Genomic DNA, 108,773 nt, shown 5'->3' with positions numbered 1-108,773 from the left:
TTGCGCGTGCGCTTCGTTGACAGGTCCAACCCAAGGCCCAGTTGCGTCATCAGCATTCCCCTTAACTATCCCTCTTCCAGGATAGTTCACACTTACGTCAACGCCAGGACTTTTGCAGACCTTCCCTAACTATTAAGCGGGCCCCGCGCGGGTTCTTTGGTAGTGGTGCATCTGGAATCCGTGTTCCCGCGCACTCCGCTCTTGTGACAAGGCAGTCATTCTTCCGGCGGCGCTTCGCGCGCCCCCGCGTCGTTCTACCCCCCTCGGTTTTTCGCTTTCCGCGGTGTACCCATCCGCGACGCACGCAGTGCGGAGTGGGCGCTGATGAGTGCTTTGTCACTACCGCTTAATGCGCGAGGGACCGGATTCCAGATGCACCACTACCAAGGAAATGCTGCGGGGCCCGCTTAAGAATTAGCGGTGTGAGCCGCTTTCTTTTGCCTACTTTTCTTTGCGGCGGCAAAGAAAAGTAGGTGCCCCCCCGCACAGGGGGAACGCTAATAGACCACTAACAAATCAAGGAGAGGCCAAAGGCCAAAAAGCCAGTGCAACGAAAAAAAGCAGCCCTCGGCACACCCATTGCTCACAAGAGCCCAGCGCAGCCCCCAACCCAAAGCTGTACAAACATACAGTATAGTATCCAGCTACGAGCCGGCGGTCCCACCCGCCGCCCACTGCCACACGAACCAGCAACGCGCCGCGCTGCGCCCGTCCGACGTGGCTCAATCAATCCAGACGGTCGAAAAAATTGTCATCTAACGGTACAAACGGTACGAACGGTAAAACCGGTACGAACAGCGGTAAAACCGCCAAACCCGCCCCCACCGGCGCCGCCGGCAATAGCGCCAAACCCGCCACCCCAAGCCCGGACGGCCGCCACCCCGGTTCGATCAAAATCCGCGGCGCGCGCCAGCACAACCTCAAAAACGTCGATCTCGACGTCCGCACCGGCGAAATGACCGTCGTCACCGGCCCATCGGGCTCCGGCAAATCGAGCCTCGTCTTCGACACGCTCTACGCCGAAGGCCAACGCCGCTACGTCGAAACGTTCAGCGCCTACGCCCGGCAGTTTCTCGACCGCATGGACCGCCCGCAGGTCGATCGGGTCGACGGCGTTCCGCCCGCCATCGCCATCGACCAGACCAACCCGGTGCGCAGTTCGCGCTCCACCGTCGGCACCATGACGGAACTGAACGACCATCTGAAACTCCTCTACGCCCGCGCCGCCGAACTGTTCGACAAACAGACCGCACGACCCGTCCGCCACGACACGCCGGAAACCATCTACGCCGAATTGCTCGAACGCACCGAGCAACAGGAACCCCAGCAACAGGAACCCCAGCAACAGGAACCCCGGCTAGTCGTCACCTTCCCGGTCGAATTGCCGGAATCGGCATCGGAACAGGAAGTCGAGCAATGGCTCTCGGCCAGCGGCTACACCCGCGTGCAAGCCCAGCGCGAAGTCGATTCGCCCACCGGCAAACGCAAACTGCTCGACGTCGTCGCCGACCGCTTCCGTCTGAGTTCGGTCGACAAACAACGCGTCGTCGAAGCCATCGAAGGCTCGCTCAAACGAGGCGGCGGCCGCGTCAATATCTACGTGCTGCCGGCCAGCGCGGAAGCGCCCGAAGCCGAACCCGCGGAGCCGACCATCTGGCGCTTCTCCACCGGACTGCATAGCCCCGACAGCGATCTGCGCTACGCCGATCCGCAACCGGCGCTGTTCTCGTTCAACTCGGCCTACGGCGCCTGCGAAACGTGCCGCGGCTTCGGTCGCGTCATCGGCGTCGACCTCGGGCTCGTCATCCCCGACGCGCGCAAAACGCTGCGCGACGGCGCAATCAAACCCATGCAGACGCCCGCGTGGAAAGAGTGCCAGGACGATCTGATGCGCTACGCGGCCAAAGCGGACATCCGCCGCGGCACGCCGTGGGGCGAACTCACCGACGCCGAGCGCGACTGGGTCATCAACGGGTCGCCGGACTGGAACGGCAAGTGGCAAACGCATTGGTACGGCGTCAAGCGCTTCTTCGAATATCTGGAATCGAAAGCGTACAAGATGCACATCCGCGTGCTGCTCTCCAAATACCGCAGCTACACGCCGTGCGAAACCTGCGGCGGCGCGCGTCTGAAAACCGAATCGCTGTTGTGGCGCCTCGGCAGCAAGGCCAATGCGGACGACGTGCTGCCGCCCGCGCGCCGCTTCCTGCCGCGTGGCGTGCAGTGGAATCGCGCTCAGCTCGAAGCGCTGCCGGGCCTGACGGTGCACGATCTGATGCTGATGCCGATCGACCGCATCCGGCGCTTCTTCGACGAAATCAATCTGCCCAGCGCCTTGCTCGACGACGCGCTCAAGCTGCTGCTCGCGGAAGTGCGCACGCGCCTCAAATATCTGTGCGACGTCGGCCTCGGCTATCTGACGCTGGACCGCCAGAGCCGCACGCTGTCCGGCGGCGAGGTGCAGCGGATCAACCTCACCACGGCGCTCGGCACGTCGCTCACCAAAACGCTGTTCGTGCTCGACGAGCCGAGCATCGGCCTGCATCCGCGCGATCTGAACCGGATCGTCGAAGCCATGCATCGTTTGCGCGATGCCGGCAATACGCTGGTCGTGGTCGAACACGATCCGTCGGTCATGCTCGCGGCGGATCGTCTGATCGACATGGGCCCGGGCCCGGGCGAACGCGGCGGCTCGATCATCTTCGACGGCGCGCCCGAAGCCATTCGCTCGTCGGGCACGCTCACCGGCGAATATCTGAGCGGGAAGCGCCACGTCGCGGACGCGGCGCACTGGTCGCAGCGTCCCGTCGACGCCAGCACGCCGCGCATCGTGCTCGAAGGCGCGACCGAACACAATCTGCGCGACGTGACCGTCGAGATTCCGCTGGAGCGTCTCGTCTGCGTGACGGGTGTGTCGGGCTCCGGTAAATCCACCTTGCTGCAGGACGTGTTGTACCCGGCCATGGCGCGTCATTTCGGTCTGGCCACCGAATCGCCGGGCGCCTTCCGCAGCCTGACGGGCGCGGATCAGGTTACGGACGTGGTGTTCGTCGACCAGTCACCGATCGGCAAGACCGCGCGCTCGAATCCGGCGAGTTACGTCGGCGCGTTCGACGAGATTCGCAAGCTGTTCGCCAAAGCACCGCTAGCAACGCAGCGCGGCTACGGCCCCGGCATGTTCAGTTTCAACTCGGGCGACGGACGCTGTCCGACTTGCGGCGGCTCGGGTTTCGAACACATCGAAATGCAGTTCCTGAGCGACGTGTATCTGCGCTGCCCGGACTGTGACGGCCGCCGCTATCGCGCCGAGCTGCTCGAAGTCAAAATCGAACGCGGCTCGCCGGCCCGCGCGCTGAGTATCGCCGACGTGCTGGAACTGACGGTCAGCGAAGCCACCGCGTATTTCGCCAAAGACGCCGAGGTGCTGCGCGTGTTGCAGCCCATCGTCGACGTGGGTCTCGAATACGTGAAGCTCGGCCAGCCCGTGCCCACGTTGTCGGGCGGCGAGGCGCAGCGGCTCAAGCTGGCCGGGTTCCTCGCGGAGTCGGCGCAGGCGCGCACCGCGCGCAGCGCGAAACAGGCCGTCGCCAAACGTCTCTTCATGTTCGACGAGCCGACCACGGGCCTGCATTTCGACGACATTGCCAAGCTGATGCAGGCGTTCGGCAAGCTGCTGGCGAGCGGTCACTCGCTGATCGTGATCGAGCACAATCTCGACGTGATCCGCGCGGCCGACTGGTTGATCGACCTCGGCCCGGAAGGCGGCGACGGCGGCGGCCGCGTGCTGTGTTCGGGCACGCCGGAAGAGGTCAAGCATTGTCCTGAATCGCATACCGGCGAAGCGCTGCTGCAATACGACCGCGCAATGAACGCGGCGGCCGAACCGGCCTCGCAAGGCATGCCGTTGCAGAAGGCGATCAGCGCGGCACGCGCGCGCCGGGCGATCGAAGGCGAAGACGTGGTGCGTATCGTCAACGCGCGCGAACACAATCTGAAGTCGCTGGACGTGGACATTCCGCATGGCAAGTTCAATGTCATTACCGGTGTGTCCGGCTCGGGCAAGTCCACGCTTGCGTTCGACATTCTGTTTCACGAAGGGCAGCGCCGTTATCTGGAATCGCTGAATGCTTACGCGCGTTCCATCGTGCAGCCGGCCGGGCGCCCCGAGGTCGATGCCGTCTACGGCATTCCGCCGACGGTCGCGATCGAACAGCGGCTTTCGCGCGGTGGCCGCAAGAGTACGGTGGCGACCACCTCCGAGGTGTGGCACTTCCTGCGTCTTCTGTATGTGAAGCTGGGTTTGCAGCATTGCATTCACGACGGCACGCCGGTCACCTCGCAAAGTGTCGAATCCATCGCGGCCCAGTTGCTGCGCGATCACAAAGGGCAGCACGTCGGCTTCCTCGCGCCGCTGGTGGTCAACCGCAAGGGCATCTATACCGATCTCGCCAAGTGGGCCAAAGCGCGCGGCAATACGCATCTGCGGGTGGATGGCGAGTTCGTGCCGGTCGACCCGTGGCCGAAGCTCGATCGCTTCCGCGAGCACACCATCGAACTGCCGGTGGCCGACCTCGTCATCTCCGCGGATCACGAGGCGCAATTGCGCGAGGCGCTCGACCAGACGCTCGACATCGGCAAGGGCGTCATGCATCTGCTGGCACCGCTCGACGGCCTGCACGCCGCGCTGACGGGCGGCCGCGCCACGGCAAAACTGGGCGCCGTCAAAGTGCTGTCGACCAAACGCGCGTGTCCGACTTGCGGCACGAGCTACCCCGAACTCGATCCGCGCATGTTTTCGTACAACAGCAAGCATGGCTGGTGTACGACCTGCGTCGGCACGGGTCTGGCGCTCACGCGCGAGCAACGCGCGGCTTACGACGACACGGTCGTCGCCGAAGACAATCGCGGCCGCGAACAAAGCCTGCCTTCCGAGGAGCAGGAACCGGATGGTCTGGTCGACGCGCCGTGCCCGGATTGCGCCGGCACGCGACTGAACCCGACCGCGCGCGCGGTGACGTTCGACACGCAGGCTATCGTCGACGTCGCGCAATGGACCGTGTCGGATACGCGCGCGTGGGTCGATTCGTTGGAAATGACCGGTCGCGACGCGGAAATTGCGCGCGATGTGGTGAGCGAAATCGGCAGCCGTCTGCAATTTCTGGAAGAGGTCGGGCTCGGTTATCTGAGCCTCGACCGTGCGGCGCCGAGTCTATCCGGCGGCGAAGCACAGCGCATCCGTTTGGCGGCGCAACTGGGCAGCAATCTGCAGGGCGTGTGCTACGTGCTCGACGAGCCGACCATCGGCCTGCATCCGCGCGACAACCAGATTCTGCTGAACGCGTTGCGCAAGCTCGGCGAGAAGGGCAACACGCTGGTGGTGGTCGAGCATGACGAAGACACGATCCGGCGTGCCGATCACATCATCGACATCGGGCCGGGCGCCGGCAAACGCGGCGGCACGCTGGTCGCGCAAGGCAGCGTGGCCGATCTGTCGGCGCAAGCGGACTCGCTGACCGGACAGTTCCTCGCGAACCCGATCGTCCATCCGCTGCAGGCGCGTCGTCCGGTGGTCGCCCCGGGCAAACGCAAGGCCGCGGTGCCCGAGCAGTGGATGACCGTGCATGGCGGCAAGCTGCACAACCTGCAGAACGTCACGGTGGGCATTCCGCTGTCGCGGCTGGTGGCGATTACCGGTGTCAGCGGCTCGGGCAAATCGACGCTCGCGCGCGATGTGCTGATGACCAATCTGCTGGACGCGGTTGGCCGCTCGGTGTTGTCGTCGCCGGCAACCCGGCGCGCGCGGGCCGCTGCGAGCGATGCGCACCCGGCGGCGAACCGTCGCTCGAGCGTGCTCGCACGCACCGCGCCGCGCGCGCCGCTCAACGTCACGCATGCGTGGCAGGGCTGCGATTCGATCACCGGCTGGGAAACCATCGACCGCGTGCTGGAAGTCGACCAGACGCCGATCGGCAAGACGCCGCGCTCGTGTCCGGCCACTTATATCGGCGTGTGGGATGCGATCCGCAAGCTGTTCGCGGGCACGCTCGAAGCCCGGGCGCGCGGTTATACGGCGTCGCGCTTCTCGTTCAACACGGGCGATGGCCGTTGCCCCGCCTGCGAAGGACAGGGCGTGCGCACGATCGGCATGAGCTTCTTGCCCGACGTCAAGGTCGGGTGCGACGTGTGCCACGGCCAGCGCTTCAATCCCGAGACGCTGGCGGTCACGTGGCGCGGCAAGAATATCGGCGACGTGCTGACGATGGAAATCGACGAAGCCGTCGAGTTCTTCGCGCCGATCACCAACATCGCGCATCCGTTGCAACTGATGAAAGACGTCGGGCTCGGTTATCTGACGTTGGGCCAGCCGTCGCCGACGCTATCCGGCGGCGAAGCGCAGCGTATCAAGCTCGTCACCGAATTGAGCAAGGTGCGCGACGACGTGACGCGGCGCGGCCAGAAGCCGCCGCATACGCTCTACGTGCTGGACGAACCGACGGTCGGTCTGCATATGGCCGACGTGGCGAAGCTGATCCGCGTGCTGCATCGTCTCGCGGACGGCGGCCATAGCGTGGTCGTCATCGAGCACGATCTCGACGTGATTGCCGAGGCCGACTGGATTATCGACCTCGGGCCGGAAGGCGGGGTGGGCGGCGGGGCGCTGGTCGCGGCCACCGATCCGGAAGGGCTGGTGCAGGTCGCGGCGAGCCATACCGGCGCGGCGCTGCGGCCGGTGCTGGCGCGAACGCCGAATCCGGCGAGCCATACGGTTAGCTCGCACGGCACGCTCAGCACGGTTGGGACGGACGAATAGACGCGGCGGCCTTAGCGGAATCAGCCGTGCTTCCGCGAGCTCAACCCGCCGGTTGATTGACGGCGGCGGGTCGAGCAGATGCGGCAGCTGTGGCAGCCGCGGTGCCCGCGGACGTTTGCACTGTGCTCGCCGACGTATGCGTTGCGGCCGGCCGGCAGTCCGCGCGATATTCGGCCTGCACTTTCAGCTTCGCCTTTTGCAGGTCGGCCGGATAGGTGGCGTCGTCGTCGGCGGGCTGGTAGCCGGCGGCTTCGAGTTCGCCCAATTCGCGCATCAACTGTTTGTGCGTCACTTCGCCTTGGGTCCGCTTGAACGGATAGTCGTTGCATTGCGCCGCCGTGAGGTGCGGCGCGGCCATGGCGGAAGCGCTGCCGATCAGTAGCAGGGAGACGAGCAGGGATTTCGTTGCGGTGTTCATGGTGTGTTCCTTCCACGGGAAGAGTCGAATCGGGTCGCGCCGTAAAACGACGGCGACATGACCTCACACTAAACGACTGGGCTTACCGCAGCGGCGTCGGCAAGATGAAACTTGCTTTAGGCACTCACCCCGAAGGCCTTTTGCAGGCTTCGGCGTTGGCGAACTTAAATATTTGTTCATGAAACAGAAAGGCTTTCGCTACGGGTGCGCGCGTAGCCTGCAGGCTGGCATCGGGCGTAGCGGCGGCATCCGTCGAATCGCACGCTCATGCAAAAACGCCCGAGCCGACTATGGCATCATGTTCCCTCCCAGATAACCGGCCGCGTCCGCCGCTTGCATCGGTCGAGCGGTTCGTGGCGCACGCAACCAGCATGTCGCGAGTACTCACGATCGAAGATGACGAAATAACCGCGAGTGAAATCGTCGGTGAACTGGAAGGCCGGGGTTTTACGGTCGACTGGGTGGCGAACGGCCGCGACGGCATGGCTCGCGCGATCAGTACCGATTACGATGTGATTACACTCGACCGCATGCTGCCGGGTATGGATGGCCTGACCATCCTTACCACCATCCGCAGCATCGGCATTCAAACACCGGTTCTGATGCTGAGCGCGCTCGGCGACGTGGACGAACGGGTGCGCGGCTTGCGCGCCGGCGGTGACGACTACCTCACCAAGCCCTTCGATCCCGAAGAAATGGCGGCGCGTCTCGAAGTACTGTTGCGACGTAGCCAGGCGCCGGCCGCGCAACTCGATACTCACTTGCGCGTCGGCCCGCTGGAACTCGATCTCATCTCGCGCAAGGTGCAGCGCGACGGCGAAGAGATTGCCCTGTTGCCCACCGAATACCGCGTGCTCGAATTCATGATGCGGCACGCCGGCCAGACCATTACGCGCACCATGCTGTTCGAAGCGGTGTGGGGTTATCACTTCGACCCCGGCACCAATCTGATCGACGTTCACATGGGACGCTTGCGAAAGAAAGTCGATCCGCCGGGCGTCCCGCAGATGATTCAGACCGTGCGAGGCTCCGGCTATATCCTCGCATGAACGGACTCCGTTGATGGACATGACTTTTCCGGCCCAGTCCGCGCTCGGGCGGCGCTGGCAATCCACCACCTTCCGTCTGCTGTCGGTCTATGCGGTCGTGTTCTCGCTGTCCGTCATGCTGCTGCTCGGCATTATCGGTTGCGCGTTGACCGGCGACATGGAGCGCGAGATCGACGTGGTGATGGACTGGCAGTTGATCTACTTCGATTCGATGCCCGATTCCGAACTCGCCGGCGCGATTCACCGACGTATCGAGCATGAGCGCATGCATGCCAATTACTACGGCCTGTTCACGCCGCAAGGCCGGTTTCTGGCAGGCGACGTGCTGGTCTATCCCACCGGGCTACCCACCACACGCACCGGCAAGACGCTCGACCTGACGCTTTCGCTGGCCCGCAACGAGCAGACGCCGGTAGTGCGCGCGATGGCCGAGCGCCGCAACGACGGTTCGATTCTGGTGGTGGGCCGCGACCTCACCCATATTCTGCGGATTCGCGAGACCATCATCAATACGCTGGTTGGCGGCGGCATTATCTGCCTGCTTGCCGGCGTGGCCGGTGGACTTGCGCTGAGCGTGCGGCAGATGCGTCGTCTGAAGGCGATACGCCGCGTCACGCAACATATTGCGCAGGGCGATCTCGCGCAGCGGTTGCCGATTGGCGGACGCGACGAAGTGGATATGCTCGCGCACCTGGTGAACCATATGCTCGCGGAAGTCGAGCGGCTGATGCACGAAGTGAAGGGCGCTTGCGACGGTATTGCGCACGATTTGCGCACGCCGCTCGCGCATGTGCGAACGCTTCTGGCTCACGCCGCCGAACGTACCGATGCACTCGACGATGCTGCGTTGTCGCAATTGCTCGAGCGTGCCCGTACCGAGACCGATGCGCTGCTCGACCGGTTTCGCGCGATGCTGCGTATCTCCGAGATTGGCACCTTGCAGCGGCGCGGCGGATTCGGCGAGGTATTGCTGGACACGCTGGTGCAGGAGGTCGGCGAGCTATACGAGCCGCTCGCCGAGACCCGGGCGATTCGCGTGGTGGTAGACGTGCAACCTGTCGATGCGATACACGGCGATCGCGCGTTGCTGTTCGAAGCGTTGAGCAACCTGATGGATAACGCGATCAAGTTCACGCCGGAGGGTGGCGTCGTGCGCATGACCTTGATCCAGACGGCGGCGGGCCCGCAGGTGGATATCGTCGATAACGGGCCGGGTATTGCGCTGGCTGAGCGCGATGCGGTGTTACAGCGGTTTTACCGCGGCGAGAGTACGCGGCATCTTGCGGGTTCGGGTTTGGGGCTGAGCATTGTGTCGGCGGTGATGCGGGTGCACGACTTCACGATGAAGATTGGCAATGCGGAGCCTGGTGCGCGGATTTCTATTGAATGCTGGTCGAGGACGCTGGCATGACGCCTGGGTCTTTCATGTTTATTCAGGAGCGTGAATGCGTGTCCTGTTCGTAGGGCCTTCTCATCCGGAGGCGGCATGGTTGTTCAAAGCGTTGCAGGAGAGCGCGCATAGTTTGCAGCGGGCCGACGATTTGCGGGACGGATTGTTTCTGGCTTCGCAGGAGCCTTTCGATGCGATCGTTCTGATGGTGATCGAGGCGGGGCTTTATTCGGAATTGCAGGGGTTCGTTACCGAGCTGGCCGATGTGACGCGAGGGGCGTCGATCGTCGTCGTGTTGGGGGCTGCTAATGCGCAGGACCGGACGAGGGTGTTGAGGGCTGGTGCCGATGCGTGTTTTTGTCAGCCTTATTCGTTTATCGAAATGCATGAGAGGTTGTTGGCGTTGCAGCGGAACAAGGGGGGGGTGGGGGCTGCGGGCGCTGCTGTTTTTGATTTGCCTTCGCTCGATGGTGGGACTCGCGAGCTCGTTGTCGGTGTGCGGCGGGTTGCCGTTACGCGGCGGGAGTTTCTTTTGCTCGAGTGCCTGTTGAAGCAGGTTAATGCGCCGGTGGCGAGAGAACAGTTGATTCGGTATGCGTGGCCCGAGAAGGAAGATGTCGATCCGGCTAGTGTCAATCTTGTTGTTTCGAGGTTGCGGCGGAAGATTGCCGCTAAGGTTAGTGTGGTTAGGATTGAGACTGTTAGTCGGTTTGGGTATCAGGTGGTGGTTGAAGTTTGATGTTTATCGTTGCACTGGCTTTTTTGGCCTTTCCTTGCTTTGTTAGTGGTCTATTAGCGTTCCCCCTGTGCGGGGGGCACTTACTTCTCTTTGCCGCCGCAAAGAGAAGTAAGCAAGAGAAAGCGGCTCACACCGCTAACTCTTAAGCGGGAACCGCAGCATTTCCTTGGTAGTGGTGCATCTGGAATCCGTGCCCTCGCGCATTTGACGTTAGTGACAAAGCACTCATCAGCTCCCACTCCGCACTGCGTGCGTCGCGGATGGGTAAACAACGGAAGGCAAAAAAAACGAGGGTTCCAAGAACGACCCGGGGGCGCGCGAAGCGCCGCCGGAAGAATGACTGCCTTGTCACAAGAGCGGAATGTGCGAGGGAACGGATTCCAGATGCACCACTACCAGAAACCGCGCGCGGGACCCGCTTAAGAATTAGCGGTGTGAGCCGCTTTCTCTTGCTTACTTCTCTTTGCGGCGGCAAAGAGAAGTAAGTGCCCCCCCGCACAGGGGGAACGCTAATAGACCACTAAGAAAGCAAGGAAAGGCCAACCAAACCCAAAAAAAAACGTACCAACCTCAAGACCCAAAATAAACATCACAAAAACTAACAGGCCCAACGCAGTTGTCCGCAGTACTAGCACTACTTGCCGGCTTGCCGGCCAACCCAGCGCATCCGCTCAACATCACCGCCAGCACCGCGCCCGCCACCCCCAACCACACAATCCGCCTCACGCAGTGACCCTCCGCACGCTCAGTGCGCATAAATGGTCGAGTCGAGATAAGCCAACTGCCCATCCTTCTCGGCGTGCACCAACTCCCGATAAACCTGCGCACGCGTCTTCTCAGGCGCAACCGACGGCGCGACCCACGAGCCCGCGCCCATCCCCGAGCCGCTGCCAGTCATCGCCATCGTGCTATTAGAAGCCACCTGCATCGACGGAGCCGCACTCAATTGCGCCGCAGGTGCCGTCGATTGAGCAAAAGCCGAAGCCGTCGCGGTAACACCAACGAATGCGACCATCAAAGTAAGAGATTTCATATCGGGATCCTCATAAACAAGTTGAATGAACCGATCCGCGAGTCGTCGTGATTTCGTGCATCGGTTGAGATCAAGAATAGCCAACCACCGTTAGCGGATCGGCGATGTACGCATGAAAAGATTTTCATCCGTCATAACGTCGGCAAGCCCATCGCCAAAGGGCTCGCGCACTCGTGTCGTCAACATAAAAAACGTTTCATGAAACACGCTGTTTTGATCACGGGCCTGTCACCGCGCAAATCTACATTGCGGCTACCCGTACGGTGTGCGGGATCGATCCGTCATCGCGCGGATCGGCGCCTTCTCTTATCCGGATCAAACATGAATAAAGCCTTGGTAACCACACTCTTCGCGCTCGCCGGTACGCTCGCGTCGTCCGCGTACGCACAAAGCAGCGTCACGCTCTACGGCACACTCGACACCGGCCTCGATTACGTCAGCAACCAGAAATCCGGCACCGGCGGCAAAAGCAACTGGATGATGGAAAGCGGCAACCTCAGCACCAATCGATGGGGCCTGCGCGGCAACGAAGATCTCGGCGGCGGACTCAGCGCCGTATTCGATCTGGAAAACGGCTTCAATATCGATAACGGCAAGTTCTCGAACGGCGGCGACGAGTTCGGCCGGCAAGCCTGGGTCGGCATCGCCAGCAAGCAATGGGGTACGGTCACGCTCGGTCGTCAATACGATTTCCTCGTGGACTTCGTCGCGCCACTGTCGGCAACCGGCTCGGGATTCGGCGGCAATATCGCCGATCATCCGTTCGATAACGACAACCTCAACAACGATCTGCGCCTGAACAACGCAATCAAATTCCGCAGCGCGACCTACGACGGTCTCTCGATCGGCGGCGCCTACGCATTCAGCGGCTCGGCCGGCAACTTCAGCAATAACAACGCCTACAGCCTCGGCGCGCAATGGGCCGGCGGTCCGTTCAATCTCGCGGTCGCGTACCTGCAGATCAACCAGCCGGGCGGTGTCGATCAACCCAACAACACGGGCGGCGCAGCAAGCAGCGGCGACGGCGACGCGACCCTCACCGGCGCGCGTCAACGCACGCTCGGCGCAGCAGGACGCTATACGTTCGGCGCGGCGACCGTCGGCCTCGTATTCACCCGCACCATGCTGAACGATCCGGCACAGATCACCCAGGGCGGTGCTTACTCGACGGTCAACGGCCATTACCTGAGCTTCAACAACTACGAGTTGAACGGCCGCTACGCGCTCACGCCGGCACTCTCGCTCGGCGGCTCCTACACATTCACGGACGGACATTTCAGCGACGCAGGCCGCAGCGTCGCGCCGAAGTGGAATCAGTTCATGGTGCAGGCGGACTACTCGCTGTCGCGTCGCACCGATGTCTATCTGGAAGGCGTGTATCAACACGTGTCCGGCGCGGATGGCATCGCCGTGCTCGGCAACGCGTCGATCTACTCGCTGGCGTCGTCGTCGAGCAATCGTCAGGCGGTCGTCGCTGTGGGCGTGCGGCATAAGTTCTAAGTGCTCGCGCAGCAATGAAAAAACGTCGCCGGGTCGTTCGATCGACCCGGCGACGTTTTTTCGTGCTGCGGTGTCCTCGCCATTCAGTTTGCGGAGGCGAGCTTTCCCGTAGTCTTTCCAGCAGGCGCTGTTTCCGTTCGAACCACATCGGCGCGAGCGGCCCCGCTCTGGCCATTCGCCGACCATCCGCCACCCAGTGCCTCGATTAACCCAACCGAGGCCAGCAGACGCCGCGTATTGAGGTTCAGTGACGTGATCTGCGTGGAGAGTTCGGTCGTCTGCGCGGTCACGACGTCGAGATAGCTGACCACGCCGTCGCGATAGCGCGACATCGACAGTTGCAACGTGCGCTGCGCGGCGACCAGCGCCTGATCCTGTTGCGTCGCCTCGTCGCCGAGATGATGCAGTTGCGCCAGATTGTCTTCGACCTGCTGGAACGCCTGCAACACGGTCGCCTTGTATTTGGCGCCGTTCTCCGCGAGTTTCGCGCGCGCCTCGTTGGTCATCGCTTCGCGACGTCCTCCGTCGAACAGCGTGAAGACCAGACTCGGTCCGACCGACCAGATTTCGTTCGGCGCCATCAGCCACGGCGACAGGCTGTCGCTCTGATAGCCGCCGTCGAGTCCAAGCGAGAGGTCGGGGAAGAACGCGGCCTTCGCCACGCCGATCTGCGCGTTGGCTTGTGCGACCCGTCGTTCCGCAGCGGCGATGTCCGGCCGGCGTTGCAGCAAAGCGGCCGGCACGCCGCTCGGGATGGCGGGCAGGTAGCCGGCGTCGGCCACCGGCGCAAGCGCGAAGTTCGACGCGGGCGTGCCGGTTAGGCTCGCAATCGCGTGTTCGTACAGCGCGCGGCGCGCGGCGATGTCGTCGACAGCGGCGCGCGCCGTGTCGAGTTGCGTCTGCGCGCGCGACACGTCGAGGTCCGAGGCGATGCCCCCGGCGTGACGACTCAGCGTGAGCTTGAGGGCGCGCTGATACGTGTCGATCGTGTCGTCGAGGAGTTTCTGCTGCTCGTCGAGTCCGCGCAGATTGAAGTACGCATCGGCGAGCCTCGCCTGCAAACTCAGGCGCACCGAGTCGAGATCGGCGTCGCTTGCCTGCATCGCGGCGCGGCCGGCGGCGACCTCGTTGCGAATCTTGCCCCACAGGTCGAGGTCGTAGCTGATCCCCACATCGACGGTCCCGGTGTTGTACACCGACGGTTGATCCGCACCGCGCAGCGGCCGGTTGTCCGATTGCCGCTGACGCTCCACCGACGCGTCGGCGCCGATGGTGGGAAAGAATCCCGAACGTGCTTGCGACAGGTCCGCGACGGCTTCGTCATGTCGTGCGATTGCGGCGGCGACATCGGGGTTCGCACTGGCCACCTTCGTTTCGAGTCGATCGAGCACCGGGTCGCGGTAGACGGTCCACCAGTCGTCGCGCGGCACCCGGTCCGCCGGTCGCGCCAGTTGCCAGGCGCCGCCTTCCTTGAAGTGGGTGGGTAGGCTGGCGGCCGGCGCGTGATAGGGCGGCGCGAACGAACAGGCGCTCAGCACTGCGGCGCCCGTCAACGCGATGCACAAGCGGCGCTTATCCATGGGTGTCCTCCGAAGCTCGCCGGGTCGCGAGCGCGGCCGTGCCCGTGCCCCTGCCCGTGCCGGCGGCGTTGTCCTGAAGACGAACGGGATCGCCCGATGCAAGCGAGTCGGGCGGATTGTCGATCACGCGATCGGTCGCGTTCAGGCCAGTCGCGATCTCGACGTGCGTGCCCAGGTCGGTGCCGATCGTGACCGGCTTGAGCACCGCGCGATTGTCCGGACCGACGACCGCGACCTGCAAACCCTGCTGCCGGAAGATCAGCGAACTGGCGGGAATCGACAGGGCGTGCGCGTCGACCGGCAACGCGAAATGCACTTCGGTGTACTCGCCGGGAATCAGCAGACCGTCTTTATTGTCGACGGCCAGTTGCACGAGCAGGGTGCCGGACGAGGCTTCGATCGAATCGTCGGTATCGACCAGTTTCGCGTCGAACTTCATGCCCGGGCGTTCAGGCACGCTCAGCGTGGCGGTCATGCCGGGTTTGATGGCGGCGGCTTCGTCCTGCGGCACGCTGACGTACACCCGCAACTGCTTCGCGTCGGACACGGCGAAGAGTTCGGGACCGCTGCCGCCGCCCGCATCGATGAGCGCGCCGATATCGGTCTTGCGCGCAGTCACGACGCCGTCGAACGGCGCGACGATGCGCTTGAACGATTCGAGCGCATCGAGGCGGCGCACGTTCGCTTGCGCAGCGTCGACCGTGGCCTGCTTCGCGACCAGGTCGCTGGTCTTCTCGTCGGCGTCCTGTTGCGACACCGAGTCCTGCTTGAGCATCTCGGTCCAGCGGTGCGCGGTGGACGCGGCGAGCTTCTCGTTGGCCTGCGAGTTCTGCAGATCGGCACGGGCCTGCTGCAATTGCTGATCGAGGTCGGGCGTGTCGATCTGGCCGAGCAGTTGTCCCGCTTTGACGTGCGTGCCGATATCGGCGTACCACGCATGCAGATAACCCGACACGCGCGCATAGATCGGTGCGTTGACGAAGGCGGACAGGTGACCGGGCAGCACCAGCGACTGCGCGTCGGTATCGCGTTTCGGGGTGTAGGCGACGACGGTCGGCACGGCCTGATCGGCGGACCAGGTCGTCAGTTCGCGCTTCGCGTGCAGACGGCTCGTCACGCCGCTTGCCACGATGCCCGCTGCGACGAGCAACGCGACGATACCGACGAGCTTCAGATGACGCAGCCGCTTCGGCGAATTGATTTCGATCTCAGTGGACATGTTGCACTCCGGGTTCGGATGATGATTGATCGTCAGGCGATGTGGGGTCGGGGCCGTGCTCGGGCGCCGCGTCGTGGCCGGTTTTCGACTCGTTCCGGTGCACGAGGCTGAACACCACCGGCACGAACAGCAACGTGGCGAAGGTCGCGCACAGCAGGCCGCCGATCACGGCGCGGCCGAGCGGCGCGTTCTGCTCGCCGCCGTCGCCGAGACCGAGCGCCATGGGCGCCATGCCGATGATCATGGCGAGCGCGGTCATCAGCACCGGACGAAAACGCGTGAAGCCGGCTTCCATGGCGGCGACCAGCGCATTGCCGGTGGCGGCCAGCCGTTCGCGCGCGAAGCTCACCACGAGAATGCTGTTGGCGGTGGCTACGCCCATGCAGAGAATCGCGCCGGTCAGCGCAGGCACCGAGAGCGGCGTATGCGTGGTGAACAGCATCCACACGATGCCCGCGAGCGCCGCCGGCAACGCGGTGACGATCACGAACGCATCGCTCCACGAATGGAAGTTGACGACGATCAGCAGGAAGATCAGCAGAATCGCGCCGGCGAGACCGAGCAACAGACCGGTGAACGCGCTGTTCATGGTCTGCACCTGACCGCGCAAGGTCACGACGGAGCCCTTCGGCACGTCCTTCGCGGTGTCCTTCACGATGCTTTGAATCTTCGTCGCCACCGCGCCCAGATCCTGACCTTGCGTGGTCGCGAACACGTCGTACAGCGGCTCGATGTTGTAGTGCGAAACCACCGCGCTGCCCACACCGCGCGTAATCGTTGCGATGCCGCCGAGAATCTGCGACTGGCCGCTCTTGCCGGTCACCGGCAGATTGTCGAGATTCGACAGCGACGTCATCCGGTATTGCGGCGTCTGCGCGACGATCGGATACGACACGCCGTTGTTCGGATTGAGCCAGTACGTCGGCGACACCTGACTCGTACCGGAGAGGCTCGCCACCACCGAATTGGTGACGTCCTGTTCGGTGATACCGAGTTCGTCGGCACGCGAGCGGTCCACGTTCACGCGCAATTGCGGGTACGTCGACGCCTGCTGGATGCGTGTGTCCGCAATGCCCGGAATCAGGCGCATGCGGCGCATGACTTCGGTGGCGTAGCGCTGGTTGCCGGCGAGGTTCGGTCCTGCCACTTGCAGATCGATTGGTGCGGGCGCGCCGAAATTCAGAATCTGGCTGACGATGTCGGCGGGCAGGAACGCGAAGGTCGTGCCGGGGAACCGGCGCGGCAGCGTTTCGCGCAGTGTGCGCACGTAGTCGGCGGTCGGTCCGTGATTCTCGTTGAGCGAGATCAGGATGTCGCCGTCCTGCGGCCCGATGGTGCCGCTATTGTTGTACGTCAGGTTGATACCGCTATTGGGCAAGCCGATGTTGTCGACGATGCTGCGCAACTGGTCGGGCGGAATCGCGCGACGCACCGCGTTTTCGATCAGATCGAACTGCTCGGCGGTATCTTCGACGCGCGTGCCGATCGGCGCACGCACGTGAATCGCGATTTCGCCCGAATCGATGTTCGGGAAGAAATTGCGTCCCAGCCACGGCGCGAGCAGGAACGATGCGCCCACCACGATCAGGAAGCCGGCGATGAAGCCCTTGCGATTCGAGAGCGCGAGTTCGAGCACGACCCGGTAGCCGCCGCGAATGGTTTCGAAGCGTCGTTCGAAGCCGCGCTGGAAACGCACCAGCGGATTGCGCGACGGCCCAGCCGCGGCGGTTTCACCCGGCGCGTGGCCGCCCGGCGCATGCGGGCGCAGCAGGTATTGCGCCATCATCGGCACGAAGGTACGCGACAGGATGAACGAGGCGACCATCGCGAAGATCACCGCTTCGGCCATCGGCACGAACAGGAAACGCGCGATGCCGTCGAGCAGCAGCATCGGCACGAACACGATACAGATACAGAGCAGCGAGACGAAGGCGGGCGCGACGATTTGCGCGGCGCCGTCCATGATCGCGTGACGGACCTCCTTACCGTGTTCGAGATGCCAGTTGATGTTTTCGATCGTGACGGTCGCATCGTCGACCAGAATGCCGACCGCGAGCGCGAGGCCGCCGAGCGTCATCACGTTGAGCGTTTCGCCCGCCGCCGCGAGTCCGGCGATGGCGGCGAGCACGGCGAGCGGAATCGACGCGGCGATGATCAGCGTGGAACGCCAGCTGCCGAGGAACAGCAGAATCATCAGCGACGTAAGCGCCGCCGCGATGATGCCTTCGCGCGCCACGCCGCTGACCGCGCCCTTCACGAAGGTGGACTGATCGCCCATGGTGACGAGTTTCAGGCCGGGCGGAAGCGTGGCCTCGACGCGCGGCAACTGCGCCTTGACGCCCGCGATGATGTCCAGTGTCGAGGCCGATCCGTTCTTCAGGATACTCATCAGTACCGCGCGATGCCCGTCGACGCGCACCACGTTGCCCTGCGGCGGATAGCCGTCGCGAACGTGCGCAACGTCGCGGATGTAGATGGTCGCGCCGTTCACCGTCCTGATCGGCAGCGCGTTGAGTTCGTCGAGCGAGAGCGGGCTGTTGTTCAGTTTGACGTTGTATTCGTAGCGGCCGATCTTCTCCGTGCCGGCCGGAATGATCTGGTTCTGCTGCGCGAGCGCGGTGGCCACGTCGTTGGCCGAGAGCTTCTTGGCCTGCAGCGCCTGCGGGTTCAGGTCGATCTGTACTTCGCGGACCTTGCCGCCATACGGGTTCGGAATCGCGACGCCCGGCACGCTCAGCAATTGCGGACGAATGAAGTTGGTCGCGTAGTCCGACAGCTTCTGTTCGTCGAGCGTGTTGCTGGTGAGGGCCAGTTGCAGCACCGGCACGGTCGAGGCGTTGTAGTTCAGGATCTGCGGCGGCGTGGTGCCGGGCGGCATCTGCTTGAGCACCGTTTGCGAGACCGAGGTCACCTGAGCGGTCGCCGTGCGAATGTCCACGGTCGGCTGGAAGAAAATCTTCACGATGCCGTAGCCGCGAAACGATTGCGACTCGATATGCGCGACGTCGTTGACGGTCGTGCCGAGCGTGCGTTCGTAGTAGGTGACGATGCGCCCGGACATATCGTCCGGCTGCAGACCGGCGTAGTTCCAGACCACGCTGATCACGGGAATGCGGATGTCGGGGAAGATATCCGTGGGCGTACGCAACGCGGCAAGCGGACCGATCAGCAGGATCAGCAGGGCAAGCACGATGAACGTGTAGGGCCGGGTCAACGCTAACCGGACTATTTTTAACATCGAAGGCTGCTCCGTTCAGAGGCGCGATTGAATCTGCGCGGACATGTGGCGATTGGGGCAGACACGCTGGGTGCAACGCCCGGTATCGGCATTCTGGGGAGCAGGGCCTAACAGTGACCGGCTAAACAAATGAAACTACATTTAGGTAGCGGCGTAGAGGGTGAGGCGAGTTGTCGCAGCGCCGGTGAAGACCGGTCAGCCGAACAGATAGCCGGAGCCGCGAATGGTGCGGATCAAGGGACGTTCGCCGGGGATGTCGACCTTTTTTCGCAGACGACCCACGTGCACGTCGATCAGATTCGTGCCGGGGTCGAAGCGGCAGCCCCACACCGCTTCGAAGATCATCGTGCGCGTCAGCACCTGACCGGTGTGACGCATCATGAATTCGAGCACGCGGAATTCGGTGGGTTGCAGGTTGAGTTCGCGCTCGCGATAGGTGACGCGGCGTCGTACCAGGTCCAGCTCAAGAGCGCCGCTGCGCAGCAGCGTTTCGGCCTGCGCGTGACGCGGCCGGCGACGCAGCAGCACTTCGATGCGCGCGGACATTTCTTCGGGCGAAAAGGGCTTGGTCAGATAGTCGTCGCCGCCCGCGCGCAGTCCCTGCACGCGCTGGTCCACGTCGGACATGGCGCTCATCACCAGCACTGGCGTTTCCATGCCGACGCCACGCATGGTCGCGACGATCGTGAGGCCGTCGAGGTCGGGCAGCATGCGATCGAGCGTGATCACGTCGTAATCGCCCGCCATGGCTTTGGCCATGCCTTCGCGCCCGGTGCGCGCGACGTCGACGGTAAAGCCGCTGGCGCTCAGGGTACGGACGATGTCGTCGGCGATCAGGTCGTCGTCTTCGATGGTCAGGATTCTGGGCATGGTGCGCGCGCCCGGTTCAAGCGGCCGCCCGCAGTGCGACTGGACGGTCCGGCGCGCGGTACTGGGCGACGGCGAAGTCGATGAAGCTGCGCACCCGCATCGACAGATAGTTGCGGCCGGAATACAGAATCGATACCTGGCGCGTGCCGCCGCTGATCTCGAACTGTTCGAGCACCGGCACGAGCGTGCCGCGCGCGAGATCTTCGGCGATGATCGGCATCGGCAGCAGCGCGATGCCCATGTGATTGAGCGCGGCCACCCGCACCATCGCGCTGCTGCTCGCGGTGAGCGCGCTACCGGTGTTGACGCGGTACACACCGTCGGTATCCGCGAATTCCCATGCGCGCGACGAGCCGTCGGAGACGGTCAGCAACCCATGCCGGCTCAACGCGGCAGGGTCGCGCGGCGAGCCGTGACGGGCGAGATAGCTGGGCGAAGCCACCGTCAGTTCGTCCATGCGAATCAACGTGCGGCTCACGAGCGACGAATTGGCGAGGCGGCGGTCGTCGCTGAAGCTCACATCGAAGCCGCCTTCGACCAGATCGATGGGCGTGTCGTAAGTCGTCACGTCGAAGTCCACGCGCGGATGCTGCGCGCGATAGGCGGCGAGCAGGCCGCCGAGGCCTGCGGTCGCAAACGTCATCGGCGCGGCGATGCGCAACGTGCCCTGTGGATCGCGCGTGGTTTCGAGAAGATTCGACTCCATTTCGTCGAGCTTTTCGATGATCGCGCGACAGCCGTCGAGATATTCGCGGCCCACGTCGGTCAGCGAGAGGCTGCGCGTGGTGCGGTTGAGCAGACGCATGTTCAGATGCGCCTCGAGCGTGCCGACGCTGCGCGTGACCGCCGCGGCCGACATTCCTAACTGTCTCGCGGCAAGATTGAAGCTCGCGAGATCGACCACTCGTGTGAAGACACGCATCGCTTGTAGCTGGTTCATGAGAGCACGGTAGAGAAGGGCGACACGTGCATGATCGGCGATCGCGGATAAAACGGCGCCGCCGCGCGCATTAAGTCTTTTTTAATTTTGTGCAATGTTCATGAACATCGTGCGCCGTCGCTCAATTGAGCATGCCGTGAACTTCTTGCGACGCCTCAAGGTGCTGCGCGAGGGCTTGCTGAAGTTTGGCGAGACTTTCGGTAGGCAGCGCGAAGCCCGCCCAGCCGAGACCCGAATGCCGCAGAAACATGACCGCGCCTTCGTGCAGCGGATGCTTCTCGGTGTGCCAGCACGGGTCCACCTCGATCACGTATTGATGCGTGCGCAACGGTTCCTTCGGCACCTCGGGACGCATCGCGGCGCGCAGCACGCCGAGGTGTTCGATCAGCGCGTCGAGCTCGGCGACCTCCACCAGGACCGCGTTGCTGTCGATGGCGATGCGAACAGCCTGTTGTCCGTATTCATTGACTCTTTCAATGCTCATGGGGCGTGACATGTCGAGACTCCTTGGCGGGTAGCACGGTCCAGGAATTATCGTGCCGCCACGCGCGCGGAATTCTGAAAGAGCGCGATCCACACATGAAAGATTGTTTAGTTACGAGGCGAGCCGCAGGCCACGTCTGGGCTAACCCGGCCGGCAAACCGCACTCGCCGGCGTTTAAGATTCCGCTTAAGTCAGACGTAATGGCATTGCGATGTTTCAGTTTAGAAACGTTTTTGAATATTCCGGCAATTCTGCTCTTCGATTAATCCGTCGCAATCGAATGCGAGTGGAAATTACCGTACGCTATTTGCGTATAAATTCACAATTTGCGAATGAAATCGCGTTGTCCTGCCATTATGTGCGAAGTTTTTTATTTCACGTTTGAAACAATTCCTTCGCATGCCAGCGTGGCCGGGTTTGTCCGTAGAACCCAGTCCCACATTCCCGCAACAGATCGAATCGCCGTCCTACAAACACCTTTATGCATTTCATATGAAACGCGCAATAAAGGATTTCTTCATACATTGAATTCGTCAAAAATGTTTTGTTTTTAAAATTTACTATATCGAGGCATTCGGCTAACATCACGATTAATCCGTAAAACGGCAAGGCCGGCGAATTCAATCGCGATAATCATTTCAACCAATTCGGCCAGTCAACGGGGGCATCGGGGTCCACAACGTAAGACAGTTTGGGGAAACATCATGCCGCATATGCACCTTGACACTGCGAGGATTACCTGGCTGCACACACCGACCGCCAATGTGCGCACGGCTGCGCGGAGAATCGGCGTGCTGCTGTTCGACGGGTTCTGGCTGCTCGGGCCGGGCACCGTGGTCGAGATGTTCCAGACCGCCAACGAACTTTCGAGTTCACGGGCTGGCGAAGAGCCGCCTTATGAAGTGCAATTTCTGTCGATCGACGGTGGCAGTGTCGCCAGTTCGTCGTCGGCGCGTATCTGGACCGACCGGATCGAACCGCGCTTCGGCGTCGGTTTCGACGTGCTGTTCATCGCGGGCGGCTTCGGCGCGCATGCGGCCGCGCGCGACGAACGTCTGCTGAACTGGCTGCGTACCGTACAGGCGCGCACGCGCGCCATCGAAACGATCGGCGAAGGCCGTCTCGTGCTGGAAGCCGCCGTGCCGGCCGGCCCCGACGCGCTGCAGATCAACCGCTATCTGGGCAGCACCGCGACCGAGGCGTCCTTCAATGCCTCGAACGACCGTCACGACTGTGCACGCAGCGCGTTGATGTTCATCAAGCGCGATCTGGGCGCCGAACTTGCCCGCAGCGTGGCCGACCGCGTGATGCCGGGCATGGCGTCGACGTGGGTGCCGCTGCCGGCCGAAGGCGGCACGCTCAGCGTGGCCGAGAAGATTCGTGCGGCGGCTCGCTGGATGGAAGCGAATTGCGACCGGCCGGTTTCCGTAGCGGATGCCGCGCAGGTAGCGGCAATGAGCGAACGCAATTTTCTGCGCCGCTTCAAGCATGAAATGCAGCTCACGCCTTCCGACTATCTGCTGCAAGTGCGGCTGCGCATTGCCTGCAACTTCCTGACCGAAACCGAGTTGCCGGTCGACAAGATTGCACGCCGCAGCGGAACCGGCAACGGCGACCGTCTGGCGAAAATCTTCCGCAAACGCATGTCGTTGTCGCCCACGGAGTATCGTGCTCGCAGCCGCATCGCGAACGAGGCGTCGTGACAGAACGTCACGCGCGCGGCGTCAGCGGGTAGGTGCATCGCTGACGCATCGTACGAGCAGTATCGTTAGACGCGGCCGCAAGCGGCCGCGTCTTCGTTGGCAGTCTCTTACGAGCAAAGCAGCAATGGCCAACAAGGTGATGGCGACGTCGTTGCCGGACGTAAAGCTGATCGAGCCGGACGTGTTCCGAGACGCGCTCGGCTTTGTTTTCGAGAGCTTCAGTGCGGACGAGTTCGCCGAAGACGTCTTACCGGGTTTCGACTTCGTGCAGGACCGTCACCTTCGCGCGGTACGCGGCGTCCTGCGCGGTCTGCATTATCAGGTGCAGCGACCACAAGGGCGACTCGTGCGCGTCGTGGTGGGCGAAGTGTTCGATGTCGTCGTCGACGTGCGACTCAACTCGCCGCAGTTCGGCAAATGGAGCGGCACGTATCTGAGCGCCGAGAACCAGCGGCAAATCTGGGTGCCGCCGGGTTTCGCGCATGGCTTCGTGGTGTTGTCGGAGGCCGCCGAGTGCTTGTGGAAAACCACCGAATACTGGTTCCCCGAACTCGAGCGCTGCCTGCTCTGGTGCGACCCGGACATCGGCATCGAATGGCCGATCGATTTCGAGCCGACGCTCGCCGCGAAGGATGCGGCCGGGCGCCGTCTTTACGAGGCCGAAAATATTTCCTGAGCGTGAGCGTGAGCGTGAGCGTGAGCGTGTCCTTCTGCGAGACGCTCAGCGTGCACTCACCACCGCGCCGACGCTCGCCGTCACCACCAGCAGCATGCCGGCAATCTGCAGCGAGCCCATCGGCTGATGCAACACGACGAAGCCGGCGAGTGCCCCGATGGCGGGCTCGACACTCATCAGGATCCCAAACGACGCGGCGGGCAGGTGCCGCAGCGCGATCATCTCCAGGGCATACGGCAACAGCGGAACGAGTAACGCGAGACCCGCAGTGGCCGCGATCTGTGCGAGCGCAACGTGGCCGCCGTTCTGCGCGAGTCCGATCGGCGTCGCCACCAGCGCGGCGGCGAGTAGCGAGACCGACAGACCTTCCAGACCGGCGAATAGCGTGCCGGTCTTTTTCATCAGCACGATGTAGCTTCCCCAACCGAGCGCGGCGCACGACGCGAGCAGCACGCCGACCGGCTCGCCGATCCAGCCACCGTGCTCGCGCGAGAGCAGCACGACCCCGGCAATCGCCAGCACGGGCCATAGCAGCGCGCGTAGTCTGCGTACCGATAAGGTGGCCACGGTCAGCGGGCCGAGAAACTCGATCGCCACGGCGAGACCGAGCGGAATACGTTGCAGTGCGGCGAAAAAACACATCGTCATGCCGGCCATGGCCGCGCCCAGCGCACATGCCGCCATCCAGTGCGCGCGCGAATAGCTGAACAGGCGCGGTCGCACCAACACGGCCAGCACCACGGCTGCCCAACTCAGGCGCAGCCAGGTGGTGCTCAGTGAACCGTAACTGGCCATGGTCGGCGCCGACAGCGCCGCGCCGAACTGCACGCTCGACATCGACAGAACGCAAAGCAGCGCTGCGCCGGCGGTAGCAGTTTTGATCGCGGGCGATGGAGCAGTGGAGGTGTTTTGCATGATCGTCGATGAGCGTACGAGCCGAAGCGTGGGCGCTATCTTAACGGCAGGACGATCGATGGATGCGAAGGGATACCGTGAGCTTTCGTCACGTACCGCAGACAGGTCGAGGGAGGGAATCGGCGAAGAAGTGCGAACAACGCGGGAAGGGCGGTAAAAACCCCGCTGCGGGCAGCAACTTTTGCAATCGACAGCAGCAACTTTTGCAATCGATCATGCTGCGCGCAACGGGGCGGTCGGCTGGTCAGCCTATGCTTTCGACCCTACGGTCAGCGTCGCATCACGCCCATCAGCAACGTGACCAGGAAGATCACGACGAAGATGAAGAACAGGACTTTGGCGATTTCCGTCGCGCCGGCGGCAATGCCGCCGAAGCCGAACACCGCGGCGATGATTGCGATGACAAGGAAAATTGCAGCGTATCGAAGCATGGGGCCTCCCACCGATGGATTGCTGGATTGAAGTGAAAAACGGCGACTCGTCACGAGCACCGCGTGCCTTGACGGTTTATTTGCCGGCGAGCGGACTACAGCAATAGGTGTGCCCAACCAGTCGCCGCATGCGGTGGCGGTGAGGTCAGGGCCGGCGGCCCCGGTACAATCGGCGCTCCGAATTCCCGTGTCGCGTCGTCGCGACGCTGCATCGATATGCTGAAGATTCTGGTGAGTGCCTGTCTGCTTGGCCATCCCGTCCGTTACAACGGCCGGGCGAAAACTGCGCGCGATGCGTGGCTCGCGCAGTGGCGCGATGAAGGACGACTGGTGGTGGTCTGTCCGGAAGTGGCGGCCGGATTGCCGACGCCGCGTCCGCCCGCGGAGATCCAGTGGCGCCGCAGCGGCGCCGACGTGCTGGCCGCACGGGCGACGATCCACGAGAACACGGGCGCGGATGTCACCGCGCAGTTCGTGGCCGGCGCCCGGATTGCTCTCGCGCGTGCCCAGGCGGAAAACTGCCGCTATGCGCTGCTCGCCGACGGTAGTCCCTCATGCGGCAGCACGTTCATCTACGACGGAGAGTTCAGCGGCGCGACGCATGCCGGGGCGGGTGTAACGGCCGCCTTGTTGCGACAGCATGGAATTCAGGTGTTCGCGGAGGCGCAGATCGCCGAACTCGCACGCGAACTCGCCGGCGCGAGCGGCGCTTAAAGAAGAATCACCGCAACTGGGTGAACGCCAGCAGCAACACCATGCTGCCGATCGCGCCATCCAGTACCCGCCACGCGCTCGCGCGGCGAAACAATGGCGCCAGCGCGCGCGCCCCGTAACCCAAACCGATGAACCAGCTCACGCTCACCGCCATGGCGCCCAGTGCGAAGGCAACGCGGGCGCCGTCCGGCTCGCGAGCGCCGGCCGTGCCGATCAGCAGAAAGGTGTCGAGATACACGTGCGGGTTGAGCCAGGTGAAGGCCAGCGTCATCAGCACGATGGGTAGTGCGCGCTGCGCCGGCGGTGCGCTGCCGCCGTCTTCTTCCGTATCGAGCACCGCATGCTGCGGGCGTACGGCGCGGCGTAGCGCGTTTAGACCGAACCACACGAGATAGGCGAGTCCGACATACAGCATGGCGTGGACGAAGACCGGGTAACGCTCCACCAGCACCGATGCGCCGCCCACGCCCGCGCCGATCAGGATGCAGTCCGACAATGCGCACAGCGCGACGATCTTGACCACGTGCGAGCGCATGATGCCCTGGCGCAGCACGAAGGCATTTTGCGCGCCGATCGTCACGATCAGCGAAGCGCACAGCGCGGCACCATGCGAGAAGGACAGCCAGTTCATAGTCGATCCAGTAGACGAGGACAGCGAAGGGCGCTAGTCTGCGGGCTGGCCGCTCATAAGAGAAGCTAATTACTCTAACGCCGATTAAGGAACGCTAATGCTCGACTATGCGCTGCTCGACGCGCTCGCCGCCGTGGTGCGCCACGGTTCGTTCGACCGCGCGGCGAGCGAACTGAACGTGACGCCTTCGGCGGTCTCGCAGCGCATCAAGCTGCTCGAAGAGCGGGTTGGCAGCGTGCTGGTGAAGCGCGGTCAACCCTGTGTGGCGACGCCGTCCGGCGCGCTGTTGTGCCGTCATACCGAGCGGGTGCAACTGCTGGAGGCGGAACTCGGCGGCCAGTTGCCGGCGCTGCCCGGCACGCTGGTCGAAGCATGGCCGGCGCTGCGCGTCGCGGTGAACGACGATAGCGTCGGCACCTGGTTTATCGACGCGGTCGCGCCGTTCTGTGTCGAGCGCGAGATGCTGCTCGACCTGGTGATCGACGATCAGGATCACACGGCCGAGCGGATTCGCGACGGCAGCGTGCAAGGCGCGGTCACCACGCAGGCCGAGCCGGTGCAGGGCTGCCGGTCGACCCGGCTCGGGCGTATGCGTTATCTGGCGGTGTGTTCGCCGGACTTCCTCGCCCGTCATTTCGCCGACGGCGTGGCGCGCGAAACATTGCGGCGCGCGCCGTGCATCGACTTCAATCCGAAGGACCAGTTGCAGAAGCGTTTCATGCGCCGCATCACGCGGGCGGAACTCGACCCGCCGTTGCACTGGATTCCGCACGTCGCCGGATTTCTGCGCGGCTGCGCGACCGGGCTCGGCTGGGGGATGTGCCCCGAGCGCATGATCGCCGCCCAACTGGCCGATGGCGAACTGGTGGAACTGGCACCCGGCAAGCCGATCGACGTCGATCTGTACTGGCAAAGCTGGCGACTGTCGATCGGCTGGCTGGACGACTTCGGCGCCGAGTTGCGCCAACGCGCGGCGGAATTTCTCGACTGATTTTTCGCGGAGCGTCCTGCGAGACTATCACCACGGCTCCCATCGAGCGGGCCACTAAGCGCGTCGCGGCACGCGCAGCGACAACGGGCTCGCCACGCGCCGCGGAAACCGCAGCGTGAACGTGGTCTGCACGTGCGCGATGCTGTCGACGCTGCAATCGCCGTGGTGCTCGTTCATGATCGACTTGACGATGGCGAGACCCAACCCAGTGCCGCGCGCGGAATTGTGCCGCGCCGGATCGACGCGATAGAAGCGGTCGAAAATCCGTTCGAGATGCGGTTGCGCGATGCCTGGCCCGCAGTCGGAAATGGTCAGCAGCACGTCGCGTACGCGCTCCACGCAACGCACCTCGACGATGCTGCCGCGCGGCGCATGCGTGAGCGCATTCGCGAGCAGATTGCTCAGCGCGCGCTGCACCAGCAGCACGTCGCCATCGAAGCGGGCGTGGCCGATGACGAGAATCTTCACGCCCGCATCCGCGGCCATGCTTTCGTAGAAGCCCGCCACCCGTAGCGCCTCGCCGCGCGCATCGACGGTTTGCACCTGCAGACGCCGTTGTGCGCTGTCGGCCCGCGCGAGAAACAGCATGCTGTCGATCAGCCGCGAGAGCCGCTGGAATTCGTCGACGCTCGACTCGATCACGGAGCGGTAGTCGTCGGCGCAACGCGGCTGCGACAGCGCGACTTGTGCTTCGGCGAGCAGATTGGTCAGCGGCGTGCGCATGTCGTGCGCGAGATCGGAGGAGAACTGTGCGAGCCGCGTGAAGGACTCGTCGAGGCGCGCCAACATACGGTTGAAGGCGTGGCTCAGGTCCTTCAACTCGCCGGGCATGTCGCGTTCGGGCAGCGGCTGCGCGAGACGGCAACTGGAAATCTGCTCGGCGCGCGCGGTGAGCCGCGCCAGCGGACGCAAGCCGAAGCGCGCGATCCACCATGCGAGCAGCGCGTTCACCACCGTGCCGATCACGCTCACCAGCAGCACGGTCAGCGCATAGGCGCGCAGCAGCGCGCTCTCGCCGCTGGCGTCGTACTGCACGACCAGACGCACCGGTTCACCCGAGCGTCCGCCGAGCGGCGCCATGGCCACCAGGAAGCGCCGCTGTAGACCCGTGACGGCGACTTGCACCGGCACGAGACTCGTGCGTACGGCGAGCGTTTCCACGTTCGGCCAATAACCCTTGGTGCGCGTGAGCGGCGTGCCGCGCATGTCGAATAGCGCGATGTCCAGGTTCGGATGCCCGTGTAGCAGGCTGTACCAGATGTCCTGATTCGCACTGATCGCGCCGAGCCCGTCCATGGTTTGCAGATCGAGTTGAAGACCGGTGAGCGTCGCGTTCATCTCGCGCGTGGCGGTCGATTCGATACGCGTTTTGAGGCTGTGATAGAGCAGCACGCCGTTGAAAGCGAGCAGCAGCGAGGTCGAGATCGCGAACAGCATGGCGAGGCGCGTGCGCAACGTGTGCGGCATGAACGGCGCGAGCGGCTTCAGAAGCCGCCGCAAGGCGCGCGACAACCCGGGACAGGCCAGCTTGCAGCGGCTCATCGGACGGGCGAGCGGCGTTCTTCGAGCACATAGCCCATGCCGCGAACCGTGTGGATCAGCTTCGGCTCGTAGTGGTCGTCGACCTTGGCACGCACGCGACGAATGGCGGCATCGACGACGTTCGTGTCGCTGTCGAAGTTCATGTCCCACACCTGGGCTGCGATGGTGGAGCGCGGCAGTATCTCGCCCTGACGACGCATGAGCAGCCAGAGCAGTGCGAACTCCTTCGCGGTGAGCAGAATGGTGTCGCCCTGACGCGTGGCCTTGCGGCGGGTCAGGTCGAGCACCAGGTCCGACACGTGCAGCGAGGCGGCGTCGCGGCCGTGTCCGCGCCGCAGGATGGAACGCACGCGCGCGAGCAGTTCGACGAAATCGAACGGCTTGGCGAGATAGTCGTCGCCGCCCATTTCCAGGCCGCGCACCTTGTCGTCGACATCGTCGCGCGCGGTGAGCAGCAGCACCGGCGTGGAGCGCGTGAGGCGCAGATTCTTCAGCACGGTCCAGCCGTCCTGACCCGGCAGCATCACGTCGAGAACGATCAGGTCGAAGTCTTCGGTCAGCGCGAGATGTTGACCGGTCACACCGTCCACCACCCAATCGACGACGAAGCCCGCTTCGGTCAGTCCCTTGCGCAGGTAGGTGCCGGTCTTCGCTTCATCTTCGACGATCAGGATTCGCATGGACTTTCTCCGGGGCGCGAAGGGAACGGCACGCGGCCGGGCAGTTGAGCGCGCCCGCGCAGCGTACCGGAACCCGCGCGATTAACGAAGACGTGAGCGCTTCAATACTCTTTTTCATTTCAGTCGGAGGTGTCGTGAATGACGCCGGGGCGGCAGCCATCAACGGCGTGCGACGACCGGTACGACCGAATGCGGTCCATAGGACCGCTTGTCGCAGGAGAACGGGTCGCCTTGATGAGCCGCTTGCTGCCGACCGCGGGCGCTCACCGTTGCGCCGCCGTTGAACAGCGTGGCCGGCTGGCTCAACCAGAAGGCGAGCGAACTGACGGCGATGGTCGTGAAGGCCGCAGCCAGTGAAACGGTTTCCCGGTTGCAAGGTGGAAGCCGCATCGCGCAGGAGGAAGTGAGAGCCCTCACGCGCGCTGCGAACTCCGCTACGTACCGGGTGGGTTGAATACGTCGCATGCTGTTCGGGTCCGATGTGGAGTGTTCCATGTTACGAACGCATCGCCGATATCTTCATGAGACGAACATGACAATTCTGTCATGCAGTGCTTCGCGCACTGACACCCCTTGCGGCAATTACAGCAGCAACTCGATCGAATGAAACAGGCGGCGCTGTTCGGGGTCCGTCGAGCGCGCGCCTTCGTCGATCACTTCGCGCAGACAGTCGAGAAAGCAGGCCGCCGCCGGACTGGTCGGCGCACCGCGTCGCGAGGTGATGCTGACGATGGTCTCGTCGACGGTTTCGCGCAGCGGCAGCGCCCAGAGCTTCTCTTTCGCGAGCGTCACTTCCGCGAGCGGCCACGGGAAGATGCTGAGCATGTCGGTTTGCGCGAGCAGGCCGAGCACGACGGCGAGCGAGTGGGCGAGATGAATGGTTTGCGGCACTCGCATGCCACGTTTGCGAAACAGGTTGTCGGAGATGGATTCGCGGCTCGCCGGGTCCCAGTTGAGCACCCACTCGGCGTCTTCGAGGTCGAGCAGGGTGCGGCAGCCCGCTTTCGGATGATCGTGTCGCGCGACGACCGCCGAATGGGTCGAGAAAAGCGGCACGTTGTGAAATTCCGATTGCGGCGAAGCGGGCGGCGGCCGGCCGATCGAGAAATCGAGGCTGCCGTCCCGCAGGCGCGGTTGCACGACAGCCAGCAGGCCTTCGAAGAATTCCAGTTGCACGTCCGGCAGGCGCTGCCGGAAGCGCTTCACGGCGGGCGGCAGAAATGTCAACGCAACCCAGGGCGTCACGCCGATCGACAGCTTGCCGGCGGCCGCGCCGCGTAGTGCTTCGATCTCCGCTTCCGCGCGTTGCAACTGGCCGAGCACGAGTCTCGCGTGAACGACGAGCGCGCGGCCGAACTCGGTGAAGGCGACACCGCTCGCGCTGCGCACGACCAGCGGCGCATGCAGATGGGCTTCCAGTTCGCGCATGGCTTTGGTGACGGCGGCCGGCGAAAGCCCTAGCGAACGTGCCGCTGCCCGGATACTTCCGGTATCCGCGATTGCCGCCAATGTGCTGAGTTGATGCAGTTTCATCGGACCAAGGGTTTAGGAGCATGACAACCAGCGGTTGCCGGCGCAACGATTTTACGCCTGCCCGGGCAATATCGGCGTCGCTATGCTGGGTTCCGATTCAATCAGCGGAGACGATACGTGAACACCATGACCATTCCGGCGGGCATCGCCGAACTCGAAGACGAAATGATCGCGCTGCGTCAGCGTATTCATGCAAAACCGGAACTGGCGTACGAAGAGTTCGCGACCGGAGATCTGATCGCGGAACGGTTGCAGGCGTGGGGGTATACCGTGCATCGCGGGCTCGGCCGCACCGGTGTGGTCGGGCAACTGAAAGTAGGTAAGGGCAGCCGCAAGCTTGGACTGCGTGCGGACATGGATGCCTTGCCGATCCACGAGACGACCGGCTTGCCGTATGCGAGCACGGTGCCCGGCAAGATGCACGCGTGCGGTCACGACGGTCATACGGCGATGCTGCTCGCGGCGGCCAAACATCTCGCGCAGGAAAAGCATTTCGACGGCACGTTGAATCTGATTTTCCAGCCTGCCGAAGAAGGGCTCGCCGGCGCGAAGCAGATGCTCGAAGACGGTCTGTTCGATTTGTTTCCGTGCGACGCCGTGTTCGCGATGCACAACATGCCGGGCTTTCCGACCGGCAAGCTGGGTTTTCTGCCGGGCTCGTTCATGGCTTCGTCGGACACCGTCGTGATCAAGGTGACGGGGCGCGGCGGTCACGGCGCGGTGCCGCATAAAGCCGTCGATCCGGTGGTGGTGTGCGCGCAGATCGTGCTGGCGTTGCAGTCCATCGTATCGCGCAATATCGCGCCGCTCGACATGGCCATCATCACGGTCGGCGCAATTCACGCGGGCGAAGCGCCCAACGTGATTCCCGAGACTGCCGAGATGCGTCTGTCGGTGCGCGCGTTGAAACCCGACGTGCGGGACTACTTGCAGGAACGCATCACAGCGGTGGCATGTGGCCAGGCCGCGGTGTTCGGCGCGCGCGCTCACGTGGATTACCAGCGCCGTTACCCGGTCCTCGTCAACGACGTGCAGATGACTGGGCTCGCGCGTCAGGTCGCCCACGACTGGCTCGGCGACGACGGACTGATTGCCGATATGCAGCCGCTCACGGGCAGCGAGGATTTCGCGTTTTTGCTGGAGCGTTGTCCCGGTAGCTATCTGATCATTGGCAATGGTGACGGTGAGGGCGGCTGCATGGTGCACAACCCCGGCTACGACTTCAACGACGCGTGCCTCGCGACCGGTGCGGCGTATTGGGTGCGGCTTGCGCAGACCTTCCTCGTTTGAGGGATTGCGCGGCACGCTTCGATTTCTCCACGGAGACCTGAATGGACTATTCCGCCACACCGCAAACCGTTAGCCCCGACCTGTCGAACAGCGAGCCGTTGCCGGTGCAACGCGCGAGCCATGTCAAGGCGATTGCCGCGATTACTTTGGGCAACGGTCTCGAGTTTTTCGACTTTACGATTTACAGCTTCTTCGCGACGATTATCGGCAAGCTGTATTTTCCGGTGGAGGGACAACTCGCGCAATTGATGCTCGCAGTGGGGACCTTCGGCGTCGGCTTCATCATGCGGCCGGTGGGCGGCATCGTGCTCGGCGCGTATGCGGATCGCGCGGGCCGCAAGGCGGCGATGAGCCTTACGCTGTGGCTCATGACGCTAGGCTCGGCGATCATCGCGTTTGCGCCGACGTATGCGGCGATCGGCGTCGCTGCGCCGTTGCTGGTGATTCTCGCGCGGCTGATTCAGGGGTTTGCGTTGGGTGGCGAGATTGGCGCGTCGACTTCGTTGCTGCTCGAATATGGGAGCAACAGGACGCGCGGATTCTATGGCAGCTGGCAGTTCGTGAGTCAGGGCTTGAACACGGTCTGCGGGTCCTTGCTCGGTGTGGCGCTGGCGGCGGCGTTGTCGACTGCCGCGCTGGAGAGTTGGGGATGGCGTGTGCCGTTCGTGATCGGCATGGCGATGGGGCCGATTGGGATTTATATCCGGCGGCATCTGGATGAGACTTTGCCGGGTGTCGAAGAAGCGGACGGGTCGCGGCGCGTGGAGGCGGCTTCTGCGCAGCCGGTGCGGACGCTGTTTCGTGAGCATGGGCGCTCGATTACGACTGGGGTGTTGACGACGATCGGTGGGACGGCGGCTAACTACATCGTGCTGTTTTATCTGTCGACTTACGCGATCCGGATTTTGCATATGCCGATGTCGTCGGCGTTGTGGGCAGCCTGGACGGCTGCGGCCATGACGGTGGTGTGTTCGCCAGTTGCGGGGGCTTTGTCGGATCGGGTTGGGCGCAAGTGGGTGTTGGGGGTATCGCGGGTGCTGCTGATTCTTGCCGTTTATCCGGCGTTCATGGTCATTAATGTTTGGCCTACTGTGCCGGTTCTGCTTTCTGTCGTTGCTGGGTTGGGGGTGTTGGTTGCGTTTACCGCGGTGCCGAATATCGTCATGCTGCCGGAGATGTTTCCTCGGGAAATTCGGGCTACCGGGATGTCGGTTGTTTATTGTCTTGGGGTTTCTATTTTCGGTGGGTTTGCGCAGTTTTTTGCTACGTGGTTGATTCAGGTTTCGGGGAGTAATCTCGCGCCTGCGTGGTATTTGATTGGGTGTGGGGTTGTGTCGGTGGGGGCGTTGCCGTTTGTTCGGGAGACTGCTGGGAGGGATATAAAGTAAGGGTTTTTCGTTGCACTGGCTTTTCGTTGCACTGGCTTTTTGGCCTTTGGCCTTTCCTTGATTTGGTAGTGGTCTATTAGCGTTCCCCCTGTGCGGGGGGGCACCTACTTTTCTTTGCCGCCGCAAAGAAAAGTAGGCAAAAGAAAGCGGGCTCAAACCGCTAACTTTTAAGCGGGCACCACGCGCGGTTTCTGGTAGTGGTGCATCTGGAATCCGTGCTCTCGCGCATTCCGCCCCGGTGACAAGGCAGTCATTCTTCCGGCGGCGCTTCGCGCGCCCCCGGGTCGTTCTACCCCCTCGGTTTTTCGCTTTCCGTGGTGTTCCCATCCGCGACGCACGCAGTGCGGAGTGGGAGCTGATGAGTGCTTTGTCACTACCGTGTAATGCGCGAGGGGCCGGATTCCAGATGCACCACTACCAAGAATTTCGCGCGGTTCCCGCTTAAGAATTAGCGGTGTGAGCCGCTTTCTCTTGCTTACTTCTCTTTGCGGCGGCAAAGAGAAGTAAGTGCCCCCCCGCACAGGGGGAACGCCAATAGACCACTAACAAAACAAGGAAAGGCCAAAGGCCAAAGAAGCCAGTGCAACGAAAAAACCCTATCCCTCCTCAGCCGCAGGCTGAACCACTTCCCGTGTCTCCGGCATAGCCGCCCACACCAACAAAACCGCCAACCCCCCAGCCGCAGCCAACCCAAAGAAGCTCACCGCATTCCCAAAATGATCGGCAACAAACCCAGCCGCAGTGGTACTCAAAGTAGCCCCAATCCCAGCCGCCAACCCGAACAACCCGATGCAGAGGTTATACCGCCCCTTCCCCCCCGCGACATCCGCAGCGATCAGCGGCAACATCACCCCGAAAACCGCAGCACTCAACCCATCGAGCATCTGCACGGGCACCAGCAAATACGGGCTGCTAATCCCGGCAAACAGCAACGCCCGAATGGGCAAAGCAGAAAACCCAAGCAGCAGAATCGGCCGCCGCCCCCACCGCTCGGCAGAGCGCCCAACCCAAGGCGACATCATCGCCACGATCGCCTGCGGCACGATAATGCAAGCCGCAATCACGAGCTGAACGTTATCGCCCATACCGGCAGTCACCTCCCCAGCAGCCAGATTCAACATCGCCGCATTGGAAAGATGAAACAGCACGATACAAGCCGCAAACAGCAACATCCGCTTGTCGCGTAACAACTCGCGCAAGCTCTCGCGTCGTTCGACCTGCTGGGGCGTCAAGGCCTGCGGTAATTCGACCGTATCGGTACGCTGGATCATGGCCAGCGCGAACAACGCCGGCACCGCCAGCGCAGCCGTCAGCCAGAACACCGCGCGCGGCGAATAGTACTCGCCGAATACGCCCATCAAGCCAGCAGCCACCGCGCTCCCGATCGACGCCCAGCGCGCATTGCGCCCAAGCCGGTCACCGAGATTCGCGCGTCCAACGAGCGCGAACGAAATCGCAGCAAGCGCCGGCGTCAGCATGCAACTGGCAAACCCGTGGAACACCTCGGCGGCAATCACCGGCAACACCGTCGGACTCACCGCCAGCAACACCGCACTCAGAATGATCGCGATGATCGCCCAGGCCGCCGCGCCTTTCTTGTTGCGCAACGCGTCGACCGCGGCGCCGCCCGGCACCTGACTCACCATCGCGCTGATCGTGCCCACCGACAACGCCATGCCGATCTCGCCCTGCGTCCATTTGTGCGACGCGAGATACGAAGCGATGAACGGCCCAAAACCCGTCTGCACGTTGGCGACGAAAAAATTCATCCAATCGAGCGCGCGCAAACTGCGCGCAGTAACCAGCGTGCGTCCCATCATCGGGCCGCCCGTGCGCTGGAACCGGCGTTATTCGCGGGGGCCGGCGCCGCGGCTGGCGCAGCGGCGGCAGGTGCGGCCGAAGGCGCTGCGGGCGCAGCCGGCGCGGGGGGAGGGGCGGGCGACACGGCGCGAATCGGTTTGTCGTTCGCATACGGCGGCGTGGCGTTGATCTGCGCGTCGCTCAGATCGATCTGTGGATGCAGTTCCTTGTCCTTCACCACGAAGTGCAGCGCCGACCAGTTCGCGGCAATCGTGCGCCGCTCGGTGCTGACCATGCCGTTCACATCGAGCACGACCGCCTGAGGCTGCGCATTGGCATCGATCAGCACGTCGATCACGCGGCCGACCTTGGCGCCGTTCGAGCGCTCGATGGTCGCGTCGATCATCGGCAGTTGCACGGCGTTGGATTTGGCAGCGGGCGTCGGATTGGTGCCGGTCAGCGTAATCGGCGCGGCTTTCGCGGTCGGCGTGAAACGGAACGCGCCCCACGGGAAATTCACCTTGCGGTCGCCGACGCCGAGAAAGCCTTGCAGATTCACAACCATCTCGCGCGCCTTGCCGGCGGCGTCGGCGATCAGATCGACCGCGCGGCCGACGACCTTGCCGTCGGGCTTCTGCACCTCGGCGTCGAGCAAAGTGCGCGCGTCGCTGCGCTCGATGGTGCGCAATACGATCAGCGGGGCGGGCGGCGGCGAAGGCGGTGCGGGCGTGGCAACGACGGGCGGCGGGGTCTCGACCTTGTGCGGCTTGACCACCGGCTTCTTCGGCTTGCGCGGTTGCTCGGGCGTATCGGCGGCTTCGGTCTCCACCGGCTCGGGGCCCGACGCGGCCGCAGGGGCACTCGCCGGTTCCACGGGCATGACGGTGGCATCGACGATCGGCGCCTGCTGCGGACCCCACAACAGGCTGCAACCGGACAACGCGACGAGCGCGAACACAGCAAGAACCAGCAGACGCCAGGCAGGACGCGAAAAACCGCCGCTCATCAAGAAGGACTCCAGGGCCAGTGCGGACGGGCGCGATAAGCCGCCGCAGTTAAGACAGGTACGGGCCAGAGTGTAACCCGCGGCGTAGCGCAGCCCGGTTTTAGGGAGCGTTCTGGCCGCTCTGCGATAAGCACGCTTCGTGCCGCGCTTTTCCGAACGGCCGCAAGTTCGGCATCGAGGTGCGCCTGGGGGCGCCTAGGTGTATACACGCGCACCGCCTCCCCATCGCACCGTCCCGTAAAAGTTATACGCATCACGACATGTCCGGCATGCCATTCATGCGATGGGAGATATATTTGTGGTGCCCTACATTCCGAGACAGCAAAAAAAGTCCTACCCGTGCAGCACCCCACCACTAAACCAACTCAACGAGACGAACCTGATGACGGCCGCATCGACGGCCGTTTCAGCACGCTGATAAAGGAGCCACTCTCATCATGATGGAACCCCACGCCCAGCCGATTTCCGAAGTCGGCGCCGAGTTCGACACCAAGGGCTTTCTCGACCGTTATTTCGACATCTCCGCGCGCGGCAGTTCGCAGCGTCAGGAAATCGTCGCCGGTATCACCACTTTTCTCGCGATGGTCTATTCGGTGTTCGTCGTGCCGGGCATGTTCGGCAAAGCGGGCTTCGACACCAGCGCGGTATTCGTCGCCGTCTGTCTGACCACCGCGTTCGGCTCGCTGCTGATGGGCGTATGGGCGCGTTTGCCGATCGCCATCGGTTGCGCGATTTCGCTCACGGCGTTCACCGCGTTCGGGCTCGTGCTCGGCAAAGGTCTGCATCCGACCGTCGCGCTCGGCGCGGTGTTTCTGATGGGCGTGGTCTTCACCGCGATTTCGGTGACTGGCGTCCGCTCCTGGATTCTGCGTAATCTGCCGACCGGCATCGCGCACGGCACGGGCATCGGCATCGGTCTGTTCCTGTTGCTGATCGCGGCGAACGACGTCGGGCTGGTCGTTAAAAACCCGGGTGCGGGTTTGCCGGTGTCGCTCGGCAATATCACCGCGCTGCCGGCCTTGATGTCGGTGGCGGGACTGGCGGCCATCTTCGGTCTGGTGCGTCGGCGGGTGCCGGGCTCTATCCTGATCGTCATCGTCGTGATCTCGGCGATCGCGCTCGCCATCGATCCTGCCGTGTCGTTCCACGGTGTATTCGCTGTGCCGTCGCTGAGCGCGCCCGGTCACGCTTCGCTGATCGGCGCGATGGACATTCGCGGCGCGTTGTCGATGTCGGTGCTGCCGAGCGTGCTCGCGCTCGTGATGACCGCGGTGTTCGACGCGACCGGCACGATTCGCGCGGTCGCCGGGCAGGCAGGACAACTGGACGAAGACGGCCGCATCATCAACGGCGGCCGCGCGTTGACCGCCGATTCGCTCAGCTCGATTTTCTCGGGACTGCTGGGCGGCGCACCGGCCGCAGCCTATATCGAATCGACAGTGGGCGTGGCGGCCGGCGCGAAGACGGGCATGGCCGCCGCGGTCGTCGGTCTGCTGTTTCTGGTGGTGATGTTCTTCTCGCCGCTAGCCGGGCTCGTGCCTTCTTACGCAACGGCGCCCGCGCTCATGTACGTGGGTCTCCTGATGCTGTCGAACGTCAGCAAGCTGCATATGGACGACATGGTCGACTCGATGTCCGGCCTGATGTGCGCGGTTTTCATCGTGCTCACGGCGAACATCGTGACGGGCATCATGCTGGGCTTCGCGACGCTGGTGATCGGCCGGGTGGTGAGCGGCGAGTATCGCAAGCTGAACGTGGGCACCGTGGCGATCGCCATCGTGCTGGTCGGTTTTTATCTGGGCGGCTGGGCAATCTGACTGGCGGCCCTCGCCTGAACGGTCGTTCCGGCGGGGCTGCCTGCAGGGGTGCCTACAAGGTTGCCCGCAGGCCCGCCTAAAGCGACATTTCGAACGCGGGCTTGAAGAACCACTCGATCGCCATCACGGCGAGTCCCATCGCGGCCGCTGACAGCGTCAGCGTGCCGTACTCGTCGTAGCGCGCGTCGTAGAGACACGCGACGACGAAAAGTATCGCCATCAGGTTGGTCAGCCAGTCGAAATTCAGCGCCAAGGTCGTCGGTCCAGTCCGGGCTCGAGTGCGATCCGCCAGGTGGGATCGCATGCTCGAGTCGGGCGGATTCTAACGGGCCGAGCTTACGGATTTGCTACGCGCTGGCTTACACGGCTTACATGCTTAGGCTTCCTGCTCAGCCAGCATGTGGTGCTCGATCCACTCGATCACCGAGGTGCGTCGAGGCTGCCAGCCAAGCAGCGAGCGGGCACGTTCGCCGCGCACGCGGCTGTTCGAACCGAGTCCGTACGACGCCATTTCGTAGCCCCATTCCTGCTGCGCGTCGGCGAGCGGCCAGTCTTGCGGCGCGCCCAGTTTCATCGCACGCGCGATCGCGGCGCTCATGTCGCGAAACGACGCTTCGCCGCTTTCGACGAAGTAGAACGTGCCGGCCGGCGTCTTCTCCAGCGCGAGTCGGTAGAGTTCGGCGACGTCGTCGATATGTACGTTCGACCAGATGTTGCCGCCGCTGCCCACGTGCCGCACGACCCCGCTCTTCTGCGCCTGCCGCACGAGTCTCGGCAACTGTACGCTCGCGCTGCCGGGCACGGCGCCATGACCGTAGATCAGCGTATTGCACAGCACGGCCGAGCGAATGTTCTGCTGCGCGGCGGCCAGCACGAGATTGTCGATGACCACGCGCGGCGCCTTGTCGGCAGTGGGCTCGGGCAACGCGTCTTCGTGATAGATGCGCGCCTGACCCGCTTCGCCACCCGACGCATCGCCAACGATGCTCGAGCCACTCGTATGCAGGAACGGTTTGCCGGAACCGGCGAGTCCTTCGATCAACGCTTTGACCGCGCCTTCGTGGTCGCTGCTCGCGGCGTTGATGACGGCGTCGGCGGCCCGCGCTTCGGCGCGGAGCAGATCGCCGTCGTCCAGCGTGCCGATGACGGGTTCGATACCGAGCCGTTGCAAGGCTTCGCGATGCTCGGGCTTGCGGATCAGACCGCGCACGGAATGGCCGGCGCGCACGAGATGCGCCGCAATCGACCCGCCGATGAAACCGCTAGCGCCAGTAATAAAAATCTTCAAGACGTTCTCCTGAGTGGAAACCTGAGGACAGGTGACAGGCATGCAGTATCCGCCTTCCGGATTCTCGCAAAAACCGTGTTAGTCTCAAATCAATCTTGATCTGAAATCAACAATGAAGACTTCCACGGATGAACTGCTGGTTTTCGTCACGGTGATGGACAGCGGGTCGATCACCGCGGCGGCGGAAAAATTGCAGCAGACGGTGTCGGGCGTGAGCCGCGCCCTGACGCGCCTCGAAAAAAAGCTCGACACGGCGCTGATCCGGCGCACTACGCGGCGGCTGCATCTGACGGAAGAGGGCGAGGCGTTCCTCGGCCGGGCGCGCGCGATTCTCGTCGCCATGGAAGAGGCCGAGGAATCCGTCGCGCGCGGCCGCGAGCGGCCATCGGGACGCTTGCGGGTCGATGCCGCGTCGCCTTTCATGCTCCATTGCATTGCCCCGCATATGTCGGCGTTTTCCGCGCTGTATCCGGACATTCGTCTGGAACTGACCAGCAACGAGCGTATCGTCGATCTGCTGGAACAGAAGGTGGACATCGCCATTCGCATCGGCGCGCTGCAGGATTCGACCTTGCATGCGCGAACGCTGGGCAGCAGCCGGCTGAGAGTGCTCGCCAGTCCCGCGTATCTCGCGCAATACGGCGAGCCGGACTCGGTGGAGGCGTTGCGCGCGCATCGGCTGATCGGCTTCACGGCGCCCGAGCATCTGAATCGCTGGCCGCTGCGCGCGGGTCCCGACGGCCAGCAGGAACTGCTGAAAATCGCGCCGGCCATCACCGCGTCGAGTGGCGAGACGCTCCGGCAACTGGCGCTATCCGGCTGGGGCATCGCGTGTCTCGCCGAGTTCATGAGCGCCGACGACCTGCGCGACGGGCGGCTGGTGTCGATTCTCGACCCCGTGCTTGTCGACGAGCGGCAGCCGGTCAGCGCGGTGTATTACCAGAGCGCGTCGCTCGCGGGGCGAGTGCGCTGCTTCCTGGATTTCATCGAAACGCGGGTGCGGTTGTAAGGGGCGCGGCGGCGTTCGAAGTTAAAAAAACAAGTTGTATATACAAATTGACGCCGCTACACTTGCCCCCGACTTGTATAGACAGGAACCACCATGATCACTCTGAAGCCCGGCCAGTTGACCCTCCCGCAGTTGCGCCAGATCGCGCGCCAGCATGTCGCGCTGCAACTCGATCCTGCCAGCCATGCCGCCATCGACGCGTGCGCGCAAGCCGTCGCCGATATCGCGGCGAAGGGCGAACCGGCCTACGGTATCAATACGGGCTTCGGGCGTCTCGCCAGCACGCATATCCCGCATGATCAACTGGAACTGCTGCAACGTAACCTCGTGTTGTCGCATGCGGTCGGCGTGGGTCAGCCGATGTCGGCTCCGGTGGTGCGTCTGTTGATCGCATTGAAGCTGTCGAGTCTCGGCCGTGGTCATTCGGGCATTCGCCGCGAAGTCATGGAAGCGCTCATTACGCTGTACAACGCCGACGTGCTGCCGGTCATTCCGGTCAAGGGTTCGGTCGGCGCATCGGGCGACCTCGCACCGCTCGCGCATATGTCGGCCACGCTGCTGGGCGTCGGCGAAGTGTTCGCGAAGGGCGAGCGCATGCCGGCTACCGAAGGTCTCGCGCTGGTCGGTCTCGCGCCGCTCACGCTGCAGGCGAAGGAAGGTCTGGCGCTGCTGAACGGCACGCAAGCCTCCACTGCGCTCGCGCTCTACAACATGTTCGCCATCGAAGACCTGTACCGCACCGCGCTGGTCGCAGGCGCGTTGTCGGTGGATGCCGCCGCGGGTTCGGTCAAACCGTTCGACGCGCGCATTCACGAACTGCGCGGCCATCGTGGCCAGATCGACGCGGCCACGGCCTATCGTTCGTTGCTGGACGGCTCGGGCATCAACGTATCGCATGCCGATTGCGACAAGGTGCAGGACCCGTACAGCCTGCGCTGCCAGCCGCAGGTCATGGGCGCGTGTCTCGACCAGATGCGCCACGCCGCCGACGTGCTGCTGCTCGAAGCCAACGCCGTCTCCGACAATCCGCTGATTTTCCCGGACACCGGCGAAGTGCTCTCGGGCGGTAACTTCCACGCCGAGCCGGTCGCGTTCGCGGCCGACAATCTGGCGCTCGCGGTCGCTGAAATCGGCGCGTTGGCCGAGCGGCGCATCGCGCTTCTGATCGACGCGACGTTGTCGGGCCTGCCGCCGTTCCTCGTACGCGACGGCGGCGTCAACTCCGGTTTCATGATTGCGCACGTGACGGCCGCTGCGCTTGCATCGGAGAACAAGACGCTGGCGCATCCGGCGTCGGTGGATTCGCTGCCGACCTCCGCGAATCAGGAAGACCATGTGTCGATGGCGACCTTCGCCGCGCGCAAGCTCGGCGATATGGCCGAAAACACCGCGAACATCCTGTCGATCGAACTGCTCGCCGCGGCTCAGGGCGTCGATCTGCGCGCACCGCACAAGACCAGCCCGAGCCTGCAGAAAGCGATGGACGCAATCCGCAAGGACGTCGATCACTACGAGCTCGATCACTACTTCGCACCGGACATCGCCGCGGTCACACGACTCGTGCAGGACGGCTCGATCGCGACGCTGAGCCCGTTTTCGTTTGCGTCGGAACAGTAAGATCACCCCGGCGACCCCGACACTCATGAACGCACCCGCCTATCAGGGCATCAAGGACTTCATCCTGTCGCGCATTCATGCGGGCGAATGGTCCGAGGGCGACCAGGTGCCTTCGGAGAACGAGTTGGCGCGCGAGTTCAACGTGGCGCGCATGACGGTCAACCGTGCGCTGCGCGAGCTGACCTCGGAACAGGTCCTCACGCGCGTGCAGGGGTCCGGCACCTTCGTGGCCCGTCCCAAGTACGAATCGACGCTGGTGGCGATCCGCAGTATTTCGGACGAGATCGTCGCGCGCGGTCATCGCTATCACGCGGAGGTGTTGCAACTCGGCGCGAGCATCGCCGATGCCGCGCTGGCCGAAGAAATGCAACTCGACGAGGGCAGTGCGATTTTCCACTCGCGGGTGCTGCATTTCGAAAACGGCGAGCCGGTGCAACTCGAAGAGCGCTGGGTCAATCCCGCCGTCGCGCCCGACTACGCGTTGCAGGATTTCACCCGCACCACGCCGAATCAGTATCTCGTGCGCGTCGCGCCGTTGCAGCGCGTGGAGTACCGCATCGAAGCGCTCGCCGCCGACGCCGGCACGCGCGAATTGCTGAGCATGGACGAACTCGAGCCGTGTCTCGTGCTGCATCGCCGGACATGGTCGCAAAGTCAGGTCGCCTCGATCGCCAACCTGTGGCATCCAGGCAGCCGCTACCGCTTCACCGGACATTTCTGACGCGCCGCGCGTGTCTGTTTTTATCGTCTTTATCGACCACCTTTCCGTCTGTCGAGGTCCATCATGAACAACCCGAAACACATCGACCCGCGTCTCGATCCCACCCGTACGATTCGCGCGCCGCGCGGCGCCGAGAAGACCTGCAAGACGTGGATCGCGGAAGCCGCCTATCGCATGATCCAGAACAATCTGGACCCGGAAGTGGCCGAACATCCGAATGCGCTGGTGGTGTATGGCGGCATCGGCCGCGCCGCGCGCAACTGGGATTGCTTCGATCAGATTCTCGCGTCGCTGAAAGACCTGGGTGAAGACGAAACGCTGCTTATTCAGTCGGGCAAGCCGGTCGGCGTGTTCCGCACGCATGCCGACGCGCCGCGCGTGCTGCTGGCGAATTCCAATCTGGTGCCGCATTGGGCGACGTGGGAACACTTCCATGAACTCGATCGCAAGGGCCTGATGATGTACGGCCAGATGACCGCGGGCAGCTGGATCTACATCGGCAGTCAGGGCATCGTGCAGGGCACCTACGAGACGTTCTTCTCGGTGGCGAACCAGCATTTCAACGGCGACCCGAGCGGCCGCTGGATCCTCACGGGCGGTCTCGGCGGCATGGGCGGCGCGCAGCCGCTTGCAGCCACCATGGCCGGCTTCTCGATGATCGCGGTCGAGTGCGACGAGTCGCGCATCGACATGCGCCTGAAAACCCGCTACGTCGACAGGAAAGCCCGCACCCTCGACGAAGCGCTCGCGCTGCTCGACGCCGCGAAGCAGGCGGGCAAGCCGGTGTCCATTGGTCTCCTGGGCAATGCGGCCGACGTGTTCGCCGAGTGCGTGACGCGCGGCATCACGCCGGATTGCGTGACCGACCAGACCAGCGCGCACGATCCGATTCACGGTTATCTGCCGCAAGGCTGGAACGTCGCCGACTGGCGCGAGCGCATGAAAACCGCGCCCGACAGCATCGTGCTGCCGGCCAGGCAGTCGATGGCGAAACAGGTGCAGGCCATGTTGACGCTGCAGGAACGCGGCGCCGCCACGCTCGATTACGGCAACAACATCCGTCAGATGGCGCTGGAAATGGGCGTCGAGAACGCGTTCGATTTTCCCGGCTTCGTGCCGGCGTATATCCGTCCGCTGTTCTGCGAAGGCAAGGGGCCGTTCCGCTGGGTCGCGCTGTCGGGCGATCCCGAAGATATCTACAAGACGGACGCGAAGGTCAAGGAGCTGATCCCCGACGACGCGCATCTGCACAACTGGCTCGACATGGCGCGCGAACGCATCGAATTCCAGGGCTTGCCTGCGCGCATCTGCTGGGTCGGTGTGAAGGATCGCTATCGGCTCGGGCAGGCGTTCAACGAGATGGTCAAAAACGGCGAGCTGAAAGCGCCGATCGTGATCGGCCGCGATCACCTGGACACGGGATCGGTCGCGAGCCCCAACCGCGAAACGGAGTCGATGAAAGACGGTTCGGACGCGGTGAGCGACTGGCCGTTGCTCAACGCGCTGCTCAATACCGCGGGCGGCGCGTCGTGGGTGTCGCTGCATCATGGCGGCGGCGTCGGCATGGGTTTCAGTCAGCACTCGGGCGTGGTGATCGTCGCCGACGGCACGGACGCCGCGAAGGAGCGCCTCGGTCGCGTGCTGTTCAACGACCCGGCCACCGGCGTGATGCGTCACGCGGATGCGGGCTATGAACTCGCGCAGAAAACCGCGCGAGAAGTGGGCCTGAATCTGCCGATGCTGGGTCGCTGATCATGGCGGCTAGCGACAGCGTTTCGGCCACGCTGGCGGCCGGCGTCACGCTGATTCCCAGCGCGGACCTGGTCGCGTCGCCGTGGAAGAACGGCGGCGGCGTGACGCGCGAAATCGCGGCCTACGTACCGCAAAAGCCGGACGGCACGACGGCGCTCGATGCGTTCGTCTGGCGAGTGAGCGTCGCGGACGTCGCGCAAGCCGGGCCGTTCTCGCGGTTTCCGGGCATCGACCGCACGCTCGTGTTGTTGTCGGGCGCGGGGATGTGGCTCGACGAGCCATCCACGGACGACACGCAGCCGACGAAGACGCATGCGTTGAACCAGCCGCTCGACATCGCACGATTCACGGGCGAAGCCAGCATCGACGCCCGTCTGGCCGACGGCGCGACACGCGACTTCAACCTGATGGTGCGGCGGGACGCGGCGCACGGCGAGATGGACGTGTGGCGCGGCGCGCGGCAATGCACGCTCACCGCCGACGCCGTGTTGCTGTACTGCGCCAACGGACCGGCGTTCGTCAGGCTGGGCGACGCGCAAGCGGTGCAGATGCAAACCGGCGACACCTTGCGCATCGACGCGCCGAAGGGCTTGCAGTGCGAGGTAGAGGGAAGCGCCAATACCGACGCACCGGGCGCACTGCTTGCCATCACGCTGCGCTACACGCCACGTTCCACGCCACGTTCCACGTCACGCTAATCAGGTTTCGCGGACAATCGTCACGATACGCGCCGCGACCCTTCGATTTCACCGACCTGCCTCCAGCCGCAATGAGTACGCCATGAAGCAAACCGTCTGGCATCACCTGAAACTGTGCGCCGGGGGCGACCCTCGCCACACGCTGCCCGATGCCGCGATCGCCGTCGAAGACGGCAGCATTGCCTGGCTCGGCGCGGCGTCCGACCTGCCCGCGCGTTACGCCGCGTGGCCGCATGAAGACCTGCAGGGCGGGTGGGTGACGCCGGGTCTCGTCGATTGCCATACGCATCTGGTGTACGGCGGGCAGCGCGCCGACGAGTTCGCGCAACGTCTGGCCGGCGTCAGCTACGAGGAAATCGCGCGGCAGGGCGGCGGGATTCTCTCGACCGTCCGCGCGACGCGCGCCGCGGATGAAGCGACGCTGTTCGAGCAATCCGCGGCCCGCCTCGAACCTTTGCTCGCCGAAGGCGTGACGACCGTCGAGATCAAATCCGGTTACGGACTCGACCTCGTCAACGAACGCAAGATGCTGCGCGTTGCGCGTCGATTGGGCGAACGCTATCCGGTGACCGTGTACACGACCTTTCTCGGCGCGCATGCGTTGCCGCCCGAGTTCGCGGGCCGCGCCGACGCGTATATCGACGAGGTTTGCGAGACCATGCTGCCCGCGCTCGCCGAAGAAGGTCTGGTGGATGCGGTGGACGTGTTCTGCGAGCGCATCGGCTTTTCGTTGCGGCAAAGCGAGCGCGTATTCCATGCGGCCAAACGCTACGGCCTGCCGGTGAAGATGCACGCGGAGCAGTTGTCCAATGGCGGCGGTACCGCGCTGGCTGCGCGTCACCACGCACTGTCCGCCGATCACCTGGAATTTCTCGACGAAGCGGGCGTGGCCGCGATGAAGGCGGCCGGTACGGTCGCCGTGTTGCTGCCGGGGGCGTATTACTTTATCCGCGAAACGCAGCTGCCGCCGCTGGAACTGCTGCGGCGTTACGAAGTGCCGATCGCGATTTCCACCGACTGCAACCCGGGCACGTCGCCCACCACCTCGCTGCTGTTGATGATCAACATGGCCACCACGCTGTTCCGCATGACCGTGCCGGAAGTGCTGCTAGGCGTGACGTCGCACGCGGCGCAAGCGCTCGGCAAGGCGGACACGCACGGCATGCTGGCGGCTGGCCGCGCGGCCGACTTCGCGGTGTGGTCGGTCGACTCGCTGGCCGAGCTGGCTTACTGGATTGGACGACCGCTGTGCGCGCGGGTCGTGCGCGCGGGCGAGACCGTGACCACGCTCCGACCACAAGCACCGCTTACACGCGGTACAGATTGAGCTGAGACCACCAAGATGACGCAATCGAAGCACTCGCTGTTCGCCGACCACGCTTATCTGCCCGAGGGCTGGCGTCGTCATGTGCTGCTGGAGTGGGATGCCGACGGCAATCTGACCGCGGTTACGCCGGATACGACGACCGTTCCCGCGGGCGTGCCGAAAGCGGCGGGGCCTGTTCTGCCGGGCATGCCGAACCTGCATTCGCATGCTTTTCAACGTGCGATGGCCGGGCTCACCGAATACCGCGCAGCATCCGGCAGCGGCGCCACCGACAACTTCTGGAGCTGGCGCGAACTGATGTATCGCTTCGCTGCACGCATCACGCCGGAAGGACTCGCGTCGGTTGCGCAGTGGCTGTACATCGAAATGCTGAAAGCGGGCTACACGTCGGTGTGCGAATTCCATTACGTGCATCACACGCCGCAGGGCGAGCGGTACGGCTATCAGGCGGAACTCGCGCAGCGTGTCGTGGATGCCGCGGCACAAAGCGGTATCGGCATGACGATGCTGCCCGTGTTGTATCAGTACAGCGGCTTCGGGGCGAAGCCGCCGCGCGAAGATCAGCGGCGCTTCATCAATACGCCCGAGAGCCTGCTCGACCTGCTGGGCACGTTGCGCTCGGCACGCCCCGAAAGCGGTGCGCTTCGCTATGGCTTGGCGCCGCATTCGTTGCGCGCGGTGTCGGCGGACTCGTTGCGCACGCTGCTCGCGGGTCTCGACGCGAGCGCGCCGATCCATATTCACATCGCCGAGCAAACCGCCGAAGTCGACGCCTGTGTCGAGACCGAAGGCGCGCGTCCCGTGCAGTGGCTGCTCGATCGTTTCGATGTGGATAGCCGCTGGTGCCTCGTGCATGCCACTCATGTCGATGCGAGCGAAACCCTGGCGCTCGCGAAGAGCGGCGCGGTCGCCGGTTTGTGTCTGACCACCGAAGCGAATCTGGGCGACGGCCTTTTTCCGGCGCAGGAATATCTCGATGCGCGCGGGCGGATCGGCGTGGGTTCGGACAGCCACATCGGCGTCGACTGGCGCTCGGAATTGCGCCTGCTCGAATACGGTCAGCGGCTCACGCGGCGTCAGCGCAATGTGCTGGCGTGCGCCGAGGGCGCGCAGTCCACGCGCACGACCCACGTCGCCGATCGTCTGTTCGATGCCTCGCTCGAAGGCGGCGCGCTCGCCACCGGCCGTGCGGTCGGCGCTTTGCAGGCGGGCCGGCGGGCCGACTGGCTGGTGCTGGACGCCGATCATTCGAGCATCGCCGAGCACGCGCCGAACGCGTGGCTTTCCGGCGTTGTATTCTGCGAGCACGGCGAGACGCCGATTCGCGATGTCTATACCGGTGGCGACAAGGTGGTCGACAACCGCAGGCATCGTGACGAAGAGGGCGCTTACGCGCGCTATCGCGTGGCGCTTGCCGAGTTGCTCAAGTAGTGACGCAGACGAGCGAGCCGGCCATTCCGGCGACCTCGACCACCTGAACCTTTTTTCGCCACACTCGACTCCGGACTGACATGACTGCTTCGAACCTGCCGCCGGTTTTCTCGCTGCATCGGGGAAGCCTGCCGTTACTGATCTCGATCCCACATCTGGGCACCCAGATTCCCGCCGACATCGCCGCGACCATGACGCCGGTCGCGCAACGCACCGACGATTGCGACTGGCACCTCGACCGTCTCTATGCGTTCGCCAAACGCATGGGCGCGTCGATTCTCACGCCGACCTACGCGCGTTACGTGATCGACGTGAACCGGCCGCCGGACGGCGCCAACCTGTACCCCGGCCAGGACACCACGGGTTTGCTCCCGGTGGACACCTTCGACAAGGAGCCTTTGTATCGGGACGGCCAACTGCCGACCGATGCGGAAGTCGCGCGGCGTCGCGACGCGTACTGGAAGCCGTATCACGATGCGTTGACCGGCGAGATCGCGGCACTGAAGGCCGAGCACGGCAAGGTCTTGCTGTGGGAGGCGCATTCGATCCGCTCGCACGTACCGCGCTTTTTCGACGGACGTCTGACCGATTTCAATTTCGGCACGTCGAACGGCGCGAGCGCGGTGGCGGGCGTGGCCGAAGAACTGGCCGCGATGGTCGAGCAGCATGGCGGCTATACCGCGGTGGCGAACGGACGCTTCAAGGGCGGCTATATCACGCGGCAGTATGGGCAACCGCTGGAAGGTGTGCACGCGGTGCAACTCGAGCTGTCGCAGATCACGTACATGGAAGAGCAGATGCCTTACGCGTACGACGAAGCGCTCGCGGGCAAAGTCGAACCGCTGCTTGAATCGCTGGTACGCACGGCGCTCGCCCGGGTCGAGGCGGCTTGAATGGAAACCGACTTGCCACCTGGGCTTGCCCGCTAACCGGAACGCCCAGAAGATTACCCAGGCCAGTCCAGCCAAGGTGTAACAGCATGTCACCACGATTGCATGCGACCGGCTTCGCGTGGAACGTATAGCCTGCGACCGGCCAAGAAAAAGCCCCGCGCGAAGCGGGGCTTTTTTCGATGCTGCTTCCCCGAGGGAAGTCCGCTCATTAATGGCAGCGGGTTTCCCAATGATGATGAACGCGCACCTTGTGGCACTCGCGATGATGATGCTCGTACGCCTGCGCGGGAGCGATCGCGCTCAGGGTGACGGTGGCAGCAGCGATGGCCAGGATGATCTTCTTCATTGTCGAATCCTCTTGAGTGTGTGGAGCTAGCTGTTAAGCACGGATCGTGCCGCAGCAGATAAGAGCATCGCACAACGTGATGACAGGCTGGAGGCAGCTAATTTCGGCCACGGGCGGGACCTGTCGGAACCCGACTGGTCGACTTTGGCCGTCCGGCAACGGCTCCTTGTGCCGGTCATCTTTACAAACCGATGACGCAGCCTGAGCGCGTCGTCTCTCTACAGCGGGGTGAAAGATGGACAACCCAGCGATCCAGCCATGCGACGAGCTGCTGCCGGTCTGGCGAGCGAACCTCGTGCTGTTGACCGGGGAGCTCGGCGCGGCAAGCCGTCTGGCTCGCATGATGACCTTCTCCGAGAGCTATCTGAAACTGATGCTGTCCGGCCAGCGTGCGTTTAGCGAGGAGTTCGTGCGCGGCATCGAAGCCGTGACGGGTTTGCCGGCCGGCTGGATGAACGCGCCGCACGGCAGCGATGAAATTCCCGCGGCGGCGCGTGAGGCGATCGACAACGAACAGCCGCTCGCCCGGTTTCGCGGCACTGCGCATCCCGTGCGCAAGAAGACGGTGTTGCGGCCGCCCGAACCGATTTTCGGGCAAGCGGCGCCGGCCCGGCGGGTCGAAGAAGAGAGTCTGGATGTCGAGGCGCATCGACGGCAGTTGCATGTGCGCCAGGTTCGCGAGCTGGCTATCCAGGACGTGCGCCGTTTCGAGCGGCATCTGAGTCACGGTCCAGTGGAACTGGCGTCGATGCGTACGAGGGTGGAGGAAGTGATCGCCTGTGCCGATCTCGACGATCCGATTCAGGCCGACCTGGCCGGACGACTGGAGCAGATCGAAAAGCATCGCGACCTGTTGCTGCGGCACGTGGAGCGCTTGCAGTCGCTACTCGGGCAGCTCGGCGAGGGCGAATGATGCGGGTGTTCTAGCGCTCGCCTTGCTGACGCAGCAACTCTTCACGCAGGCGCAACAGCGGCGCCTTGGTGTCTTCGTCGGCCCACGTGTCGAGATCGTCGAGCGCGCGCTGGCAGCCGTCGAGTACCAGGTCGATATCCACCGGCACGCCGTTGTTCAGCGCGAACTCGATGGTTTCCGCGAACTGCTGGCACTCGTCCTCGCCATACGAGATGTCGAGATTGTCCGCGATGACTTCGGCGATGTTGCTGCGTGCCTTGTCGTCGGGCGTGACCATATCGACGATGCCGCGTGCCACGGCCGGCGAATAGTACAGCGCGATGTCGAGCCACTGGGTCGGATCGAAATCGTTCTGGTCGAACTGGTTTTCGAAGAACTCGATCGCTTCCTGCTCGTGCGCCTCGTCGGCGTCGACGCTCATGCACAACTGCTCAAAAAACTCTTCCCGCTCGCTGCGGATGTAACCGTCCATCGATGCCTCGTCTGCTGAATGCCGGATGACGCGTGACTGGCCGGATGCTTCGGTCACGCGGCGAGCATTATAAGTGGCCGGCGCCGTATGGCTTTTACACGGACTCCGCTGCCCATGCATCGAACCATTCACGCGGCTGGGCGATGTCGCTTTGCGCCGCGACCAGTTCCAGTTCGTAGCGCCCGGCTTGCCAGGTGGTCTTGACCACCGCGTTGACGGCGGCGAGCGTGTGCTCGAAAGCCGCGCGGATGGAGTCGCCGAGCAGCGTGCGCGCGACGAACACCGCGCTCGTCAGATCGCCGACACCCACCGGCTGCCGCGCGAACGGGTAGAGCGGGCGCTGTCCCATCCACGCTTCGCGCTCGGTCACGACCAGCATGTTGAAGCGGTCGGCCGGGCTGTTCCGGTCGAGCAGGTGTTTGACCAGCATCAGTTTCGGTCCGCGTGCGATGACTTCGCGGCAAGCCTTGACGGCTTCTTCCAGCGTTTCGATTTCGCGGCCCACGAGGCGCTGCAACTCGGTGTGATTGGGCGCCATGGCATCGGCGACGCCCGGCATGGTGCGGACCAGAAACTCCTGAATGCCCGGCTCGACCTTGCAGCCGCTGCTCGCGCCCATGACCGGATCGCAGAAATACCAGGCGCGCGGGTTGGCGGATTTGACGGCTTTGACGATTTCGATCACCGATTGCGCCTGTTCCGGCGTGCCCAGGTAGCCGGAAAGCACCGCGTCGCAACGTGGCAGCATGCCGATCGCGCCGATGCCGTCCACCAGGTCTTCCATTTGCGCGGCGTCGATCGCGCTGCCGCTCCAGTGTCCGTATTGCGTGTGATTCGAGAACTGCACGGTGTTGAGCGGCCAGACATTCACGCCGAGCCGGCGCATCGGAAACACGGCGGCGCTATTGCCGGCGTGTCCAAAAACGACATGTGACTGGATGCTCAGAACGCTTTTCGTCATGGTGGGGCCCGCGCAACGCTCGTGCGCGATCAGTGAAAACGGGATGGATGCGCCGCGGCCGGAACCGGCCCGACTGTTCGGGGCCGGCCGCCGGTGCGGCTGACGGTTCGCCGCGTGCCGGACCACTGCACGCTTTGCGGTGTGGGGAAACGATACAGGAGTTTGCCGCGCGCGAGTCGATGCGTCCCCAACTTGTTGCATCGAACCATCACCCGCGCGAAAAGTCGGCCCGGGACGCGGGCTTCGGCTTCGGGGTTCGGGCTTCGGCTTCGGGGTTCGGGGTTCGGGCTTCGGGTTCGGGCTTCGGCTTCGGCTTCGGCCCTCAGCCCAGCTCGCGGTACAGCGCCAGATAGCGCTCCGCCGACGCACCCCAGCCGAAGTCCTGCCGCATCGCGCGGCGCTGGGTCGCTTTCCACTCGGTGCGGCGTCCGTAGAGCGCGAACGCGCGGCGAATCGCAGCGGCAATGCCTTTGGGCTCGAAGCGCTCGAAGACGAAGCCGGTGGCGAGATCGTCGGCGAGATTTTCAAGCGAGGCGTCCGCGACCGTGTCGGCGAGACCGCCCACGCAGTGCACCAGCGGCAGCGAGCCATACGCGAGCGCATACAGCTGGGTCAGCCCGCACGGCTCGAAACGCGACGGCACGGCGATCACATCGCTGCCCGCCACGATGGCGTGCGCGAGCGTCTCGTCGAAACCCAGTTCCACCGCGACCGACTCCGGATGCGTCTGCGCGACGCGCTTCAGGCCGTTCTCGAGCGCCGGGTCGCCGGTGCCGAACACGGCCAGCTGTCCGCCGTGCCTGACGATCTCCGGGACCGCTTCGAGCAGCAGATCGAGGCCTTTCTGCTCGGTGAGCCGGCTCACCACGCCGAACAGCAGCGCATCGCTTTTCTGCGCGAGGCCGAAGCGCTTCTGCAGCGCTTCCTTGCAGGCGATCTTGCCCGCCAGACGCGTGGCCGTGTAGTGGGTGTCGAGCAGCGCATCGCTGGCGGGATTCCACACGGTGTAATCGACGCCGTTGAGAATGCCGCTCAGATCGTGCGTGCGGTGTCTGAGCAAACCGTCGAGGCCGCCGCCCTGCGCGAGCGTCTGGATTTCGCGGGCGTAGGTCGGGCTGACGGTGGTGATGCGGTCGCTGTAGTAAAGGCCCGCTTTGAGAAACGACAGTTGCCCGTAGAACTCGATGCCGTTCACACCGAAAAAGTCGTCCGGCAGGCCTAACTGGCCGAATTGATGAGCCGGAAACACACCTTGATAAGCGAGGTTGTGGACGGTGAAGACGGTCTTCGCGAGCGCCCGCCCGAGTTGCCGCTCGGCGGCTTTCAGATAGGCCGGCGCGAGTCCCGCATGCCAGTCGTGCGCGTGCACGACATGCGGCAGCCACGCCGGATCGAGTTGCTGCGCGAGTTGCGCGGCGACCCAGCCGAGCAGCGCGAAGCGCTGGGCATTGTCGCCGTACGGCACGTGTTCGTCGTTCAGATACGGATTGCCCGGGCGGTTGTACAGCGCATCGGCCCGGATCACGTAGACGACCAGGCCGTTCGCGGCCAGCGTGCCGCGTTCGAGCGTCATGGCCGTCCCGCCAGGCAAACCGCCCAATGGCGGATGACCCAGCGGCGCGACCGGCCGCAGATCGCTCAAGCCGGCCAGCACCGACGGAAAACCGGGCAACAGCACACGCACATCGGCGCCGCGTTCGATCAGCGCGGGTGGTAACGCGCCCGCCACATCGGCGAGACCGCCCGTTTTGAGGAGGGGATACAACTCGCTTGCGACGTGCAGAGCGCGGATCGTCATAGGCTCGGTTTCGGTTCGTTCTTGTTGAAGAGAGTGGCGTATGCCGGCTCAGCCGAGTTGCCGCAGCGCGTCTGGCGTCACTAGCACCACGCCGTCGTCGGTGCGATAAAAGCGTTCGGCGTCGGCGAGCGGATCTTCGCCGATCACCATGCCCTCGGGAATCGCGCAGCCGCGGTCGATCACCACCTTCTGCAAGCGACAACTCGCGCCGACGGTCACCTGCGGCAACAAGACTGCCTCACTGATGTGACAGAACGAGCTGACCTTCACGTTCGACGACAGCACCGAGCGCGAAATCTGCGAGCCCGAAATCACGCAGCCGCCGCATACGATCAGGTTATTGCCCGAACCCTGCAGGCCTTTCAGGTCGCGCACGAACTTGGCGGGGGGCAGTTGCTCCTGGTAAGTCCAGATTGGCCAGTTGCGATCGTACAGGTCGAGCGTCGGGATGGTCGACGCGAGGTCCAGGTTGGCCGCCCAGTACGCGTCGATCGTGCCGACGTCGCGCCAGTACGGTTCCACGTTCGGGTCCGACGACACGCACGACATACTGAACGGATGCGCGATCGCCGTGCCTTGCGTGACGACGCGCGGCAGGATGTCCTTGCCGAAGTCGTGGTCGGTATCGGCGCTGGAAATGTTCTCCTCGAGCAGCGAATACAGGTAATCCACGCTGAACACGTAGATACCCATGCTGGCCAGCGCCATGTCCGGACGACCCGGCATCGCGGGCGGATCGGCGGGCTTTTCGACGAAGCCGGTCACGCGGCGGTTTTCGTCCACCGCCATCACGCCGAAGGCCACCGCGTCCATGCGCGGCACCTCGATGCAGCCGACCGTGCAGTCCGCGCCGCTGGCCGCGTGATCCGCGATCATGCGCGTGTAGTCCATCTTGTAGATGTGATCGCCCGCCAGGACCACCACGTATTTCGGGCGAATCGAACGGATGATGTCGAGATTCTGGAACACCGCGTCGGCGGTGCCGCGATACCAGTGAGCGCCTTCCACGCGCTGCTGCGCGGGCCACAGATCGATGAACTCGCCGAATTCGCCGCGCAGAAATCCCCAACCGCGCTGCATGTGGCGCAACAGCGAATGCGCCTTGTACTGCGTGACCACCGCGATACGCCGGATGCCCGAGTTCAGGCAGTTGGACAGCGCGAAGTCGATGATCCGGTATTTACCGCCGAAGTGCACCGCCGGCTTCACCCGCTTGTTGGTGAGCGGCCCGAGCCGCGTGCCTCTTCCGCCCGCGAGGACGATGGCGAGTGTCGAGCGTTGCAGATCGTTCAGCCGTTCCGGCGTGTGCATGTCCGTCTCCTCGATGTTGTCTGCCCCTGGGGCTGGTTCGTTGCTGCTTCCGGTGATGCGGGTCGTGATGCTTCGCAAGTGGGCATCCGTTACTTCTAGCACCGATCCAGCGCGCCTGAATATTGTCGATTGTGCGGACGCCGCGGTCGCACGCACCTTGCGCACGATCAACCCTTGCACCGCCAGTCTCCGTGCGCCACTGCACATAGCCGGGTGAGGAGTTGGGGAGCAATACACGTGCCAAAGCGCCCCGAGCCTTTTTGGTCGGGGCATGACAGGTCGGGAAGAAAGGCGATGGAAGGAGGCGTCGCTCCAGAGACCGGCACTCGCGCGGGCGATTGGCTTGCCGTGCCGGCGCTCACGGCCAGCCGGCATTCATTTGATTTATTTTCTCGTAGAGCCGCTGTAGCACGGCCGCTTTCATGCCGATGGCGCCAGAACTGGCGCCGTGGCGCTAAACGCTCTGCGTGGCCGACTGGTCGTCGTGCTCGCCCGCCTGCTCGCGGCTCAACTCGTCGCGAATCTGCGCGCCGATCTCGAACGATCGCAGGCGCGCGGCGTGGTCGTAGATCTGGCCGGTGAGCATCAGTTCGTCCGCGCCGGTCTGCGCGATGATCGACAGCAGGGCTTCCTTCACCGCCTCGCGATCGCCGATCGCCGTGCACGAGAGCGAATGCGCGACGTTGTTCAGTTCACCCGGCGACGCTTCGATCCGGTCGACCGGCGGCTGCAGTTTGCCCGGCGTGCCGCGGCGCAGGTTGATGAACTGCTGCTGTAACGAGGTGAACATCCGCCGCGCCTCCTCGTTGGTGTCGGCCGCGAACAGATTCACGCCGACCATTGCGTGCGGCTTGTCGAGCGTGGCCGACGGCCGGAACTGTTCGCGATAGACCTTCAGCGCGGTCATCATGTAATCCGGTGCGAAGTGCGACGCGAATGCGAACGGCAGACCGAGCGCCGCCGCGAGTTGCGCGCTGAACAGCGACGAGCCGAGCAACCACAGCGGCACGTGCAAACCGGTGCCCGGCACTGCGCGAATGCGCTGGCCGGGGACGGCATCGGCGAAATAACGCTGCAGCTCGACGACGTCGTCCGGGAACGAGTCGGCGCTATTTTGCAGATCGCGGCGCAATGCGCGTGCGGTGCTCTGATCGGTGCCGGGCGCACGGCCGAGACCCAGGTCGATGCGGTCGGGATACAGCGAGGCGAGCGTGCCGAACTGTTCCGCGATGACGAGCGGGGCGTGGTTCGGCAACATGATGCCGCCCGAACCGACGCGAATTTTCGTCGTGCCGCCGGCCACGTAGCCGATCACCACCGACGTCGCCGCGCTCGCAATGCCGGTCATGTTGTGATGCTCGGCGAGCCAGTAGCGCTGGTAGTTCCACTTCTCGGCGTGCTGCGCGAGATCGAGCGTGTTCTTGAAGGCCTGGGCGGGCGTGGCGCCGGCCGTGACCGGCGAAAGGTCGAGTACCGAGAAGGGGATCATGTCTGTGAGCTTGCTATTTGTGGCGCTTTCACGCGATGGCGCATTGTGGCAAAGCTTTCCGTTTCCTGCTGACGGCGCCGGGATGTCCACGTCGCGGGAGGGGGATTGACCGGTGCGCGTTTGCAGGCCGTCTAAGGTGTGTCCTGCGCAGCGTGGCTTGAAATTTGCGCATGCTTGGGTAGCCGCGCGGACATCGCGGCGACGTTCCAGCGACGTTACGGCAGCCGTCTCCATATCCATCACGCGAGCAAGGCTTTTTTTGCCATCGCACGCCGATCGGATTTCGCGTGTACGGTGCAAAAGCTACGCTGCCCAATCGATATTCCCAGCGACTCGAGCATGGTCTTGCGAACTGCTGGAATGCTACGAAGGAGTGTCCGATTTCATGAGTTTCGTCAAAGAGTTGCGTACCCGATCATTCGAAGACGTGCGCCATGCGCTGCTCGATCGCGAGGAAGTCGCGCTTGTCGACGTGCGTGAGGAAGAGCCGCATGCCCGCAGTCATCCGCTGTTCGCGGCCAATCTGCCGCTGTCGCGTCTGGAACTGGATGCACCCGTCGTCCTGCCGCGCCTGAACGTGCCGATCGTCGTATTCGACGACGGCGAAGGACTCGCGGCGCGCGCTGCCGCTCGATTCGAAGACATGGGCTATACCGGAGTCGCCGTGTTGCAGGGTGGCTTGCAAGGCTGGCGCGAAGCCGGCGGCGAACTGTTTCATGAACTCAACGTACCGGGCAAGGCGTTCGGCGAACTGGTGGAAAGCCGGCGCCGTACGCCTTCGCTGCCCGCGTCGCAGTTACAGGCGCTGCTCGACGAAGACGCCGATGTCGTGGTGCTCGACGCGCGTCCGTTCGACGAATACCGGACCATGAATATTCCCGGCAGCATCAACGTGCCGGGTGCGGAGCTGGTGTTGCGTATCGCGCAGCTTGCACCGAACCCCGCCACGCGGATCGTCGTGAACGGCTCGGGACGCACGCGCGGCATTATCGGCGCGCAATCGCTGATCAATGCGGGCGTGCCGAATCCGGTTGCGGCCTTGCGCAACGGCACCATCGGCTGGACGCTGGCGGGTCAGCCGCTTGCGCACGGCAGCACGCGGCGTTTCGAACCAGCGGGAAAAGACGCCGGCGATGCGGCGAACACCGCGCGCCTCGCCGCCGCCGACGCGGCTCGTGCGGTGGCCGGGCGTGCCCGTGTCGGTCGCACTTCACGCGATGAAGCACGTCGCTGGGCCGGCGAAGCCGTCCGCACGGTTTACCGCTTCGACGTGCGCTCGCTCGAAGAGTACGAAGCGGGCCACGTGCCGGGTTTTCGCAGCGCGCCGGGTGGCCAGCTGGTGCAGGAGATCGAAGTGTTCGCGCCGGTGCGCGGCGCCCGCGTGATTCTCGCGGACAACGACGGCGTGCGCGCCAACATGACGGCGTCGTGGCTCGCCCAGATGAACGTCGAGGTGTACGTCGTGGACGGATTGGGCGCTGCGGATTTCGCCGAGAAAGGTCCGGCTCCGGCGGCGCGCAACGTGCCGACGCCACCGGTTGTCGACGAGCTGTCGGCGGCGGATCTGGTGACGCTGTTGCAGGCGCCGGGAACCGTCGTGCTGGATTTCACGCGTAGCGCGCGCTACGTGAGCGGCCACATTCCCGGCGCGTGGTTCGCGCTGCGCGGGCAACTGGAAGATGCGTTGCGCCGGTTGCCGGACGCGCATCGTTACGTGGCGACTTGCAATTCGAGTTGGCTGGCGCGCTTTGCCGCGCCGGAATTGGCGGCGTTGACGGGCAAGCCGGTGCAGGTGCTCCGCGGCGGCACGCGCGAGTGGGTCGAAGCGGGTTTGCCGCTCGAGCATGGCGAGACGCGCATGGCGTCGCCGCGTATCGACCGGTATCGGCGGCCGTATGAAGGCACCGATCATTCGCTCGATGCACTGAATGCGTATCTGGAGTGGGAGTTCGGCCTGGTAGCGCAGTTGGGGCGTGACGGCACGCATGGTTTTCGGGTGATCTGAACGTGTCGCCGGCGCGATCGATGCCGTGTGCAGCCGGTCCATAATCGTCTGCCGATTCGGTGTAAACGCGCTCTCGTGCAAACCGGCCGCTGCGATTAAATTAGTCGCACCTGAAAGCTCATAGAGGGGACCAGGGCGGCCAAAGCCAGCAGCGGTTTGCGAATGCAACGACAGACCGCTGCGAGTCGCCCGCGCCGATGTCGGGCTCGATGCTTGGCTCGATGTTCGGCGTCTTGTGCGCACTGTATGTTTCTTGCCGGACCACGGGTTGCGAGCATGGACTCGCGCGCCGGGGCCGCGCTTTCCGATTGCGGCCGACCGTACCGCCAACTGGCGACGCTTTTTTCCGGCGTCGCTTTTTTGTTTGCGCTCCTTCCTGCAACTCGTCCCTGACATTGCTCGCCTTTGCGGCCTGGCGCCGCTTTGCCGCGCTCGCTCGCGGTTTTGTCTGCTCGCGGTTATCCTGTAGCACCCATTTCACACTGAAATGCGGGCGCGCTGCCGGCCGTAACCGGACAGGAATTCGCCGTGAGTTTCAAACTGCTTACCGTCGCGCTGCTGGCTGCGTGCGTATCGCTGGCTGCTTGCGACGACCAACAGAGCGAGCACGCCGTGCAAAAACTCAAGGACTTTTTCAATGCGGTCAAACCGGATGCGTTGTTGCTGAAGGACCTGACGCCGGGCGTCACGACCGAATCGCAGATACGCGAGCAGATGGGCAAGCCTGAAACCGAGCGCACGTTCACGGACGGTTCGCGGCGCTTCGAGTATCCGCGTGGACCGGAGGGCTTGAATACCTACATGGTCGATATCGATCGCGATGGAAAGTTGCAGGCCATCACGCAGGTGTTGACCGCCGAAAACTTCGGCAAGATCCGCATCGGCATGAGCGATGACGAGGTGCGCCGTCTGCTTGGCAAGCCTGGTCAGGTGGCGGTGTTTCCGCTGAAGCCGGAGACCGTGTGGAGCTGGAAGTGGCGTGAGCGGGGCGTGACGGAGGAGGGCATTTTCAATGTTCACTTCGATCAATATCACAAGGTGTATACGACTTCGCGTTCGGACGTGGTGCGCGGGCGATAGACAACAGGAAGGCGGGGAAACGGATGATACGTCGACGTCGATCCAGCCGGATCGGGCTGGTATTGGGGGGTGGGGCGGCACGCGGCTGGGCGCATATCGGGGCGATTCGCGCGCTGCACGACGCGGGCATCAAGCCCGACGTGGTGTGCGGGACATCGATTGGCGCGCTGGTCGGAGCGGTGTATGCCAATGGCGATCTGGACTGGCTGGAAGAGTGGGTATCGCGGCTGACCTGGCAGACGGTGGTGCGCCTGCTCGACTTGCGGTTATCGGGCGGCTTGCTGGGTGGACGCAAGGTGATTCAGGTGTTCGCCGAGAAGTTCGATGGACGTTCGATTGCGCAATTGAACATGCCGTTCGCGGCGGTCGCGACCGAACTCGATTCGGGACGTGAGAGCTGGATGCAGGATGGCAGCGTGGTGGACGCGGTGCGCGCGTCGATTGCGATTCCGGGGATTTTTACGCCCGTGTGGCACAACGGGGTGTGGCTGGTGGATGGTGGGTTGAGCAATCCGGTGCCGGTATCGGTTGCGCGTGGGATGCGGGCGGATTGTGTGATTGCTGTCGATCTGAACAACGACATTCTGAATGGGCGGGATTTTGGTGGGGCGGTGGTGGAGACGCCTGCCATCGATCCTGATGCACCGGCGCCGGTTGCTTTGCGCAGGAATGGCAAGCCGTGGCCCAAGTGGCTGGCGCCGCCCGATTCACCGGTGACCGACGATGTCAGGGTGCCGCCTGCGCCTAGTGGGCGGGTGCCATCCATGTTGAGCGCGGTCGCGCAGAGTATCGATATCATGCAGGTGCGGATTACGAGGAGCCGGTTGGCTGGGGAGCCGGCTGATATTCTTATTCAACCCCGACTCGGGGGGATGGGGATTTTTGATTTTCATCGGGCGGGGCCGGCCATACAAGAAGGCCGTGCGGCGGTGGAGGTTATGTTGCCGGCTATTCGGGATCGGTTAGGGGGTGGGTGATGCCTTCGGCGGCTGTTTTTTTTTGGCCTCTCCTTGTTTTGTTAGTGGTCTATTAGCGTTCCCCCTGTGCGGGGGGGCACCTACTTTTCTTTGCCGCCGCAAAGAAAAGTAGGCAAAAGAAAGCGGCTCACACCGCTAATTCTTAAGTGGGAACCGCGGTGAACCACCGGTAGTGGTGCATCTGGAATCCGTGCCCTCGCGCATTACGCGGTAGTGACAAAGCACTCATCAGCTCCCACTCCGCACTGCGTGCGTCGCGGATGGGTACACCACGGAAGGCGAAAAACCGAGGGGGGTAGAACGACGCGGGGGCGCGCGAAGCGCCGCCGGAAGAATGACTGCCTTGTCACTGAGGCGGAATGTGCGGGAGCACGGATTCCAGATGCACCACTACCAGAAACCCCGCGCGGGGCCCGCTTAATGGTTAGCGGTTTGAGCCCGCTTTCTTTTGCCTACTTTTCTTTGCGGCGGCAAAGAAAAGTAGGTGCCCCCCCCGCACAGGGGGAACGCTAATAGACCACTAACAAAGCAAGGAGAGGCCAAAGAAGCTAGTGCAACGAAAAAGCCAGTGCAACGACGCCCCCTTATGCATCCGCCCCACCCAAAGCCCGACTCTCATCCACATCTTCATCCCGCCCATCATTCCCATACTCGACGAGCCGGTTATAAAGCGTCTTCAAACTAATCCCAAGAATCTCCGCAGCGCGGGTCTTAACCCCTCCACACTGCTCCAGCGTCGCCAATATCAACTGCCGATCGGCTTCAGCCAAAGAAGTCCCAAACGGAATCGTAATAGCCGTCCCAGCCGCAGGCTTCGACAACGTAATCTGCAAAGGCACCGTCGCCGTACTATCGGAATCCGTCCCGGACATAATGTGCGCGCGCTGCACGTAATTCTTCAACTCACGCACATTCCCGGGCCACGGATACGACATCAACATTTCCTTCACCGCCGCAGGAAAATGCTTCTTGCTGCTATGCCGCTCGTTGAGCTCATCCAGAAACGCCTGCGCCAGCAACTCGACATCCTTGCCGCGGTCACGCAGCGGCGGCAAGCTGATCGGAAACACATTCAACCGGTGATACAAATCCAGCCGTAACTTGCCCTCGAGCACCGCCTGCTCAGGATCGCGGTTCGTGGCCGCAATCAGTCGCACGTCCGTTTCGATTTCCTTCGTGGTCCCCACCCGCATGAACATGCCGGTTTCCAGCACGCGCAACAACTTCACCTGCAACTCAATCGGCATCTCGGTGATTTCGTCGAGGAACAACGTGCCGCCATTCGCGCGCTCGAAATAACCCTTATGCTGCCGGTCCGCGCCAGTGAACGAACCGCGCTCGTGCCCAAACATCTCGGATTCGATCAGGTTCGGCGAAATCGCCCCGCAATTCACCGCCAGAAAAGCGTGCTTGCGACGCAAGCTCAATTCATGCAGCGTCTGGGCAGCCACCTCCTTGCCCGTGCCCGACTCGCCCACCAGCATCACCGAGGCCGCCGTCGGCGCCACGCGGCCAATCTGGTCGTACACCTCCTGCATCGCCGGTGAATTGCCGAGCATCAATCCGAACCGGCCCATACGGCGCAACTCGCCGCGCAACGTGCCAATTTCCGCTTTCAGGTCGCCCGCGCGCGGCAAACGCGACAGAATCGCCTTCACGCGCTGCATGTTGATCGGCTTGACCAGATAATCGGTCGCGCCCATCTTCAACGCATTCACCGCCGACTCCACCGTCGCATGACCCGTAATCACAATCACCTCGACGCCGGATCGCGGATCGAGATCCTCGAACAGATCGACGCCGCTGCCGTCAGGCAACTTCAAATCCGTAAACACGACATCCGGCATTTGCCGAACCAGTTGAATGCGCGCCTCGCGCAAATCGCCCGCCGTGGCGGTAGTCAGGCCGTCTTCCCCGATGATCGCGGAAAGCGCCTCGCGGGTACTCGCATCGTCATCGACTATCAGTACATGTGGCATCGCGTCTCGAAAACCTGGAGCGTGGGTAAAAAAGAAGAAAGCGTGCGAAAAATCTGGTTTCACCGGGTATCGCCCCGCCACGCGTCAAAACAGTCGGCGAAGATCAGGGATACGATATGGCAAAAACTACCGAACTCTCAGACTTAAGTCAATACCGCAACAATGCGCGGAAAAATTGACTTGTCGACCGGGGCATTGTTGTGAATTTGCCCATTATACGGACTTATCGGGACAAGAATAACAACACGGGCCGGGTCGCCCGCAAGGCGAGCGCCCGGCCCGTCGGTTTCGTCACAAAAAACTCAGCTTCGTGGAAATGGCCACGCGCCACCGTTTCCGTTGGTATAGGCAGCGCCGTTATGTCCGGCTGCAGGTGCGTTCGTCACGCTGCCTGCCGGCGTCGCCGGCGCGGCCACCGCGCCGCCCTCGTCCTCCCAACGGCTCAGTTCCCGCGCCACCGGAATCTGCTGCGCGCGATTGCGTTGCACGTAGCGCACTGCGAGGAAGCCGCCGAGCGCCATCAACGCGCCGAATAGACCAATTTTGGGTCGTGCCATCGTGAACTCCTTATCGTTTGAAGCTGAAAGACGTCGCATTGCATCGAGCGGTTCGCACGTTAGCGGGTCGTGAGGATGCCGAGCAGAAAACCCACGCCTACCGCGGCACCAATCGACTGCCATGGATTGCGCCGTACATAGCGTTCGGTCGTGACCGTGGCCGTCCGGTAGCGGCGGTGGGCATTCTGCTGCGCGTCGCCGAGTGCGGACTGCAGCGTCTCGACATGGGTGCCGAGCTTGTCGCGCAATGCGTCGACGCCCTCGCCGGGTACATTTGCCGCGAGCCGCAGCATTTCTTCCGAGTCCTTCAGCAGCACTCGCAGGTCCTCGACAATCTTCTGGCCGCCGAGTGCGAGCTGTTGCGTAGTTTCAGTCATCATTCACTCCTGTCTGAGTTCGGCGTTCGCGCGGGCTTTCATCGATAAGATTCCCAGGTGGAAAGCACGCGCGTGTCGGATCGAAGTCGCAGACGGCGTGCCCGGTAAAACTTCCGCCACGGCAGCCGCCCGGCCCGGCTTCAGGCAGTTTCGACCGACCCATCATTGCGACGCGCGCCGATCGCCACATCGATTGGCGAAAGCGCCGTCAAAGTGGTTAAATCGACCTTTGTGAGATATTGCGATCCGCATCTCTCGTTCCCAGGCCTGCGCGCCGCAACAACCTAATCATTTGCACAGGACTCCCCGTTTATGGCGTCAATCGATCTCGACTCGCCCTCCGTCTCAGCCGGCGGCAATGGCTCGGCACAGGCGAAGCAGCGCGTCGCGGACGGCATCGCGGGACTGAAATCGTACGGCTTGCTGTACGGCTCGTCCCCGGTGATGCTGGACTTGTACGAGCAGATCGAACGAGTCGCCTGTACCGACGCCACGGCGTTGATCATCGGCGAATCCGGCACCGGCAAGGAACTGATCGCCCGCACGATCCACGACAAAAGCGGCCGCAAGGACGCGCCCTTCGTGGCCGTGAACTGCGGCGCGATTCCCGACGAACTCATCGAAGCCGAACTGTTCGGCCACGAAAAAGGCAGCTTTACAGGCGCGGTAGCGGGCCGGCTCGGGTATTTCGAGCACGCGAACGGCGGCACCCTGTTCCTCGACGAAATCACCGAAATGGCGCCCGTGCGTCAGGTCAAGCTGCTGCGCGCGCTCGAGACCGGCACGTTCTATCGGGTTGGTGGCAACGATCTGATCAGCGGCGACGTCCGCGTGATCGCCGCCACCAACCGCGACCCGGCAGTGGCCGTCAAGGAAAACGGTCTGCGCGAAGACCTGATGTACCGGCTCGCGGTGTTCCCGCTGCGCGCACCGCCGTTGCGCGAACGCGATAGCGATCGCGAACTGCTCGCACAACATTTCCTCGCCCTGCTGAATCAGCAGGAAGGTGCAAGCAAGAGCTTCAGCAAACGCTCGATCGAAACGCTGCGCACCTGGTCGTGGCCCGGCAACGTGCGCGAGTTGAAGAATGCGGTATATCGCGCGTTCATTCTGGCGGAGAAGACGGTGGAGTTGCCGCATCCGCATCTGGCGTCGCGCGTGAAGAAAGCCGTGACGCAAGGCGATGCGATGAGCGTGTGGATCGGCACGCCGCTCGCCGACGCGCAGAAGCAGATCATCCTCGGCACGCTGAAATACTGCGGCGGCGACAAGCGGCGCGCGGCCAAGGCGCTCGGCGTCAGTCTGAAAACCTTGTACAACCGCCTGAGCGCCTACGGTGGCGAGGAAGGCGCGGAAGAAGAAGTCGAGCAGTCCTAGTCGAGCAACCAGCAACTGGTTGTATGAAGCTCGCGCGACATCGTCGCGCGAGCGCGGCGCCATCCCGATCCCCTCCCCTTCGTTTCCGCCTGACAGTCCCGTCGGAATGCTTCATCGCACTCTGACAGACGCACGCGAAGACCGCGCATTGTTCAGCAGAAACCGTTTTCGCCCGCACCATGTTTTGCAATTGCTTGCATTTTCGCTCTGCCAATTACAAATGGCATCCTGCAAAATGCGGCAGCAGCGTGACTTGGCTTCAAGTCCAATGAAAGGCAGTTGCAGGATCAGGGACAGGGAAATGCAAAAAAGTACGAATTGGGCCGGCAGCGTCGACGACGCGGTTCACTGCGCGTCGACCTATCAAACTCGCCGCCAGCGACCCGGCGCGATGACCATCGTCGCGTTGGCGTTGGCACTGTCGGCCACGTTGAGCGGCTGTAGTTCGCTCTATTCGGAAGGCGCCACCGCCGGCGCCGGTATCGCGGGCGCCGCGCTCGCGGCGAAGGTCACCAGCAATGCAGCGGTTGCAACCGGTATCGGCCTGGGCGCGGTGGCCGCGGCGCGCGCCGGCGTGCAGTACTCGGAGCGCGTCGTCCATACGAATACGCAGGACGGCATCGCTAAAATCGCGGGGCCGCTCGACGTCGGCGCCATCGCGCCGTGGAGCGTCACGCACTCGATGCCGATCGAAGACGACGAGCACGGCCGCGTAACGGTCAGTCGCGCTATCAGTACCGGCGCGCTCGACTGCAAGGAAATCGTGTTTTCGGTCGATCACACGGCCACCAAAAACGTGCCGGCCAGCAGCGCGTTTTACGTCGCGTCCATCTGCCGCGACGGCGACAACTGGAAATGGGCGTCCGCCGAACCCGCCACCGAACGTTGGGGTGCGCTGCAATGACGGCGCGTTCTTCGGCGGATTTGCCGACCACCGGGCGGTCGCGCTATATGCAGCCTCTGCGCGCCAGCCTCGGTCTGCGCGGCGCAATGCCATGGCGACTCATGCTGGCCGGCGCGGTGTGCGTCGGTGCGAGCGTACTGACGAGCGGCTGCTCGTCGGTCGGCGCGGCAAGCGGTGCGGCCGCTGGCGTCGCGTCGGGTCTCGTCACGTCGAACCCGGCAATCGGCATCGGCGTGGGTATCGCCGTGCAGGCCGCGACCGACGAAGCGGTCGGCCGCTTCATGCGCTCGATGCACACCGATCAGCAGGACCTGATTGCCGCGCTGGCAGGCGGCATGTCGGTCGGCGAGACGAAACCCTGGACCATCAAACACACGTTGCCGATCGAGAACGGTCACGGTCAGGTGCGTGTTACGCGCGCGTTCGGCTCGGCGCTCGCACTCTGCAAGGAGTTCGTTTTCTCGGTGCAGGAAGGCGAAGGTCAGAAAGCACACGAAGACTGGTACACGGCAAGCGCCTGTCAGCAGGACAAGGGCTGGAAATGGGCGTCGGCCGAACCGGCGGTGGAGCGCTGGGGCAACCTGCAATAACACGCAGCAAAACAAAAACGGCCGGGTGGATGAATCCACACCGGCCGTTTTTATAACGGGCGCCCTGCTTCGCAGCGAATCAGGACTCCACGTCTTCCAGGCTGAAAATTTCGGTCTGGTCGTTGTACGAGAAGATCTCGCCATAACGGCCCCAGTTGATGACCGCGTCGAGCGTCTCTTCCGCCGCGCTATCCGACAGAAAATCTTCCAGCTCCTGTTCGAAGCGCACGCGCGGCGCGCGATGTCCCGGACGTTCGTTCAACACTTTCTTGATTCGCGCGGCGAGCGGCACGTGACGCAGCAGATGCTCGGCGAACATCATCTTGCGTTCCTGAGTGCCGAACTCGGCGAACACGCGAGCCGGCGGCGTCAGGAAAATATCGCCTTCGCGCACATCGGCGAAACCGAGATGCTGCAGCACTTCGGCCACCGGAAACAGATCGTCCACCTCGAGATGCAACGAGCGCGCAATTTCCGGCATGTCGGCGCGGCCATGGTACGGCGCGGCGGCCAGCGTCTCGATCAGACCCGCCATCAGGTTGGTCGACACATGCGGCAACCAGCTATGCAGCTCGAGGCCCTTCTTGGTCTTTTCGTCAGTCTGACGCGCGGTCATCTTCGCGTAGATATCGTCGACGAGACGTCGGAACGCCGGGTCCAGACGATTGCGCGGATGCTTGAACGGCACCTTGATCTCGGCGATCACGCGCCCCGGATTGGACGACAGCACCAGAATGCGGTCGCACATGAACACCGCTTCCTCGATGTTGTGCGTGACGATCAGCACCGCCTTGATCGGCATGCGGCCCTGCGTCCACAGATCGAGCAGATCGGTACGCAGCGTTTCGGCGGTCAGCACGTCGAGCGCGGAGAACGGCTCGTCCATCAGCAGCAGCGTCGGGTCGACCACCAGCGCGCGTGCGAAGCCGACACGCTGACGCATACCGCCCGACAACTCGCGCGGGTAAGCGTTTTCGAAACCGTCAAGACCGATCAGATCGATTGCCGCGAGCGCACGCTCGCGACGCTCACGAGCCGCCACACCCTGCGCTTCGAGCCCGGCTTCCACGTTTTGCAGCACGGTGAGCCACGGAAACAGCGCGAAGGTCTGGAACACCATCGCGACGCCCTTGGCGGGACCGTCGAGCGGCTTGCCCATATAGGTGACTTCGCCGTCGGTCGGCTCGATCAGCCCGGCGATGATGCGCAACAGCGTGGACTTGCCGGAGCCCGAGCGACCCAACAGTCCGACGATCTCGCCTTCGCGCAACGACAGGTTCGCATCGTCGAGCACCAGCAGTTCGCCTTGCGACTTGTTGAAGCCGCGGCACACGTCCTTCACGCACAGGATTTCTTCGCCGAGGCGCGGCGGCTTCGGCGGCGTGGAAATCGGCGCGGCGGTCATAGCAGCTTTAGGATTTTGCATCGCGTTTTGCCTTCAGTTTTTCTCACTCGACTACCTGCTCAATCCAGCCGGAGCTTGGCTTCGGCGTAGGCGTACATGGGACGCCACAACAGCCGGTTGAACAGCGTCACGAACAGGGACATCACGGCAATGCCGACGATGATCTTCGGATAGTCGCCCGCGGCGGTGGACTGCGCGATGTAAGCGCCCAATCCGTGCGCGACCACTTTGGTATCGCCCCACTGCACGAACTCGGCGACGATACTGGCATTCCACGCGCCGCCCGACGCGGTGATCGCGCCCGTGACGTAGTACGGAAAGATGCCCGGCAGCATTGCCTGACGCCACCATTGCCAGCCGGTGATATGGAAGTTCTTGGCCGCTTCGCGATAGTCGTTCGGGTACGACGTCGCCCCGGCGATCACGTTGAAGAGGATATACCACTGGGTTCCGAGCACGATCAGCGGCGACAGCCAGATGTCCGGGTTCAGGTGAAAGCGCACGATGGCGATCACGAAGACCGGGAACAGCAGGTTGGCCGGGAATGCCGCGAGGAACTGCGCGAGCGGTTGAAATTTTTCGGCGAGCGCTGGACGCAAGCCGATCAGCACGCCGACTGGCACCCACACCACCGAAGCCAGCGCGATCAGCACGACCACGCGCAGCAGTGTGATCAGCCCGAGCACGAACACGTGCCACACCTCTTCCAGCGACACGCCGGTGCGCACATACAGGAACACGCGCGACACCACGTAGACCGTGGCGACCAGCACCAGCACCGCCCACAAGCGGTCGCCCCAGCGCGAGTTTTTCTGGCTCTGCGGAATCTGGAACTTCGGGCCTTTGAAAGCGGGCAAGCGCAAGGGTACGCGCGCGGCCTTCGCGAACATCCAGCCGAGCGGCACCAGCAGACGGTGAATCAGACGCGTGCGGCGAATCAGGTCGAGCAGCCAGGACTCCGGCGCGTCGCCCGAGCTGGTGTTTTCCATGCGGAATTTATCGGCCCATGCGACGAGCGGGCGGAACAGGAACTGGTCGTACGCGAGAATCACGACGGTCATCGCGAGGATCACCCAGCCGATCGCATGCAGGTCTTTGACCGAGATGGCCTGCGCCAGATAAGCGCCGATACCCGGCAACGTAATCGTATTGTTGCCGACCGTAATGGCCTCGGAAGCGACCACGAAGAACCAGCCGCCCGACATCGACATCATCATGTTCCAGATGAGGCCAGGCATCGAGAAAGGCACTTCGAGTTTCCAGAAGCGCTGCCATGAAGTCAGATGGAAACCGCGCGACACTTCGTCGAGATCGCGCGGCACCGTGCGCAGCGACTGATAGAAGCTGAACGTCATGTTCCAGGCCTGGCTCGTGAAGATCGCGAAGATGGCCGCGAGTTCGGCGCCGAGCACGCGCCCCGGAAACAGCGCGAGAAAGAACGTGACCGTAAACGAAATGTAGCCGAGCACCGGCACCGACTGCAGGATGTCGAGTATCGGCACCAGCACCAGACCGGCGCGACGGCTCTTCGCCGCGAGCGTGCCGTAGCCGAGCGTGAAGATCAGCGAAGCGACCATCGCCGCCAGCATGCGCAGCGTCGTACGCATCGCGTATTCCGGCAACATGGACGGATCGAGCGAGATGGCTTGCGTCTTGAGCGTCGACATCGGCGCGAGCGTTTCGTGAAAGCCGACTGCCGCCATGGCGATCAGGCAGATGATCAGCGGAAACGCCACGAAGTCCCAGCGATTGGGCAACACCCGCCATGCGGACGCGTTGGCGGTGCGCTTCAGGTTGAAGCTGAAATCCATCAGACGCCCTCCCCGTGACGAGCGGCGCTCGCGGTCGCAAAGCACGCCGGAGCTTCGGCGCGGCAGTCTGAGAATGAGTCCGGAAAACGGAAATCAGGCATGGCAAAAACGCGTGTGCGCGGTAATTCGTTAGCGTTGGAGACACGTGGCCGGCACCGGCAGTGTTCGCGGACGAGACCGTCCAGAACCACCACCGTCGAGCCGGACTCCTGTCGCCGCAGGCGCCGCCCGTAGGCTGGCGGGCTTTCCTCGTTTTGGACGGCACGACACTACACCATCCTATGTTTCAGGCACAACCTTTAGCGCCAAATCGTGGCAAATAGCGTAGCGAGTGGTTCACAGCCGGGTTGTGCCAGCAGGATCGTCGCGTCCCTGCTGCATGGCTGTCGCATTCCGGTCGCGCTATTGCCGCATTACCGTATTAACGATGGCGTCTGGCCCCCTGCCGGTTAAAATCGGGAATCCATGCATCCGGGGTGAACCCCGGGGCGATTATCCCGGGCCCTGGCGGCGACGCATCGCCGGGCGCTCCCAGAGAAGTGGCCGGGCGCCCGCGCGCTGCCACGAACGAGTCAGGTGCATGTCACAGCCAGACGGATCAGAGGGTCGATGAACAGGACAACCTTGCGCCAGGTAATCGGACCGGTCAGCTTCTTGCTGATCGTCCTGATTTGCTGGTTCGTGGCCGGCATGGTCGCGGACCGGATGGTACAGCAAGAGCTGGACGCGACCCTGCGTGCACAGCGGCAAATGTCCACGTCGGTGGTCGACAACATGGCCGAGGTGATTGCCAGCGACCTTGCCATGTCTCGCGCCATTCCCGCGACCATGGCCAAACTGGACATGGTTCAGCATGCGCTGGTGCAATCCCGGAATTATGCCGCGAACGGCGACACGGCGGAACCCGCCCGGCGCGCCGCCTTGCTAAAAGATTCGCAGCTCATCGAGGTGAGCAATTTCCTGCACGACGCGCAGGGCTTCTCCGGTCTCGACCAGATCTGGCTCGTCAACGCCAACGGCATCTGCGTGGCATCGAGCAACTGGACAGCCAATCCCGTCGCGGCGAGCCGCTCTTTTATCGGTGTCGATATGCGCGTGCGCGGTTATCTGAGCAGCGCGCTGCTCGGCGCGTTCTCGGAAGCGTACGGTGTCGGGCGGCAGAGCGGCGAGCCGGGCATCTTCATCGCCGCGCCGGTTTACGCGGACGGTCTGCTGGCGGGCGTGGTCGTCGCCAAGGTGAGCCTCGCGCGCTTACGGCACTGGGTCGCGCATGCCGGCACCTTCGTCGCCGACGAGAACGGCGTGGTCATCATGGCGCACGACAGCACGCTCGAAGGCAGCGCGCTGCCCAACGGCCGCGTGACGCAGATGAGCGCGGCCGACCGTCATGTCGTCTACCGGCACGACAGCTTCCCGGAACTGCGCATCCACGCCGATCCGCAAGTGCGCGAAGCGGCGCCCTGGGTGCCGCCGGCCGCGGCCGCCCAACTGTTCGGCATGGGCCGGCAACCGCTGCCCTCGCTCGTGGAATCGCGCAGCGGCCTGAATTCGGGGCTCTCGGCGCATCTCGTCGATCCGCTCGCGGGCTGGCCCGAGTTGCTGCGCAATCACAAGCGCGACCAGTTGCTGGTGTTCCTGACGATGGCCGGCACCGTTGCGCTGGCCTGGGTGATCACCGTGTCTTATGTGCGCGAACGGCGCCATCACCGCGCGACCCGCGACCTCGCCGAGCAGTTGCAATCGGCCAATGCGCTGCTATCGGCCGAAGCGCGCCACGACGCGCTGACCGGCGCGCTGTCGCGCCGCTATTTTCTCGACTTGCTGCGCCATGAGATCGAACGCGCGCGCGCCGCGCGGCAACCGCTCTGTATGGCGATCGCCGACCTCGACCACTTCAAGCAGATCAACGACCGCTTCGGTCACGCCACGGGCGACCGCGCGCTCGAACATTTCGTCGAGACCTGTCGTACGGAATTGCGGGGCGCCGACGCGGTCGGCCGCCTCGGCGGCGAAGAGTTCGGCGTGTTGCTGCCCGCCACCGATCTCGCGAGCGGCCGCGAGGTGGTCGAGCGGCTGCGCATGCGTCTGAAGGCGGTGCCGTCACCGCAACTGCCGGCGTCGGTGGTGTTGAGCGTGAGTATCGGCATTACCGAGCTATCGGCCGACGATCTGCCCGAGCGGATCATGAGCCGTGCCGACATGGCGCTTTACGCCGCGAAGTCGGGCGGGCGCGATCGCACCGAAGCGGTGCCGCCCGACGACGACACCGCGCCGCCGGCGCGCACTGCGGTGACGGCATGGTGATGACGTGACACAAATGCGGCCAGGCCTCGGGCCTCGCCCACCGAAGCAGGTATCATCGACCCTGATCTTTAGGTTGCCGCTACCGCTCTAACGGGAGATTCGCATGAAGGGAAATCTGGTCATCGTGTGTCGCGATCAGGATGCTGCCGCATTCGACCATTTGCTGGCCGAATATGGCGCGTTCCAGACGCGCCTGTCGTCCACGACGTGGTATCTGAAACTCGCCGTCGCGCCAGAACTGATTCAGGAGGAGATACTGGCCCGCCTCGGCAAATACACTACGCACTATATTTTCGAGGCCGAAACCGTGACGTGGAATACGGTAGATAGCGATGCGGCGAACGCGTTGAACACGCTGTTTTCAGACTAGCCGGCGCTCCACATCGCGACCCGGCTAGCGGGTCGATCATGACGATGCGCGCAACGCGCATCGCTTTTTTCAAACCTCGACAGTCAACTCCAGACACTCTCCGACACCGCCTCTGCGCGCGGTACGACATCGAACGGAAAGGTCATCAGGATCCGCAAGCCCCGTCCGCCGTAATTGCCGATCTCCCACTCGCCACCCGCACGCCGGACGAGCCGCTCGACGATTGCCAGTCCGAGCCCACTGTGTCCATTGCCGCCACGCGCCGGATCGAGCCGCACGAACGGCCGGCTTGCATTGATCAGATCCTGCGCGGCGATGCCTTTGCCGTTGTCGCGCACCGACAGCGTAAAACCCTGCGCCGTGCGCGCGGTCGCGACGACGATGGGCGGCGCGCCGTACGCATGCGCGTTATCGATGAGGTTCGACAGAATCCGTTCGAGCGTTGCGGCCGGCAGCAGAAAAGCGGAGCCGGCATCGAGTTCGGTCTGCACGGCCGGCGCGGCGTCCGGGTCGGCGACCGCGCGATAGCTGCGCACCACCCGCTCGCATTGCGTGTCCACCTCGACCGGTTCGCTGCGGTCCGCGCCGTCGTGCGCGAACACCAGGAACTGCTGGACGATGTGCGTCATCGAATCGACGTCGCGCACCACGCCGTCGCGCATCTTCGCTTCGTCCATCATTTCGGCGCGCAGACGCAGGCGCGCGAGCGGCGTCTTCAGATCGTGCGCGACGCCCGCAAGCATCACCGCGCGATCGTTTTCCGTGCGCGCGACTTCCTGCACCATCTGGTTGAAGCCATGCGTGAGCTGGCGCAATTCGCGTGGACCGCGCTCGGGCACCGGCGGCACCGGCAGCCCACGACCGAAGCGCGCGACCGCCTGGGCGAGCGAGCGCAAAGGCTGCTGCAACGCCCACGCGGCAAACAGCGCGGCCATCACGGCAAACGAGAAAATAATGGCGAGCCACAGCACCGTGCGATCGAGCGAACGCGGCGGCGGACGCAACAGTTGAACCGGTACGACGATCCAGCTTTTATCCGACGGCCCGCGCACCCAGATGGAGGGCGGCCGGTTGGGCAGACCCGCGCGCACCTGCGTGCCGGAGGGCATTCGGTCTTGCGCATCGTCGATGAAGCGCGCGAGCGGCGGCGGCAGGTCGGCGTTCTCCGGCGGCACGTCGGGGCTCGCCGGATCGACCAGCTTCACGCGTGAGGGCAACGGTTGATCCGGCGAGCGGGCCACGTGCTGGCGCACCGCGTCGACGAGAAACACCGCTTCCTCGACTGCATAGCGTGTTTGCAACTGGCTGCGCTCGAGGCGCATGAGCGCGTACCACGCGAAATGCGACAGCAGCAGCACTGCAACGACTAGCAGTGCCAGCCTCCCGAACAGCGAATCAATGGGCCGACGCATGCTGTTCGCCATCTGGAACGAACACGTAGCCGCGCCCGCGCACCGTCTGAATAAAACGGGGGGTGGACGGATCGGTTTCGAGAATGCGGCGCAGGCGCCACACCTGCACGTCGATACCTCGGTCGGTGCCGTCGTATTCAGGACCGTGCAGCAGTTCGAGCAGACGTTCGCGCGTGAGCGTGCGCATGGGGTGATTGACGAAGATTTTCAGTAGCGCGAACTCGCTGCCCGACAGCGTGAGCGGCTTGTCTTCGAGATGCAGCGTGCGCGACTGGAAGTCCAGCGTGAAGCGGCCGAAATTGAACGGCTCGCGCTGCTCCGGCGCCGCCGCCGACGGCAGCGTGCGACGCCGCCGCAGCACTGCCTGCACCCGCGCGAGCAACTCGCGCGGATTGAACGGCTTGCCGAGGTAGTCGTCCGCGCCGAGTTCGAGACCGACGATGCGATCGACGTCGTCCGCGCGCGCGGTGAGCATGATGACGGGAATGTCGTCGCCCGACGCGCGCAGCTTGCGCAGCGCGGTGAGCCCGTCGACGCCGGGCATCATCAGGTCGAGCACGATCAGATCAGGACGCTCGCGTTCGAGCCTGCGCTCGAGCGAGCCCGCGTCGTGCAGCACCGACACTTCGATACCCTGGCGGGCCAGATAGTCGCGCAGCAGGTCGCGCAATTCGACGTCGTCGTCGACAACAAGTATTTGAGTAGCCATGGGCTGGAGTTTAACGCGCAGTAGAAAGGCTGTTGAATTTCAAACCGCCCTCAAGGGTTACCGGGTGTTACGGTGAAAGGTGCACGTAATGACTCGTAATAGCCGCACCAATCCGCGTAACACAGCGTCGGGCGGAGATCTCTACGCTGTGTCTTACCGAATGCAGGCCTTCCCCGTAGTCGCTTGCACCGTCGGCTATTCCATTACAAGGAGCCTTACATGTCCATCAAAAAGATGTCGCGCGTTCTCGCCGTTGCTACCACCGCTCTGGCCATCGGCGCCGGTGCAGCGTATGCTGCCCAACCCGCTCACGAAGCGCATGGCGGCCCCGGCGGCTGGCACGGCCACTTCATGAAGGAACTGACGCAACTGCACGACCAGTTGAAGCTGAACGCGGACCAGGAAAAAGACTGGCAAGCCGCGCTCGGCACGATGAAGCAGGACCACGAAGCAATGCGTGCGAATCACGAGCAGATCAAGAACCAGTTCAAGTCGGCGCAGCAGCAGCCGATTCTCGATCTGAACGCGATGGCGGCCGCGCATCAGCAGGTCGAGCAGAAAGACGCGCAGTTGCGTCAGCAAACCACCGACGCATGGCTCAAGTTCTACAACGGCCTTAACGACCAGCAGAAGACCACCGTCAGCACCGCGCTCAAGCAGCGCTTCGCGAAGATGGAGTCGCGTCACGAGAAAATGCGTGAGCGCTGGCAACATCATCACGATCAAAAGGGCGCGGCTTCGGCACCGGCTGCGACCAATCAGTAAGCGGATTGCTTTGAACAGGGCGGCGGTTCACGCCGTCCGCTTTCCCTCAACGAATGCGACAACGCCACGGCAAATTTGCCGTGGCGTTGTCTTTTTGCGTGACCGCTTCTACGCGTTTACCCGTTCAACTGGCCCAGGTCGAACAGCAGCACTTCGGCGTCCTCGCCATGCGACAGCGTCACCGTAGCGGTGTCGCTGAGCTTGGCCGCGTCGCCTGCCTGCAGCGCTTCGCCGTTCACGGTCAGCGAGCCGCGCGCGACATGCACGTAAGCGAGCCGGCCCGGCGGCACTGCGAACTCCGCTGTTTCCGCACCGTCGATCAACGCTGCATAGATCGACGCATCGGAATGGATCGTCACGGAACCGTCGCGGCCATCGGGCGACGCGACCACACGCAGGCGACCGCGCTTCTCGGTGGCGTCGAAGCGCTTTTCCTCGTAGCCGGGCGCGTCGCCCGCGCGCTTCGGCAGCACCCAGATTTGCAGCAGATGCACCGTCTCGTCCTGCGACGCGTTGAACTCGCTGTGCTGCACGCCCGTCCCCGCGCTCATCCGCTGCACGTCGCCGTGACGGATGGTCGAGCCGTTGCCCATGCTGTCGCGATGCGCCAGCGCGCCGTCGAGCACGTACGTGACGATTTCCATATCGCGATGGCCATGCGTGCCGAAACCTTGACCGCCGGCGACGCGGTCTTCGTTGATCACCCGCAACGGGCCGAAGTGCACGTGCTCCGGATCCCGATAGTCGGCGAATGAAAAGCTGTGAAACGAGTCGAGCCAGCCGTGGTTGGCGTGGCCGCGCTCGGCGGAACGGCGAATCTCGAGCATGGGGGACTCCCGGTGAATGTTGGCGATGCCCGCAATAGTGGGGGCGCACGGCCCGCTACACAATCGGCAGGCACGCACCGGACCGTTCCATGAATTCGCGCAATCGGCTGCCGGCCCCGCTCCGCCGGCTCGCCGGGTGTTAGAGGTGCGCGAGGCTGGTGCGCAAAACCGGTTCGGGTAAAATACCGCGCTTTTCGGCCGGCGCGGCCGCCCGCTGGGCGCCAGAAGCGCCGTCCGGCAAGGCTGCGGCCGGGTCCGTCCGAAGCTGGCATGGGAGCGGGCATGGTCACGGGCATGGTCACGGGCATGGCCACGGGCACGGTGGCGGGCATGTCCGCAGTCGATCCGATCGCCCAGGCCGCGCCGACGGGGCACGACAATTTTGACCGCCTAGAATAGCGACGGCCGGCCACAAGCCAGCGGTCGTCGAGATCGAACTACACGACGATCGCTTGACTCAGGAGAAACATGAAGAAGCTCGCACCGCGCGTCTACGGCATCTATCCGGGACTTTGAACCGGCAAAACACCACGTAGCAGACGCCAAACCCGGGACTCACCCGCATGGGCTTTGCGGATGCTTCGTAATAGAGTCGGCACTGGCCGCATCGCTTTCCCGCGGTCGGCCGGCAATGTATCGTCAAGGACCCCCTTATGCTCCTTCAAGGCTACGGCCCGCTGCTTCTCAACGGAACCTGGCAGACCATCAAACTGGCGATCCTCTCGCTGGTGTTCGCTTTCGTGCTCGGCCTGCTCGGCGCGGCGGCCAAACTGTCGAAAAACCGCATTTCCAACGGCGTCGGCACCGTCTATACGACGCTCGTGCGCGGCGTGCCCGACCTGGTGCTGATGCTGCTGCTGTTCTATAGCCTGCAGATCTGGCTGAACAATCTGACCGACCTGCTCGGCTGGGAACAGATCGACATCGACCCGTTCGTGGCCGGCGTCGTCGTGCTGGGCTTCATCTACGGCGCGTATTTCACCGAGACCTTCCGCGGCGCGTTTCTCGCGGTGCCGCGCGGCCAGCTCGAAGCGGGCGCGGCCTACGGCATGACCGGCTGGCAGGTGTTCACCCGCGTGATGTTCCCGCAGATGATGCGCTTCGCGCTGCCCGGCCTCGGCAACAACTGGCAGGTGATGGTGAAAGCGACCGCGCTGGTGTCCATCATCGGCCTGGCCGACGTGGTCAAAGCCTCGCAGGACGCCGGCAAGGGCACGCTGCGGTTCTTCTTCTTCACCCTGCTTGCCGGGGCTATCTATCTGGCCATCACCACGGTCTCGAACTTCGTGCTGATATACCTCGAAAAACGCTACTCGACCGGCGTACGCAAGGCGGATCTATGATCGAGATCATTCAGCAATACTGGCGCAACTATCTGTTCACCGACGGCTACCGCATGACCGGCGTCGCGGTCACGCTGTGGCTGCTGGTGGTGTCGATCGGTCTGGGCTTCTGTCTGTCGATTCCGCTGTCGGTTGCGCGCGTGTCGAAGAAGAAGTGGCTCTCGAGCCTCGTGTGGCTCTACACCTACGTGTTTCGCGGCACGCCGCTCTACGTGCAGTTGCTGCTGTGCTACACGGGCCTCTACAGCCTCGAGATCATCCGCAATCACGAACTCACCAACGCGTTCTTCCGCGACGGCATGCACTGCACGTTGCTCGCGTTCACGCTGAACACCTGTGCGTACACGACCGAGATTTTCGCCGGTGCGATCCGCGCGACGCCCTACGGTGAAATCGAAGCGGCGCGCGCGTACGGCATGTCGTCGTTCACGCTGTACCGTCGCGTGATCCTGCCGTCGGCGCTGCGCCGCGCCCTGCCGTACTACAGCAACGAAGTGATCCTGATGCTGCACTCCACCACGGTCGCCTTCACCGCGACCGTGCCGGACATCCTGAAGATCGCGCGCGACGTGAACTCGGCCACCTATCAGTCGTTCAACGCTTTCGGCATCGCCGCGCTGCTCTATCTGTGCATTTCGTTCGCGCTGGTCGCGCTGTTCCGCCGCGCCGAACGTCACTGGCTCGCCTATCTGCGGCCGCAAGGCAAATAAATCACGAAGGGCGCTGCGCCCCCAGCAAGTCAGCTCGCCAAGGATCCTGATGAACACCAAGAAGCAAAAGCTCTTCGTCGACGAGCTTCACAAACAGTACGGCGATAACGAAGTCCTCAAGGGCGTGTCGCTGAAGGCCAATGCCGGCGACGTGATCAGCGTGATCGGCTCGTCCGGGTCGGGCAAGAGCACGATGCTTCGCTGCATCAACTTTCTCGAGCAGCCGAACTCGGGGCGCATCTTCGTCGACGGTGAAGAAGTGCGCACGCAGATCGGCAAGAACGGCGCATTGCGCGTGTCGGACCCGAAACAGTTGCAGCGCGTGCGCACCAAACTGTCGATGGTGTTTCAGCACTTCAATTTGTGGTCGCATATGAACGTGCTCGAAAACATCATCGAGGCGCCCATCAACGTGCTGGGTCTGAAGCGCAAGGAAGCCGAAGACCGCGCCCGCGAGTATCTGGAGAAAGTGGGCCTCGCGCCTCGCCTGGAAAAACAGTACCCGTCGCATCTGTCGGGCGGCCAGCAGCAACGCGTGGCGATTGCGCGAGCGCTGGCCATGCACCCGGACGTGATGCTGTTCGACGAGCCCACTTCCGCGCTCGACCCCGAGCTGGTCGGCGAAGTGTTGAAGGTCATGCAGACGCTCGCCGAAGAAGGCCGCACGATGATCGTCGTCACGCATGAAATGGCCTTTGCGCGCAACGTGTCGAATCACGTGATGTTCCTGCATCAGGGACGCGTCGAAGAAGAAGGCCATCCCGACGAGGTATTCAAGAATACGAAGAGTGAACGGCTCAAGCAGTTTCTATCGGGTAGCCTGAAATAAAGGACATCGAATAACCCGTTATTTGGGCTGTAGTGGAACTAACGTTACAGGGCGCTTTCGAGCGCCCTTTTTCGTCTCATGCCCCTGTCCGTGCCGGCCATTCGCCCGTGAAATATGGCCTTCCGCGTTATTTCCCCCACCTCGTTTCGCCATACCTTGCCGTCATCCGAGCGTCAATAGTGGCAATCCTTGAGCGTCCTCGCGCTGAACCCCACTTCCCTTTGCGCACAAGGGTTTAAGGGAATCCGGGCGTTGTTGCAATGGGACGTTGCACACATTGGTATTGCAATTTGGAGACACCTGACAAGGCAGGTCCTAATTTCTTCTCCCTGGTAAGGGTATTTTTGATAAATTAGTAACCAAAGTAGCAAAACAAAGTTCATTAAAAGTAGTTTGACTTCAAAGCACAGAGGAGAACCGGTCGGCGAGGGATCGGCATGGCGACCAGATAGCCTCCAGGCTACACGTCACGGCAGGAGACCCAATCCACCCGCTAATCTCCCTGGTACCGATTTCTGTCCGGCCCGCATTTCGTCCGGGCACCACTCGCAGTACTAGGTTTCACTTTTTGACAGGGTATGGAGGAGATGATGAAGAAAGCTTTGCTCGCCGCTGCGCTGATGACAGCCGGTGTTGTTGCGCACGCCCAAAGCAGCGTGACGCTGTACGGCCGCCTTGACGCTGGCCTGGAATACATGACGGGCGTTCCGCAAGGCGTAGGTGCAAATGGTCAGGCAACGGGTAGCACGAACCGCTTTCGCGCAGAAAGCGGCGACTGGGGTACCAGCCTGTGGGGCATGAAGGGCGTCGAGGACATCGGTGGTGGTAACAAGGTCCTGTTCCAGTTGGAAGGCTCGTTCAACACGATGAACGGCTCAGGCCCCGGCGGTGGTGGTCTCTTCAATCGTTGGGCGACGGTCGGCTTGTCGAACGACCAGTACGGTACGTTCACGATGGGCCGCATGCTCTTCATCTCGAACGGTGACTGGGACTTCGACCCGTTCGGTCAATCCAACTGGTCGTCGGCATCGCTGGTGCGTGGCCGCAACTGGCCGCAATCGAGCAACAACGTTGCTTACCAGTCGCCGAAGGTTGCTGGCTTCGACTTCTACGGTCAATACGCACTGTCGAACGCGACGAGCTGGAACGGTAACGGCACGACCCCGCAAGGTCGCGAAGCTGGCGCTCAGATTACCTACACGAACTCGCTGTTCCAGGTTCGCGGTATGTACGACGAAATCCGCAACCCGGCTAACGGCGCACTGTACGGCCCGGCTTCGACCACCGGTCTGGTCAATACGGCTAATGCAGGCAACGGCGTATTCGCGGCATCGCGTGAATACTCGGCGTTCGTGAACGTGTTCCTCGGTCAGTTCAAGGTTCAGGGTGGTTACCAGGCCATTCGTTCGGCTGGTGCGACAGGCGTTCTGCCGGGTCAACCCACCACGCTCGATCACGAATGGGGCGGCGTAACGTGGCAAGCCACGCCGGCTGCTGCGCTGATCGCTGCGGTCTACCACGTCAACGGCAACAATGGCGCGGGCAATGCGACGATCTACACGGTCGGCGGTTCGTACAATCTGTCCAAGCGCACGCTGCTGGACATCCAGGTTGCCACGACGCAAAACAGCAAGACGGCCAACTATGGCCTGAATGCGAACAACGCAGGGACGGCCGCTTCGACGGACAACCCGCTGCCGGGTCATAGCCAGACTGGCGTGTATGCAGGTATTCAACACTCGTTCTAATCGAACGGTGTCAGGAACAGATCTTTAAGAGAATCTTTTTCACGCTGCTGCGAGAGGCGCGTATCGGTGCGATGTCCGAAAGGGTATCGCACCGTTTTTTATTTGTAGTGCGTCAAACAGCGGCTTCGTTTTCTTCGCCGGTGCGGATGCGAATGACGCGCTCCACGTCCGCCACGAAAATCTTGCCATCGCCGATCTTGCCGGTGCGCGCCGCGCCGATGATCGCGTCGATCACCTGATCGCATTGCGAGTCTGCAACGACCACTTCGATCTTCACTTTCGGCAGAAAGTCGACCACGTACTCTGCACCACGATAGAGCTCGGTGTGACCTTTCTGGCGGCCGAAACCTTTGACTTCGGTGACCGTCAGTCCGGTCAGTCCGACTTCTGCGAGCGCCTCGCGCACTTCGTCGAGTTTGAACGGTTTGATAACTGCAGTGATGCGCTTCATGGCGAACCTCGTCTCGTGTCTGGAAGAGTGAAAGGGAAATGGATGGTTTTTATTCTACGCTGCGCCGGAAGCATTTCGGCAAACCGGCCTGCGTGGAGAAGCCGCGTCGAATGAGCGGGCGGGCTTCACTAGGCCGCTGATTTTACCGGTTCCCCTCGCAAATCCTCCCACGTTGCGAAGACGGCTTCCCGCATGAACGCCGTCGAAAAGCCTTCGGCGCATCCGCGAAAATCATTGCAGGATTGCCGGAGCACCTCAACAATACGACCATCGCGCTATCCGGTATTGAGGGGGATTCAAGAATGCTGCGTGCGGGTTTATCCGAACTCAATGCGTTTGTCGCCGTCGCGGACAGCGGCAGTTTCAGTGCGGCCGCGAGGGCGCTCGACGTCTCGCCGTCCGCACTCAGTCACTCGATGAAAGGACTCGAAGCGCGACTCGGCGTGCGCCTGCTGAACCGGACAACGCGTTCGCTGTCACTGACCGAGGCCGGCGAAAATCTTCTGGTCAGAGTGCGTACCGCACTCACCGACCTCGACGAAGCGCTGGAAGAAACCTCTTCGCTGCGCTCGCGCCCGTCGGGTTCGATACGCATCAGCGCGGCCGAGTCCGGCACGAAGCTTCTGCTGCAGCACGTGTTGCCGGCGTTTCTCGCGAAATATCCGGACATTCACGTGGAATTCGTCATCGACAGCCGCATGGTCGATATCGTGAACGACGGTTTCGACGCCGGCATTCGCGTCCTCGACGATGTGCCGCGAGACATGATTGCGGTGCGCTTCGGCCCGGACGTCCGCTTCGCGGCCGTGGCGTCGCCCGAGTACATCCGCGAGCATTCGAAACCGGAAAAGCCGGCAGATCTGCTCAAACACCGCTGCATCCGGTTCCGCTTCGAAAGCGGGAAGATCTATCGCTGGGATCTTCGCAAAGGCGGCCGCGAAACCTCCATCGACGTGCAGGGACCAATGACGCTAGGCAATATCAACATGATGGTCGAGGCCGCACTGCAAGGTATCGGCATTGCGTGGATTCCCGAGTACGCGATTAGCGAGCATCTGGCGAGCGGCAAACTCATCGACCTGCTGCCCAAATGGAGTCCGTCGCTCTCGGGGCTGTGTCTGTATTACCCGGCTAACCGGCATCCGCCAGTCGCCTTGCGCCTGTTCAAAGAAGCGATTCGCGAGTGGGCATCGACCCAGAAACTGCCCCGCTGATCAGTGTGACCGGCGGGCCGGTTCCAGGCGCGCCCGAACCTGCTAGCAACGCTCGGGAATGTTCTTCAGGTCGTCCATCCAGACCGTCGCTTCCGAATCGCTAGGCGCTCTCCAGTCTCCACGCGGAGAAAGCGAGCCGCCCGTTCCCACTTTCGGCGCATTGGGCACGCACGAGCGCTTGAACTGGCTGATCTTGAAGAACCGGAACAGGAAAATGCCGAGGTTCTTTTTGATCGCCTCGATGTCGTACTCGCGATGTTCGAGCGTCGAGTCGGCCGGCCAGTCACCCGTCGACTTGTCGCCCCATGCTGCCAGCGAGAGGAACGCGACCTTCGACGGCCGGAATCCGAATCGCAGGATCTGGTAGAGGTTGAAGTCCTGCAGTTCATACGGTCCGATGACGCTTTCGGTCTTCTGTTCGAGTTTGCCTTCCACCTTGCCGGGAACGAGTTCGGGACTGATCTCCGTATCCACGATCTCCTGCAACACGGTGCCGCCGACATCGCCGATCTGTTTCGTGTCCGCGGCCCAGCGCACCAGATGCGTGATCAGCGTCTTCGGCACGCTCGCGTTGACGCTGTAGTGCGACATGTGATCGCCCACGCCGTAAGTACACCACCCCAACGCCAGCTCGCTCAGATCGCCGGTGCCGATCACGATAGCGCCGCTGTAGTTCGCGAGCCGGAACAGGTGATTGGTGCGCTCCCCTGCCTGCACGTTTTCAAACGTAATGTCGTATTGCGGTTCGCCGTTCGCGAACGGGTGACCCAGATCTTTTAGCATCTGGATACAGCTCGGGCGAATGTCGACTTCCGACGCGGAGCAGCCGACGGCTTCCATCAAACGACGCGCCTGAGCCAGCGTTCTGTCGCTGGTCGCAAAACCCGGCATCGTGACGGCAATGATATTCGTGCGCGGCAAGCCGAGCCGGTCCATCGCTTTCGCGCAGACGAGTAGCGCATGGGTCGAATCGAGTCCGCCCGATACGCCGATCACGACCTTGGACAGATTGCTGGAGGCCAGCCGCTGAACCAGCGCGCTGACCTGAATGTTGTAGACCTCGTGGCAACGTTCATCCCGCTTACCGGCATCGGCCGGCACATACGGGAAACGTTGCACCTTGCGTTGCAGCGGCAGACGCCCTGTCGTTTTGACGGCCACGTCGCAACTTACGACGCGGAACGTCTCCACTTCCAGTTTGTGTCTGCGTGCCGATTGGGCGAATGTGGACTGATGCATGCGTTCTCGCGACAGACGCTCGACATCGACATCGGCATAAACGACGTGCGACGCATCGCTAAAGCGCTCCGACTCCGCGAGCCGCTCGCCGTTTTCGTAGATGAGCGCCTGGCCGTCCCACGCCATGTCGGTCGTCGACTCGCCCTTGCCGGCGGACGAGTAGAGATACGCCGCGAGACAGCGTGCCGACTGCTGACTGACCAGCTGATGACGATACGCGGACTTGCCAACCACGATATTCGATGCCGACAGATTCAACAGAACGGTTGCACCGGCAAGCGCGGCAAAAGACGAAGGCGGGATAGGCACCCACACGTCCTCGCATATCTCCACATGAAACCTGAAGTACGGCACCGACGGAATGTCGAACAATAGCGACGAGCCGAAGGGCACATCGGCGTCGAACAGCCGGACGCTATCGACGACGGCGCAATCCGCGGATGTGAATTGCCGGGCCTCATAGAACTCGGCGTAGTTCGGAAGATAGGACTTGGGCACGATCCCCTGAACCTTCCCGGCGGCGACGACGGCCGCGCAATTGAACAGCGCATGATTGACCCGCAGCGGCAGCCCGACGACCATCGCCAGGTCGAGCTTTTTCGATTCCTCGACCAGTGCGCCGAGCGCATCCAGGCTGGCAGACAGCAGCGCCTCCTGATGGAACAGATCGTCACACGAGTAAGCGGAGAGGCCGAGTTCGGGAAACGCAATGAGCAATGCGCCGTTCTGAGCCGCCTGCCGCGCGAGCGCAAGGGTCTGCCCGACGTTGTAGGCCGGGTCGGCCACCCTGCACTCCGGAACGCCGACCGCAACGCGCGCGAAACCGTGGCTGTACAGGTTCAAGAACTCTTTTTTCTCTTTTGTCATTTCACATCCTTAGAGACTGCGATCGTGCATACGCTGCGGTTTCTTGCCCTCGGGCGACCGGACTCGAAACGGCGCCCCGGACTTTCCGGCTGTGCCCGCAGTTTACAGCTTTCCGCTTCCGGACCTCGTGGCCGCCGACGAGCCGCGCCCGATCGGCGCGTTTGCTTTACCATGGCCGTGCGGCAAGCCGGATGGCTTGCTGGAAGCGCGGCCGAGTCGAATCGCGACAGGCTCGACGGCACGGCCAAACCGGATAACCGAACGACGCACGGCACCGCGTCGCTCATTGGGAACAGTCACTCAGATTGAACCAGGAACACATCGATTATCGTACGGGCATTCTGGCGTCGCCTGCCGAGGTGGACGCAAGCGTGTGGAATGCCCTCCTTGCGCAGCAGTCGCAAGCCACGCCTTTTCTACGGCATGAATTCCTGAGCGCCCTGCACGCGACCAGGTGCGCCGTCGCCGATACGGGTTGGGCGCCGCAATTCGTCACCCTGACCGATACCCGCACGAACACGCTCGCGGCAGCCGCGCCCGTCTATCTGAAAGGCCACTCGTACGGCGAGTACGTGTTCGACTGGGCGTGGGCGGACGCATACAAGCGCAACGGCCTGCCCTATTACCCGAAGCTGCTCTGTGCGGTGCCGTTCACACCGGTACAAGGCAACCGCTTGCTGTCGACGGACGAGCATGCGCTCCGGCATCTGGTCGCGACACTGATGGCGTTCGCGGAACAGGCCGACGTCTCGTCGCTGCACGTGCTGTTTCCGACCGCGACCGAAGCCGGCGCGCTCACCGACATGGGCATGATGCAACGCGAGGGCGTGCAGTTTCATTGGCTCAACGACGGCTATCGCGACTTCGACGACTTTCTCTCCACACTCGAACAGAAGAAGCGAAAAAACATCCGCGCGGAACGCCGCAAAGTGCAGGAAGCCGGCGTCACGATGCGGCGGATTCGCGGCGAAGACATCCAGGACGCCGACTGGCGTTTCTTCAGCAAGTGCTACCGGCAGACCTATCGCGAGCATTTTTCGAGTCCGTATCTGAATCTGGACTTCTTCCGGATGATCGGCGCGTCGATGCCGGAGAACCTATTGCTGGTCATTGCGGAATTCGAAGGCAAGCCGATCGCGAGTTCGCTCGTCGTCTATCAGCGCGATGCAAAAACCGGCGGCACGCTGTATGGCCGTTACTGGGGCGCGCTGGAACACGTCCCCTGCCTGCATTTCGAAACGGCTTATTACCAGCCGCTCGAATTCTGCATCGAAGAGAAGCTCGGTGTGTTCGAAGGCGGCGCTCAGGGCGAACATAAAATGGCGCGCGGGTTCCTGCCGACGGTCACGCGTTCGGCGCATTGGCTCGCGCATCCCGCGTTCGCTGACGCGGTGGGCCATTTCCTCGATAACGAAAAGAACAGCATCCACGCTTACGTGGACGAGCTGCGCGAACACAATCCGTTCAAAGGCTGAGTCGCTGTCATGGCGTGGTTTCTCTATCTGCTCGAATGCTCGGACGGCAGCGTCTATACCGGCATTGCCGTCGACGTCGAGGCGCGTTTCGAGAAGCACTTGAGCGGCGCAGGCGCGCGCTATACCCGCTCGCGCAAGCCGGTCCAGATATTGGCGTCGTTCGAACTGGCGGACCGCTCGAGCGCGTCACGCGCGGAGTATTGGGTCAAGCGGCTCACGGCTGCCGAGAAACGCGCATTGGCCGCAGGATTGCGCACGCTCGAATCGGCGATGCCTGTGCCGGTGCTCGAACCTGAAGCCGAAGGCGAAACCCAAACCCAGGCTGCCGGCTAAACCCGCGCTTCCCGCAGCCGCTCCGTCAACAAGCGGCGCATCAACGCAATCTCTCCGACCGCGTCCGCTTCCAGCGAAGTCAGCCGGTCCCGCGCCGGCAGTTCATGCCGCCCGGGCCGCGACGTGCGATCCAGCGCGCTCTCGATATCCGCGCTCATCGCGTCGATCCAGTTCACCAGTTCGTCGTGCAGATCGCGCCGGTTGCTGCTGAAACGCAACTGCGTCGCCGTGCCCGCCATCTTGCGCAGCAAACTGAGCACGGTCAGCGTCACGGTATCGACCATCGAGTCTTCCAGCTTTTCGAGGCGTATCCGGCCAATCGCCTCTTCCGCGTTATTGCTGCCGAGTCCGGCGGCGCGGCGCAGGCGCTCCATGTCCTTGTCGCTGTGCGACGGCGCCGACAAAGCGGCACGCAAATAGGCCAGATTGGCGCGCACGGCGTCGCCGAGATACGCGCGGTAGTCGAACTTCTCGCGCGTCGGCCACAGCCAGAACGTCGCGATCAACGCCAGCACGCAGCCCAGCACGTTGTTACCCAGTCGTGTGACCGCATAGGCGACCTCGTTCACGCCGGGCGTCGCGAAATCGGCGACCAGTACGAAGGTCGGCGTGAGGAACAACACGAACAGGCTATAGCTCACCGGGCGCAACGCCATGGTCGCCACCACCAGCGGAAACACCGCCAGCGAAATGCCCAGCGGCGAGTGGATCGCGTAACCGATCGCCGCCGCCAGCACGCCACCGACGATGCTGCCTGCCGCGCGTTCGATACTCCGCGGCCAGGTCGCGGCAATCGACGGTTGCAGAATCAGCAAGGTCGCCATCGTCGCCCAGTAGCCGAACGGCAGCCCCAATGCGCGGATCACGAGGAAACCGGTGGTCGTGGTCACGCCGACGCGCGCGGCGTGCCGCAAGCCGACCGAGTCGGTCGACAGATTCGCCTTGAAGGTTTCCCAGACCCGCGTCAGCGATCGGGCGGCGCTTCTCGCCCACGGTTCGGCGCGTTCGGACGACGGCGTGAAGTCGACCAGTTCGAAATCGGAGCGCAGCGTGACCGGTTCCAGCAGCGCGGTTTCGAGGCGCCGCGCAAGACGCCGCACGCGTGCCTGCAGATCGGCGAGACGGTCCCACTGCTCGTCACTGGCGGCCGCGCCGATGCGCCGCAGCACGTCGCCCGTCCCGTTCAGCAGACGCGCCGCGCGTTTGACGCGGCGAGGATCGTCCGGCGCTTTCTCGCAGGCGCCGGACACCGCGATCAGATACGCGAACACCGCTTCGCTGTCGGCCAGCAAGCCGAGCAGCATGTCGTAGGTCGGCCGGCCGCCGCTTTTCGACGCTGGTACGTTTGCCAGAATCTTGCGCGAACGTTCGAGCGCGGCGCGCGTGTCGGCGCGGAATTTGGCGGCATGGGTCGCCCATTCGCGCGGCGGCGCACGACGTTCGAGCAGACGCGCACTGTCCATCGCGAGGTCGGCGAGTCGCAAATAAACCGCGCGCAACGAAGCGCGGCTCGTGCCGAACGGATGAATACGCCACACGGTCAGGCTCAGCGCAATCGCAAACAGACAACCGACCAGATAGATACCGAGAAACGCCAGGCCGTTGCGAATATCGTGAATGGGCCGGTCGACCATCACGACACATGCGGTGGCCGCCAGAATCGTCACCTGTGACGTGGCCGCGCCCCAGACGCGGCCAAACGCGCCGAGCGTCGTGAAGACCAGCACCGCGAGCGTCGCGGCGAGCGCGCCGCTGCCCGACGCGAAGGCGGACACGCCGCCGCACAGCGTGGAGAGCAACGCGAATCCCATCATCGATGCGAAGCGCGCGCGATTCGAGCCGGCCGCGTCGGCGAGACATGTCCAGAACGCGCCGATGGCTGCCCACGCGAAGATCGGATCGTGCAGGAGATTGCCGAGCGCCAGCATCGCCGTGGACGCGCACGCGGCCCGCAACCCTTCCGACAGACTGGCCTCGCTCGCTGCGAACGACACCATCCACACCGGCCGCTTGCGATAGATAGTGGCAGCCAGCGCGGCGGCCAGCGCGTAAGGCCGGCTCGACCAACGCGAGCCCGATGAGTGGGGAGTGCGATTCGACATCCGGACTACATGCTCCTGGCAACACCTCGTGGCGACGCGGTCATCATAAGGGTTAACACTTAACGATAAAAATAGCGTGACACTCTGAAAAAACCCATGAAAAAAACCGCGCGGTCCCTGCAGACTCGCGCGGTTCTTTGACGGCATGGAAACCGGGAATTGAGCAGCGGCTTACTTCGAGAAGTTGGCCACGCCTTCGGTGATTTCCTTGTGAGCGGCTTCGATGCCGGCCCAGCCTTCGACCTTCACCCACTTGCCTTTTTCCAGCGCCTTGTATTGCTCGAAGAAGTGCTTGATCTGGTCTTTCAGATATGCCGGCACGTCGTCGATGGATTTCAGGTCGGCCGTCATCGGGCAGACCTTGTCGTGCGCAACGGCGACGAGCTTCGCGTCGACGCCCGATTCGTCGGTCATCTGCAGCATGCCCAGTGCGCGTGCGCGAACCACGGAGCCGGCCAGCAGCGGGAACGGCGTGATGACCAGCACGTCGACCGGGTCGCCGTCGCCCGACAGCGTTTGCGGAATGTAGCCGTAATTTGCCGGATAGCGCATGCCCGTGCCGATGAAGCGGTCGACGTGGAGAAGACCGGTTTCCTTGTCGGCTTCGTACTTCACCGGATCGCTTTGCGCGGGGATTTCGATGATGACGTTGAAATCTTGCGGAAGGTCTTTACCAGCGGGGACGTGATTGAAGCTCATGGACGCTCTCTGATCAGGATGGAATTCGAAAGACACGGTGTGCGGCGCGCGCCGACGTCGGACCTGCGGCCCGACCGGACGGTGCTGCGGCCGGACAGTGTGGAATGCCGCATTATAGCCAATCGGCCTCGGTGTTTTCCCCCAATCCCCGCTCGCCATGCCAAACAAGGCGCCTCGCGGGACTAGAATCGGCTGATGTCGATACGTAAGCTTCGTCGACTCGACTTAAAAAAATATCAGGAGACAACATGGCAAGTCCCGCTAATCCGCTGCACCATCCCGGCGCCGGCGCGCCGTCTTCCAGTTTCGAGGAGGCGACCTATCGCAAGGTCACCTGGCGGCTCGCGCCGCTCCTGATGCTGTGCTACATCGTCGCGTATCTCGACCGTGTGAATGTCGGCTTCGCCAAGCTGCAGATGACCACCGACCTCGGCCTGAGCGACGCGGTCTACGGCTTCGGTGCGGGGATTTTCTTCGTCGGCTATTTCCTGTTCGAAATTCCGAGCAACGTGATTCTGCACAAGGTCGGCGCGCGGGTGTGGATCGCGCGGATCATGATCTCGTGGGGCGTCATCTCCATGGCGACGATGTTCGTCACCACGCCGACCATGTTCTACGTGATGCGCTTCCTGCTCGGTCTCGCCGAAGCGGGGTTCTTCCCCGGCATCATTCTGTATCTCACGTACTGGTATCCGGCGCATCGGCGTGGCCGCATGACGACGTGGTTCATGACGGCGATTGCGTTGTCCGGCGTGATCGGCGGGCCGGTGTCGGGTTATATCCTGAAGAACTTCAACGGGGCCAACGGCTGGCACGGCTGGCAGTGGCTGTTTCTGCTCGAAGGCATTCCGTCGATCATCGTCGGCGTGATGGTGTTCCTGCTGCTCGACGACCGGATTTCCAAAGCCAGATGGCTCACGCGTGAAGAGCAGCAACTGCTCGAGAGCCAGGTGTCCGCGGAGGAAGCGACCAAGCACGACATGCCGATCCGTCAGGTGCTGACGAGCGGGCGCGTGTTGATGCTGAGCCTCACGTACTTCTCCTTCGTGATGGGCCTGTATGGCGTGAGCTTCTGGTTGCCGACGATCATCAAGGCAACGGGGGTCACGGACTCGCTGATGATCGGCTTGCTGTCCGCCGTACCGTTTGCGGGCGCGGTGATAGCGATGGTGTTCGTCTCGCGCAGCGCCGACCGCAAGCGCGAACGGCGCTGGCATATCGCGCTGCCGGCTTTTGCCGGGGCGATCGGGCTGGTGCTGTCCGTCGTCTGGACGCATAACACGGTGCTGGCGATGGCTTCGTTGACGCTCGCCACGATGGGCATTCTCACTACCCTGCCGCTGTTCTGGAGTTTGCCGACCGCGATTCTGGCGGGGACGGGAGCGGCGGCCGGGATTGCGATGATCAATTCGATCGGCAATCTGGCTGGCTTTCTGAGTCCTTATGCCGTGGGCTGGTTGAAGACGGCTACAGCAGCGAACGATTCGGGCATGTACATGCTGGCTGCGTTCATGGTGCTCGGCGGATTGCTGGCTATCAGCGTGCCGGCGAAGATGGTCAATAAGTGACGGGTTGAGTGTATGAATCGAAGGCCTTGGCGGTGTGGACCGCCAAGGCCTTTTTTGTCGACCTGCGCTGCTTAATCGGGTGGACGCGAGCAGTCGGGGGGCGGACCTTTGGGACGTCCGTTATCGTCGTGGTGCGGGTCCTGATCGTGATCTTGATTGTGATCGCGCGGCGGCCCTGGCGGATGATCGGAATCTCCCGGAGGCGGACCCGGCGGATGATCGAAACACGGCGGCGGCGGTCGATTGTCGGGGCCGCCACCATTGGCCTGGGCGTGTGCCATGAGCGGCAGGCTGAACGCCCATGCAGCGAGCGTCAGCGCGATAACTCGTGATTTCATACGGTGGTCCTGGTGGTTCGTGCGTCGCCGATGCGATGGCTTTCAGGACGATAAACGCTGCGAAGCGCAATGACGTGCTGCCGTAAACTTCGGGAAGTTTTGCGGAGTGCTGGCGCTATCTATTTCGCTGCGCAACAACGGCAACAACATCGCCGCCTCAGGCCGCGTTGCGCCGCACAGTCTGCGGCGGCTGACCGAGCGTACGCAAGAAGGCGCGGCGCATGCGCTCGCGATCCGCAAAACCGGTCTCATACGCGATGGTCTCGATGGTGTGTCTGCCTGCCTCCAGCATCTGCCGCGCGGCCTCGACACGCAGTCGCTCCACCGCCTTCGCGGGCGTTTGACCCGTCTCGTCGCGAAACGCACGGCTGAACTGCCGCGAACTCAAGCGTGCCGCGTCGGCCAGCTCGTCGAGCGAGAGTGAGTTCTTGAGATTCGAACGGGCGTAGGTCAGCGCGTTCTGAATACGATCCGAGCGGGGTGCCAGTTCGAGCAGCGTCGAATGCTGCGATTGGCCGCCCGCACGGCGATGGTAAAGCACGAGCTGACGCGCGACGGCTCGCGTGATTTCGACACCGTGGTCGTGTTCGACCATCGCCAGCGCCATATCGAGCCCGGCGCTCATTCCGGCGGAGGTCCAGATCCGGCCATCCTGTACAAAGATCCGGTCGGCTTCGACCTGCACGTCGGGATAGCGTCGCTGCAACTCGGCAGCCATCATCCAATGTGTGGTGGCCCGGCGATTCGCCAGAAGTCCCGCCTCGGCAAGAATAAAAGCACCGCTACAGATAGCGGCGATTCTCGACGTAGCGTCGGTTGCACGCCGAAGAAAGGCGCCGATCGCCGCCGACACCTCCGGAATCGCGGCGCCGCCGCAGACGATGACCGTGTCGAAGGACTCGCTGCCCACCGGCTCGCTCAACACGGTCACAGCCGTCGTCCCGCGCACCGCGCCGCCTGCCTCCGAACGCACCGATACCTCGTAGTGCGGGCTGCCGAGCACGCGATCTGCGATTTCGAACACCGTGCTGGCGGCGAGACACACGAGCTGGAAACCCGGATAAACGATAAAGCCGACTCTGTGCATGGCGAACGTCCCGATGGCGAGAAAGGTGGCAATTATGACATTGGCGCCACGGGCGTGAAGCTTCAGACTGTCGAGACACAGAACCGACCGGATCGATTTTTCCATCGATCGAGCGATACCTGTTTCACTCCAGACCCACTCAAAGGAAGCGAACATGCCATTGGTCCGCATCAACCTCTCCCAGGCCGCCACGGCGGAAGTCGTCCGCACCGTGAGCGACGTCGTGTACGAAGCCATGCTCGCCACCGCGAACGTACCCGAACACGACAAGTTTCAGATCATCTCGCGTCATGCGCCCGACGAACTGGTCTATCCCAGCGAGGGTTATTTAGGGGTGACTTACACGCCGGATATCGTCTTCATTCAGGTGACGTGGAATAGCGGCAGAACCACCGAAACTAAAAAGGCGTTCTATCGCGCTGTTGCCGATGGTATTCATTCGAGAGCGGGGATCCGCAAAGAAAATGTCTGGATCAGTCTCGTCGAGGTCGATCGCGAAAACTGGTCGTTCGGCAACGGCGAGATGCAATACGGACCCAAGTAGCCCGAGTGCGGTGACGAGCGGGTGACGGCATCGTGCGAACTCAGGTCAGAAGGACGTCCCACGTAACGGCCTGGCGCTCCGGCATCTTCACGATGACGGGACGCCAGGACCGCCGCATGCATCAGACCCGTTCGGTCGGGAGCAGATAGCGCGGTGCAGGATTCGCATTCGCGAACTTCGGCGTCAGCGCGCGGCGTGCCGCTTCCCAACGCGTCCAGTCGTCGCCGTCCTGCAGGGTCGGGATGGTCACCAGTTCGCCCTGATCGAGCCCGGCAAGCGCCGAGTCGACGAGATCCTCCGCCGTCATCGTGCTGGCCGCTTCTTTCTGTTGCGCGTAACCCGCGACGTCCCAGAACTCGGTGGCCGTCGCGGCAGGCAGCACGGTCTGGATGCGCACGCCCTTATCCGCGAGGTCGCGCTGCAGCGTATGCCCGAAGCTCAGCACATACGACTTCGACGCGCTATAGACGCCGTTCAGCAACTCGACGGCGATGCCGACCGCCGAACTGATATTGATGATCGTGCCCGCCCCCTTGCCCGCGAACACCGGCGCGACCGCGTAGGTCAGACGCGTCAGCGCAGTGATGTTCAGACCGATCATCGCTTCCATCTCGTCGACGTTGTCGTTGAGTACCGACGTCACCGAACCGACGCCCGCGTTGTTCACCAGCACAGTAATGCGCGAGTCTTCGCGCAAGACGTTTTCGATCTTCGCGAGCGCAGCCTTGTCGTTGAGGTCCGCGACGATGGTGCTCACCGAGCGGCCGGTCGCGGCAGTCAGGCGCGAGGCTAATGCGTTCAGGCGCTCGGCATTGCGTGCCACGAGAATCAGGTCGTAGCCGCGTTTGGCCAGCCGGTCGGCGTAAACAGCGCCGATGCCGGAGGATGCGCCGGTGATCAGCGCGGTGCCTTTCGTGGAGATAGTGGATGCAGTCATGGTCGTTTCTCTTTGGAGTGTCTTCCCGACGGAATGTCTGGGTTGAGGGCATTCTGACCCTGCCTCTACTTATCCTCAATGACATAGATGCAATGATTTATGCCATTGCATGTCCTGCCGGCTCCGCTGCACCCGCGTCTCAATCGTGGTATATCCAATGTTTTCCGCCAGTCTGGTGAGGACGGTCATGCACACAATCGGGCTCGTCGTTTATCCGAATTTTCAGCCGTTGGGGCTCGCCGTTGCGAGCGTTTTCGAATACGCGAATCTCGTGCGCGGCGAGCGGGTGTATCAGTTCAAACTGGTTTCTGAAGACGCCGGTCCGGTGATGACGTCGCAAAGCTTTTCCGTCAACACCGAACGGCTGCGGGATGGGACGTACGACACGCTCATCGTGGCCGGCGACAACGAGTGCCGTCTGCCGCCCGCCAGCCTGATCGACTACCTGCGCGATGCGCCGGCCCAAAGCCGGCGAGTCGCCGCCGTCTGCACCGGCACGTTCGTGCTGGCCGCCGCCGGATTGCTCGACGGGAAGTCTGTCACGACGCACTGGTTTCATGCTCAGGTGTTCAGGAAGCAGTACCCCGATGTCAATCTCGACGACGACCGGATTTTCGTCGTGGACGGACAGATCTGGACGTCGGCGGGAATGACAGCCGGCGTCGACCTCGCGCTCGCGATCGTCGAAAAGGATTTTGGCTTGCAGACCGCGCGGAGCGTCGCGCGCAAGCTGGTCATGCATCAGCGGCGCGGCGGCGGGCAGTCGCAGTTTTCCGCGCTCCTCGACATGGATGCGAAGTCCGATCGCGTGCAGATGGCGCTCACCCATGCAACCGAAAACCTGGCGAGCGATCTGTCGGTCGAGGCGCTCGCCGAAGTCGCAAGCCTGAGTCCGCGTCAGTTCAGCCGGGTGTTTCGCGAGGAGACGGGGCAGTCGCCCGCCAAGGCCATCGAACGTCTGCGTGTGGAAGCGGCTCGCCTGATGATGGAGACGACCCGGCACCCGATAGAAGTGATTGCGCGCGAAACCGGTTTCGGCGATCGCGAACGCATGCGGCAAGCGTTTCTCCGCGCGTTTGGGCAGCCGCCGCAGTCGATACAGCGGACTTCGGCGAGAGCGGCATTGGGCGTGTGAGGATACCTGCGCCGCCTCTGCAACGCTTCAGTCGTCCTGGAACTTCATCACTCTTTCAGATCGACTCCGCGAGCGGTTTTCATATACCGCTTCCACCGCGCCATCAGCGCCGCACGCCGCTCGCCGTGGCGTTCGTCGAGATAGTCCACAGCCACGATGCGATCGGTTCTGAAGTGCCGGAATTCGCTTCGTAGCTCACACCACGCAGCGCACAGCCGAACGGCCTCGGCATAACCTAAGAGAAGCGGCCAAACCGTGCGCTCACTCACCTGCCCTTGCTCGTCGCGATAGCGAATGTGCAGCTTGCGGCCTTCGCGAATCGACACACGCAAACGGGTGACATCCAGCGTATCCACTGTGTTCGTCAATGGCCCCATCGTTCTGATCGTCGGTTCGGCGATGAACGGACGCAGCCGCTCCGGTACCGACGCCGCAATCTTGGCGATCAGATCTTGCGCCGCCCGTGCGAGAACAGGGTCGCTGCGCTGCGCCACCCACTGCGCGCCGAGCACCGCGGCCTCCAGTTCATCGGCAGTCAGCATGAGGGCCGGCATGTCGTAGCGACGATCGAGGACATAGCCCGTACCGGCTTCACCGCGAATGGGCACGTGTTGCGCCATCAGATCGGCGACGTCGCGATAGACCGTACGCACCGAGACTTCCAGCTCTTCGGAAAGACGACTCGCGGTCAAAGGACGCGTCGAGCGACGCAGGATTTGAATGATCTGAAAAAGACGATCGGATCGGCGCATATCGGGTTCATTGCTGACAGAACGGTGTCAGCAGGCCTTTCGTAGTATGGGCATGGCGGCGGCACATTGCCTTATGGCTCATCACACAAGGGACTGAAAATGGACTTCGTTTCAACGCGGATTATCACAGACGACATCGTTCGACTCGTCCGATTCTACGAGGCGCTCGGGCTCGAGGCCAAATGGCTCGGCGAAGAATTTGCAGAGCTGGCGTCGCCGACGTGCACACTGGCGATCGGCAGTCAGCGCACGATGGACATGTTTTACGGCGGCGCTGCGACGGCTGGAGGCAATCGCTCGGTTATCCTGGAGTTTCTCGTAAAGGATGTCGATGCGGAATATCGAAAGATAAGAACGTTGGAGGCCGAGGTCGTGCAGGAGCCGACGACTCAACCTTGGGGGAATCGCTCGTTGCTGGTTCGTGATCCGGATGGGAACCTGGTCAATTTTTTCACGCCGGTGACGGCGGAGGCGATGCGGAGATACAAGAAGCAATAAGCTGCGAACCGTTCTCTTTCCTGCTACGTCCCGTCATTGAAAACACGCGAATAACGCCTACAGTACGACTTATCTCGTCTTCGGCGTTATACAAGCCTGAGAGGCCGGGACGCCCTGAGGGAGACTGCGACCATGGCTAAATTCATCACGATCGGATATGGCGATCAGCAGGGATACGACCGCACCGATGCAAACATCCGGGACGCGGCCCACGCGCATGACGCAATGCTGCGCGAGTCCGGCAATCTGATGGGGGTGGCCGGAATCCCCGTTCAGGTTCGTAACCCCGATGCGAGAGGTGTCGAAACCAGAACGGGGCCGTTCATGTCCTCTTCTTTGCCCGTAGCCGGTTTCGCCATTATTGAAGCCTCGACATTAGCGGAAGCAGTGGAGAAGGTGTCGAAGACGCCCTGCGCTGTAGCGCATGGTGTAGTCGAGGTTTGGCCACTCGAGTCGACGTAGTCATCACAACGCACCGGGTCGCAACTCATAGCAATCGGCATGACTCACGCGTTCCAAGCATGGCGTTGGTCCATCCGCGCGTTTGCTGCCGATGCACGGCGCCAACCGCTAGAATTGCAGCTTTAGCCCGGAATACGCCAATGTCTTTTGCCTCGCTTGGCCTGATCGATCCCTTGCTGCGTACTCTGCAGGACCTTAATTATCAGACGCCTACGCCGGTGCAGGCCAAGGCAATTCCTGCTGTGCTCAGCGGCAAGGACGTCATGGCTGCGGCACAGACCGGCACTGGAAAAACGGCGGGTTTTGCGCTGCCGCTGTTGCAGCGGCTAGTGCAAAACGGGCCGCCGGTATCCAGTAATCGGGCACGCGTCCTGGTGCTGGTGCCCACGCGGGAACTGGCCGAACAGGTTCTGCAGAGCTTCGTCGATTACGGCGAAGGCCTCGACCTACGGTTTCTCGCGGCCTACGGCGGCGTGAGCATCAACCCTCAAATGATGACGTTGCGCAAAGGCGTGGACGTGCTCGTTGCGACGCCGGGCCGCCTGCTCGATCTGAATCGTCAGAACGCCGTGCAATTCGATCAGGTACAAACGCTGGTGCTGGATGAAGCCGACCGCATGCTCGATCTCGGCTTCGAACGCGAACTCAATGCCGTGTTTGCCGCCCTTCCCGCCCGGCGCCAGACCCTGTTGTTCTCCGCTACGTTCTCCGACGAGATTCGCGCGATGGCCGCGGGCATTCTGCACGCTCCGGTCAATGTCAGTGTCAGCCCGCCCAATTCCACTGTCGGCAAGATCAAACAGTGGGTAGTGACGGTCGATAAGAAGAACAAACCCGATCTCTTCATGCATCTCGTCGCCGAGAACAAATGGCAGCACGCCCTGGTGTTCGTCAAAACCCGCAATGGCGTGGATTACCTCGCAGCCATGCTGAATGACGCGGGTTACGCGGTCGACACGATTCACGGTGACAAACCGCAACCTGCACGACTGCGTGCGCTGGAACGCTTCAAGACGGGCGAAGTCCGCATGCTGGTTGCCACCGACGTCGCTGCTCGCGGTCTGGATATCGACGACCTGCCGCTGGTGATCAACGTCGATCTGCCAATCGTTGCGCAAGACTATGTGCACCGTATTGGCCGCACCGGACGAGCAGGGGCCAGCGGCGTGGCGGTGTCCCTCGTATGCGCCGATGAAGCGCCGCAACTGGCTGCAATCGAAGCACTGATCGGACAGACATTGCGTCGTGAAGAAGAGCCGGGGTTCGAGGCGGAACATCGCGTGCCGCAAACCAGCGCAGCGGGCGAGCTCATCAAGAAGCCCAAAAAACCGAAGAAGCCGAAAGCAGCGCAAACCGCTTCTGCCTCTGCGCAAGTGCCTAATAAAAAGTCACGCCCTCAAAGTGGCGAGAACAAGCGCAAGCCCGCAGCGCAACGCACGGTATCCCAGGAAAAAAGTAATGGCTTTTCCAACGGCAGTCCATTTAGTGTTCAGAAGCCCCGCGCCAAACGCCAAGCTTGATTGACGCAAGCAGCGCGACGCGCGTTGCAAGGAGTCCGCGGAAGCCGAAAACGGCGGCAGTTCGATCGTGCCGATGGTGATTGCCGCGTGTGAGGCGGCAGAGACGGACCGCATGACTGCAGTCATCGCGTCCTGTCGCGGACACTGTGGTTAAGCAATCGACAGAAGGCTCCCTGCGCACGACAACTGATACTATTGGCTGCCTTCGCGCGCAAGAACGAATACCGTTGTCGAATTGCTATTGGAAACCACATGAGAGCAATCATTCTGGCGGTCTTGTTGTGCCTGTGTGTGCCGGTTTCACGAGCCGCGGGAATCAGGTTCGTTCAAGTCCCCGCCGATGCAAATGGCCCTGCGTTAAAGGCTGTCGTCTGGACCCCGTGCGCGTCCGTCGCTCACCAGCTGTCTATCGGACCTTATCTGCTGAAAGCGAACCGTGACTGCCCGACGATGGGAACGTCGCTTCCCTTGATTGTCATTTCGCACGGACATGGCGGGACGTTCCTCAATCATCACGACCTTGCAGAGACGTTGGCCGACGCCGGGTTCGTGGTAGCGGCGATCGATCACCCGGGCGACACGCTCGCCGATATGAGCCTTGCCGCCGACTTGTCCTCGTTCGTCGAGCGCCCAACGGATATCAAGCGCCTTATCGATTACATGCTCGGTGCAGCGTCCGATTCGTCACGTATCAACCCGGCATCGATAGGTTTCTTCGGCTTTTCACGCGGCGGCTATACAGGCCTCGTGCTGGCCGGCGGCAATCCGGATTTCCTCAACGCCAACGTACCCTGCCCCGACTCGACTCTGCCGATTTGCGATCAACTTCGCCGCAAACAGATTCCTCTGCAGCCACTGACTCACGATCCACGGATCAAGGCCTACGTTATCGCCGACCCGGTTGACGAGTTCCCAACGGCAACCAGCCTGAAAGACGTGAAAGCGCCGATTCAACTCTGGGTCTCACAGTATGGCGGCGATGGTGTGCTGCCTGAGACGGGTATGGACCTTGCGAACGCGCTGCCGCAGAGACCCGACTTTCATCCTGTACCCGATTCTGCGCATTTTGCTTTTCTTGCGCCTTGTCCGCCGGAACTATTGAAAAACACTCCCGGGATCTGCGTCGACGAAAAGGGATTCGATCGCACTGCGTTCCATGCCGAGATGAACAGGCAAGCGCTACGGTTCTTCCAATCTCGTCTTCAATAGTCGCGAATCGTTCGGGCCGCACCGGCCATGGAGCCCTCGAGTCCGGCACCCACCATTTACCTGCAATTCAGCGGAGCCCTCACCAGATGAAGTTCCTCATGCGTTTCTTTTCGCTTATCCATGGGCTAATGGCTGTTCTCTTCACCTGCGCGGCACTGCTGTTGATTGCCATTGCCGCTCGTGTCGGCTGGGGCGCGTTTACGGGTCAGTGGGACGAGGCCGGCGCACTGTCCGTTATCGAAGCGTTGGGGTTGCTGGCTGGAGCGGTTGTCGCTTTGCAGATCGCCGAGACGATCGTGGAGGAAGAAGTCATTCGCGAGGCCGATGTCAGCGCGCCCACCCGAGTGCGGCGGTTTATGTCCCGGTTCCTCGTGGTGGTGGTCGTTGCGCTGGCTATCGAAGGGCTCGTTGCGACCTTTAAAGCATTGCATCAGGATCCATCGCAGCTTCGATACGCGGCGTGGCTGATCGCCTCTACCGGCCTTCTACTTGCATGCTGGGGCGTATTCATCCATCTGAATCGGTCCGCGGAGGAGTTGGAGCCTGAGGCAATGGAGGACGCGAAGCGGGAAGATAAGAAGATGCGGTAGTCAGGCTGGGAACGATGAAATCGTTCCCACGCGTCCTCATGAGCGACGACGCTCAGCCGATACCGACGACGGCCCTCAGAATAACGGGCTGTCCGCCGCGCAGAGAAGACGCGCCGAATACGGATCGCGAGTGAATCCCGACGTTGCCCAGCACCTCGACCAACACATCGGATGCACCGTCCAGCACTTTCGCATGATCCTCGAAGTCCGCGGTCGCGTTGACGAATCCTTGTAACTCGACGAACTGCTTGATCCGATCCAGACTGCCGAGCTCGTCGCGCAGCACCAGTAACAACTCAAGGGCGACCTGCCTCGCAAAGCGTTGCCCATCCTCCACCGTGAACTCCGCGCCCAACCTTCCCCGGACCGACTCGCGTAACGATTTCCCAGACAGAAAAATCAGATCTCCCCAGCGGGTCGCATTCTGATAATTCGCGGCAGGCGCACTCGCGCGCCGCTCACTGCCGATAAGGTCTTCAAGTTTCTTGTCTGCGCTCATAAGCTTTCCGTTTGCTGGAGGGTTGTCAGGTCGTGATGGTAAGGCACCATCCACTCATGTCGATCTTCGATGAATCGATGAATATTCCGCACTATTTTTTTCATAACGACACCGGGATACTTCATTCCATCGCGCAACAGCCAAGACCGGTGACATCAGGGACGCGACTTCTGCAGGAGTTGGCTGATGGTGCTGGAGAGCAGTTCGCCGAGAATGCGCGTGGCCGTGGACGGGCTTTTCTCCGCGTATTGAAGCGATAGGCCAGCCAAGGGTAAGTCTGGAAATCCATCGTTCGCAGTCAACGGGACGAGGTCGTCTCTCAGGTCGCCTTCGCAGATCAACGAGATGGCAATGCCGGCCTTCACCACGGACAGGACGCCTTCGAGACTCGTGCAGGTCATGATGGGATGCCACTCGATTCCTGCCGATTCGAGCAGTTTGATTGCGGTCGTTTTATAGGAGCAGGAGCCGTGCACGAACGCGACGGGTAGTGGCCCCGTCGACGGACGGCGCCAGCCTTTTTGTGCGATCCACACCAGATTTTGCGTAGCGAGATTCGATCCGTCGGTGCGTACCGGAATATCTCGCAAGAGCACGACGTCCAGGTTTCCCGCTGCCGCACTTGAAAGGAGATCCTGAGACATGCCCGCGATGATTTCGACGGCCATGCGGGGCTGTTCTTTCGAGAAGAGGAGTATGGCTTCGGATAAAGGCTTGAACAGATGAACGTCGTCCGGAATGCCGGCCCGAACGATACCCGATATGGCAACGGGATTGAACTTGGCCTCGACGTCTTCGGCGAGCTTGATGATCTTGTGCGCGTCGCTGGCGAGTATTCCGCCCCATTGGGTCACGTGGCAAGTCCGCGTGGTCCGGACGAAAAGTTTTTTGCCGAGATGCTCTTCGAGCCGGGAGACCTGATGGCTGATAGTCGACTGAGTCAGATGCAAACGCTCTGCGGCCTTCGAAAAGCTCCCGCACTCGGCGATCATCACGAAGGTTCGAAGCAGGTTGATATCCATGAGGATGGAAGGTGCGGCCGCGTCTTACGCGCCTTAATAAGCTAACGAAATTGAATATGCAACCAAAATACGATGTGATTGAATTACTCGCGAAACTCGTGGGCCATGATACCGCAGACCCTCCGGGCAACGAAGTTGAAATTGCGCGGTTCATCGTGCGCTTTCTCGAAGAAAACGGCGTGGAATCCGAACTCGATGAATTCCTTCCGGGCCGCGCCAATGTACTGGCGACGATCAAAGGAAAACGGTCCGACCAGGCGTTGGTATTTTCTTCTCACCTGGATACCGTGCCGGCCGGTACCCAGAGGTGGGCCACGCCTCCTTTGACGCCGACTATCGTCGACGGCTGGATGTACGGGCGCGGCACGTCCGATATGAAGAGCGCACTCGCGGCCATGATGATGATGGCCATCGAACTCAAGCAGGAGCAGGCGATATTGCCGCACGACGTCATTCTGGCGTTTTCCGCGGGCGAGAGTTCGAATTGCCTCGGCTCCAAACGCTTCATGCAGACCGACGCCTTGCAGCAGGCAGGCGCGGTTGTCGTGGGTGAACCGTCGTCGCTCGACGTCATCGTCGCGCATATGGGCGTGGTGTGGGTGAGAGTCATCGTGCACGGGAAGATGGGCCACGTGTCCGGTTCGGCCGGTGAAAATGCGATCGACAAGATGGTGGATGTCATCCGCCAGGTCAAGCAACTGCAAATACCTTATGTCGACCATGCGCTCTGCAACGCGCCTACCATCAATATCGGCAAGATCGTAGGCGGCACTGCCGTCAACGTCACCGCCGACCGATGTGAAATCGAAGTGGATGTGCGCGTGCCGCCGGGGACGGATCTCAAGGTCGTGGCCGACACGTTTAACACCCTTGCTTCCGGCTCTATCGAAGTCGAAATTTTCGACGAGAAGCCTGCCGTGGAAACATCAGTGGAAAGTCCGATCGTGAAATTGGGCGTGGAAGTGTGCGAGCGGATCAACGGACGCGCTGCGGAAATCTCAGGTGTTTCTTATTACAGCGACGCCACTATTTATTGCCGAAACAACGATCTACCGTTCGTGATCATCGGACCGGGTGAACTGGGCATGAGCACGCAAGTGGATGAATGCGTCGAGCTCGATAAAGTCCGGCGCTGCGTGTCCATCTACAAGCAAATGGCTTTGTCCTGGCATGGCGTGGACCAGTCGCAAGTACTCGATCGGGCGTAACGAAGTGTCCCCGACGCAGCGCAAGCCCCATATCGCACTTCTCGGCACCGGCGGAACAATCGCGGGGAAAGCCCGAGGCGACGACCCACGCGTGGCCTACGATTGCTCATCGCTCTCTATCGATGAAGTGCTCGCCATGTGTCGTGGAATCGAGCAGAAGGCGACGATCTCGGCGAATCAGATTCTCCAGAAAGGCTCGGAGAACTTCTCCTTTACCGACTTCATAGCCATCGCCCGTGAAGTGTGGACTTACGCTTTCGACGACTCGTTCGATGCGGTCATCGTTGCGCAGGGAACCAACACGATCGAGGAACTGGCTTACTTCCTCAATCTGACGATTCCCACATCGAAACCGCTGATCGTCACCGGCGCCATGCGGCCGCCGTCCGCGATGGGGAGCGACGTGTGCCCGAATTTATACGATGCGGTCTGCGTCGCGGCCCATTCCGATTCGTGCGGAATGGGAGCGGTCGTCGTGATGAACAGCGAGATACACGCCGCGCGCGATGTCATCAAGTCGAACAGCTTCAAACTCGATGCATTCGAATCTCAGTTCGGACCGCTCGGCTATGTGGTCGACGGCGCGCCGCGCTATTACCGAAGACCGTTTCGAAAGCATACGACGTCGAGCGAGTTCGACATACGGCATCTTCAAGCTCTTCCCATGGTCGAAATGATCCCGGCTTATGAAGGACTGACGGCGCGCGTCGTGAGCGAGGCTGCTTCGTCATCGGCGGGCCTCATCGTGATCGGGACCGGAGGCGGCTCCATTCCGGAGTCGTTGATCGAACCGATTAAAGATGCGCAAAGCCGTGGGGCGTTTGTGATCCGGGCAAGCCGCTCGCCAGAAGGCGTGGTCGTGCGCAACGCGGCGCATCCCGATGACGAGTACGAATGGCTCGTCGTGGACGATCAACAACCTGCCAAAGCGCGCATTCTGCTCGCGCTCGCGTTGCAAAACGATCCAACGAAAACTGCGTTACAGCGCTGTTTTCACGAGTATTGAATGACCGGCGGATTTTCGCCGATTGCAAAATCAAAACCAGTTCGAGTGTGTGATATGGATCAGATGCGACGACCCACGCCAGACGATGTAATCGCTGCCGCGGCACGTTTAAAAGGAATCGTCGTCAAGACGCCGTTGGTCAGGTCCGATGAACTGGATCGGCTGACCGGGGCGAAGGTGTTCGTGAAGCTGGAGAACCTGCAGCATACCGGTGCATTCAAATATCGCGGCGCGTACAACACGTTATCGCAACTCGATCGCGTCGAGTTCAGCGACGGCGTCATTGCGTATTCGACCGGCAATCACGGGCACGCGGTGTCGGCAATCGGAAAGCTGCTCGGTATTCCAGTGACAGTCGTCGTGCCGTCCGACGCACCGGCGAACAAGATTGAGAAGGCTCGATTGAACGGCGCGCGAATCGTCTTGTTCGATCGCACGACTGAAGTGCGCGAAGAGGTCGCCGCACGCCTGGCTTCGCAGGGCCGCTATGCAGTGGTGCCACCGGGTGATCACGTCGACGTGATCGCAGGACAGGGATCCGTGGCGCTCGAGGCCTTCGACGATCTTGGCGCCGAAGTAATCGATGCGTTCGTCGTTTCGGCCGGAGGCGGAAGCCTCGCCGCTGGTACGTGTCTGGCGACCCAGGCGGTCGGTTCGAATGCTTCGGTTTGGGCCGCCGAGCCCGACGCTTTCGACGATACACGCAAGTCTCTGCTTTCCGGCGTGCGGGAAAAGAATTCGCTCGCGGCCACGTCTATCTGCGATGCGTTGATGACCCTGATGCCCGCGGAGTTGCCGTTCTCGATCAACCAGACCGGCTTGGCCGGCGTACTGACCGCAACCGATGCAGAGGTCCGCGCTGCCATGCGCTTTGCCTTCGAGAACTTTCGCGTGGTGCTCGAACCGGCAGCGGTGGTCGGTCTGGCGGCGCTTCTGTCCGGCCGGGAATCGCGCTTCGTGGGCAAAACCGTGGTCGTGTTCGCAACCGGCGGTAACGTTGATGCGGCGCTTTATGCAGATGTTATTAGCGGACGGGATTTTGATGCAGTAGTTTGACCGGGTTCGTCCGACTATCGATCAAACGATGCATGTTCCGGTCCTGAGATGTTATTCGATCTATAGCGTTGCGGTACTCAAACAAAAAACAGAACATTTTTCGTTAATTAGTTATTCGAACCGAAGGGAGAATTCAGTGAATAAAGCCAACAGCTTGGGGTTGTCCGGTCTGATCGCGGCGAGCGTACTAGCCATCGCCGTTCCGACTAGCGTGCGTGCCGCCGATGAAACCGTGCTCAAGATCGGGGTCATGGGTCCGGTCACAGGATCACAGGCAGCGGTCGGCAAGGACGACGAAAACGGCGTCCGTCTCGCGGTGGAAAAAGTTAACGCACAGAAGATCATGGTCGACGGGAAGCCGCTCCGACTCGATCTTACGTCCATGGACGACGCGGCCGACCCGCGCACCGGCGTGACAGTGGCGCAGATGATGATCGATCAGGGCGTCAAGGTCGTTTTGGGTCCGTACAACTCAGGCGTCGCGATGGCCACCTCTAAAATGTTCGACAGCGCCGGCGTGATCAATGCAATCGTCGCGACCAATCCGCAGATCACCGCGCAAGGGTTCAAATACGTGTTCCGCTTTGCCGCCAGCGATGCGCAGATCGGCCCGCGTGTGGCGCAGTTCGCCGCGACCCAGCTCAAACTCAAGCGCATCGCGATCATCGACGATCGCACGGCCTACGGTCAGGGCGTTGCCGATTCGTTCGTGGCCGCCGCGACCGCGGACGGTATCACGGTGGTGGACCGGGAGTACACGTCGGACAAGGCGATCGACTTCAATGCCGTGCTCACGAAACTGAAGCAGACGCGGCCCGAAGCCATTTTCTTCGGCGGTTACTACGCTCAAGCCGGTGCGCTCATCAAGCAAATGGCGCGGCTGGCGATGGATCAACCGGTGCTCGGCGGAGACGCGCTGTGCGTGCAGGAGACGGTAGATCTCGCCGGGCCTGCCGCGAACAACAAGCTCTATTGTCCGCAGGGTGGCTCGGTGCTGGAGGCATCGAAGCGCGGTCAGGCATTCAAGGCCGAGTATGTGAGCCGCTTCAAGATTGCGCCGCTCACTTTTAGTTCTTCCCTCTATGACGGCGTGATGCTTCTGACGTCGGCGATCAAGAGCACGAACTCGGTCGATCCGGTCAAGCTTCGCGATGCGCTGCAGCAGTCGGATGTGGAGGGTGTCGCGGGCTACTACTCGTTCGACGACAACCGCGACCTGAAGCATTCCCCGATTACCATGTACACCGTTAAAAAGGGTGCATTAGCTGAGTTGCCTGGGGCGCAGTAGTAGCGGTTTGGTTTTTGCTCTTCGAAAGGCTACCTTCGGGTGGCCTTTTTTCTCTGAATGAGCGATGCGAACTCAACACGTAGAGGCTCACCGCTCTGAGCCTGCAAAAGCCGAAACCAGATAGTCGATGAACACCCGAACCCTCATCGGTACACGGCGGCCGGCTGGGTAGACAAGGTGAATCGGCACGCGCTCGGGTTGGAGTTCCGGCAGCAACACCTGGATTTCGCCGGACTGAATTTCTTTTGCCATCAGCCAGAACGGCGCCTGAACAATGCCAAGTCCGCACAGTACGGCCGCGCGAATGTGCTCGGCGTCGCCAGTCAACAGCGACCCGTGCGGCACATAGGAGACGCGCTCCTTCCCGACCTTGAGCGACCAGGGATAGCGCTCGCGGCCATTCGCAAAGACGACGCAAGTGTGCTTGTCGAGGTCCGCGATCCGCGTCGGAACACCATGAGTCGCGAGATAGCCGGGGCTCGCTGCAAGCACGAAGTCCGTCTCGGACAGTTTTCTTGCGGTGAGAGACGAGTCCAATAATCGCCCATGGCGAACCGCCAGATCGACGCCGTCCCCGACGAGGTCGACGTGCCGCTCCGATACTGACACTTCGATCGCGACGTCCGGATACTGCCGGAAGAACTCCGGTAGCAGCGGTGTAATACAAAGCCGGCCATGCGCCGGAGCCGTATTGATTCTGACCACACCTCGTGGCGACTGCTGGCGCTCGCCTACCGACGACTCGAGCGCGTCGAAGTCATCCACCAGTTGCCGGGCCGACTCGTAGAAGATCTGTCCCGCGTCCGTGATCACGACCTGGCGCGAGGTGCGCAAAACGAGTTGAGCGCCGAGATGCCGTTCCAGCGCGCCGATCTGCTTGCTAACGGCGGGTTGACCAATCCCTTCCTCACGCCCCACCGCGGAGAAACTGCCGCTTTCGACGAGGCGTACAAAGAGGCGAATCGCGTTCACTCGGTCCATATGGGCTAGCGTATCAATTCCAGAATGGAATGGATGGTATGCCCTGAGTCAGCGTTTCGGCAATTGATGAAATTGCTTATCTTGCGGGTCGTACACGCACCGAAACCTGAACGAGAGGAACTGAAAGATGAAAGCAATTTGTGTAACGCCTGGCCGTGAGTTAGAAGTTCGTGACATTCCGACTCCGGCCACGCCTGCGCCAGGTCATGTGCTGATCGACATGGATGCCTCGGCGATCAACCACGGCGACAAAACTTTTCTGAGGCTGCCCACGGCAGCGGGTAACCCCCTCGCACTGGGTCAGCATGACGTATGGGGCGCGTCCGGGGCCGGGCGCGTGGTTGCGGTGGGCGCGGGCGTACCGGAGGAATATGCGGGCAAGCAGGTGGCCGTCTATCGGTCGCTCGACAGAAGCGCGGAGAGTGTCGGGCTTTGGAGCGAGCGGGCACATGTACCTCGTACGGCGTGTCTGATCTTGCCGGACCACGTTCGTCCGCGCGACTATTGTGGCTCGCTCGTCAACGTCATGACGGCTTATGCCTTTCTCGAAGAGATAGTTAGCGCGGGCCACAAGGGCGTGATAGTCACGGCTGGGAATTCGGCCACCGGTGACGCGCTTGCTTCGCTCGCGCGCAGCAGGAACCTACCGGCGATTTTTCTGGTGCGGACTACGGCAGCGCGGGATGCGCTGTCGCGTGCAGGGGTGGAACATGTCATTGTCACCACCGAGGGATTCACCGACACGCTCGCCGCGCTGTCCAACGAACTGGAGGCGACGGCGGTGTTCGATGGAGTTGGCGGCGACCTGCTTTCTACGATCGGCCCTACCCTGCCGATGAATTCGACGATCTATATTTATGGCTTTTTGGGCGCCGCCGCACCGGTTTCCGTTCCGTCCGTGCTGTTCATGATGAAGAATCTGACCATGAAGCGGTTCAGCAATTTTGAAAGCCGGACGGTGAAGGAGCGGGCGAATCTGATCGCCGCGCTGAAAACGCTGGAGGGTGTGATCGACGATCCTATGTTGATGACTAGAATTGGTGAGGAATTTAGTCTTGAGCAGATTGAGCTCGCGATGGCGTATGAGTCGACGGATGGTGCGAAGGCTGTGCTTGTTGCATAGGGCGGTTGCGAACTCCTGGAAACGTTGAATTGCGCCGCGTTGATGAGATCCAGTAGGCTATACGTTCTTTCGCTATCCGCTACTTTTGCATGGTTAATGTTCGCCTATTGGATCCGCAGGATGCAGCGCAATTCAAAGCATTGCGTCTGCTCGCGGTCGACAACGCTCCCACCGCTATATGGCCCACCCGTCAGGAGGAAATGACACGCTCGATTGAGGAGATCGCCAATCGTGTTCGTTCGACGCCCACACAGGCCGTCTTCGGTGCGTTCGATGGCGACGTGCTGGTTGGAATCACGGGTGTTCGTCGGGAACCGCTGTCTCAGGTGAATCACAAGGCCACGATTTGGGGCGTGTTCGTCAACCCTTCATACCGTGGACGAGGAATCGCACAGACGCTTTTGTCGGCAGCGACAGGGCACGCGGTTGGAGAGTGGGACGTCGTTCAGTTGATGCTGTGTGTAAATGCGGAGAATTTGGCAGCGAAAAGGCTTTATGTGTCGCAAGGGTTTCAGACGTTTGGGTTGGAGCCGAGGGCGATGAAGGTGGGTGAGCGGTTTTATGATGAGGAGCTTATGTGTAAGCGATTGGGTTAGTGAGCTATAGCGCGTTAGATCCGGTTCGACCATAAAGTGGCCAGTCGATGCAGTACATCGTTCGTTGACGCGAAATCCCCATTCAATCCTGAGCTCGGAATATGGTCGTGATCATAGTACTGCCTGTCCGAACTCTTTTCCCCTTGGTGGCTGCATAATTACTCGATCAAAACATTCTCGACTGCGCATATTTTTTGATTGCCTGATCCTCAAGCGGAGTCGTGCAGGACATTGGGAACAGCGAGAAGGTTACGTTGACTGCGTGTCCGAAGGTCATAGTCGCCAGCGAAACGACTTATAAGTGACATTCAAAAAATAGCTCGCTACTTCGCCTTTCTAGCTGAACAATCTGCTAGGGAAGGTCTGCAAAAGTCCTGGCGTTGACGTAAGTGTGAACTATCCTGGAAGAGGGATAGTTAAGGGGAATGCTGATGACGCAACTGGGCCTTGGGTTGGACCTGTCAACGAAGCGCACGCGCAA

General features: G+C 62.6%; 95 protein-coding genes. 51 read left to right on the top strand and 44 right to left on the bottom strand.

Annotation, left to right across the window (positions count from 1 at the left end):
- Positions 1–889: 889 nt before the first annotated feature.
- A complete protein-coding gene (uvrA, locus tag FQ746_RS16950; protein ID WP_144110529.1) occupies positions 890–6,811 on the top strand; it encodes an excinuclease ABC subunit UvrA in 5,922 nt (1,973 codons plus the stop codon).
- Positions 6,812–6,851: 40 nt separating this feature from the next.
- On the opposite strand, the gene FQ746_RS16945 is transcribed toward uvrA, so the two are convergent.
- Positions 6,852–7,229 carry a DUF4148 domain-containing protein gene (locus FQ746_RS16945; protein WP_144110521.1) on the bottom strand — a complete coding sequence of 126 codons (378 nt, stop codon included), beginning with the start codon at positions 7,227–7,229 and terminating at the stop codon, positions 6,852–6,854.
- Positions 7,230–7,600: 371 nt separating this feature from the next.
- On the opposite strand from FQ746_RS16945, the gene FQ746_RS16940 reads away from it, so the two are divergent.
- The 3 genes from FQ746_RS16940 to FQ746_RS16930 are packed head-to-tail and all read left to right on the top strand — an operon-like array spanning position 7,601 to position 10,407.
- The gene (locus FQ746_RS16940) at positions 7,601–8,278 is read left to right on the top strand and encodes a response regulator transcription factor (RefSeq protein ID WP_144110520.1); all 678 of its coding nucleotides are present in this window, start codon (positions 7,601–7,603) and stop codon (positions 8,276–8,278) included.
- A 19-nt stretch (positions 8,279–8,297) separates the two neighbouring features.
- Entirely contained in the window at positions 8,298–9,689 is a 1,392-nt protein-coding gene (locus tag FQ746_RS16935) for an ATP-binding protein (RefSeq protein WP_409932405.1), read from the top strand.
- A 34-nt stretch (positions 9,690–9,723) separates the two neighbouring features.
- On the top strand, positions 9,724–10,407 hold the full coding sequence (locus FQ746_RS16930; RefSeq protein ID WP_144110518.1) for a response regulator transcription factor: 684 nt from the start codon (positions 9,724–9,726) through the stop codon (positions 10,405–10,407).
- 745 nt (positions 10,408–11,152) lie between these two features.
- Here the strand turns inward: FQ746_RS16930 and FQ746_RS16920 are convergent.
- Entirely contained in the window at positions 11,153–11,440 is a 288-nt protein-coding gene (locus FQ746_RS16920) for a DUF4148 domain-containing protein (RefSeq protein WP_144110516.1), read from the bottom strand.
- Positions 11,441–11,761: 321 nt separating this feature from the next.
- Between FQ746_RS16920 and FQ746_RS16915 the strand changes: the two genes are divergently transcribed.
- A complete protein-coding gene (locus FQ746_RS16915; protein WP_144110515.1) occupies positions 11,762–12,940 on the top strand; it encodes a porin in 1,179 nt (392 codons plus the stop codon).
- A gap of 83 nt (positions 12,941–13,023) precedes the next feature.
- Here FQ746_RS16915 and FQ746_RS16910 read toward each other — a convergent pair whose 3' ends face one another.
- The 6 genes from FQ746_RS16910 to FQ746_RS16885 all read right to left on the bottom strand — a co-directional run bounded on the left by FQ746_RS16910 (position 13,024) and on the right by FQ746_RS16885 (position 21,283).
- Entirely contained in the window at positions 13,024–14,520 is a 1,497-nt protein-coding gene (locus FQ746_RS16910; protein WP_144110514.1) for an efflux transporter outer membrane subunit, read from the bottom strand.
- Positions 14,513–15,739, bottom strand: coding sequence for an efflux RND transporter periplasmic adaptor subunit (locus tag FQ746_RS16905; RefSeq protein ID WP_144110513.1), 1,227 nt, complete (start codon positions 15,737–15,739; stop codon positions 14,513–14,515). Before FQ746_RS16905 ends, FQ746_RS16910 begins: the two co-directional genes overlap by 8 nt.
- Positions 15,729–18,977 carry an efflux RND transporter permease subunit gene (locus tag FQ746_RS16900; protein WP_144110512.1) on the bottom strand — a complete coding sequence of 1,083 codons (3,249 nt, stop codon included), beginning with the start codon at positions 18,975–18,977 and terminating at the stop codon, positions 15,729–15,731. The genes FQ746_RS16905 and FQ746_RS16900 overlap by 11 nt, the downstream gene beginning before the upstream one ends.
- 195 nt (positions 18,978–19,172) lie before the next feature.
- Positions 19,173–19,847 carry a response regulator transcription factor gene (locus FQ746_RS16895; RefSeq protein ID WP_144110511.1) on the bottom strand — a complete coding sequence of 225 codons (675 nt, stop codon included), beginning with the start codon at positions 19,845–19,847 and terminating at the stop codon, positions 19,173–19,175.
- Between the two features lie 16 nt (positions 19,848–19,863).
- A complete protein-coding gene (locus FQ746_RS16890) occupies positions 19,864–20,787 on the bottom strand; it encodes a LysR family transcriptional regulator (protein ID WP_144110510.1) in 924 nt (307 codons plus the stop codon).
- Between the two features lie 121 nt (positions 20,788–20,908).
- Positions 20,909–21,283, bottom strand: a complete 375-nt coding sequence (locus FQ746_RS16885; protein WP_144110509.1) for a hypothetical protein — start codon at positions 21,281–21,283, stop codon at positions 20,909–20,911.
- Between the two features lie 692 nt (positions 21,284–21,975).
- On the opposite strand from FQ746_RS16885, the gene FQ746_RS16880 reads away from it, so the two are divergent.
- On the top strand, positions 21,976–22,974 hold the full coding sequence (locus tag FQ746_RS16880; RefSeq protein ID WP_144110508.1) for a GlxA family transcriptional regulator: 999 nt from the start codon (positions 21,976–21,978) through the stop codon (positions 22,972–22,974).
- A 124-nt stretch (positions 22,975–23,098) separates the two neighbouring features.
- Positions 23,099–23,650: a dTDP-4-dehydrorhamnose 3,5-epimerase gene (gene rfbC, locus FQ746_RS16875; protein WP_144110507.1), complete on the top strand. Its 552-nt coding sequence runs from the start codon at positions 23,099–23,101 to the stop codon at positions 23,648–23,650.
- 45 nt (positions 23,651–23,695) lie between these two features.
- Here the strand turns inward: rfbC and FQ746_RS16870 are convergent, their stop codons facing one another.
- Together FQ746_RS16870 and FQ746_RS16865 are read right to left on the bottom strand one after the other, a co-directional pair.
- A complete protein-coding gene (locus FQ746_RS16870; protein ID WP_144110506.1) occupies positions 23,696–24,565 on the bottom strand; it encodes an EamA family transporter in 870 nt (289 codons plus the stop codon).
- A 269-nt stretch (positions 24,566–24,834) separates the two neighbouring features.
- Complete coding sequence (locus FQ746_RS16865) at positions 24,835–24,996, bottom strand: DUF1328 domain-containing protein (protein ID WP_144110505.1); 162 nt, start codon at positions 24,994–24,996, stop codon at positions 24,835–24,837.
- A gap of 216 nt (positions 24,997–25,212) precedes the next feature.
- Between FQ746_RS16865 and FQ746_RS16860 the strand changes: the two genes are divergently transcribed.
- Positions 25,213–25,710 (top strand): DUF523 domain-containing protein, encoded by a 498-nt coding sequence (locus FQ746_RS16860; RefSeq protein WP_144110504.1) that lies wholly within the window; start codon positions 25,213–25,215, stop codon positions 25,708–25,710.
- A 7-nt stretch (positions 25,711–25,717) separates the two neighbouring features.
- Here FQ746_RS16860 and FQ746_RS16855 read toward each other — a convergent pair whose 3' ends face one another.
- Positions 25,718–26,341 carry a LysE/ArgO family amino acid transporter gene (locus tag FQ746_RS16855; protein ID WP_144110503.1) on the bottom strand — a complete coding sequence of 208 codons (624 nt, stop codon included), beginning with the start codon at positions 26,339–26,341 and terminating at the stop codon, positions 25,718–25,720.
- A gap of 97 nt (positions 26,342–26,438) precedes the next feature.
- Between FQ746_RS16855 and FQ746_RS16850 the strand changes: the two genes are divergently transcribed.
- Positions 26,439–27,332 carry a LysR family transcriptional regulator ArgP gene (locus FQ746_RS16850; RefSeq protein ID WP_144110502.1) on the top strand — a complete coding sequence of 298 codons (894 nt, stop codon included), beginning with the start codon at positions 26,439–26,441 and terminating at the stop codon, positions 27,330–27,332.
- A 54-nt stretch (positions 27,333–27,386) separates the two neighbouring features.
- Here FQ746_RS16850 and FQ746_RS16845 read toward each other — a convergent pair whose 3' ends face one another.
- From FQ746_RS16845 to FQ746_RS16830, 4 genes are all read right to left on the bottom strand, one after another.
- The gene (locus FQ746_RS16845; protein ID WP_144110528.1) at positions 27,387–28,799 is read right to left on the bottom strand and encodes a heavy metal sensor histidine kinase; all 1,413 of its coding nucleotides are present in this window, start codon (positions 28,797–28,799) and stop codon (positions 27,387–27,389) included.
- 71 nt (positions 28,800–28,870) lie between these two features.
- A complete protein-coding gene (gene irlR, locus FQ746_RS16840) occupies positions 28,871–29,554 on the bottom strand; it encodes a heavy metal response regulator transcription factor IrlR (RefSeq protein ID WP_144110501.1) in 684 nt (227 codons plus the stop codon).
- A gap of 159 nt (positions 29,555–29,713) precedes the next feature.
- Positions 29,714–30,019, bottom strand: coding sequence for a hypothetical protein (locus FQ746_RS16835; protein WP_144110500.1), 306 nt, complete (start codon positions 30,017–30,019; stop codon positions 29,714–29,716).
- Between the two features lie 117 nt (positions 30,020–30,136).
- Positions 30,137–31,087, bottom strand: a complete 951-nt coding sequence (locus tag FQ746_RS16830) for a LysR family transcriptional regulator (protein ID WP_144110499.1) — start codon at positions 31,085–31,087, stop codon at positions 30,137–30,139.
- 117 nt (positions 31,088–31,204) lie between these two features.
- Here FQ746_RS16830 and FQ746_RS16825 point away from each other — a divergent pair, with 117 nt between their 5' ends.
- On the top strand, positions 31,205–32,377 hold the full coding sequence (locus tag FQ746_RS16825; RefSeq protein WP_144110498.1) for a M20 aminoacylase family protein: 1,173 nt from the start codon (positions 31,205–31,207) through the stop codon (positions 32,375–32,377).
- A gap of 41 nt (positions 32,378–32,418) precedes the next feature.
- Positions 32,419–33,765 carry an MFS transporter gene (locus FQ746_RS16820; protein ID WP_144110497.1) on the top strand — a complete coding sequence of 449 codons (1,347 nt, stop codon included), beginning with the start codon at positions 32,419–32,421 and terminating at the stop codon, positions 33,763–33,765.
- Between the two features lie 596 nt (positions 33,766–34,361).
- Here the strand turns inward: FQ746_RS16820 and FQ746_RS16815 are convergent.
- Both FQ746_RS16815 and FQ746_RS16810 read right to left on the bottom strand, forming a co-directional pair.
- Entirely contained in the window at positions 34,362–35,585 is a 1,224-nt protein-coding gene (locus FQ746_RS16815) for an MFS transporter (RefSeq protein WP_144110496.1), read from the bottom strand.
- Complete coding sequence (locus FQ746_RS16810) at positions 35,582–36,571, bottom strand: PRC-barrel domain-containing protein (RefSeq protein ID WP_144110495.1); 990 nt, start codon at positions 36,569–36,571, stop codon at positions 35,582–35,584. The genes FQ746_RS16815 and FQ746_RS16810 overlap by 4 nt, the downstream gene beginning before the upstream one ends.
- 437 nt (positions 36,572–37,008) lie before the next feature.
- Between FQ746_RS16810 and FQ746_RS16805 the strand changes: the two genes are divergently transcribed.
- On the top strand, positions 37,009–38,388 hold the full coding sequence (locus FQ746_RS16805; RefSeq protein WP_144110494.1) for an NCS2 family permease: 1,380 nt from the start codon (positions 37,009–37,011) through the stop codon (positions 38,386–38,388).
- A gap of 76 nt (positions 38,389–38,464) precedes the next feature.
- Here FQ746_RS16805 and FQ746_RS16800 read toward each other — a convergent pair whose 3' ends face one another.
- Complete coding sequence (locus FQ746_RS16800; RefSeq protein ID WP_144110493.1) at positions 38,465–38,692, bottom strand: hypothetical protein; 228 nt, start codon at positions 38,690–38,692, stop codon at positions 38,465–38,467.
- Between the two features lie 72 nt (positions 38,693–38,764).
- Entirely contained in the window at positions 38,765–39,676 is a 912-nt protein-coding gene (locus FQ746_RS16795; protein ID WP_144110492.1) for an NAD-dependent epimerase/dehydratase family protein, read from the bottom strand.
- 112 nt (positions 39,677–39,788) lie between these two features.
- On the opposite strand from FQ746_RS16795, the gene FQ746_RS16790 reads away from it, so the two are divergent.
- The 8 genes from FQ746_RS16790 (at position 39,789) to hutG (ending at position 49,124) form a co-directional block, all read left to right on the top strand.
- Positions 39,789–40,685 carry a LysR family transcriptional regulator gene (locus FQ746_RS16790; RefSeq protein ID WP_144110491.1) on the top strand — a complete coding sequence of 299 codons (897 nt, stop codon included), beginning with the start codon at positions 39,789–39,791 and terminating at the stop codon, positions 40,683–40,685.
- Positions 40,686–40,778: 93 nt separating this feature from the next.
- Positions 40,779–42,302, top strand: a complete 1,524-nt coding sequence (gene hutH / locus FQ746_RS16785) for a histidine ammonia-lyase (RefSeq protein ID WP_144110490.1) — start codon at positions 40,779–40,781, stop codon at positions 42,300–42,302.
- 25 nt (positions 42,303–42,327) lie between these two features.
- On the top strand, positions 42,328–43,023 hold the full coding sequence (hutC, locus tag FQ746_RS16780) for a histidine utilization repressor (RefSeq protein WP_144110489.1): 696 nt from the start codon (positions 42,328–42,330) through the stop codon (positions 43,021–43,023).
- 63 nt (positions 43,024–43,086) lie between these two features.
- Positions 43,087–44,775: a urocanate hydratase gene (gene hutU / locus FQ746_RS16775; protein ID WP_144110488.1), complete on the top strand. Its 1,689-nt coding sequence runs from the start codon at positions 43,087–43,089 to the stop codon at positions 44,773–44,775.
- Between the two features lie 2 nt (positions 44,776–44,777).
- Positions 44,778–45,473, top strand: coding sequence for a HutD family protein (locus tag FQ746_RS16770; RefSeq protein WP_144110487.1), 696 nt, complete (start codon positions 44,778–44,780; stop codon positions 45,471–45,473).
- A gap of 82 nt (positions 45,474–45,555) precedes the next feature.
- Positions 45,556–46,800, top strand: coding sequence for an imidazolonepropionase (gene hutI, locus FQ746_RS16765; RefSeq protein WP_144110486.1), 1,245 nt, complete (start codon positions 45,556–45,558; stop codon positions 46,798–46,800).
- Between the two features lie 15 nt (positions 46,801–46,815).
- Complete coding sequence (locus FQ746_RS16760; RefSeq protein WP_144110485.1) at positions 46,816–48,231, top strand: formimidoylglutamate deiminase; 1,416 nt, start codon at positions 46,816–46,818, stop codon at positions 48,229–48,231.
- A gap of 80 nt (positions 48,232–48,311) precedes the next feature.
- Positions 48,312–49,124 (top strand): N-formylglutamate deformylase, encoded by an 813-nt coding sequence (gene hutG / locus FQ746_RS16755; protein WP_144110484.1) that lies wholly within the window; start codon positions 48,312–48,314, stop codon positions 49,122–49,124.
- Between the two features lie 208 nt (positions 49,125–49,332).
- Here hutG and FQ746_RS34825 read toward each other — a convergent pair whose 3' ends face one another.
- Positions 49,333–49,470 carry a hypothetical protein gene (locus tag FQ746_RS34825; protein WP_186310761.1) on the bottom strand — a complete coding sequence of 46 codons (138 nt, stop codon included), beginning with the start codon at positions 49,468–49,470 and terminating at the stop codon, positions 49,333–49,335.
- A 235-nt stretch (positions 49,471–49,705) separates the two neighbouring features.
- Between FQ746_RS34825 and FQ746_RS16750 the strand changes: the two genes are divergently transcribed.
- The gene (locus FQ746_RS16750; RefSeq protein ID WP_409932404.1) at positions 49,706–50,383 is read left to right on the top strand and encodes a hypothetical protein; all 678 of its coding nucleotides are present in this window, start codon (positions 49,706–49,708) and stop codon (positions 50,381–50,383) included.
- Between the two features lie 10 nt (positions 50,384–50,393).
- On the opposite strand, the gene FQ746_RS16745 is transcribed toward FQ746_RS16750, so the two are convergent.
- The 5 genes from FQ746_RS16745 to FQ746_RS16725 all read right to left on the bottom strand — a co-directional run bounded on the left by FQ746_RS16745 (position 50,394) and on the right by FQ746_RS16725 (position 56,414).
- Positions 50,394–50,855: a hypothetical protein gene (locus tag FQ746_RS16745; protein WP_144110483.1), complete on the bottom strand. Its 462-nt coding sequence runs from the start codon at positions 50,853–50,855 to the stop codon at positions 50,394–50,396.
- A gap of 94 nt (positions 50,856–50,949) precedes the next feature.
- Entirely contained in the window at positions 50,950–51,816 is an 867-nt protein-coding gene (gene pdxY, locus FQ746_RS16740) for a pyridoxal kinase PdxY (protein ID WP_144110482.1), read from the bottom strand.
- A 322-nt stretch (positions 51,817–52,138) separates the two neighbouring features.
- Positions 52,139–53,614: a glycogen synthase GlgA gene (glgA, locus tag FQ746_RS16735; RefSeq protein WP_144110481.1), complete on the bottom strand. Its 1,476-nt coding sequence runs from the start codon at positions 53,612–53,614 to the stop codon at positions 52,139–52,141.
- Between the two features lie 48 nt (positions 53,615–53,662).
- Positions 53,663–54,925 carry a glucose-1-phosphate adenylyltransferase gene (glgC, locus tag FQ746_RS16730; protein ID WP_144110480.1) on the bottom strand — a complete coding sequence of 421 codons (1,263 nt, stop codon included), beginning with the start codon at positions 54,923–54,925 and terminating at the stop codon, positions 53,663–53,665.
- Between the two features lie 454 nt (positions 54,926–55,379).
- A complete protein-coding gene (locus FQ746_RS16725) occupies positions 55,380–56,414 on the bottom strand; it encodes an LLM class flavin-dependent oxidoreductase (protein WP_144110479.1) in 1,035 nt (344 codons plus the stop codon).
- A gap of 385 nt (positions 56,415–56,799) precedes the next feature.
- Between FQ746_RS16725 and FQ746_RS16720 the strand changes: the two genes are divergently transcribed.
- The 3 genes from FQ746_RS16720 to FQ746_RS16710 all read left to right on the top strand — a co-directional run bounded on the left by FQ746_RS16720 (position 56,800) and on the right by FQ746_RS16710 (position 60,476).
- A complete protein-coding gene (locus FQ746_RS16720; protein ID WP_144110478.1) occupies positions 56,800–58,419 on the top strand; it encodes a rhodanese homology domain-containing protein in 1,620 nt (539 codons plus the stop codon).
- Between the two features lie 528 nt (positions 58,420–58,947).
- Positions 58,948–59,499, top strand: a complete 552-nt coding sequence (locus FQ746_RS16715; protein ID WP_144110477.1) for an outer membrane protein assembly factor BamE — start codon at positions 58,948–58,950, stop codon at positions 59,497–59,499.
- Positions 59,500–59,522: 23 nt separating this feature from the next.
- Complete coding sequence (locus FQ746_RS16710) at positions 59,523–60,476, top strand: patatin-like phospholipase family protein (RefSeq protein ID WP_144110476.1); 954 nt, start codon at positions 59,523–59,525, stop codon at positions 60,474–60,476.
- A gap of 584 nt (positions 60,477–61,060) precedes the next feature.
- Here the strand turns inward: FQ746_RS16710 and FQ746_RS16705 are convergent.
- The 3 genes from FQ746_RS16705 to FQ746_RS16695 all read right to left on the bottom strand — a co-directional run bounded on the left by FQ746_RS16705 (position 61,061) and on the right by FQ746_RS16695 (position 63,389).
- On the bottom strand, positions 61,061–62,455 hold the full coding sequence (locus FQ746_RS16705; RefSeq protein WP_144110475.1) for a sigma-54-dependent transcriptional regulator: 1,395 nt from the start codon (positions 62,453–62,455) through the stop codon (positions 61,061–61,063).
- Positions 62,456–62,757: 302 nt separating this feature from the next.
- Positions 62,758–63,012 (bottom strand): hypothetical protein, encoded by a 255-nt coding sequence (locus FQ746_RS16700; protein WP_144110474.1) that lies wholly within the window; start codon positions 63,010–63,012, stop codon positions 62,758–62,760.
- Between the two features lie 59 nt (positions 63,013–63,071).
- Complete coding sequence (locus FQ746_RS16695) at positions 63,072–63,389, bottom strand: YqjD family protein (protein ID WP_144110473.1); 318 nt, start codon at positions 63,387–63,389, stop codon at positions 63,072–63,074.
- A gap of 312 nt (positions 63,390–63,701) precedes the next feature.
- Between FQ746_RS16695 and FQ746_RS16690 the strand changes: the two genes are divergently transcribed.
- The 3 genes from FQ746_RS16690 (at position 63,702) to FQ746_RS16680 (ending at position 66,260) form a co-directional block, all read left to right on the top strand.
- Positions 63,702–64,766 (top strand): sigma-54 interaction domain-containing protein, encoded by a 1,065-nt coding sequence (locus tag FQ746_RS16690; RefSeq protein WP_144110472.1) that lies wholly within the window; start codon positions 63,702–63,704, stop codon positions 64,764–64,766.
- Positions 64,767–65,157: 391 nt separating this feature from the next.
- Complete coding sequence (locus FQ746_RS16685; RefSeq protein ID WP_260854085.1) at positions 65,158–65,670, top strand: hypothetical protein; 513 nt, start codon at positions 65,158–65,160, stop codon at positions 65,668–65,670.
- A gap of 47 nt (positions 65,671–65,717) precedes the next feature.
- Positions 65,718–66,260 carry a hypothetical protein gene (locus FQ746_RS16680; RefSeq protein WP_144110526.1) on the top strand — a complete coding sequence of 181 codons (543 nt, stop codon included), beginning with the start codon at positions 65,718–65,720 and terminating at the stop codon, positions 66,258–66,260.
- Positions 66,261–66,339: 79 nt separating this feature from the next.
- Here FQ746_RS16680 and FQ746_RS16675 read toward each other — a convergent pair whose 3' ends face one another.
- Both FQ746_RS16675 and FQ746_RS16670 read right to left on the bottom strand, forming a co-directional pair.
- Entirely contained in the window at positions 66,340–67,686 is a 1,347-nt protein-coding gene (locus FQ746_RS16675; protein WP_144110470.1) for an AAA-associated domain-containing protein, read from the bottom strand.
- 38 nt (positions 67,687–67,724) lie between these two features.
- Complete coding sequence (locus FQ746_RS16670; protein WP_144110469.1) at positions 67,725–69,476, bottom strand: ABC transporter permease; 1,752 nt, start codon at positions 69,474–69,476, stop codon at positions 67,725–67,727.
- A gap of 609 nt (positions 69,477–70,085) precedes the next feature.
- Here FQ746_RS16670 and FQ746_RS16665 point away from each other — a divergent pair.
- Positions 70,086–71,780 (top strand): sensor domain-containing diguanylate cyclase, encoded by a 1,695-nt coding sequence (locus tag FQ746_RS16665; protein WP_144110468.1) that lies wholly within the window; start codon positions 70,086–70,088, stop codon positions 71,778–71,780.
- Between the two features lie 103 nt (positions 71,781–71,883).
- Positions 71,884–72,150 (top strand): hypothetical protein, encoded by a 267-nt coding sequence (locus FQ746_RS16660; RefSeq protein ID WP_144110467.1) that lies wholly within the window; start codon positions 71,884–71,886, stop codon positions 72,148–72,150.
- Positions 72,151–72,233: 83 nt separating this feature from the next.
- On the opposite strand, the gene FQ746_RS16655 is transcribed toward FQ746_RS16660, so the two are convergent.
- Positions 72,234–73,562 (bottom strand): ATP-binding protein, encoded by a 1,329-nt coding sequence (locus tag FQ746_RS16655; RefSeq protein WP_144110466.1) that lies wholly within the window; start codon positions 73,560–73,562, stop codon positions 72,234–72,236.
- Positions 73,546–74,271 carry a response regulator gene (locus tag FQ746_RS16650; RefSeq protein WP_007175815.1) on the bottom strand — a complete coding sequence of 242 codons (726 nt, stop codon included), beginning with the start codon at positions 74,269–74,271 and terminating at the stop codon, positions 73,546–73,548. Before FQ746_RS16650 ends, FQ746_RS16655 begins: the two co-directional genes overlap by 17 nt.
- Before the next feature lie 219 nt (positions 74,272–74,490).
- Here FQ746_RS16650 and FQ746_RS16645 point away from each other — a divergent pair, with 219 nt between their 5' ends.
- Positions 74,491–75,036, top strand: a complete 546-nt coding sequence (locus tag FQ746_RS16645; RefSeq protein WP_144110465.1) for a periplasmic heavy metal sensor — start codon at positions 74,491–74,493, stop codon at positions 75,034–75,036.
- 116 nt (positions 75,037–75,152) lie between these two features.
- Here FQ746_RS16645 and FQ746_RS16640 read toward each other — a convergent pair whose 3' ends face one another.
- A complete protein-coding gene (locus FQ746_RS16640) occupies positions 75,153–75,863 on the bottom strand; it encodes a pirin family protein (protein WP_144110464.1) in 711 nt (236 codons plus the stop codon).
- A gap of 653 nt (positions 75,864–76,516) precedes the next feature.
- On the opposite strand from FQ746_RS16640, the gene FQ746_RS16630 reads away from it, so the two are divergent.
- The 4 genes from FQ746_RS16630 to FQ746_RS16615 all read left to right on the top strand — a co-directional run bounded on the left by FQ746_RS16630 (position 76,517) and on the right by FQ746_RS16615 (position 80,493).
- Positions 76,517–77,206: an ABC transporter permease gene (locus tag FQ746_RS16630; protein WP_144110462.1), complete on the top strand. Its 690-nt coding sequence runs from the start codon at positions 76,517–76,519 to the stop codon at positions 77,204–77,206.
- Positions 77,203–77,916 (top strand): ABC transporter permease, encoded by a 714-nt coding sequence (locus FQ746_RS16625; protein WP_144110461.1) that lies wholly within the window; start codon positions 77,203–77,205, stop codon positions 77,914–77,916. Before FQ746_RS16630 ends, FQ746_RS16625 begins: the two co-directional genes overlap by 4 nt.
- A 49-nt stretch (positions 77,917–77,965) precedes the next feature.
- Positions 77,966–78,745, top strand: coding sequence for an ABC transporter ATP-binding protein (locus tag FQ746_RS16620; protein WP_144110460.1), 780 nt, complete (start codon positions 77,966–77,968; stop codon positions 78,743–78,745).
- A 590-nt stretch (positions 78,746–79,335) separates the two neighbouring features.
- Positions 79,336–80,493 (top strand): porin, encoded by a 1,158-nt coding sequence (locus tag FQ746_RS16615; protein ID WP_144110459.1) that lies wholly within the window; start codon positions 79,336–79,338, stop codon positions 80,491–80,493.
- A 112-nt stretch (positions 80,494–80,605) separates the two neighbouring features.
- Here the strand turns inward: FQ746_RS16615 and glnK are convergent, their stop codons facing one another.
- The gene (gene glnK, locus FQ746_RS16610; RefSeq protein ID WP_013088783.1) at positions 80,606–80,944 is read right to left on the bottom strand and encodes a P-II family nitrogen regulator; all 339 of its coding nucleotides are present in this window, start codon (positions 80,942–80,944) and stop codon (positions 80,606–80,608) included.
- A 302-nt stretch (positions 80,945–81,246) separates the two neighbouring features.
- On the opposite strand from glnK, the gene FQ746_RS16605 reads away from it, so the two are divergent.
- Entirely contained in the window at positions 81,247–82,158 is a 912-nt protein-coding gene (locus FQ746_RS16605; protein WP_144110458.1) for a LysR family transcriptional regulator, read from the top strand.
- Between the two features lie 42 nt (positions 82,159–82,200).
- Here FQ746_RS16605 and FQ746_RS16600 read toward each other — a convergent pair whose 3' ends face one another.
- Positions 82,201–84,264, bottom strand: a complete 2,064-nt coding sequence (locus FQ746_RS16600) for an NAD(+) synthase (protein WP_144110457.1) — start codon at positions 84,262–84,264, stop codon at positions 82,201–82,203.
- Between the two features lie 305 nt (positions 84,265–84,569).
- Here FQ746_RS16600 and FQ746_RS16595 point away from each other — a divergent pair, with 305 nt between their 5' ends.
- Together FQ746_RS16595 and FQ746_RS16590 are read left to right on the top strand one after the other, a co-directional pair.
- Positions 84,570–85,739, top strand: coding sequence for a GNAT family N-acetyltransferase (locus tag FQ746_RS16595; protein ID WP_144110456.1), 1,170 nt, complete (start codon positions 84,570–84,572; stop codon positions 85,737–85,739).
- A 9-nt stretch (positions 85,740–85,748) separates the two neighbouring features.
- Complete coding sequence (locus FQ746_RS16590) at positions 85,749–86,072, top strand: GIY-YIG nuclease family protein (RefSeq protein ID WP_144110455.1); 324 nt, start codon at positions 85,749–85,751, stop codon at positions 86,070–86,072.
- On the opposite strand, the gene FQ746_RS16585 is transcribed toward FQ746_RS16590, so the two are convergent.
- Positions 86,069–88,174: an FUSC family protein gene (locus FQ746_RS16585; RefSeq protein WP_144110454.1), complete on the bottom strand. Its 2,106-nt coding sequence runs from the start codon at positions 88,172–88,174 to the stop codon at positions 86,069–86,071. The genes FQ746_RS16590 and FQ746_RS16585 overlap by 4 nt on opposite strands.
- Positions 88,175–88,345: 171 nt before the next feature.
- Positions 88,346–88,873, bottom strand: a complete 528-nt coding sequence (gene ppa, locus FQ746_RS16580; RefSeq protein WP_144110453.1) for an inorganic diphosphatase — start codon at positions 88,871–88,873, stop codon at positions 88,346–88,348.
- 248 nt (positions 88,874–89,121) lie between these two features.
- Here ppa and FQ746_RS16575 point away from each other — a divergent pair, with 248 nt between their 5' ends.
- Positions 89,122–90,441 (top strand): MFS transporter, encoded by a 1,320-nt coding sequence (locus tag FQ746_RS16575; RefSeq protein WP_144110452.1) that lies wholly within the window; start codon positions 89,122–89,124, stop codon positions 90,439–90,441.
- 71 nt (positions 90,442–90,512) lie between these two features.
- Here FQ746_RS16575 and FQ746_RS16570 read toward each other — a convergent pair whose 3' ends face one another.
- Both FQ746_RS16570 and FQ746_RS16565 read right to left on the bottom strand, forming a co-directional pair.
- Positions 90,513–90,779: a hypothetical protein gene (locus tag FQ746_RS16570; protein WP_144110451.1), complete on the bottom strand. Its 267-nt coding sequence runs from the start codon at positions 90,777–90,779 to the stop codon at positions 90,513–90,515.
- 157 nt (positions 90,780–90,936) lie between these two features.
- Entirely contained in the window at positions 90,937–91,866 is a 930-nt protein-coding gene (locus FQ746_RS16565; RefSeq protein WP_144110525.1) for a GlxA family transcriptional regulator, read from the bottom strand.
- Positions 91,867–92,020: 154 nt separating this feature from the next.
- Between FQ746_RS16565 and FQ746_RS16560 the strand changes: the two genes are divergently transcribed.
- A complete protein-coding gene (locus tag FQ746_RS16560; RefSeq protein WP_144110450.1) occupies positions 92,021–92,410 on the top strand; it encodes a tautomerase family protein in 390 nt (129 codons plus the stop codon).
- Positions 92,411–92,531: 121 nt separating this feature from the next.
- Here FQ746_RS16560 and FQ746_RS16555 read toward each other — a convergent pair whose 3' ends face one another.
- Positions 92,532–93,347 (bottom strand): SDR family NAD(P)-dependent oxidoreductase, encoded by an 816-nt coding sequence (locus tag FQ746_RS16555; protein WP_144110449.1) that lies wholly within the window; start codon positions 93,345–93,347, stop codon positions 92,532–92,534.
- A gap of 187 nt (positions 93,348–93,534) precedes the next feature.
- On the opposite strand from FQ746_RS16555, the gene FQ746_RS16550 reads away from it, so the two are divergent.
- Complete coding sequence (locus tag FQ746_RS16550; protein WP_144110448.1) at positions 93,535–94,482, top strand: GlxA family transcriptional regulator; 948 nt, start codon at positions 93,535–93,537, stop codon at positions 94,480–94,482.
- A gap of 47 nt (positions 94,483–94,529) precedes the next feature.
- Here FQ746_RS16550 and FQ746_RS16545 read toward each other — a convergent pair whose 3' ends face one another.
- Positions 94,530–95,234 (bottom strand): helix-turn-helix transcriptional regulator, encoded by a 705-nt coding sequence (locus FQ746_RS16545; RefSeq protein WP_144110447.1) that lies wholly within the window; start codon positions 95,232–95,234, stop codon positions 94,530–94,532.
- A gap of 99 nt (positions 95,235–95,333) precedes the next feature.
- On the opposite strand from FQ746_RS16545, the gene FQ746_RS16540 reads away from it, so the two are divergent.
- The 5 genes from FQ746_RS16540 (at position 95,334) to FQ746_RS16520 (ending at position 99,513) form a co-directional block, all read left to right on the top strand.
- Positions 95,334–95,732, top strand: coding sequence for a VOC family protein (locus tag FQ746_RS16540; protein WP_144110446.1), 399 nt, complete (start codon positions 95,334–95,336; stop codon positions 95,730–95,732).
- Between the two features lie 132 nt (positions 95,733–95,864).
- On the top strand, positions 95,865–96,194 hold the full coding sequence (locus FQ746_RS16535) for a YciI family protein (RefSeq protein ID WP_144110445.1): 330 nt from the start codon (positions 95,865–95,867) through the stop codon (positions 96,192–96,194).
- A gap of 140 nt (positions 96,195–96,334) precedes the next feature.
- On the top strand, positions 96,335–97,714 hold the full coding sequence (locus FQ746_RS16530; protein ID WP_144110524.1) for a DEAD/DEAH box helicase: 1,380 nt from the start codon (positions 96,335–96,337) through the stop codon (positions 97,712–97,714).
- A gap of 252 nt (positions 97,715–97,966) precedes the next feature.
- On the top strand, positions 97,967–98,923 hold the full coding sequence (locus FQ746_RS16525) for an alpha/beta hydrolase family protein (RefSeq protein ID WP_144110444.1): 957 nt from the start codon (positions 97,967–97,969) through the stop codon (positions 98,921–98,923).
- A gap of 86 nt (positions 98,924–99,009) precedes the next feature.
- The gene (locus tag FQ746_RS16520; RefSeq protein ID WP_186310760.1) at positions 99,010–99,513 is read left to right on the top strand and encodes a hypothetical protein; all 504 of its coding nucleotides are present in this window, start codon (positions 99,010–99,012) and stop codon (positions 99,511–99,513) included.
- A gap of 52 nt (positions 99,514–99,565) precedes the next feature.
- On the opposite strand, the gene FQ746_RS16515 is transcribed toward FQ746_RS16520, so the two are convergent.
- Together FQ746_RS16515 and FQ746_RS16510 are read right to left on the bottom strand one after the other, a co-directional pair.
- Positions 99,566–100,012 carry a RidA family protein gene (locus tag FQ746_RS16515; protein WP_144110443.1) on the bottom strand — a complete coding sequence of 149 codons (447 nt, stop codon included), beginning with the start codon at positions 100,010–100,012 and terminating at the stop codon, positions 99,566–99,568.
- Between the two features lie 155 nt (positions 100,013–100,167).
- The gene (locus FQ746_RS16510; RefSeq protein WP_144110442.1) at positions 100,168–101,034 is read right to left on the bottom strand and encodes a LysR family transcriptional regulator; all 867 of its coding nucleotides are present in this window, start codon (positions 101,032–101,034) and stop codon (positions 100,168–100,170) included.
- Between the two features lie 56 nt (positions 101,035–101,090).
- Here FQ746_RS16510 and FQ746_RS16505 point away from each other — a divergent pair, with 56 nt between their 5' ends.
- From FQ746_RS16505 to FQ746_RS16490, 4 genes are all read left to right on the top strand, one after another.
- The gene (locus FQ746_RS16505) at positions 101,091–102,242 is read left to right on the top strand and encodes a M20 family metallopeptidase (protein ID WP_144110441.1); all 1,152 of its coding nucleotides are present in this window, start codon (positions 101,091–101,093) and stop codon (positions 102,240–102,242) included.
- Positions 102,205–103,248, top strand: a complete 1,044-nt coding sequence (locus FQ746_RS16500) for an asparaginase (RefSeq protein WP_144110440.1) — start codon at positions 102,205–102,207, stop codon at positions 103,246–103,248. The genes FQ746_RS16505 and FQ746_RS16500 overlap by 38 nt, the downstream gene beginning before the upstream one ends.
- A complete protein-coding gene (locus FQ746_RS16495) occupies positions 103,249–104,304 on the top strand; it encodes a threonine/serine dehydratase (protein WP_222105883.1) in 1,056 nt (351 codons plus the stop codon).
- A gap of 136 nt (positions 104,305–104,440) precedes the next feature.
- Entirely contained in the window at positions 104,441–105,592 is a 1,152-nt protein-coding gene (locus tag FQ746_RS16490; RefSeq protein WP_260854083.1) for a branched-chain amino acid ABC transporter substrate-binding protein, read from the top strand.
- Between the two features lie 87 nt (positions 105,593–105,679).
- On the opposite strand, the gene FQ746_RS16485 is transcribed toward FQ746_RS16490, so the two are convergent.
- Positions 105,680–106,573, bottom strand: coding sequence for a LysR family transcriptional regulator (locus FQ746_RS16485; RefSeq protein ID WP_144110438.1), 894 nt, complete (start codon positions 106,571–106,573; stop codon positions 105,680–105,682).
- A 127-nt stretch (positions 106,574–106,700) separates the two neighbouring features.
- On the opposite strand from FQ746_RS16485, the gene FQ746_RS16480 reads away from it, so the two are divergent.
- Both FQ746_RS16480 and FQ746_RS16475 read left to right on the top strand, forming a co-directional pair.
- Positions 106,701–107,696 (top strand): alcohol dehydrogenase catalytic domain-containing protein, encoded by a 996-nt coding sequence (locus FQ746_RS16480; RefSeq protein WP_144110437.1) that lies wholly within the window; start codon positions 106,701–106,703, stop codon positions 107,694–107,696.
- Between the two features lie 89 nt (positions 107,697–107,785).
- Positions 107,786–108,292, top strand: a complete 507-nt coding sequence (locus tag FQ746_RS16475; protein ID WP_144110436.1) for a GNAT family N-acetyltransferase — start codon at positions 107,786–107,788, stop codon at positions 108,290–108,292.
- The last annotated feature ends 481 nt before the right edge of the window (positions 108,293–108,773 follow it).

The sequence above is a fragment of the Paraburkholderia sp. BCC1886 genome (assembly GCF_900996245.1).
In the GTDB taxonomy this organism is placed as follows: Bacteria; Pseudomonadota; Gammaproteobacteria; order Burkholderiales; family Burkholderiaceae; genus Paraburkholderia.
This window is presented reverse-complemented; position numbering and strand designations above follow the sequence as displayed.

Coding starts and splice junctions, on each gene's coding strand:
- FQ746_RS16945 (WP_144110521.1), bottom strand. CDS start 7,229: ATGAACACCGCAACGAAATCCCTGCTCGTCTCCCTGCTACTGATCGGC.
- hutI (WP_144110486.1), top strand. CDS start 45,556: ATGAAGCAAACCGTCTGGCATCACCTGAAACTGTGCGCCGGGGGCGAC.
- FQ746_RS16545 (WP_144110447.1), bottom strand. CDS start 95,234: ATGCGCCGATCCGATCGTCTTTTTCAGATCATTCAAATCCTGCGTCGC.
- FQ746_RS16905 (WP_144110513.1), bottom strand. CDS start 15,739: ATGTCCACTGAGATCGAAATCAATTCGCCGAAGCGGCTGCGTCATCTG.
- hutG (WP_144110484.1), top strand. CDS start 48,312: ATGACTGCTTCGAACCTGCCGCCGGTTTTCTCGCTGCATCGGGGAAGC.
- FQ746_RS16555 (WP_144110449.1), bottom strand. CDS start 93,347: ATGACTGCATCCACTATCTCCACGAAAGGCACCGCGCTGATCACCGGC.
- FQ746_RS16705 (WP_144110475.1), bottom strand. CDS start 62,455: ATGCCACATGTACTGATAGTCGATGACGATGCGAGTACCCGCGAGGCG.
- FQ746_RS16515 (WP_144110443.1), bottom strand. CDS start 100,012: ATGAGCGCAGACAAGAAACTTGAAGACCTTATCGGCAGTGAGCGGCGC.
- FQ746_RS16870 (WP_144110506.1), bottom strand. CDS start 24,565: ATGCAAAACACCTCCACTGCTCCATCGCCCGCGATCAAAACTGCTACC.
- pdxY (WP_144110482.1), bottom strand. CDS start 51,816: ATGACGAAAAGCGTTCTGAGCATCCAGTCACATGTCGTTTTTGGACAC.
- FQ746_RS16890 (WP_144110510.1), bottom strand. CDS start 20,787: ATGAACCAGCTACAAGCGATGCGTGTCTTCACACGAGTGGTCGATCTC.
- FQ746_RS16560 (WP_144110450.1), top strand. CDS start 92,021: ATGCCATTGGTCCGCATCAACCTCTCCCAGGCCGCCACGGCGGAAGTC.
- FQ746_RS16750 (WP_409932404.1), top strand. CDS start 49,706: ATGGACAACCCAGCGATCCAGCCATGCGACGAGCTGCTGCCGGTCTGG.
- FQ746_RS16935 (WP_409932405.1), top strand. CDS start 8,298: ATGACTTTTCCGGCCCAGTCCGCGCTCGGGCGGCGCTGGCAATCCACC.
- FQ746_RS16725 (WP_144110479.1), bottom strand. CDS start 56,414: ATGATCCCCTTCTCGGTACTCGACCTTTCGCCGGTCACGGCCGGCGCC.
- FQ746_RS16940 (WP_144110520.1), top strand. CDS start 7,601: ATGTCGCGAGTACTCACGATCGAAGATGACGAAATAACCGCGAGTGAA.
- FQ746_RS16915 (WP_144110515.1), top strand. CDS start 11,762: ATGAATAAAGCCTTGGTAACCACACTCTTCGCGCTCGCCGGTACGCTC.
- FQ746_RS16575 (WP_144110452.1), top strand. CDS start 89,122: ATGGCAAGTCCCGCTAATCCGCTGCACCATCCCGGCGCCGGCGCGCCG.
- FQ746_RS16475 (WP_144110436.1), top strand. CDS start 107,786: ATGGTTAATGTTCGCCTATTGGATCCGCAGGATGCAGCGCAATTCAAA.
- hutU (WP_144110488.1), top strand. CDS start 43,087: ATGAACAACCCGAAACACATCGACCCGCGTCTCGATCCCACCCGTACG.
- FQ746_RS16640 (WP_144110464.1), bottom strand. CDS start 75,863: ATGCTCGAGATTCGCCGTTCCGCCGAGCGCGGCCACGCCAACCACGGC.
- FQ746_RS16570 (WP_144110451.1), bottom strand. CDS start 90,779: ATGAAATCACGAGTTATCGCGCTGACGCTCGCTGCATGGGCGTTCAGC.
- FQ746_RS16605 (WP_144110458.1), top strand. CDS start 81,247: ATGCTGCGTGCGGGTTTATCCGAACTCAATGCGTTTGTCGCCGTCGCG.
- FQ746_RS16485 (WP_144110438.1), bottom strand. CDS start 106,573: ATGGACCGAGTGAACGCGATTCGCCTCTTTGTACGCCTCGTCGAAAGC.
- FQ746_RS16885 (WP_144110509.1), bottom strand. CDS start 21,283: ATGTCACGCCCCATGAGCATTGAAAGAGTCAATGAATACGGACAACAG.
- ppa (WP_144110453.1), bottom strand. CDS start 88,873: ATGAGCTTCAATCACGTCCCCGCTGGTAAAGACCTTCCGCAAGATTTC.
- glgC (WP_144110480.1), bottom strand. CDS start 54,925: ATGCACACGCCGGAACGGCTGAACGATCTGCAACGCTCGACACTCGCC.
- FQ746_RS16655 (WP_144110466.1), bottom strand. CDS start 73,562: ATGCGTCGGCCCATTGATTCGCTGTTCGGGAGGCTGGCACTGCTAGTC.
- FQ746_RS16720 (WP_144110478.1), top strand. CDS start 56,800: ATGAGTTTCGTCAAAGAGTTGCGTACCCGATCATTCGAAGACGTGCGC.
- FQ746_RS16550 (WP_144110448.1), top strand. CDS start 93,535: ATGCACACAATCGGGCTCGTCGTTTATCCGAATTTTCAGCCGTTGGGG.
- FQ746_RS16690 (WP_144110472.1), top strand. CDS start 63,702: ATGGCGTCAATCGATCTCGACTCGCCCTCCGTCTCAGCCGGCGGCAAT.
- FQ746_RS16510 (WP_144110442.1), bottom strand. CDS start 101,034: ATGGATATCAACCTGCTTCGAACCTTCGTGATGATCGCCGAGTGCGGG.
- FQ746_RS16695 (WP_144110473.1), bottom strand. CDS start 63,389: ATGACTGAAACTACGCAACAGCTCGCACTCGGCGGCCAGAAGATTGTC.
- FQ746_RS16810 (WP_144110495.1), bottom strand. CDS start 36,571: ATGAGCGGCGGTTTTTCGCGTCCTGCCTGGCGTCTGCTGGTTCTTGCT.
- FQ746_RS16900 (WP_144110512.1), bottom strand. CDS start 18,977: ATGTTAAAAATAGTCCGGTTAGCGTTGACCCGGCCCTACACGTTCATC.
- FQ746_RS16630 (WP_144110462.1), top strand. CDS start 76,517: ATGCTCCTTCAAGGCTACGGCCCGCTGCTTCTCAACGGAACCTGGCAG.
- FQ746_RS16620 (WP_144110460.1), top strand. CDS start 77,966: ATGAACACCAAGAAGCAAAAGCTCTTCGTCGACGAGCTTCACAAACAG.
- FQ746_RS34825 (WP_186310761.1), bottom strand. CDS start 49,470: ATGAAGAAGATCATCCTGGCCATCGCTGCTGCCACCGTCACCCTGAGC.
- FQ746_RS16530 (WP_144110524.1), top strand. CDS start 96,335: ATGTCTTTTGCCTCGCTTGGCCTGATCGATCCCTTGCTGCGTACTCTG.
- FQ746_RS16855 (WP_144110503.1), bottom strand. CDS start 26,341: ATGAACTGGCTGTCCTTCTCGCATGGTGCCGCGCTGTGCGCTTCGCTG.
- FQ746_RS16665 (WP_144110468.1), top strand. CDS start 70,086: ATGAACAGGACAACCTTGCGCCAGGTAATCGGACCGGTCAGCTTCTTG.
- hutH (WP_144110490.1), top strand. CDS start 40,779: ATGATCACTCTGAAGCCCGGCCAGTTGACCCTCCCGCAGTTGCGCCAG.
- FQ746_RS16585 (WP_144110454.1), bottom strand. CDS start 88,174: ATGTCGAATCGCACTCCCCACTCATCGGGCTCGCGTTGGTCGAGCCGG.
- FQ746_RS16645 (WP_144110465.1), top strand. CDS start 74,491: ATGTCCATCAAAAAGATGTCGCGCGTTCTCGCCGTTGCTACCACCGCT.
- FQ746_RS16590 (WP_144110455.1), top strand. CDS start 85,749: ATGGCGTGGTTTCTCTATCTGCTCGAATGCTCGGACGGCAGCGTCTAT.
- FQ746_RS16540 (WP_144110446.1), top strand. CDS start 95,334: ATGGACTTCGTTTCAACGCGGATTATCACAGACGACATCGTTCGACTC.
- FQ746_RS16660 (WP_144110467.1), top strand. CDS start 71,884: ATGAAGGGAAATCTGGTCATCGTGTGTCGCGATCAGGATGCTGCCGCA.
- FQ746_RS16920 (WP_144110516.1), bottom strand. CDS start 11,440: ATGAAATCTCTTACTTTGATGGTCGCATTCGTTGGTGTTACCGCGACG.
- FQ746_RS16830 (WP_144110499.1), bottom strand. CDS start 31,087: ATGAAACTGCATCAACTCAGCACATTGGCGGCAATCGCGGATACCGGA.
- FQ746_RS16910 (WP_144110514.1), bottom strand. CDS start 14,520: ATGGATAAGCGCCGCTTGTGCATCGCGTTGACGGGCGCCGCAGTGCTG.
- FQ746_RS16505 (WP_144110441.1), top strand. CDS start 101,091: ATGCAACCAAAATACGATGTGATTGAATTACTCGCGAAACTCGTGGGC.
- FQ746_RS16770 (WP_144110487.1), top strand. CDS start 44,778: ATGGCGGCTAGCGACAGCGTTTCGGCCACGCTGGCGGCCGGCGTCACG.
- glnK (WP_013088783.1), bottom strand. CDS start 80,944: ATGAAGCGCATCACTGCAGTTATCAAACCGTTCAAACTCGACGAAGTG.
- FQ746_RS16565 (WP_144110525.1), bottom strand. CDS start 91,866: ATGCACAGAGTCGGCTTTATCGTTTATCCGGGTTTCCAGCTCGTGTGT.
- irlR (WP_144110501.1), bottom strand. CDS start 29,554: ATGCGAATCCTGATCGTCGAAGATGAAGCGAAGACCGGCACCTACCTG.
- FQ746_RS16860 (WP_144110504.1), top strand. CDS start 25,213: ATGCTGAAGATTCTGGTGAGTGCCTGTCTGCTTGGCCATCCCGTCCGT.
- rfbC (WP_144110507.1), top strand. CDS start 23,099: ATGGCCAACAAGGTGATGGCGACGTCGTTGCCGGACGTAAAGCTGATC.
- FQ746_RS16805 (WP_144110494.1), top strand. CDS start 37,009: ATGATGGAACCCCACGCCCAGCCGATTTCCGAAGTCGGCGCCGAGTTC.
- FQ746_RS16685 (WP_260854085.1), top strand. CDS start 65,158: ATGACCATCGTCGCGTTGGCGTTGGCACTGTCGGCCACGTTGAGCGGC.
- FQ746_RS16845 (WP_144110528.1), bottom strand. CDS start 28,799: ATGCCGCACACGTTGCGCACGCGCCTCGCCATGCTGTTCGCGATCTCG.
- FQ746_RS16865 (WP_144110505.1), bottom strand. CDS start 24,996: ATGCTTCGATACGCTGCAATTTTCCTTGTCATCGCAATCATCGCCGCG.
- FQ746_RS16680 (WP_144110526.1), top strand. CDS start 65,718: ATGCAGCCTCTGCGCGCCAGCCTCGGTCTGCGCGGCGCAATGCCATGG.
- FQ746_RS16495 (WP_222105883.1), top strand. CDS start 103,249: ATGACCGGCGGATTTTCGCCGATTGCAAAATCAAAACCAGTTCGAGTG.
- FQ746_RS16480 (WP_144110437.1), top strand. CDS start 106,701: ATGAAAGCAATTTGTGTAACGCCTGGCCGTGAGTTAGAAGTTCGTGAC.
- FQ746_RS16700 (WP_144110474.1), bottom strand. CDS start 63,012: ATGGCACGACCCAAAATTGGTCTATTCGGCGCGTTGATGGCGCTCGGC.
- FQ746_RS16835 (WP_144110500.1), bottom strand. CDS start 30,019: ATGCGACGTATTCAACCCACCCGGTACGTAGCGGAGTTCGCAGCGCGC.
- FQ746_RS16500 (WP_144110440.1), top strand. CDS start 102,205: ATGGCGTGGACCAGTCGCAAGTACTCGATCGGGCGTAACGAAGTGTCC.
- hutC (WP_144110489.1), top strand. CDS start 42,328: ATGAACGCACCCGCCTATCAGGGCATCAAGGACTTCATCCTGTCGCGC.
- FQ746_RS16880 (WP_144110508.1), top strand. CDS start 21,976: ATGCCGCATATGCACCTTGACACTGCGAGGATTACCTGGCTGCACACA.
- FQ746_RS16650 (WP_007175815.1), bottom strand. CDS start 74,271: ATGGCTACTCAAATACTTGTTGTCGACGACGACGTCGAATTGCGCGAC.
- FQ746_RS16790 (WP_144110491.1), top strand. CDS start 39,789: ATGAAGACTTCCACGGATGAACTGCTGGTTTTCGTCACGGTGATGGAC.
- FQ746_RS16815 (WP_144110496.1), bottom strand. CDS start 35,585: ATGATGGGACGCACGCTGGTTACTGCGCGCAGTTTGCGCGCGCTCGAT.
- glgA (WP_144110481.1), bottom strand. CDS start 53,614: ATGACGATCCGCGCTCTGCACGTCGCAAGCGAGTTGTATCCCCTCCTC.
- FQ746_RS16615 (WP_144110459.1), top strand. CDS start 79,336: ATGAAGAAAGCTTTGCTCGCCGCTGCGCTGATGACAGCCGGTGTTGTT.
- FQ746_RS16670 (WP_144110469.1), bottom strand. CDS start 69,476: ATGGATTTCAGCTTCAACCTGAAGCGCACCGCCAACGCGTCCGCATGG.
- FQ746_RS16850 (WP_144110502.1), top strand. CDS start 26,439: ATGCTCGACTATGCGCTGCTCGACGCGCTCGCCGCCGTGGTGCGCCAC.
- FQ746_RS16525 (WP_144110444.1), top strand. CDS start 97,967: ATGAGAGCAATCATTCTGGCGGTCTTGTTGTGCCTGTGTGTGCCGGTT.
- FQ746_RS16600 (WP_144110457.1), bottom strand. CDS start 84,264: ATGACAAAAGAGAAAAAAGAGTTCTTGAACCTGTACAGCCACGGTTTC.
- FQ746_RS16535 (WP_144110445.1), top strand. CDS start 95,865: ATGGCTAAATTCATCACGATCGGATATGGCGATCAGCAGGGATACGAC.
- FQ746_RS16710 (WP_144110476.1), top strand. CDS start 59,523: ATGATACGTCGACGTCGATCCAGCCGGATCGGGCTGGTATTGGGGGGT.
- FQ746_RS16820 (WP_144110497.1), top strand. CDS start 32,419: ATGGACTATTCCGCCACACCGCAAACCGTTAGCCCCGACCTGTCGAAC.
- FQ746_RS16675 (WP_144110470.1), bottom strand. CDS start 67,686: ATGCAAAATCCTAAAGCTGCTATGACCGCCGCGCCGATTTCCACGCCG.
- FQ746_RS16760 (WP_144110485.1), top strand. CDS start 46,816: ATGACGCAATCGAAGCACTCGCTGTTCGCCGACCACGCTTATCTGCCC.
- FQ746_RS16625 (WP_144110461.1), top strand. CDS start 77,203: ATGATCGAGATCATTCAGCAATACTGGCGCAACTATCTGTTCACCGAC.
- FQ746_RS16520 (WP_186310760.1), top strand. CDS start 99,010: ATGAAGTTCCTCATGCGTTTCTTTTCGCTTATCCATGGGCTAATGGCT.
- FQ746_RS16745 (WP_144110483.1), bottom strand. CDS start 50,855: ATGGACGGTTACATCCGCAGCGAGCGGGAAGAGTTTTTTGAGCAGTTG.
- FQ746_RS16800 (WP_144110493.1), bottom strand. CDS start 38,692: ATGCGATCCCACCTGGCGGATCGCACTCGAGCCCGGACTGGACCGACG.
- FQ746_RS16895 (WP_144110511.1), bottom strand. CDS start 19,847: ATGCCCAGAATCCTGACCATCGAAGACGACGACCTGATCGCCGACGAC.
- FQ746_RS16930 (WP_144110518.1), top strand. CDS start 9,724: ATGCGTGTCCTGTTCGTAGGGCCTTCTCATCCGGAGGCGGCATGGTTG.